The organism is Pseudomonas sp. XK-1, from assembly GCF_038069885.1.
In the GTDB taxonomy this organism is placed as follows: domain Bacteria; phylum Pseudomonadota; class Gammaproteobacteria; order Pseudomonadales; family Pseudomonadaceae; genus Aquipseudomonas.
The window spans coordinates 735,505-847,958 of the sequence record NZ_JBBPES010000001.1; the positions used below are offsets into that span (position 1 = coordinate 735,505).

General features: G+C 62.8%; 108 protein-coding genes, 1 other RNA gene and 2 pseudogenes (2 of these 111 only partly in view). 70 read left to right on the forward strand and 41 right to left on the reverse strand.

The genetic code is table 11. The features are described from left to right. Together gatA and gatC are read right to left on the reverse strand one after the other, a co-directional pair. Positions 1-526 carry the 5' portion of an Asp-tRNA(Asn)/Glu-tRNA(Gln) amidotransferase subunit GatA gene (gene gatA, locus WMW70_RS03230; RefSeq protein WP_341436064.1) on the reverse strand. It extends 926 nt beyond the left edge of the window, so only the first 526 of its 1,452 coding nucleotides appear in the window; it begins with the start codon at positions 524-526; its stop codon lies beyond the left edge, outside the window. 16 nt (positions 527-542) lie between these two features. Further along, a complete protein-coding gene (gatC, locus tag WMW70_RS03235) occupies positions 543-830 on the reverse strand; it encodes an Asp-tRNA(Asn)/Glu-tRNA(Gln) amidotransferase subunit GatC (protein ID WP_341436065.1) in 288 nt (95 codons plus the stop codon). Between the two features lie 239 nt (positions 831-1,069). Between gatC and mreB the strand changes: the two genes are divergently transcribed. The 9 genes from mreB to WMW70_RS03280 all read left to right on the forward strand — a co-directional run bounded on the left by mreB (position 1,070) and on the right by WMW70_RS03280 (position 12,294). Then, positions 1,070-2,107 carry a rod shape-determining protein MreB gene (gene mreB, locus WMW70_RS03240; protein ID WP_108096189.1) on the forward strand — a complete coding sequence of 346 codons (1,038 nt, stop codon included), beginning with the start codon at positions 1,070-1,072 and terminating at the stop codon, positions 2,105-2,107. A 92-nt stretch (positions 2,108-2,199) separates the two neighbouring features. Further along, entirely contained in the window at positions 2,200-3,156 is a 957-nt protein-coding gene (gene mreC, locus WMW70_RS03245) for a rod shape-determining protein MreC (RefSeq protein WP_341436541.1), read from the forward strand. Next, positions 3,153-3,641, forward strand: a complete 489-nt coding sequence (mreD, locus tag WMW70_RS03250; RefSeq protein ID WP_341436066.1) for a rod shape-determining protein MreD — start codon at positions 3,153-3,155, stop codon at positions 3,639-3,641. The genes mreC and mreD overlap by 4 nt, the downstream gene beginning before the upstream one ends. 45 nt (positions 3,642-3,686) lie before the next feature. After that, positions 3,687-4,307, forward strand: a complete 621-nt coding sequence (locus WMW70_RS03255; protein ID WP_341436067.1) for a Maf family protein — start codon at positions 3,687-3,689, stop codon at positions 4,305-4,307. Positions 4,308-4,362: 55 nt separating this feature from the next. Then, on the forward strand, positions 4,363-5,820 hold the full coding sequence (gene rng, locus WMW70_RS03260) for a ribonuclease G (RefSeq protein ID WP_325507405.1): 1,458 nt from the start codon (positions 4,363-4,365) through the stop codon (positions 5,818-5,820). 31 nt (positions 5,821-5,851) lie between these two features. After that, positions 5,852-9,685 (forward strand): YhdP family protein, encoded by a 3,834-nt coding sequence (locus WMW70_RS03265; RefSeq protein WP_341436068.1) that lies wholly within the window; start codon positions 5,852-5,854, stop codon positions 9,683-9,685. 86 nt (positions 9,686-9,771) lie between these two features. Then, on the forward strand, positions 9,772-10,626 hold the full coding sequence (locus tag WMW70_RS03270; protein WP_341436069.1) for a carbon-nitrogen hydrolase family protein: 855 nt from the start codon (positions 9,772-9,774) through the stop codon (positions 10,624-10,626). Between the two features lie 16 nt (positions 10,627-10,642). Beyond that, positions 10,643-12,100 (forward strand): metalloprotease TldD, encoded by a 1,458-nt coding sequence (tldD, locus tag WMW70_RS03275; RefSeq protein ID WP_341436070.1) that lies wholly within the window; start codon positions 10,643-10,645, stop codon positions 12,098-12,100. Next, positions 12,097-12,294 (forward strand): hypothetical protein, encoded by a 198-nt coding sequence (locus tag WMW70_RS03280; RefSeq protein ID WP_341436071.1) that lies wholly within the window; start codon positions 12,097-12,099, stop codon positions 12,292-12,294. The genes tldD and WMW70_RS03280 overlap by 4 nt, the downstream gene beginning before the upstream one ends. A gap of 41 nt (positions 12,295-12,335) precedes the next feature. Here the strand turns inward: WMW70_RS03280 and yjgA are convergent, their stop codons facing one another. Beyond that, positions 12,336-12,854, reverse strand: a complete 519-nt coding sequence (gene yjgA / locus WMW70_RS03285; RefSeq protein WP_341436072.1) for a ribosome biogenesis factor YjgA — start codon at positions 12,852-12,854, stop codon at positions 12,336-12,338. A 103-nt stretch (positions 12,855-12,957) separates the two neighbouring features. Between yjgA and pmbA the strand changes: the two genes are divergently transcribed. Next, positions 12,958-14,304 (forward strand): metalloprotease PmbA, encoded by a 1,347-nt coding sequence (gene pmbA / locus WMW70_RS03290; RefSeq protein WP_341436073.1) that lies wholly within the window; start codon positions 12,958-12,960, stop codon positions 14,302-14,304. A 65-nt stretch (positions 14,305-14,369) separates the two neighbouring features. Here the strand turns inward: pmbA and WMW70_RS03295 are convergent, their stop codons facing one another. The 10 genes from WMW70_RS03295 to WMW70_RS03340 all read right to left on the reverse strand — a co-directional run bounded on the left by WMW70_RS03295 (position 14,370) and on the right by WMW70_RS03340 (position 21,502). Beyond that, complete coding sequence (locus WMW70_RS03295; protein ID WP_341436074.1) at positions 14,370-14,642, reverse strand: HPr family phosphocarrier protein; 273 nt, start codon at positions 14,640-14,642, stop codon at positions 14,370-14,372. 12 nt (positions 14,643-14,654) lie between these two features. Next, positions 14,655-15,512: an RNase adapter RapZ gene (gene rapZ, locus WMW70_RS03300; RefSeq protein ID WP_341436075.1), complete on the reverse strand. Its 858-nt coding sequence runs from the start codon at positions 15,510-15,512 to the stop codon at positions 14,655-14,657. A gap of 2 nt (positions 15,513-15,514) precedes the next feature. Beyond that, positions 15,515-15,988, reverse strand: a complete 474-nt coding sequence (gene ptsN, locus WMW70_RS03305; RefSeq protein ID WP_341436076.1) for a PTS IIA-like nitrogen regulatory protein PtsN — start codon at positions 15,986-15,988, stop codon at positions 15,515-15,517. Positions 15,989-16,003: 15 nt separating this feature from the next. Continuing rightward, the gene (hpf, locus tag WMW70_RS03310) at positions 16,004-16,312 is read right to left on the reverse strand and encodes a ribosome hibernation-promoting factor, HPF/YfiA family (protein WP_341436077.1); all 309 of its coding nucleotides are present in this window, start codon (positions 16,310-16,312) and stop codon (positions 16,004-16,006) included. A 193-nt stretch (positions 16,313-16,505) separates the two neighbouring features. Beyond that, positions 16,506-18,020, reverse strand: a complete 1,515-nt coding sequence (locus WMW70_RS03315; RefSeq protein ID WP_341436078.1) for an RNA polymerase factor sigma-54 — start codon at positions 18,018-18,020, stop codon at positions 16,506-16,508. A gap of 133 nt (positions 18,021-18,153) precedes the next feature. Beyond that, positions 18,154-18,879 (reverse strand): LPS export ABC transporter ATP-binding protein, encoded by a 726-nt coding sequence (lptB, locus tag WMW70_RS03320; protein ID WP_341436079.1) that lies wholly within the window; start codon positions 18,877-18,879, stop codon positions 18,154-18,156. A 2-nt stretch (positions 18,880-18,881) separates the two neighbouring features. Beyond that, positions 18,882-19,424, reverse strand: coding sequence for a lipopolysaccharide transport periplasmic protein LptA (lptA, locus tag WMW70_RS03325; protein WP_341436080.1), 543 nt, complete (start codon positions 19,422-19,424; stop codon positions 18,882-18,884). Beyond that, positions 19,411-19,980 carry an LPS export ABC transporter periplasmic protein LptC gene (lptC, locus tag WMW70_RS03330; protein WP_341436081.1) on the reverse strand — a complete coding sequence of 190 codons (570 nt, stop codon included), beginning with the start codon at positions 19,978-19,980 and terminating at the stop codon, positions 19,411-19,413. The genes lptA and lptC overlap by 14 nt, the downstream gene beginning before the upstream one ends. A gap of 8 nt (positions 19,981-19,988) precedes the next feature. Continuing rightward, positions 19,989-20,528, reverse strand: a complete 540-nt coding sequence (locus tag WMW70_RS03335; RefSeq protein WP_341436082.1) for a KdsC family phosphatase — start codon at positions 20,526-20,528, stop codon at positions 19,989-19,991. After that, the gene (locus tag WMW70_RS03340; RefSeq protein ID WP_341436083.1) at positions 20,528-21,502 is read right to left on the reverse strand and encodes a KpsF/GutQ family sugar-phosphate isomerase; all 975 of its coding nucleotides are present in this window, start codon (positions 21,500-21,502) and stop codon (positions 20,528-20,530) included. Before WMW70_RS03340 ends, WMW70_RS03335 begins: the two co-directional genes overlap by 1 nt. A 246-nt stretch (positions 21,503-21,748) precedes the next feature. Here WMW70_RS03340 and WMW70_RS03345 point away from each other — a divergent pair, with 246 nt between their 5' ends. The 10 genes from WMW70_RS03345 (at position 21,749) to hisC (ending at position 29,683) form a co-directional block, all read left to right on the forward strand. After that, positions 21,749-22,558, forward strand: coding sequence for an ATP-binding cassette domain-containing protein (locus tag WMW70_RS03345; protein ID WP_341436084.1), 810 nt, complete (start codon positions 21,749-21,751; stop codon positions 22,556-22,558). Continuing rightward, a complete protein-coding gene (gene mlaE, locus WMW70_RS03350; RefSeq protein WP_341436085.1) occupies positions 22,558-23,352 on the forward strand; it encodes a lipid asymmetry maintenance ABC transporter permease subunit MlaE in 795 nt (264 codons plus the stop codon). Before WMW70_RS03345 ends, mlaE begins: the two co-directional genes overlap by 1 nt. Next, positions 23,352-23,822 carry an outer membrane lipid asymmetry maintenance protein MlaD gene (gene mlaD / locus WMW70_RS03355; protein ID WP_341436086.1) on the forward strand — a complete coding sequence of 157 codons (471 nt, stop codon included), beginning with the start codon at positions 23,352-23,354 and terminating at the stop codon, positions 23,820-23,822. Before mlaE ends, mlaD begins: the two co-directional genes overlap by 1 nt. A 14-nt stretch (positions 23,823-23,836) precedes the next feature. Beyond that, a complete protein-coding gene (locus WMW70_RS03360) occupies positions 23,837-24,469 on the forward strand; it encodes an MlaC/ttg2D family ABC transporter substrate-binding protein (protein WP_341436087.1) in 633 nt (210 codons plus the stop codon). Continuing rightward, a complete protein-coding gene (locus tag WMW70_RS03365) occupies positions 24,466-24,774 on the forward strand; it encodes an STAS domain-containing protein (protein WP_341436088.1) in 309 nt (102 codons plus the stop codon). Before WMW70_RS03360 ends, WMW70_RS03365 begins: the two co-directional genes overlap by 4 nt. Before the next feature lie 204 nt (positions 24,775-24,978). Next, complete coding sequence (locus WMW70_RS03370) at positions 24,979-25,218, forward strand: BolA family protein (protein WP_305622058.1); 240 nt, start codon at positions 24,979-24,981, stop codon at positions 25,216-25,218. Positions 25,219-25,230: 12 nt separating this feature from the next. Continuing rightward, positions 25,231-26,496, forward strand: coding sequence for a UDP-N-acetylglucosamine 1-carboxyvinyltransferase (gene murA / locus WMW70_RS03375; protein WP_341436089.1), 1,266 nt, complete (start codon positions 25,231-25,233; stop codon positions 26,494-26,496). A 4-nt stretch (positions 26,497-26,500) separates the two neighbouring features. After that, positions 26,501-27,136, forward strand: coding sequence for an ATP phosphoribosyltransferase (hisG, locus tag WMW70_RS03380; RefSeq protein ID WP_341436090.1), 636 nt, complete (start codon positions 26,501-26,503; stop codon positions 27,134-27,136). A gap of 122 nt (positions 27,137-27,258) precedes the next feature. Further along, positions 27,259-28,569 carry a histidinol dehydrogenase gene (hisD, locus tag WMW70_RS03385; protein WP_341436091.1) on the forward strand — a complete coding sequence of 437 codons (1,311 nt, stop codon included), beginning with the start codon at positions 27,259-27,261 and terminating at the stop codon, positions 28,567-28,569. 61 nt (positions 28,570-28,630) lie between these two features. Continuing rightward, on the forward strand, positions 28,631-29,683 hold the full coding sequence (gene hisC, locus WMW70_RS03390; RefSeq protein ID WP_341436092.1) for a histidinol-phosphate transaminase: 1,053 nt from the start codon (positions 28,631-28,633) through the stop codon (positions 29,681-29,683). 59 nt (positions 29,684-29,742) lie between these two features. Here the strand turns inward: hisC and WMW70_RS03395 are convergent, their stop codons facing one another. From WMW70_RS03395 to algW, 3 genes and pseudogenes are all read right to left on the reverse strand, one after another. Then, positions 29,743-30,459, reverse strand: a complete 717-nt coding sequence (locus WMW70_RS03395) for a DUF4198 domain-containing protein (RefSeq protein WP_341436093.1) — start codon at positions 30,457-30,459, stop codon at positions 29,743-29,745. A 117-nt stretch (positions 30,460-30,576) separates the two neighbouring features. Beyond that, a pseudogene (locus WMW70_RS03400) lies at positions 30,577-31,134 on the reverse strand (TonB-dependent siderophore receptor); the annotation flags it as partial. 184 nt (positions 31,135-31,318) lie between these two features. Further along, positions 31,319-32,464 (reverse strand): Do family serine endopeptidase AlgW, encoded by a 1,146-nt coding sequence (algW, locus tag WMW70_RS03405; protein ID WP_341436094.1) that lies wholly within the window; start codon positions 32,462-32,464, stop codon positions 31,319-31,321. Positions 32,465-32,577: 113 nt separating this feature from the next. On the opposite strand from algW, the gene WMW70_RS03410 reads away from it, so the two are divergent. The 3 genes from WMW70_RS03410 to cysN all read left to right on the forward strand — a co-directional run bounded on the left by WMW70_RS03410 (position 32,578) and on the right by cysN (position 36,299). Next, positions 32,578-33,336 carry a Nif3-like dinuclear metal center hexameric protein gene (locus WMW70_RS03410; protein WP_341436095.1) on the forward strand — a complete coding sequence of 253 codons (759 nt, stop codon included), beginning with the start codon at positions 32,578-32,580 and terminating at the stop codon, positions 33,334-33,336. 142 nt (positions 33,337-33,478) lie between these two features. Next, positions 33,479-34,396, forward strand: coding sequence for a sulfate adenylyltransferase subunit CysD (gene cysD, locus WMW70_RS03415; RefSeq protein WP_275961860.1), 918 nt, complete (start codon positions 33,479-33,481; stop codon positions 34,394-34,396). A 1-nt stretch (position 34,397) separates the two neighbouring features. Continuing rightward, the gene (gene cysN, locus WMW70_RS03420) at positions 34,398-36,299 is read left to right on the forward strand and encodes a sulfate adenylyltransferase subunit CysN (protein WP_341436096.1); all 1,902 of its coding nucleotides are present in this window, start codon (positions 34,398-34,400) and stop codon (positions 36,297-36,299) included. Between the two features lie 241 nt (positions 36,300-36,540). Here the strand turns inward: cysN and WMW70_RS03425 are convergent, their stop codons facing one another. Further along, positions 36,541-36,978, reverse strand: a complete 438-nt coding sequence (locus WMW70_RS03425; RefSeq protein WP_341436097.1) for a YhcB family protein — start codon at positions 36,976-36,978, stop codon at positions 36,541-36,543. 161 nt (positions 36,979-37,139) lie between these two features. Between WMW70_RS03425 and WMW70_RS03430 the strand changes: the two genes are divergently transcribed. The 3 genes from WMW70_RS03430 (at position 37,140) to zapE (ending at position 40,402) form a co-directional block, all read left to right on the forward strand. Further along, positions 37,140-37,775: an alpha/beta hydrolase gene (locus WMW70_RS03430; RefSeq protein WP_341436098.1), complete on the forward strand. Its 636-nt coding sequence runs from the start codon at positions 37,140-37,142 to the stop codon at positions 37,773-37,775. A gap of 14 nt (positions 37,776-37,789) precedes the next feature. Further along, positions 37,790-39,136 carry a tryptophan--tRNA ligase gene (locus WMW70_RS03435; protein ID WP_341436099.1) on the forward strand — a complete coding sequence of 449 codons (1,347 nt, stop codon included), beginning with the start codon at positions 37,790-37,792 and terminating at the stop codon, positions 39,134-39,136. Positions 39,137-39,307: 171 nt separating this feature from the next. Continuing rightward, positions 39,308-40,402 carry a cell division protein ZapE gene (gene zapE, locus WMW70_RS03440; RefSeq protein ID WP_341436100.1) on the forward strand — a complete coding sequence of 365 codons (1,095 nt, stop codon included), beginning with the start codon at positions 39,308-39,310 and terminating at the stop codon, positions 40,400-40,402. A gap of 56 nt (positions 40,403-40,458) precedes the next feature. Here the strand turns inward: zapE and WMW70_RS03445 are convergent, their stop codons facing one another. Together WMW70_RS03445 and WMW70_RS03450 are read right to left on the reverse strand one after the other, a co-directional pair. Next, positions 40,459-41,424: a hypothetical protein gene (locus WMW70_RS03445; protein ID WP_341436101.1), complete on the reverse strand. Its 966-nt coding sequence runs from the start codon at positions 41,422-41,424 to the stop codon at positions 40,459-40,461. Positions 41,425-41,534: 110 nt separating this feature from the next. Beyond that, on the reverse strand, positions 41,535-42,440 hold the full coding sequence (locus tag WMW70_RS03450; RefSeq protein WP_341436542.1) for a GlxA family transcriptional regulator: 906 nt from the start codon (positions 42,438-42,440) through the stop codon (positions 41,535-41,537). Positions 42,441-42,680: 240 nt separating this feature from the next. Between WMW70_RS03450 and WMW70_RS03455 the strand changes: the two genes are divergently transcribed. Continuing rightward, the gene (locus tag WMW70_RS03455; protein WP_341436102.1) at positions 42,681-43,817 is read left to right on the forward strand and encodes an acyl-CoA dehydrogenase family protein; all 1,137 of its coding nucleotides are present in this window, start codon (positions 42,681-42,683) and stop codon (positions 43,815-43,817) included. Positions 43,818-43,874: 57 nt separating this feature from the next. Here the strand turns inward: WMW70_RS03455 and WMW70_RS03460 are convergent, their stop codons facing one another. Beyond that, complete coding sequence (locus WMW70_RS03460; RefSeq protein WP_341436103.1) at positions 43,875-44,912, reverse strand: NADP(H)-dependent aldo-keto reductase; 1,038 nt, start codon at positions 44,910-44,912, stop codon at positions 43,875-43,877. Between the two features lie 246 nt (positions 44,913-45,158). Here WMW70_RS03460 and rplM point away from each other — a divergent pair, with 246 nt between their 5' ends. The 7 genes from rplM to WMW70_RS03495 all read left to right on the forward strand — a co-directional run bounded on the left by rplM (position 45,159) and on the right by WMW70_RS03495 (position 50,043). Further along, complete coding sequence (rplM, locus tag WMW70_RS03465; protein WP_007917032.1) at positions 45,159-45,587, forward strand: 50S ribosomal protein L13; 429 nt, start codon at positions 45,159-45,161, stop codon at positions 45,585-45,587. A 14-nt stretch (positions 45,588-45,601) separates the two neighbouring features. Beyond that, positions 45,602-45,994 carry a 30S ribosomal protein S9 gene (gene rpsI / locus WMW70_RS03470; RefSeq protein ID WP_339459348.1) on the forward strand — a complete coding sequence of 131 codons (393 nt, stop codon included), beginning with the start codon at positions 45,602-45,604 and terminating at the stop codon, positions 45,992-45,994. 253 nt (positions 45,995-46,247) lie between these two features. Next, positions 46,248-46,841 (forward strand): ubiquinol-cytochrome c reductase iron-sulfur subunit, encoded by a 594-nt coding sequence (gene petA / locus WMW70_RS03475; protein ID WP_341436104.1) that lies wholly within the window; start codon positions 46,248-46,250, stop codon positions 46,839-46,841. After that, positions 46,841-48,052, forward strand: a complete 1,212-nt coding sequence (locus WMW70_RS03480; RefSeq protein ID WP_341436543.1) for a cytochrome b — start codon at positions 46,841-46,843, stop codon at positions 48,050-48,052. Before petA ends, WMW70_RS03480 begins: the two co-directional genes overlap by 1 nt. Continuing rightward, on the forward strand, positions 48,052-48,834 hold the full coding sequence (locus tag WMW70_RS03485; protein WP_341436105.1) for a cytochrome c1: 783 nt from the start codon (positions 48,052-48,054) through the stop codon (positions 48,832-48,834). The genes WMW70_RS03480 and WMW70_RS03485 overlap by 1 nt, the downstream gene beginning before the upstream one ends. Before the next feature lie 163 nt (positions 48,835-48,997). Continuing rightward, entirely contained in the window at positions 48,998-49,615 is a 618-nt protein-coding gene (locus tag WMW70_RS03490; protein WP_341436106.1) for a glutathione S-transferase N-terminal domain-containing protein, read from the forward strand. 14 nt (positions 49,616-49,629) lie between these two features. Further along, positions 49,630-50,043 (forward strand): ClpXP protease specificity-enhancing factor, encoded by a 414-nt coding sequence (locus WMW70_RS03495; RefSeq protein WP_341436107.1) that lies wholly within the window; start codon positions 49,630-49,632, stop codon positions 50,041-50,043. A gap of 117 nt (positions 50,044-50,160) precedes the next feature. Here WMW70_RS03495 and WMW70_RS03500 read toward each other — a convergent pair whose 3' ends face one another. The 4 genes from WMW70_RS03500 to WMW70_RS03515 are packed head-to-tail and all read right to left on the reverse strand — an operon-like array spanning position 50,161 to position 53,496. Beyond that, complete coding sequence (locus tag WMW70_RS03500; RefSeq protein WP_341436108.1) at positions 50,161-50,694, reverse strand: BON domain-containing protein; 534 nt, start codon at positions 50,692-50,694, stop codon at positions 50,161-50,163. Beyond that, entirely contained in the window at positions 50,691-51,284 is a 594-nt protein-coding gene (locus WMW70_RS03505) for a phosphoheptose isomerase (RefSeq protein ID WP_341436109.1), read from the reverse strand. Before WMW70_RS03505 ends, WMW70_RS03500 begins: the two co-directional genes overlap by 4 nt. A 29-nt stretch (positions 51,285-51,313) precedes the next feature. Then, complete coding sequence (locus WMW70_RS03510; RefSeq protein WP_341436110.1) at positions 51,314-51,688, reverse strand: YraN family protein; 375 nt, start codon at positions 51,686-51,688, stop codon at positions 51,314-51,316. Then, positions 51,685-53,496 (reverse strand): penicillin-binding protein activator, encoded by a 1,812-nt coding sequence (locus tag WMW70_RS03515; RefSeq protein WP_341436544.1) that lies wholly within the window; start codon positions 53,494-53,496, stop codon positions 51,685-51,687. Before WMW70_RS03515 ends, WMW70_RS03510 begins: the two co-directional genes overlap by 4 nt. Positions 53,497-53,599: 103 nt before the next feature. Between WMW70_RS03515 and rsmI the strand changes: the two genes are divergently transcribed. From rsmI to lpxC, 18 genes are all read left to right on the forward strand, one after another. Next, complete coding sequence (rsmI, locus tag WMW70_RS03520; protein ID WP_341436111.1) at positions 53,600-54,505, forward strand: 16S rRNA (cytidine(1402)-2'-O)-methyltransferase; 906 nt, start codon at positions 53,600-53,602, stop codon at positions 54,503-54,505. Between the two features lie 41 nt (positions 54,506-54,546). Further along, positions 54,547-54,905, forward strand: an RNA gene (gene rnpB / locus WMW70_RS03525) — RNase P RNA component class A. 309 nt (positions 54,906-55,214) lie between these two features. Then, entirely contained in the window at positions 55,215-55,670 is a 456-nt protein-coding gene (gene mraZ / locus WMW70_RS03530; protein ID WP_296129843.1) for a division/cell wall cluster transcriptional repressor MraZ, read from the forward strand. A 2-nt stretch (positions 55,671-55,672) separates the two neighbouring features. After that, the gene (gene rsmH, locus WMW70_RS03535; protein ID WP_341436545.1) at positions 55,673-56,614 is read left to right on the forward strand and encodes a 16S rRNA (cytosine(1402)-N(4))-methyltransferase RsmH; all 942 of its coding nucleotides are present in this window, start codon (positions 55,673-55,675) and stop codon (positions 56,612-56,614) included. Beyond that, positions 56,611-56,904 (forward strand): cell division protein FtsL, encoded by a 294-nt coding sequence (ftsL, locus tag WMW70_RS03540; RefSeq protein ID WP_341436112.1) that lies wholly within the window; start codon positions 56,611-56,613, stop codon positions 56,902-56,904. The genes rsmH and ftsL overlap by 4 nt, the downstream gene beginning before the upstream one ends. Further along, positions 56,901-58,640 (forward strand): peptidoglycan D,D-transpeptidase FtsI family protein, encoded by a 1,740-nt coding sequence (locus WMW70_RS03545; RefSeq protein WP_445942093.1) that lies wholly within the window; start codon positions 56,901-56,903, stop codon positions 58,638-58,640. The genes ftsL and WMW70_RS03545 overlap by 4 nt, the downstream gene beginning before the upstream one ends. Beyond that, positions 58,640-60,103, forward strand: coding sequence for a UDP-N-acetylmuramoyl-L-alanyl-D-glutamate--2,6-diaminopimelate ligase (locus tag WMW70_RS03550; protein ID WP_341436113.1), 1,464 nt, complete (start codon positions 58,640-58,642; stop codon positions 60,101-60,103). Before WMW70_RS03545 ends, WMW70_RS03550 begins: the two co-directional genes overlap by 1 nt. Next, a complete protein-coding gene (locus WMW70_RS03555) occupies positions 60,096-61,466 on the forward strand; it encodes a UDP-N-acetylmuramoyl-tripeptide--D-alanyl-D-alanine ligase (RefSeq protein ID WP_341436114.1) in 1,371 nt (456 codons plus the stop codon). The genes WMW70_RS03550 and WMW70_RS03555 overlap by 8 nt, the downstream gene beginning before the upstream one ends. Beyond that, the gene (gene mraY / locus WMW70_RS03560) at positions 61,466-62,548 is read left to right on the forward strand and encodes a phospho-N-acetylmuramoyl-pentapeptide-transferase (RefSeq protein ID WP_341436115.1); all 1,083 of its coding nucleotides are present in this window, start codon (positions 61,466-61,468) and stop codon (positions 62,546-62,548) included. The genes WMW70_RS03555 and mraY overlap by 1 nt, the downstream gene beginning before the upstream one ends. A 7-nt stretch (positions 62,549-62,555) precedes the next feature. Then, positions 62,556-63,902, forward strand: a complete 1,347-nt coding sequence (murD, locus tag WMW70_RS03565) for a UDP-N-acetylmuramoyl-L-alanine--D-glutamate ligase (protein ID WP_341436116.1) — start codon at positions 62,556-62,558, stop codon at positions 63,900-63,902. Beyond that, the gene (gene ftsW, locus WMW70_RS03570; RefSeq protein WP_341436117.1) at positions 63,902-65,128 is read left to right on the forward strand and encodes a putative lipid II flippase FtsW; all 1,227 of its coding nucleotides are present in this window, start codon (positions 63,902-63,904) and stop codon (positions 65,126-65,128) included. The genes murD and ftsW overlap by 1 nt, the downstream gene beginning before the upstream one ends. Further along, on the forward strand, positions 65,118-66,188 hold the full coding sequence (gene murG, locus WMW70_RS03575) for an undecaprenyldiphospho-muramoylpentapeptide beta-N-acetylglucosaminyltransferase (RefSeq protein ID WP_341436118.1): 1,071 nt from the start codon (positions 65,118-65,120) through the stop codon (positions 66,186-66,188). Before ftsW ends, murG begins: the two co-directional genes overlap by 11 nt. Before the next feature lie 34 nt (positions 66,189-66,222). Continuing rightward, a complete protein-coding gene (gene murC, locus WMW70_RS03580; protein ID WP_341436547.1) occupies positions 66,223-67,632 on the forward strand; it encodes a UDP-N-acetylmuramate--L-alanine ligase in 1,410 nt (469 codons plus the stop codon). Then, positions 67,629-68,579, forward strand: a complete 951-nt coding sequence (locus tag WMW70_RS03585) for a D-alanine--D-alanine ligase (protein WP_341436119.1) — start codon at positions 67,629-67,631, stop codon at positions 68,577-68,579. The genes murC and WMW70_RS03585 overlap by 4 nt, the downstream gene beginning before the upstream one ends. Then, the gene (locus tag WMW70_RS03590; protein ID WP_445942105.1) at positions 68,580-69,446 is read left to right on the forward strand and encodes a cell division protein FtsQ/DivIB; all 867 of its coding nucleotides are present in this window, start codon (positions 68,580-68,582) and stop codon (positions 69,444-69,446) included. 20 nt (positions 69,447-69,466) lie between these two features. After that, positions 69,467-70,714: a cell division protein FtsA gene (gene ftsA, locus WMW70_RS03595; RefSeq protein ID WP_325509571.1), complete on the forward strand. Its 1,248-nt coding sequence runs from the start codon at positions 69,467-69,469 to the stop codon at positions 70,712-70,714. 43 nt (positions 70,715-70,757) lie between these two features. Next, positions 70,758-71,954 (forward strand): cell division protein FtsZ, encoded by a 1,197-nt coding sequence (ftsZ, locus tag WMW70_RS03600; protein ID WP_341436121.1) that lies wholly within the window; start codon positions 70,758-70,760, stop codon positions 71,952-71,954. Positions 71,955-72,065: 111 nt separating this feature from the next. Then, positions 72,066-72,977 (forward strand): UDP-3-O-acyl-N-acetylglucosamine deacetylase, encoded by a 912-nt coding sequence (gene lpxC / locus WMW70_RS03605; protein WP_341436122.1) that lies wholly within the window; start codon positions 72,066-72,068, stop codon positions 72,975-72,977. Positions 72,978-73,199: 222 nt separating this feature from the next. Here lpxC and WMW70_RS03610 read toward each other — a convergent pair whose 3' ends face one another. After that, positions 73,200-73,655, reverse strand: a complete 456-nt coding sequence (locus WMW70_RS03610; protein ID WP_341436123.1) for a DUF721 domain-containing protein — start codon at positions 73,653-73,655, stop codon at positions 73,200-73,202. Positions 73,656-73,736: 81 nt separating this feature from the next. Here WMW70_RS03610 and WMW70_RS03615 point away from each other — a divergent pair, with 81 nt between their 5' ends. The 7 genes from WMW70_RS03615 (at position 73,737) to WMW70_RS03645 (ending at position 82,758) form a co-directional block, all read left to right on the forward strand. Further along, positions 73,737-74,663 carry a M23 family metallopeptidase gene (locus WMW70_RS03615; RefSeq protein ID WP_341436124.1) on the forward strand — a complete coding sequence of 309 codons (927 nt, stop codon included), beginning with the start codon at positions 73,737-73,739 and terminating at the stop codon, positions 74,661-74,663. Positions 74,664-74,781: 118 nt separating this feature from the next. Then, entirely contained in the window at positions 74,782-77,514 is a 2,733-nt protein-coding gene (gene secA / locus WMW70_RS03620) for a preprotein translocase subunit SecA (protein WP_341436125.1), read from the forward strand. Between the two features lie 181 nt (positions 77,515-77,695). Then, positions 77,696-78,913, forward strand: a complete 1,218-nt coding sequence (gene argJ, locus WMW70_RS03625; protein ID WP_341436126.1) for a bifunctional glutamate N-acetyltransferase/amino-acid acetyltransferase ArgJ — start codon at positions 77,696-77,698, stop codon at positions 78,911-78,913. Positions 78,914-79,052: 139 nt separating this feature from the next. Next, positions 79,053-79,685 carry a glutathione S-transferase family protein gene (locus WMW70_RS03630; protein WP_341436127.1) on the forward strand — a complete coding sequence of 211 codons (633 nt, stop codon included), beginning with the start codon at positions 79,053-79,055 and terminating at the stop codon, positions 79,683-79,685. Next, complete coding sequence (locus WMW70_RS03635; protein WP_341436128.1) at positions 79,682-80,623, forward strand: Nudix family hydrolase; 942 nt, start codon at positions 79,682-79,684, stop codon at positions 80,621-80,623. The genes WMW70_RS03630 and WMW70_RS03635 overlap by 4 nt, the downstream gene beginning before the upstream one ends. 124 nt (positions 80,624-80,747) lie before the next feature. Beyond that, positions 80,748-81,809: an HPP family protein gene (locus tag WMW70_RS03640; protein WP_341436129.1), complete on the forward strand. Its 1,062-nt coding sequence runs from the start codon at positions 80,748-80,750 to the stop codon at positions 81,807-81,809. A 55-nt stretch (positions 81,810-81,864) separates the two neighbouring features. Further along, a complete protein-coding gene (locus WMW70_RS03645; RefSeq protein ID WP_341436130.1) occupies positions 81,865-82,758 on the forward strand; it encodes an RluA family pseudouridine synthase in 894 nt (297 codons plus the stop codon). A gap of 59 nt (positions 82,759-82,817) precedes the next feature. Here WMW70_RS03645 and WMW70_RS03650 read toward each other — a convergent pair whose 3' ends face one another. The 4 genes from WMW70_RS03650 to WMW70_RS03665 are packed head-to-tail and all read right to left on the reverse strand — an operon-like array spanning position 82,818 to position 87,354. Next, on the reverse strand, positions 82,818-83,399 hold the full coding sequence (locus WMW70_RS03650; RefSeq protein WP_341436131.1) for a cob(I)yrinic acid a,c-diamide adenosyltransferase: 582 nt from the start codon (positions 83,397-83,399) through the stop codon (positions 82,818-82,820). A 2-nt stretch (positions 83,400-83,401) separates the two neighbouring features. Next, on the reverse strand, positions 83,402-85,420 hold the full coding sequence (locus WMW70_RS03655; protein WP_341436132.1) for a sensor histidine kinase: 2,019 nt from the start codon (positions 85,418-85,420) through the stop codon (positions 83,402-83,404). A 48-nt stretch (positions 85,421-85,468) separates the two neighbouring features. After that, the gene (locus WMW70_RS03660; protein WP_341436133.1) at positions 85,469-86,380 is read right to left on the reverse strand and encodes a putative 2-dehydropantoate 2-reductase; all 912 of its coding nucleotides are present in this window, start codon (positions 86,378-86,380) and stop codon (positions 85,469-85,471) included. A gap of 8 nt (positions 86,381-86,388) precedes the next feature. After that, complete coding sequence (locus WMW70_RS03665) at positions 86,389-87,354, reverse strand: GGDEF domain-containing response regulator (protein ID WP_341436134.1); 966 nt, start codon at positions 87,352-87,354, stop codon at positions 86,389-86,391. A gap of 150 nt (positions 87,355-87,504) precedes the next feature. On the opposite strand from WMW70_RS03665, the gene WMW70_RS03670 reads away from it, so the two are divergent. Together WMW70_RS03670 and WMW70_RS03675 are read left to right on the forward strand one after the other, a co-directional pair. Then, a complete protein-coding gene (locus WMW70_RS03670; protein WP_341436135.1) occupies positions 87,505-87,984 on the forward strand; it encodes a YajQ family cyclic di-GMP-binding protein in 480 nt (159 codons plus the stop codon). 114 nt (positions 87,985-88,098) lie between these two features. Continuing rightward, positions 88,099-88,926, forward strand: a complete 828-nt coding sequence (locus WMW70_RS03675; RefSeq protein ID WP_341436136.1) for a mechanosensitive ion channel family protein — start codon at positions 88,099-88,101, stop codon at positions 88,924-88,926. Between the two features lie 41 nt (positions 88,927-88,967). Here WMW70_RS03675 and WMW70_RS03680 read toward each other — a convergent pair whose 3' ends face one another. From WMW70_RS03680 to WMW70_RS03690, 3 genes are all read right to left on the reverse strand, one after another. Beyond that, positions 88,968-89,663: a lipopolysaccharide kinase InaA family protein gene (locus WMW70_RS03680; RefSeq protein WP_341436137.1), complete on the reverse strand. Its 696-nt coding sequence runs from the start codon at positions 89,661-89,663 to the stop codon at positions 88,968-88,970. A gap of 65 nt (positions 89,664-89,728) precedes the next feature. Continuing rightward, positions 89,729-91,288 (reverse strand): AmpG family muropeptide MFS transporter, encoded by a 1,560-nt coding sequence (locus tag WMW70_RS03685; RefSeq protein WP_341436138.1) that lies wholly within the window; start codon positions 91,286-91,288, stop codon positions 89,729-89,731. Positions 91,289-91,331: 43 nt separating this feature from the next. Beyond that, positions 91,332-91,724, reverse strand: coding sequence for an MGMT family protein (locus WMW70_RS03690; RefSeq protein ID WP_341436139.1), 393 nt, complete (start codon positions 91,722-91,724; stop codon positions 91,332-91,334). Here WMW70_RS03690 and WMW70_RS03695 point away from each other — a divergent pair. Both WMW70_RS03695 and WMW70_RS03700 read left to right on the forward strand, forming a co-directional pair. After that, the gene (locus tag WMW70_RS03695) at positions 91,723-92,721 is read left to right on the forward strand and encodes a DUF481 domain-containing protein (protein WP_341436140.1); all 999 of its coding nucleotides are present in this window, start codon (positions 91,723-91,725) and stop codon (positions 92,719-92,721) included. The two genes, WMW70_RS03690 and WMW70_RS03695, sit on opposite strands and share 2 nt — an antisense overlap. A 109-nt stretch (positions 92,722-92,830) precedes the next feature. Next, positions 92,831-93,835: a DUF481 domain-containing protein gene (locus WMW70_RS03700; protein WP_341436141.1), complete on the forward strand. Its 1,005-nt coding sequence runs from the start codon at positions 92,831-92,833 to the stop codon at positions 93,833-93,835. A gap of 214 nt (positions 93,836-94,049) precedes the next feature. Here WMW70_RS03700 and WMW70_RS03705 read toward each other — a convergent pair whose 3' ends face one another. Continuing rightward, positions 94,050-94,808 carry an SDR family oxidoreductase gene (locus WMW70_RS03705; RefSeq protein WP_341436142.1) on the reverse strand — a complete coding sequence of 253 codons (759 nt, stop codon included), beginning with the start codon at positions 94,806-94,808 and terminating at the stop codon, positions 94,050-94,052. An 89-nt stretch (positions 94,809-94,897) separates the two neighbouring features. Here WMW70_RS03705 and WMW70_RS03710 point away from each other — a divergent pair, with 89 nt between their 5' ends. The 5 genes from WMW70_RS03710 (at position 94,898) to WMW70_RS03730 (ending at position 99,192) form a co-directional block, all read left to right on the forward strand. Beyond that, on the forward strand, positions 94,898-95,629 hold the full coding sequence (locus tag WMW70_RS03710; protein ID WP_341436143.1) for a HugZ family pyridoxamine 5'-phosphate oxidase: 732 nt from the start codon (positions 94,898-94,900) through the stop codon (positions 95,627-95,629). Positions 95,630-95,691: 62 nt separating this feature from the next. Then, the gene (locus WMW70_RS03715) at positions 95,692-96,141 is read left to right on the forward strand and encodes an FxsA family protein (protein WP_341436144.1); all 450 of its coding nucleotides are present in this window, start codon (positions 95,692-95,694) and stop codon (positions 96,139-96,141) included. Between the two features lie 238 nt (positions 96,142-96,379). After that, positions 96,380-96,673: a co-chaperone GroES gene (locus WMW70_RS03720; RefSeq protein ID WP_325509595.1), complete on the forward strand. Its 294-nt coding sequence runs from the start codon at positions 96,380-96,382 to the stop codon at positions 96,671-96,673. A 59-nt stretch (positions 96,674-96,732) separates the two neighbouring features. Then, positions 96,733-98,376, forward strand: coding sequence for a chaperonin GroEL (groL, locus tag WMW70_RS03725; protein ID WP_341436145.1), 1,644 nt, complete (start codon positions 96,733-96,735; stop codon positions 98,374-98,376). A 591-nt stretch (positions 98,377-98,967) separates the two neighbouring features. Beyond that, a complete protein-coding gene (locus tag WMW70_RS03730) occupies positions 98,968-99,192 on the forward strand; it encodes a hypothetical protein (protein WP_341436146.1) in 225 nt (74 codons plus the stop codon). A 101-nt stretch (positions 99,193-99,293) separates the two neighbouring features. Here the strand turns inward: WMW70_RS03730 and WMW70_RS03735 are convergent, their stop codons facing one another. From WMW70_RS03735 to WMW70_RS03765, 8 genes and pseudogenes are all read right to left on the reverse strand, one after another. After that, complete coding sequence (locus tag WMW70_RS03735) at positions 99,294-102,341, reverse strand: multidrug efflux RND transporter permease subunit (RefSeq protein WP_341436147.1); 3,048 nt, start codon at positions 102,339-102,341, stop codon at positions 99,294-99,296. 26 nt (positions 102,342-102,367) lie between these two features. After that, entirely contained in the window at positions 102,368-103,498 is a 1,131-nt protein-coding gene (locus WMW70_RS03740) for an efflux RND transporter periplasmic adaptor subunit (RefSeq protein WP_341436148.1), read from the reverse strand. Between the two features lie 190 nt (positions 103,499-103,688). Next, positions 103,689-104,456, reverse strand: a complete 768-nt coding sequence (locus WMW70_RS22025; RefSeq protein ID WP_445942106.1) for a methyl-accepting chemotaxis protein — start codon at positions 104,454-104,456, stop codon at positions 103,689-103,691. A 165-nt stretch (positions 104,457-104,621) separates the two neighbouring features. Then, positions 104,622-105,362: pseudogene (locus WMW70_RS22030) on the reverse strand (methyl-accepting chemotaxis protein); the annotation flags it as partial. Between the two features lie 133 nt (positions 105,363-105,495). Further along, complete coding sequence (locus WMW70_RS03750) at positions 105,496-106,602, reverse strand: DUF1513 domain-containing protein (RefSeq protein ID WP_445942107.1); 1,107 nt, start codon at positions 106,600-106,602, stop codon at positions 105,496-105,498. Positions 106,603-106,611: 9 nt separating this feature from the next. After that, entirely contained in the window at positions 106,612-107,673 is a 1,062-nt protein-coding gene (locus WMW70_RS03755; RefSeq protein ID WP_341436151.1) for an imelysin family protein, read from the reverse strand. A 10-nt stretch (positions 107,674-107,683) separates the two neighbouring features. Continuing rightward, positions 107,684-109,099 (reverse strand): di-heme oxidoreductase family protein, encoded by a 1,416-nt coding sequence (locus WMW70_RS03760; RefSeq protein WP_341436152.1) that lies wholly within the window; start codon positions 109,097-109,099, stop codon positions 107,684-107,686. Positions 109,100-109,506: 407 nt separating this feature from the next. Further along, positions 109,507-110,844, reverse strand: coding sequence for an imelysin family protein (locus WMW70_RS03765; RefSeq protein ID WP_341436153.1), 1,338 nt, complete (start codon positions 110,842-110,844; stop codon positions 109,507-109,509). A gap of 203 nt (positions 110,845-111,047) precedes the next feature. Here WMW70_RS03765 and WMW70_RS03770 point away from each other — a divergent pair, with 203 nt between their 5' ends. Both WMW70_RS03770 and WMW70_RS03775 read left to right on the forward strand, forming a co-directional pair. Further along, complete coding sequence (locus tag WMW70_RS03770) at positions 111,048-111,620, forward strand: LemA family protein (RefSeq protein ID WP_341436154.1); 573 nt, start codon at positions 111,048-111,050, stop codon at positions 111,618-111,620. A 3-nt stretch (positions 111,621-111,623) separates the two neighbouring features. Then, positions 111,624-112,454, forward strand: the 5' portion of a protein-coding gene (locus WMW70_RS03775; protein ID WP_445942094.1) for a GIDE domain-containing protein. It continues 66 nt past the right edge of the window; only the first 831 of its 897 coding nucleotides appear in the window; it begins with the start codon at positions 111,624-111,626; its stop codon lies off the right edge, out of view.

Sequence of the window (112,454 nt, forward strand, 5' to 3'; positions counted from 1 at the left end):
TCGAGCCGCCGGTGTCGGTGCCGGTGGCGGCCGGCAGCAGGCGCGCCGCTACGGCTGCGGCCGAGCCGCCGGAAGAGCCGCCGGGTACGCGGGTCAGGTCCCAGGGGTTTTTCACCGCGCCGTAGTGGCTGGATTCGTTGGCCGAGCCCATGGCGAACTCGTCCATGTTCAGCTTGCCCAGGGTCACGGTACCGGCGCTGGCGAGTTTCTCCACCACGGTGGCGTTATAGGGAGCCTTGAAGCCGGTAAGGATCTTCGAGCCGCAGCTGGTCAGCACATTCTGGGTGCAGAACAGGTCCTTGTGGCCGATGGGCGCGCCGAGCAGGGCACCGCTCTCGCCACTGGCGCGGCGGGCGTCGGCGGCCTTGGCCTGCTCCAGCGCAAGCTCCTCGGTGATGGTGATAAAGCTGTTGAGCTGCGGGTCGAGCTGCTGGATACGGGCCAGCAGGCTGCGGGTCAGTTCTTCGGCGGAAAATTGCTTGTCGGCGAGTCCGCGGGCGATCTCGGCCAGGGTCAATTGATACATGGCTAGGCGGTTTCCCTTACTCGATGACTTTCGGAACCAGATACAGGCCGTTCTCGACGGCCGGGGCGATGGCCTGATAAGCCTCGCGCTGATTGAATTCGGTGACCAGGTCGGCGCGCAGGCGCTGGGTGGCTTCCAGCGGGTGGGCCAAGGGTTCGATGCCGTCGGTATTGACCGCCTGCATCTGGTCGATCAGGCCGAGAATGTTATTGAGCGTTTCGGTGGTACCTGGAATATCGGCCTCATTCAGACCCAGTCGGGCCAGATGGGCGATCTTTTCCACTTCGGAGCGTTCAAGCGCCATCAGGTTTCTCCCTCTAAAGGCAGCGCAATGGCTTGGCCGCCTATGGAAATTTGCACGAGTTGACCTGCATGCAGGTGCAGGGAACGGATATTGGAAGCTGGCGGTCAAAGGCCGCGATGATGGGCCTTAAAGCCCGGAAAAACAGCCAATCTAACATATTGGTGCCTTGCTCAAAATCCCTGTCGTTGTTAGAGTTTGCCGCACTTTTTTACCCACGCGTTGCCTAGGGTCCCTATCCCATGTTCAAAAAACTGCGTGGCATGTTTTCCAGTGATCTTTCGATCGATCTGGGCACTGCCAATACCCTGATTTATGTTCGCGAACGCGGCATCGTGCTGAACGAGCCGTCGGTCGTCGCTATCCGTACCCACGGCAACCAGAAGAGCGTGGTGGCGGTCGGTACCGAGGCCAAGCGCATGCTCGGTCGTACCCCGGGTAATATCGCTGCTATCCGCCCGATGAAAGACGGCGTGATCGCCGACTTCAGCGTCTGCGAGAAAATGCTCCAATACTTTATCAACAAGGTTCACGAAAACAGCTTCCTGCAGCCTTCGCCGCGCGTGCTGATCTGTGTGCCGTGCAAGTCCACCCAGGTAGAGCGCCGCGCCATCCGCGAATCGGCCCTGGGTGCCGGTGCCCGTGAAGTGTTCCTGATCGAAGAGCCGATGGCCGCTGCCATCGGTGCCGGCCTGCCGGTTGAAGAGGCCCGCGGTTCGATGGTCGTCGATATCGGCGGCGGTACCACCGAAATTGCACTGATCTCCCTGAACGGCGTGGTTTACGCCGAATCCGTACGGGTTGGCGGCGACCGTTTCGACGAAGCCATCATCACCTACGTGCGCCGCAACTACGGCTCGCTGATCGGTGAATCCACCGCCGAGCGGATCAAGCAGGAAATCGGCACCGCCTACGCCGGTGGCGAACTGCGTGAAGTCGACGTGCGTGGCCGCAATCTGGCCGAAGGCGTACCGCGCAGCTTTACCCTGAATTCCAACGAAGTGCTCGAAGCGCTGCAGGAATCCCTGGCGACCATCGTTCAGGCGGTGAAAAGCGCCCTTGAGCAATCGCCGCCGGAACTGGCCTCGGATATCGCCGAGCGTGGCCTGGTGCTGACCGGTGGTGGCGCGCTGCTGCGTGACCTGGACAAGCTGCTGGCCCAGGAAACCGGTCTGCCGGTGATCGTCGCCGAAGATCCACTGACCTGTGTGGCCCGTGGCGGCGGCAAGGCCCTGGAAATGATGGATCGCCACACCATGGACCTGCTGTCCAGCGAGTAAGCCCCGGGCGACAATCTGCAAGCTGAATACACCCCGGCTCGGCTTTGGTTTGTCGCCAGCAACTTGAAGCTTGTGGCTACGAGGAACTCGCCATCAAACCGCTATTCACCAAAGGTCCTTCGCTCGGCGTTCGCCTGCTGGTGTTCACCGTGTTAGCGGTTGCGCTGATGGTGGTGGATGCCCGTTTCGCCGTGCTCAAACCCCTGCGTACCCAGCTCGGCCTTATTGTCGAGCCGGTGTACTGGCTCGGCCGTCTACCGGTAACCCTGTGGGAAAGTGCTACCCAGGGCCTGAGTTCGCGTAGCGAACTGACCGCCGAGAACGAGCGGCTCAAAGCCGAGCAGCTGATGATGCAGCGTCGCCTGCAGAAGCTTGCCGCGCTGACCGAGCAGAATGTGCGCCTGCGCGAGCTGCTCAACTCCTCCGCCCTGGTCGACGACGAAGTGCTGGCCACCGAATTGATCGGTATCGACCCCAATCCCTTCACCCACCGCATCCTGATCGACAAGGGGGCGCAGGACGGCGTGCTGCTCGGCCAGCCTGTGCTGGATGCCCGCGGCCTGATGGGCCAGGTGGTGGAAGTGCTGCCCTACAGTTCGCGGGTGCTGCTGCTCACCGACACCACCCACAGCATTCCGGTGCAGGTCAACCGCAACGGCCTGCGCGCCATTGCCAGCGGCACCGGCAACCCGGAGCGCCTGGAACTGCGCCACGTGGCCGATACCGCGGATATCAAGGAAGGCGACCTGCTGGTCAGCTCGGGCCTGGGTCAGCGCTTCCCTGCGGGGTATCCGGTGGCCACCGTGACCGAGGTGATCCACGATTCCGGTCAGCCTTTCGCCATCGTGCGCGCCATGCCCACCGCCAGCCTCAATCGCAGCCGCTATATGCTGCTGGTGTTTACCGACCCGCGCTCGCCGGAGCAGCGCGCCACCGAGTCGGCGCAGGCCCAGGAAGCCCTGGACCGTGAAATTCTCCAGCAGGCGGGTACGCCGCCAGCCGCGGCCCCGGCCTCTGAACCGGCACCTGATGTGGAGGCTGAGCAATGAGGTCGGCGCGCGCGAGCAATCTGTGGGTGGTCTGGCTGACTCTGGGCTTTGCGCTACTGCTCAGCGTTTCGACTATGCCGCGCTTTATGGAAATGGGCCGGCCGCTGTGGCTGGCGCTGTTTCTGACCTTCTGGGTGCTGGCCTTGCCCCATCGCGTGGGGATGACCACGGCCTGGTGTCTGGGGTTGCTGGCCGATGTGCTGAATGGTTCGCTGCTCGGGCAGAATGCCCTGGTGCTGACCCTGATCACCTTTCTGGTACTGACCCTGCATCAGCGCCTGCGCATGTTCCCCATGTGGCAGCAAAGCATGGTGCTGCTGGTGGTATTCGGCCTGGCGCAGCTGGTGCAGCTGTGGCTGCATGCCCTGACCGGCAACCGTCAGCCGACCCTCGAATTCGTATTCCCCGCACTGGTCAGTGCGTTGCTCTGGCCCTGGGTCTGCGCAATCCTGCGTGGGTTGCAGCAACGCATTGGCGTCAATTGAGCAGGGCCTGCGGGCCTTGCGCTTATCCGACAGGGAGAAGTCTGCATGGCCACGCTCTATCTGGCATCCGGTTCGCCGCGTCGACGTGAATTGTTGACGCAGATTGGCGTGCCCTTTCTTAGCCAAGTCGTCCCCATTGATGAAAATCCATTGCCAGATGAGCCGCCAGTCGACTATGTAGAGCGTCTGGCCCGGGCGAAAGCGCAGGCCGGCCTGGCTGCGCTGAGCCAGCCACTGGATGCCGTGGTACTCGGTGCCGATACGGCCGTGGTGCTGGATGGGCGTATTCTGGGCAAGCCCGCCGATGCGGCCGAGGCCCAGGCGACCCTGACGGCCCTGTCCGGGCGCAGCCATCAGGTGCTGACGGCCGTGGCCCTGGCCAGCCCGACGCGGGTGGCCGTGCGGGTGGTCAGCAGCCAGGTGAGTTTTCGGCCGTTGCGCGCCGAGGAAATCGCCGCCTACTGGGCCAGCGGCGAGCCCCAGGACAAGGCTGGCAGTTACGCGATTCAGGGGTTGGCGGCGGTGTTCGTCAGCCAGTTGCAGGGCAGTTATTCGGCGGTGGTGGGCTTGCCCCTCTGCGAAACCGCCGAGCTGCTCGAAGAATTTGCCATTTCGTGCTGGCAGTCGTTGCCGGTTCACAGTCAAGAGGTTGCGGGTCGCGGGTGAGTGCTGAAAGTATGCGCTCCCCGGCTTGCCGCTTCGCCGGACAAGAGATAGAGCCATGAGCGAAGAGATTCTGATCAATATCACGCCGATGGAATCGCGTGTGGCGCTGGTGGAAAACGGCGTGCTGCAGGAAGTGCACGTCGAGCGTACGCAGAAGCGCGGCATCGTCGGCAATATCTACAAGGGCAAGGTGGTGCGCGTGCTGCCGGGGATGCAGGCGGCCTTCGTCGATATCGGCCTGGAGCGCGCGGCCTTTATCCATGCCGCGGAAATCTCCAGCCGTGAAGGCAGCGCGGTGGAAAGCATCAGCGCCCTGGTCCACGAAGGCCAGAGCCTGGTGGTGCAGGTGACCAAGGACCCGATCGGCACCAAGGGCGCGCGTCTGACCACCCAGCTGTCGATTCCCTCGCGGTACCTGGTGTATATGCCGCGCACCGCTCATGTCGGCATCTCGCTGAAGATCGAGGACGAAGCCGAGCGCGAGCGCCTCAAGCAGGTGGTGGCCGACTGTGTGGCCGCCGAAGGCATCGAGGAAGCCGGCGGCTTTATCCTGCGCACCGCCGCCGATGGGGCCCGGGCCGAAGAGATTCTTGCCGATATTCGCTACCTGCGCCGCCTGTGGGAGCAGATCGCCACGCAGATGAAGGTCGGCCCCACGCCGCTGGTGATCTACGAGGACCTGTCCCTGGCGTTGCGCACCCTGCGCGACCTGGTCAACCCGAAGATCGAGAAGATCCGCGTAGACTCCCGGGAAACCTTCCAGAAAATCACCCAGTTCGTCGCTGAGCTGATGCCGGAAATCGCCGATCGCCTCGAGCATTACCCCGGCGAGCGGCCGATCTTCGACCTCTATGGCGTCGAAGACGAGATTCAGCGCGCCCTGGAGCGCAAGGTGCCGCTCAAGTCCGGCGGCTACCTGATCATCGACCCGGCCGAGGCGATGAGCACCATCGACGTCAATACCGGGGCCTTCGTCGGCCATCGCACGCTGGAAGAAACCATCTTCAAGACCAACCTGGAGGCGGCCACTGCCATTGCCCGCCAACTGCGCCTGCGCAACCTGGGCGGGATCATCATCATCGACTTTATCGACATGGAAGATGAGGAGCATCAGCGCCAGGTGCTGCGTACCCTGGAAAAGCAGCTGGAGCGCGACCACGCCAAGACCAATATCATCGGCATCACCGAGCTGGGCCTGGTGCAGATGACCCGCAAGCGCACCCGCGAAAGCATCGAACAGGTGCTCTGCGAGCCCTGCAGCGCCTGTCAGGGCCGCGGCAAGCTGAAGACCGCAGAAACCATCTGCTACGAAATCTTCCGCGAGATCCTGCGTGAAGCCCGGGCCTACCAGGCCGAGGGCTACCGGGTGCTGGCCAACCAGAAGGTGGTCGACCGTCTGCTCGACGAGGAGTCGGGCAATGTCGCCGATCTGGAGGCCTTTATCGGCCGCACCATCAAGTTTCAGGTCGAGACCATGTATTCCCAGGAGCAATACGATGTGGTGTTGCTCTGAAACCTCTTCTGATTTGCCGGGTATAAGCTGAATGGAGGCACTGGCCCGCTGGACCATGACCCTGCTGCGCTGGACGCTGGGGCTCTGTGCGCTCGGCCTGGTACTGGCGGCGCTGTATGTCAGCCTCGGTCGGGAGCTGTTGCCCCTGGCCGCCGAATATCGTCTGGAGGTCGAAGACAAGGCCGCTGCGGCACTGGCCATGCCGGTGCGCATCGGCACCCTGGAGGGGCGCTGGCAGGGCTTTGCGCCGGTGCTGATCGGCCATGATCTGCAGGTCGGCGAAGGCCCGGGAGCCCTGCAGCTCGATCAGGTGCGGGTGGTCCCCGATGTGTTGGCCAGCCTGGCGGCGCGGCAACTGCGGGTGGCGCGTCTGGAGCTGGAAGGCCTGCAACTGCTGGTCGAGCAGGATGCCGAGGGTGGCTGGGCGCTAAAGGGCCTGGCCCCGCGCGAGACGGCTGCACCCTTGGACATGGCCCAGCTGTTGCGTCAGCTGCAGTCGGTCAAACGGCTGTCGCTGCTCAACAGCCAGGTGACCCTGCAGGCGTTCGAGCAGCCGGCGCGCACCCTTACTTACGTCAACCTGACGCTGCGCAATGGTAGCGCCAGCCAGCGCCTGGACGGCCGTCTGCTGCTGCCCGATGGCCAGCCGCTGGCTCTGCAGCTGCGCACCCGGATGCAGCCCGAACGCTGGCGCGAGGCCCGGGCCGAGCTGTACCTGAGCCTGCCGCAGAGTGACTGGGCGGCCTGGGTGCCGGCCAGCCTGCTGGCGCAGTGGCGGCTCGAACGCCTGCAGGCCGGCGGCGAGGTCTGGTTGTCCTGGGCCGAGGGGGCGGTACAGCGTGCCGTCAGCCGCCTGCACGCGCCGCATTTGCAGGGGGGCCATGGTTCCCGTAAGTCGGTGGCGTTGAGCAACCTGAGCCTGAACGCCTACTTCACTCGCACCGCCGAGGGCTCCGAAGTGCTGTTCGATGACCTGGCCTTCAGCCAGGGCGAGCAGCGCTGGGGCGAGGCGCGCGTGGCCCTGCGTCAGCAGGCGGGCAGTGCGGAGCTGCAAGAGCAATGGTTGCTCAGTGCCGATTACCTCGACCTGGCTCCCCTGCAGCCGCTGGTGGCGGCGCTGGCCCCTATGCCGGACAAGGCCCTGGCCGTGCTGGCGCAACTCAGCCCCAAGGGCGCGGTGCGCAACCTGCAGCTCGATTACCGGCCGCAGGTCGAGGGACCAAGCCGCCTGCAGTTCTCGGCCAATCTCGAGCGTGTCGGCTTTGCCGCCTACCTGGCGTCGCCGGCGGCGGAAAACGTCAGTGGCAGCATCAGCGGCGATCTCGCCCAGGGCGAGCTGCGCATGGCCAGCGAGAACTTCTCCCTGCACCTGGACACCCTGTTCCCCCAGCCCTGGCGCTACAGCACGGCCAATGCGCGGCTGACCTGGCAGCTCGATGAGCAGGCGTTCACCCTGCGCAGCCCCTATCTGCAGGTGGTGGGCGAAGAGGGGGCGATTGCCGGCGACTTCCTGATTCGCCTGATACGCGATCCTTTGGCCGAAGACTATATGGACCTGCGCGTCGGTCTACGTGATGGTGATGCGCGCTTTACCGAGAAATACCTGCCGAGCCGGTCCCCGGGCCTGAGCCCCGAGCTGAATACCTGGCTGAAAAGCGCGATTCGCAGCGGTCGTGTGGATGAGGGTTATTTCCAATATCAGGGCTCGCTGAACAAGGGTGCGGAACGTGCCGCGCGCAGCCTCAGCCTGTTCTTTGCCGTGCGTGACGCCGAACTGGCCTATCAGCCCGGCTGGCCGGCACTGCGCGAAGGGCGCGGGGAGGTCTATATCGAGAGCAGCGGAGTGCGCGTCGAGCTGGCCGAGGGGCGTATTCTCAATAGCCGGGTGAGCAATGCCCAGGCCCTGATTGCCACGGCCTTGCCCGGGCAGCCGATACGTTTGCTGCTTAACAGCGAGCTGAGCAGTAATGTCGAGGACGCCCTGAAAATTCTTCAGGATGCGCCGCTGGGCACTGCCGAGATCTTCGCCGGCTGGAGCGGCGCGGGGGCGCTGAGCGGCAAGCTCAAGCTCGATCTGCCGTTGCGCAAAGGGCTCAAGCCCGAAGTGGTGGTCGACTTCGCCAGCAGCAACGCCGAGCTCAACCTGAGCAACCCGCAGCTGCAGCTGAGCCAGGTGCAGGGAGCTTTCCGTTACGACACGGCCCGCGGCCTCAGTGCGCCGGATATTCGTGCCCAGGTGCTGGGCCATGCGGTGCGTGGCAAGGCCCTGGCCGACGGCCTTGGTGGCCGTGCACTGACGCGCATCGAGGCCGCTGGCCGGGTCGGCGTCACTGAGCTGAGCGGCTGGCTGGGCGTGACCCAGCCGGTGCCGCTGAGCGGCAGCCTGCCTTATCGCTTGCGCCTGTCCCTGGATGGGGCCGACAGCCAGCTGCGAGTCGACTCCAATCTGCAGGGCCTGGCCATCGAGCTGCCTGCGCCCTTCGGCAAGGCCGCTGGGGCGGCCAGCTACGCCGACTGGCGGATGACCCTCAGTGGTGCCGAGCGGCGCTACTGGCTGGACTATGCCGAGCTGGCCAGTCTGTCGTTCGCCGCACCGCTCGGGCAATTCGCTGAAGGGCGCGGCGAATTGCGTCTGGCGGACGGCCCGGCGAGCCTGCCGGGGGGCAAGGGCGTGCGTTTGCGTGGCCGCGTCGCGGAGCTGGACTGGGACGCCTGGCAGGCGGTGTTGCAGCCCTACAAGCGTCTGCCGACCGATGAGGCGCAGCAGCTGTTCAACGATGCGCAACTGCAGATTGGCCGTTTCAGCGGTTTCGGCACCGAGCTGGATACCCTGGCGTTGCGCCTGCAACGAGTCGGCCAGAGCTGGGCGGTGGACCTGGACAGCGAGCGGGTCAAGGGGCGGATCGATGTGGCAGATGATGCCGCGGTGCCGATGGCCCTCAACCTCGACTACCTGCGTCTGCCCGCCGCCGAACCCAAACCCGAAACCGGCGTGGTGGTGGACAAGCCCGACCCGCTGGCCGGCGTCGATCCGCGTCAGATCCCGCCGATCGACCTGCGTATCGCCACGGTTTATCAGGGGATCGAGGCCCTGGGGGCCTGGTCGCTGAAGATGCGTCCAAGCGAGGAGGGGGTGAAATTCAGCGACCTCAATCTCAATCTCAAGGGGCTGCAGCTCACCGGCCAGGGCGGCTGGCAGGGCGCGCCGGGGGCCAGCCGGAGCTGGTACAACGGCCGTCTGGGCGGCGCGGATCTGGCCGATGTGCTGATCGCCTGGGGCTATGCCCCGACCGCCAGCAGCGACAGTTTTCGCCTGGAGGTCGACGGCAACTGGCCCGGCTCGCCGGCCTGGTTCGGCCTGAAACGTTTCTCCGGCAGCATGGATGTGGCCATGCGCAAGGGGCAGTTTTCCGAAGTGCAGGGTCCGGCCTCGGCGCTGCGGGTATTCGGCCTGCTCAACTTCAACTCGATTGGCCGCCGCCTGCGCCTGGATTTCTCCGACCTGCTGGGCAAGGGCCTGAGCTATGACCGGGTCAAGGGGCTGCTGGTCGCCAGCGAGGGAGTGTTTGTCACCCGCGAGCCGCTGACTCTGACCGGGCCTTCGAGCAATCTGGAGCTGGACGGTACCCTGGATATGCACCAGGAACGGGTCGATGCCAAGTTGCTGGTGACCCTGCCAGTGAGCAATAACCTGCCCCTGGCCGCCCTGATCGTAGGAGCCCCGGCGATTGGCGGTGCGCTGTTTATCGCCGACAAGCTGCTGGGCGACCGGGTAGCGCGCTTCGCCAGCGTGCAGTACGACGTCAAGGGCCCCTGGCAGGACCCGCAGATCAGCTTCGACAAACCCTTTGAGAAACCGCAGTGAGTGGGCGTCTTTGGACGTGCGGCTGTGCAGTCTGCGGCCATGGCTTGTAAGCTGATGGTTCGAGCCGTTTTCGGAAGCCGTGCGTTATGAGTCTCGCCGTCATTCAAATGGTCAGTCAGGCCGATGTGCTGGCCAACCTGGCCCAGGCCCGGCTGTTATTGGAACAGGCCGCGGGCAGAGGGGCGCGGCTGGCGGTGTTGCCGGAAAACTTCGCCGCCATGGGACGCAGTGACCTGGCCGAGCTCGGCCGTTGTGAAGCGGTGGGCGAGGGGCCGATACTGCCCTGGCTGTATCAGACCGCCCGCGATCTGGGCCTGTGGATTGTCGCCGGTACCCTGCCGCTGCCGCCGGACGCCCAGCCTGGGGCCAAGCCCCGCGCCTGTTCGCTGCTGATCGACGAATACGGCCAGCGGGTGGCGCGTTACGACAAACTGCACCTGTTCGATGTGGAGGTCGGCGACAGCCATGGCTGTTACCGTGAGTCGGATGACTTCGCCTACGGTGAACAGGTGGTGGTGGCGGATACGCCGCTGGGGCGTCTGGGGCTGACAGTGTGTTACGACCTGCGCTTTCCCGAACTCTTTAGCGCCCTGCGCGAGGCGGGGGCCGAGCTGATCAGCCTGCCGGCGGCCTTTACTGCGGTGACCGGCGCGGCGCACTGGCAGGTGCTGACCCGCGCCCGCGCCATCGAAACCCAGTGCTATGTGCTGGCAGCCGGGCAGGGTGGCAGTCATCCGGGCGGCCGTGAAACCTTTGGCCATTCTGCGATCATCGACCCCTGGGGCCGGGTACTGGCCGAGCAGGCCGCGGGCCAGGCGGTGCTCGTGGCCGCGCGCGATGCCGCGGAACAGGCCGCCATCCGCCAGCGCATGCCGGTGGCCCGGCACAAACGATTTTTTGCCACAGCCGAACCCCGGCTGCCTGGCGTGGAGCAGTCATGAACGAGATAAAGCCGTTATGAGCGAGATGTTGATGTCCGTCAGTGAACATCTGTTGGGTCCGGGCGGTTTGACCCTTGAGCAGCTACCCGAGGTATTGGCCGAACTGGCCGGCCCGGGTATCGATGCCGCCGACCTGTATTTCCAGAGCCAGGTCTCGGAAACCTGGGCGCTGGAGGATGGCATCGTCAAGGAAGGCAGCTTCAACCTCGACCAGGGCGTCGGCGTGCGTGCCCAGTCCGGGGAGAAAACCGGTTTTGCCTACAGCAATGCGATTACCGCCACGGCCCTGAGCCAGGCGGCGCAGGCCGCCCGTTCGATTGCCCGGGCGGGGCAGCATGGCCGCGTACAGGCCTTCAGCAGCCTGCAGATGACGGCGCTCTATGCGCCGGATAACCCGCTGGATGTACTGGGCCGCGCGGAAAAGGTCGAGTTGCTCAAACGCATCGACGTCGCCACCCGCGCCCTCGATCCGCGGATCAAGCAGGTGTCGGTCAGCCTGGCTGGCGTATGGGACCGGGTGCTGGTCGCCGCCACTGACGGCAGCCTGGGCGCGGATATCCGCCCGCTGGTGCGTTTCAATGTCAGCGTGATCGTCGAGCAGAACGGCCGCCGCGAGCGCGGCAGCCATGGCGGCGGCGGGCGTACCGACTACCGCTACTTCCTCGAGCAGACCAGCAATAACGAAGAGCGCGCCATGGGCTATGCCCGTGAGGCCCTGCGCCAGGCGCTGGTCAACCTGGAAGCGATTCCGGCTCCGGCCGGCAGCATGCCGGTGGTGATGGGCGCGGGCTGGTCCGGCGTGCTGCTGCACGAAGCGGTCGGCCACGGCCTGGAAGGCGACTTCAACCGCAAGGGCAGCTCGGCTTACAGCGGGCGCATGGGCGAGCAGGTGGCCTCCAGCCTGTGCACCATCGTTGATGACGGCACCCTGGCCGAGCGTCGCGGCTCCCTGAGCATGGACGATGAGGGCACCCAGACCCAGTGCACCACACTGATCGAGAACGGCGTGCTCAAGGGCTATATGCAGGACAAGCTGAATGCCCGTCTGATGGGCGTGGCCTGCACCGGCAACGGTCGCCGTGAGTCCTATGCGCACCTGCCGATGCCGCGTATGACCAACACCTACATGCGGGCTGGCGAAAGCGATCCGGAAGAAATCATCCGTTCGGTGAAGAAGGGCATCTACTGCGCCAACCTCGGCGGCGGTCAGGTGGATATCACCAGCGGCAAGTTCGTCTTCTCCACCAGCGAGGCCTACCTGATCGAGGACGGCAAGATCACCGCCCCGGTCAAGGGCGCAACCCTGATTGGCAACGGCCCGGAAGCCATGAGCAGGGTGTCGATGGTCGGTAACGACCTTGCGCTGGACAGCGGCGTCGGTACCTGCGGCAAGGACGGCCAGTCGGTGCCGGTCGGTGTCGGTCAGCCGACCCTGAAAATCGATTCGATTACGGTGGGTGGGACGGGGGCTTGATCGAGGCGCTGTTCCATTTCCTGGTGGAGGTGTTGTTGTATGGCAAAGGTTACTGGTCATTACGGCTGCTATCGCTGGGTAGGATCGAGCCGAGTGACTGGAATGACGGACTGGTGAGTGCGATCGGTTTGGCGGTTACCCTGGCCTGGTGCGTGCCTTTGTTGCTTTGGCTGACGGGTAACCCGCAGGCGTAGGATGGGTTAGCCGAAGGCGTAACCCATCAGGGCTGAGAGGCCTAGCGCAAGCCGCGCTGGGTTTCATCCAGTTCGCGGATGTATTTGAAGATTTTGCGTGACGCGGCTGGCGGCTTGTTCTGCGCCAGTTCGTGCTGGCCCTGGCGGATCAGCTGGCGCAGGTGCTGGCGGTCGGCTTCGGGGTATTCGCCGACAAATTTTTCCAGGGTGTCGTCGTCGCCGTTGAGCAAGCGGTCGCGCCAACGCTCTAGGTTATGAAAGCGTTCGTTGTACTGGCGGGTGGAGGCATCCAGCTGGTCGAGCAGAGTGAGAATGGATTCGATGTCCTGATCGCGCATCAGCCGGCCGATAAACTGCACATGGCGTTTTTTCGCGGCATTGGCGGTGTGTTTCGGCGCTTCGGCCAGTGCGCGACGCAGCTCGTCGGTCAGCGGCAGCTTGTTCAGCAGATCGAGTTTCAGGGTGGTCAGGCGTTGCCCCAGATCCTGTAGCGCATGCAACTCGCGCTTGACCTGGGTTTTGCTCTTCTCGCCGGAGAAGTCGTCAAGGTATTCAGACATGGTGGCGGTCCAGTGGATAACGCCGACATGATAGCAGCAAGTTTCCAGCTGTAAGCGTCTGGCTTGTCTGGCCGCGCCTGCAGCTTATCGTTCAGGAGTGTTTATGAGTGCAGTAGATATCGTCGGCCCCGAGGCCGTGCCGCAATTGCAGGCCCAGGTCGAGCAGATTATTGCCGAGGCCCGCAAGCAGGGAGCCAGCGCCTGCGAAGTGGCCGTGTCGGTGGAGCAGGGGCTGTCCACCACGGTGCGTCAGCGCGAGGTGGAAACCGTCGAGTTCAACCGCGATCAGGGTTTCGGCATCACCCTCTATGTCGGTCAGCGCAAGGGCTCGGCCAGTACCTCGGCCAGTGGTGAGGCGGCGATCCGGGAAACCGTCGCGGCGGCCCTGGCGATTGCCAAGCATGCCTCCGAAGACGAATGCGCCGGTCTGGCCGATGCCGGGCTGATGGCTCGCGAACTGCCGCAGCTGGACCTGTACCACGCCTGGTCGATCACCCCGGAGCAGGCCATCGAGCAGGCCCTGAGCTGCGAAGCGGCGGCCTTCGCCGCGGATGGGCGGATCAAGAATGCCGACGGCACCACCCTCAATACCCATCAAGGTTGCCGGGTCTATGGCAACAGCCATGGTTTTGTCAGTGGTTATGCCAGCACCCGGCACAGCCTGAGTTGCGTGATGATCGCCGAAGACGGCGGGCAGATGCAGCGCGACTACTGGTATGACGTCAACCGCCAGGGCGAACTGCTGGCCGACGCCGCCAGCATCGGCCGGCGTGCCGCCGAGCGCGCGGTCAGTCGCCTGGGCGCGCGCCCGGTACCCACCTGCGAAGTACCGGTGCTGTTCGCCGCCGAGCTGGCCACCGGCCTGTTTGGCAGCTTTCTCGCGGCGATTTCCGGCGGCAACCTGTACCGCAAGTCGTCCTTCCTCGAAAACAGCCTGGGGCAGCAGCTGTTTCCCGAGTGGCTGAAGCTCGACGAGCGTCCGCATATCCCCCGCGCCCTGGGTAGCGCCGCTTTCGATGGTGATGGCCTGGCCACCTATGCCAAGTCCTTTGTTGAGCGCGGCGAGTTGCTGTCCTATGTGCTCGGCACCTACTCCGGGCGCAAGCTGGGCATGCCCAGTACGGCCAATGCCGGCGGCGTGCACAACCTGTTTGTCAGCCATGGTGACGAAGATCAGAAGGCCCTGCTTAAGCGTATGGGCCGCGGTCTGCTGGTCACCGAGCTGATGGGCCAGGGCCTGAATATGGTCACCGGCGACTATTCCCGCGGCGCGGGCGGCTACTGGGTGGAGAACGGCGAGATCCAGTTTCCGGTGCAGGAAGTCACTATCGCCGGCAACCTGCGGGATATGTTCCGGCAGATTGTCGCGGTGGGCAATGATCTGGAACTGCGCAGTAACATCCGCACCGGCTCGGTGCTGATCGAGCGGATGACGGTGGCCGGTAGTTGATTCGGGCTGTATGAAAAAGGGGCTGTCGCTTAAGCGCTCAGCCCCTTTTTTATTGCTTCGATCAGCTATTCGCCTTCGTCGAAGTAGTTGTTGATCAGCTCGCTCAGGGCGTTGAGCGCTTCGCCGTCCTGTTCGCCCTCGGTATGCAGGTGCACGGACGTGCCCTTGCCGGCGGCGAGCATCATCACGGCCATGATGCTCTTGCCGTCCACCAGGCTGTCCGGCGCGCGGCCGATCTTGACCTGGCAGGGGAAGCGGCCGGCGACGCCAACGAACTTGGCCGCCGCACGGGCATGCAGGCCAAGCTTGTTGATGATGGTGATTTCGCAGGCGGGCATCGCGGCAATTCCTTAACTGAGGTCGCGGTGGCGAATCTGGACGTTCTTCAGGATGGGTTTGAGGGTTTCGCCGAGGCGATTGGCCAGGTATACCGAGCGGTGATGGCCGCCGGTGCAGCCGATCGCTACCGTGACATAGGCGCGGTTGCTGGCGGCAAAGCGTGGCAGCCACTTGACCAGGTAGGCGAGGATGTCCTGAAACATGTCTTCGACATCGGCCTGGGCCGAGAGGTAGTCGGACACCGGCTGATCCAGGCCGGAGAATTCGCGCAGGTCCGGCTTCCAATAGGGGTTGGGCAGGCAGCGCACGTCAAACACCAGATCGGCATCCACCGGCATGCCGCGCTTGAAGCCGAAGGACTCGATAAGAAAGGCGGTACCCGGCTCAGGCTGGTTGAGCAGGCGCAGTTTGAGGCTGTCGCGCAACTGGTAGAGATTGAGGTGGGTGGTGTCGATCTTCAGGTCGGCCAGGTCGATGATCGGGCCCAGCAGCAGGCTTTCGTCGGCGATGGCTTCGGCCAGCGAGCGGCTTTCGTTGGTCAGCGGATGGCGCCGGCGGGTTTCGGAGAAACGCTTGAGCAGGGTCTCTTCATCGGCGTCGAGGTAGATCACATCGCACTTGATATGCCGCGCGCGTACCTCTTCGAGCAGCTCGGGGAAGCGCTTGAGGTGGCTGGGCAGGTTGCGCGCATCGATCGACACGGCCACCTGCGGGTGGAGCAGCTCGGTATGCAGCAGGGCGCGCTCGGCCAGCTCTGGGAGTAGGCCGGCGGGCAGGTTGTCGATGCAATAGAAGCCGTTGTCCTCAAGTACATCGAGGGCGGTGCTTTTGCCGGAGCCGGAGCGACCGCTGACGATGATCAGGCGCATGCTCAGTCTCGATTGAGTTGGCTTTGCACGTCGACCACCACCTGGTACAGGGCCTCATTGCTCTGAGCCTGGCGCAGGCGGTCACGCACGTCGCTGCGGTCGAGCATGCTGGCGATCTGCCGGAGCAGTTCCAGGTGGGCGTCGGTCGCGGCTTCGGGAACCAGCAGAACAAACAGCAGATCGACCGGGGCACCGTCGATGGCATCGAAGTCCACCGCGGCATTGAGTCTCAGCAAGGCGCTGATCGGTGCGTTGCAACCGGGCAGGCGACAGTGCGGAATGGCGATGCCATTGCCGAAACCGGTCGAGCCGAGTTTTTCGCGGGCGATCAGGCTTTCGAAGATGTCTTGGCCGTCCAGGTCAGGCAGCTCGCGCGCCACCAGGTTGGCAATCTGTTCGAGAACACGTTTTTTGCTGCCGCCCGGCACGTTCACCAGGGAACGGCCGGGGGTCAGGATAGTTTCAAGTCGGATCATAGGAGATAGACGAGGTCAGCGGGCCAGTGCGCCCTGTTGACGGTCGAGCTGTTTTTCCTTGTGCTTGATGAGTTGGCGATCGAGTTTGTCGGTGAGTAAATCGATTGCTGCATACATGTCTTCGTGTACCGCATTGGCGACAACCTCGCCGCCGGCAATGTGCAGGGTCGCTTCGATTTTCTGCTTGAGCTTCTCGACCTCCATGATGACTTGCACATTGGTGATTTTGTCGAAGTGGCGCTCCAATCGACCGAGTTTTTCCTCGATGTAGGCGCGCATGGCGTCGGTCACATCCAGCTGGTGTCCACTGATGTTGACTTGCATACCGCATTCTCCTTGTTGCCGTGTGTAAGAGGCAGGCAATAGGCCTGCCGCCGGAACACTGTGGCGTGGAAGACCCTGGCAGAACGAGTCTGGCACTGTCGCCGCCCGCGCATTGGCAGCGAAGTTGCTTGCGCGAAAAGGCGAGGCCGGGTGTTGTTGCGTGCAGTGTGAACCGTCTTCCTTCTTGTACCGCCTAGATCAATCGCTTGCGCTCGCTGGATGGCGCTATCCCGAGGGATTCACGGTACTTTGCGACTGTACGGCGGGCTACTTGAATGCCCTGTGCTTCCAGTAAACCAGCGATCTTGCTGTCACTCAACGGCTTTTTTGCATTTTCCGCGGCGACCAGTTTTTTGATGATGGCGCGGATCGCGGTGGACGAGCATTCGCCGCCCTCGGAGGTGCTGACGTGGCTGGAGAAGAAGTATTTCAGTTCGTAAATGCCACGCGGGGTGTGCATGAATTTCTGCGTGGTGACCCGCGAGATGGTTGACTCGTGCATGCCCACCGCCTCGGCGATATCGTGCAATACGAGAGGTTTCATCGCCTCGTCACCGTAGTCGAGGAAGCCGCGCTGGTGTTCGACGATCTGCGTGGCGACCTTCATTAGGGTTTCGTTGCGGCTTTGCAGGCTCTTGATAAACCAGCGCGCTTCCTGCAGCTGGTTGCGCATAAAGGTGTTGTCGGCGCTGGAGTCGGCGCGCTTCACAAAACCGGCGTACTGCGCGTTGACCCGCAGGCGCGGCATGGCTTCCTGGTTCAGCTCCACCAGCCAGCGCTCGTTGTGCTTGCGTACGATCACGTCGGGCACCACGTATTCCGGCTCGCTCGATTCGATCTGCGAGCCGGGGCGCGGGTTGAGGCTCTGGATCAGCTCGATAACCTGGCGCAGCTCGTCTTCCTTGAGCTTCATGCGGCGCATCAGCTGGCTGTAGTCGCGGCTGCCGAGCAGGTCGAGGTAGTCGTTGGCCAGGCGCTGGGCCTCGCTCAGCCAGGGGGTTTTGGCGGGCAGCTGGCGCAGTTGCAGGAGCAGGCATTCGCCGAGGTTGCGCGCGGCAATGCCAGCGGGCTCGAACTGCTGGATGCGGTGCAGCACGGCCTCGACTTCGTCCAGTTCGATATCCAGTTCCGGGTCGAAGGCTTCAACCACTTCTTCCAGGGTTTCTTCCAGATAGCCCTGCTCGTTGATGCAGTCGATCAGGGTGACCGCGATCAGGCGATCCTTATCGGACATGGGCGAAAGGTTGAGTTGCCAGAGCATATGGCTCTGCAGGCTCTCGCCGCTGGACGTGCGGGTGGTGAAGTCCCACTCGTCATCGTCGTTGCTGCTGCTCGGCAGGCTGCTGGCGCTGGTCTGGTAGATGTCTTCCCAGGCGGTGTCGACCGGCAGTTCATTGGGAATGCGCTCGCCCCAGTCGCCTTCTTCCAGGTTGTCCACGGTCTGCGTGGTTTCCTGGTAGTTGGGCTCCTGGAAGCTGGACTCTTGCTGTTCGCTGGAAGTGGCGCTTTCTGCGCCATCGGCCATGGGGTCCGAGTTGTCGAAATCTTCGCCGTCTTCCTGGCGTTCGAGCATCGGATTGGATTCCAGTGCCTCCTGGATCTCTTGTTGCAGATCCAGGGTCGACAGTTGGAGTAGGCGAATGGCCTGTTGCAGCTGCGGTGTCATCGTCAGCTGCTGGCCCATCTTCAGGACTAGCGATGGTTTCATTGCAGACCTTATTTACCGGCGTCTGTGCGCAATCCACTACAGGGCGCGGAAGCGCCACAAGGAAGCAAATTATATGCCTGACTCTAAGGGGTTTGCCTAGGGGTGGTGCTTGTTTGCGTGAGAAAAGCCCCTGTTACAGGCGGAACTCATGCCCCAGGTACACCTCTTTGACCGTCTGGTTGGCCAGGATGGCGGCGGAGTCGCCTTCGGCGATCAGTTGGCCGTCACTGACAATGTAGGCGGTTTCGCAGATGTCCAGGGTCTCGCGCACGTTGTGATCGGTGATCAGCACGCCAATGCCCTTGGCCTTGAGGTGGTAGATGATCTGTTTGATATCGCCGACCGAGATCGGGTCAACCCCGGCAAAGGGTTCGTCGAGCAGGATGAACTTGGGCGAGGTCGCCAGGGCGCGGGCAATTTCTACGCGCCGGCGTTCGCCGCCGGACAGGCTCATGCCGAGGTTGTCACGAATATGGCTGATATGGAATTCCTGCAGCAGGCTTTCCAGCTCCTTGCGCCGCTCGCTGCGGTCCAGGTCCTTGCGGGTTTCCAGAATGGCCATGATGTTGTCGGCCACGCTGAGCTTGCGGAAGATCGAGGCTTCCTGCGGCAGGTAGCCGATGCCGGCACGGGCGCGGCCGTGCATCGGTTGGTGGCTGACATCGAGGTCGTCGATCAGGATGCGACCCTGGTCGGCCTGGACCAGGCCAACGATCATGTAGAAGCAGGTGGTCTTGCCCGCGCCATTGGGGCCAAGCAGGCCGACGATCTGCCCGCTGTCGATGCTCAGGCTGACGTCGCGCACGACTTGGCGGCCTTTGTAGCTCTTGGCCAGGTGCTGGGCTTTCAATGTGGCCATGGTTACTGCGCCTGCTGGTCGGCTGGTTTGTTCTTGGGCTGGATCACCATGTCGATGCGCGGTCGCGGCACGCTGACATTGCTGCCTGTAGCACGGCCGGCGTTGACGATCTGGCGCTGGGTGTCATAGACGATCTTCTCGCCTTCGAAGGTGTTGCCTTCCTGGATCACCTTGGCCTGGTCGATCAGCACGATGCGCTCGTTGGCGGCGAAGTACTGGATGGTCAGGCCGTAGGCCTTGACGATCTGCTTGTCGGTGGCCGGCAGCTGCTCGTAATAAGCCGGCTTGCCGACGGCGGTAAACACGTCGATATCGCCCGCCGGGGTCTGGGTGATGGTCACGGTGTCGCCCGTGATCTTCAGCGTGCCCTGGGTGATAACCACGGTGCCGCGGTACACGGCCACACCTTGCTTGTCGTCAAGTTCGGCGCTGTCGGCCTGAATCCGGATCGGTTGTTCGCGATCCGATGGCAGGGCCCAGGCGCTGATGCTTCCGAGCGCGGCGCTGAGACCGAAAAGAAGGGGGAGGGTTTTAACGAGCCTCATGCTGACCTCTTACATTGGACAGCAGGAGCATCCTGCCGTCATTCAAGTACGCTTTCATTCCTTGTGCCGTGGTCACCCCATTGGCGGCGTCGATTCTAACGGCTTGCTCGGTCTGCGCATATTCCTTCTCGGGGAATACGGTCAGGCGGCTGGTGGTGAGAATGGTCGGGCGGCCCTTGGCGTCGGTGCGGGCGATGCGCACCTTGTCGATCAGCTCGACTTCCTTGCCGGCGGGGGCGACTTCGCCGCGCTCGCTGCTGATGTTCCATGGTAGCTCTTCGCCGCGGTACAGCTGCATGTTCGGGTTGTCGAGCAGGGTGATGTCGGTACTCTGGATATGCTCGGTCTTATCCGCGGTGACCTCGTAATGCAGCGAGCCGTCGGGCATGTACTGCACGGTGGTGATATTGGTCGCGTAGAAATCGATGGTGTTCTGCGCGGTGCCCGGTTTGTCCCCGTCGGAGAAGCTTGCGGGGTTGATATTCCAGTAGCCGAGCGCCGCCAGCAGCGCGGCGGCGCAGGCGAGCAGGGCAATGTTGAGCAGTTTACGCGACATGGTGGGCTCTATAGGTAGGCGGCTTGGGCGGCTTCGAGGCTGCCCTGGGCGCGCATGATCAGTTCGCAGAACTCGCGGGCGGCACCTTCGCCGCCCCGGGCCTGGGTTACGCCATGGGCATGCTGGCGGACGAAGGCGTCGGCGCTGGCCACCGCCATGCCCAGGCCGACCCGGCGGATCACCGGCAGGTCTGGCAGGTCGTCGCCCAGGTAGGCCACCTGTTCATAGCTCAGGCCGAGTTCGCCGAGCAGCTCGTCGAGTACCACCAGCTTGTCTTCGCGGCCCTGGTACAGATGCTGGATGCCCAGATTCTGCGCGCGGCGCTCGACCACCGGGGTCTTGCGCCCGCTGATGATGGCGGTGCGCACGCCGGAGTTGATCAGCATCTTGATGCCGTGGCCGTCGAGGGTGTTGAAGGTCTTGAATTCGCTGCCGTCGACCAGGAAATACAGTTTGCCGTCGGTGAGCACACCGTCGACATCGAAAATTGCCAGTTTCACGCCCTGGGCGCGTTGCTGCAGGTCAGGGTTGATCGTTTCGGCGGTCATCACATTACTCCGGCGCGCAGCAGGTCGTGCATATTCAGTGCACCGACGGGCTGGTCGTTGCTGTCGACCACCACCAGGCCGCTGATCTTGTGGTCTTCCATGATTTTCAAGGCCTCGGCGGCGAGCATCTCGGCGCGGGCGGTCTTGCCGTGGGCGGTCATTACCTCGTCGATCAGGGCCTGGCGGACGTCGATGCCGCGATCCAGGGTGCGGCGCAGGTCGCCGTCGGTGAAGACCCCGGCCAGGCGGCCGTCGCTTTCCACCACCACGGTCATGCCCAGGCCCTTCTGGGTCATTTCCAGCAGGGCGTCGCGCAGCGAGGTGCCGCGTTGCACGCGGGGCAGGGCGTTGCCGGCGTGCATCACGTTTTCCACTTTCAGCAGCAGACGGCGACCCAGGGCACCGCCGGGGTGGGAAAAGGCAAAGTCTTCGGCGGTAAAGCCGCGGGCTTCCAGCAGGGCGATGGCCAGGGCGTCGCCCAAGACCAGCGAAACTGTGGTGGAAGACGTCGGGGCCAGGTTCAGCGGGCAGGCTTCCTGGGATACGCGGGCGTCCAGGTTGACTTCGGCGGCCTTGGCCAGGGGGGAGTTGGGGTTGCCGGTCATGCTGATCAGGCGGATGCCGAGGCGCTTGATCAGCGGCAGAAGGGTGACGATTTCCGCGGTGGAGCCCGAGTTGGAGAGGGCCAGCACCACGTCGTCGCGGGTGATCATGCCCATGTCGCCGTGGCTGGCCTCGGCCGGATGGACAAAGAAGGCGGTAGTACCGGTGCTGGCCAGGGTGGCGGCGATCTTGTTGCCGACATGCCCGGATTTGCCCATACCAACCACGACCACGCGGCCCTTGCTGCCCAGAATCAGCTCGCAGGCGCGGACGAAATCGCCGTTGATGCGCTGCAGCAGGTCCTCGATCGCTTCGAGTTCGAGGCGAATGGTGCGCTGTGCGGATTGGATCAATTCGTTGGGCTGGCTCATGGCGTCTCTAGGGCGGCTGAGTAAAAGTCGAGGATTATAGCGGGAAAGGTGCGTCTGCCCAGCACTTCCAGCGCGACTCGCCGCTCAATCGGTTGCTCAAACTGTTATCTAGCGTCGCATGTTCAATCTTGGGCGGTGAAAAGCCTAGTGGTATAGTTCGCGCCCATTTTCGGTCCGTTCGGCGGATGTAGTGCCCTTTTCTCGAGGTGCTGCGTCTGTCAGGCAAGCGTTTAGCAAGGAGTCCAGATGAGCGCCGAGAACCCATACGCTGTAGAGCTGAAGAGCCTGAGCTTCAAGCGCGGCGAGCGGGATATTTTTACCAATATCGATATTCGCATTCCGCGCGGCAAGGTCGTCGGCATCATGGGGCCTTCCGGCTGCGGCAAGACCACTCTGCTGCGCCTGATTGCCGCCGAACTGCGGCCCAGCGCGGGCGAGGTCTGGGTCAACGGGGTGAACCTGCCCACGCTGTCGCGCAGCGAATTGTTCGATATGCGCAAGCAGATGGGCGTGCTGTTCCAGAGCGGTGCGCTGTTCACCGATCTGGATGTGTTCGAGAACGTGGCCTTTCCGCTGCGGGTGCACACCCAGCTGCCGGAAGAAATGATCCGTGACATCGTCCTGATGAAGCTGCAGGCGGTCGGCCTGCGCGGTGCCCTCGATCTGATGCCGGACGAGCTGTCGGGCGGCATGAAGCGCCGCGTGGCCTTGGCCCGCGCCATCGCTCTGGATCCGCAGATTCTGATGTACGACGAGCCCTTCGTCGGCCAGGACCCCATCGCCATGGGCGTGCTGGTGCGACTTATTCGCCTGCTCAGCGATGCCCTGGGGATTACCAGCATCGTGGTGTCCCACGATCTGGCGGAAACCGCGAGCATCGCCGACTACATCTATGTCGTGGGCGACACCCAGGTATTGGGGCAGGGCACGCCTGACGAGTTGAAAGCATCAGAGGACCCCCGCGTACGTCAATTTATGCAGGGCATTCCCGATGGCCCGGTGCCGTTTCACTTTCCTGCGGCCAATTACCGCGACGATCTTCTGGGGGGGCGCTGATGCGCAAGACATCTGTGCTCGAGCGGGTTCGCCTGTTCGGCCGGGCCGGTATCGATGTGGTGGCCACGCTGGGCCGTTCCACCCTGTTCCTGCTGCGGGCGCTGTTCGGTGGCGGTTCGCGCAACGGCTTCCAGTTGCTGGTCAAGCAGCTCTATTCGGTGGGGGTGATGTCCCTGGCGATCATCGTCGTCTCGGGGCTGTTCATCGGCATGGTGCTATCGCTGCAGGGCTTCAGCATTCTGACCAAATATGGTTCGGAGCAGGCGGTGGGGCAGATGGTTGCCCTGACTCTGCTGCGGGAGCTGGGGCCGGTGGTTACTGCCCTGCTGTTCGCTGGCCGCGCCGGTTCGGCCCTGACCGCGGAAATCGGCAATATGAAGTCCACCGAGCAGCTCTCCAGCCTGGCCATGATCGGGGTCGACCCGCTCAAATACATAGTTGCGCCGCGCTTGTGGGCCGGTTTTATCTCGATGCCCTTGCTGGCGATGATTTTCAGCGTGGTCGGCATCTGGGGTGGGGCCATGGTCGCCATCGACTGGCTCGGGGTTTACGAAGGTTCGTTCTGGGCCAATATGCAAAGCAGCGTGTCGTTTCGCGAAGACGTGCTCAACGGGGTGATCAAGAGCGTCGTGTTCGCCTTCGTGGTGACCTGGATTGCCGTGTTTCAGGGTTATGACTGCGAGCCCACATCCGAGGGCATCAGCAAGGCGACCACCCGTACCGTTGTATATGCCTCGCTGGCCGTATTGGGGCTGGACTTTATTCTGACCGCTTTGATGTTTGGAGATTTCTGATGCAGAACCGCACGCTGGAAATTGGTGTCGGCATGTTCCTCTTGGCCGGGATGTTGGCCTTGCTGTTGTTGGCACTGCGCGTCAGCGGCCTGACCGTGGGTAGCAGCGATGGCACCTATAAGGTCTATGCGCACTTCGAGAATATCGCCGGTCTTACGGTCAGGTCGAAAGTGACCATGGCCGGGGTGACCATTGGCAAGGTAACGGCCATCGACCTGGATCGCGAGAGCTACACCGGGCGCGTGACCATGGTGCTCGATGAGGATGTGGACAATCTGCCGCTGGACTCCACGGCCTCGATCCTTACCGCCGGCCTGCTCGGCGAGAAGTACATCGGCATCAGCGTGGGGGGCGAGGAGGAGTTGTTGCGCGATGGCGGAACCATTCACGACACCCAGTCGTCCCTTGTATTGGAAGACCTGATTGGCAAGTTTCTGCTCAACTCGGTCAATAAAGACCAGGCCAATTGAGAAAGGTAGTGAATATGATCAAGTTACTGCGTAACAGCCTGTTCCTGTGTCTGGCCCTTATGTCGCTGTCCGTCTGGGCAGCCCCGGCGGCCCATGAGGTGGTGCAGCAAACCACCACCAAGCTGCTTGCCGACCTCAAGGAAAACAAGGAGCAATACCGCACCGATCCGGCGGCCTTCTACGACGCCCTGAACAACATTCTCGGCCCGGTGGTGGATGTCGAAGGCATTTCCCGCGGCGTGATGACCGTGCGTTTCTCGCGCCAGGCCAGCCCCGAGCAGATGCAGCGTTTCGAGGAAAACTTCAAGCGCAGTCTGATGCAGTTCTATGGCAATGCCTTGCTCGAATACAACAACCAGGACATCCGTGTGCTGCCGGTCAGCGGTAAGCAGGATTCGCAGCGCACCGCGGTGAATATGGAAATCAAGGATGGCAATGGCGCGATTTACCCGCTGTCCTACACCATGGTCAGCCAGAATGGCACCTGGAAGATGCGTAACGTGATCATCAACGGCATCAACGTCGGCAAGCTGTTCCGCGATCAGTTCGCCCAGTCCATGCAGAACAATGGCAATGACCTGAACAAGGTCATCGACACCTGGAGCGACACCGTCGCCAAGGCTCGTCAGGGCACGGGTGAGTCGTGAGTCAGGCGGCTATTGGCGAGTCGAGCCCTGGCGTGCTGCGGCTCGATGGCGTGCTCGATTACCAGAGCGCCCCGGCGCTGCGTGAGCAGGGCGCGCGCCTGATTGGGGCGAGCCAGGGCGCAAGCTGCGTGATCGACTGCGCCTCGGTGAGCAAATCCAGCAGCGTCGGCCTGTCCCTGTTGCTGGCCTTTATGCGCGACGCCGAGGCCGCGGGCAAAAGCCTGATGGTGCGCGGTCTGTCCGAGGATATGCGGCAGATTGCCGGTGTCTGCGGCCTGCTCGAGGTGTTGCCGCTGGAGTCCTGATGCTGCGCGAGCGGGTTTCGGTCGGCTCGGGGTTCGCAGTGGATGGGCTTTTTTGTATGATGCTCGACCCGCGAGCCCTGGCTGCTGTCGGACTTGATCGCTGTGAGCGAGGTAAAGTCCGGCTTTTGCCCGGTACTCGTCATTTGTTCGACAGGCTGCCCCATGCTTTGCTGTCGTTAATCCAAGCGTTGATCGAGGTTGAGCATGCAGGCCTTAGAAGTGAAGAGCCTCCTGGAGGCTAAATTGCCGAATACCCAGGTGGAAGTTGAAGGCGAAGGCTGCAACTTCCAATTGAACCTGATCAGCGACGAGTTGGCCGGCCTTAGCCCGGTCAAACGTCAACAGCAGATCTACGCTCACCTCAACGCCTGGATTGCCGATGGCAGTATCCATGCCGTGAGCATGAAATTTTTCAGCCGTGCCGATTGGGCCGCGCGCTCCTAAACCGAGAGAATCATGGACAAACTGATTATTACCGGCGGTGTGCGCCTCGACGGCGAAATCCGCATTTCCGGGGCGAAGAACTCCGCCCTGCCGATTCTCGCCGCCACCCTGCTGGGTGATGCGCCCGTCACCATCTGCAACCTGCCGCACCTGCACGACATCACCACCATGATCGAGCTGTTCGGGCGCATGGGCATTGAGCCCGTGATCGACGAAAAGCTCAGCGTGGAAGTCGATGCACGCGCGATCAAGACCCTGATTGCGCCCTATGAGCTGGTGAAAACCATGCGCGCCTCGATCCTGGTGCTCGGCCCCATGGTGGCACGCTTCGGTTATGCCGAAGTGGCTCTGCCGGGCGGTTGCGCCATTGGTTCGCGGCCGGTCGATCTGCACATCCGTGGCCTGGAAGCCATGGGCGCGGTCATCGATGTGGAAGGCGGCTATATCAAGGCCAAGGCCCCCGAGGGCGGTCTGCGCGGTGCGCATTTCTTCTTCGACACCGTGAGCGTCACCGGTACCGAGAACATCATGATGGCCGCGAGCCTGGCCAAGGGCCGCAGCGTGCTGGAAAACGCCGCGCGCGAGCCGGAAGTGGTCGACCTGGCCAACTGCCTGATCGCCATGGGCGCAAAAATCAGCGGTGCCGGTACCGACACCATCACCATCGATGGCGTCGAGCGCCTGCACGGTGCGCGCTTCAATGTGATGCCCGACCGTATCGAAACCGGCACCTACTTGGTGGCGGCTGCCGCGACCGGCGGCCGAATCAAGGTCAAGGACACCGATCCGACCACCCTGGAAGCGGTGCTGGCCAAGCTGCAGGAAGCCGGTGCGGAAATCACCTGCGGCAACGACTGGATCGAGCTGGACATGAAGGGCAAGCGGCCGAAGGCCGTGAACCTGCGTACCGCCCCCTATCCGGCGTTCCCCACCGATATGCAGGCGCAGTTTATCGCCCTCAACGCGATTGCCGAGGGCACCGGCACGGTGATCGAAACCGTGTTCGAAAACCGCTTTATGCATGTCTATGAAATGAGCCGCATGGGCGCGCAGATCCAGGTTGAAGGCAATACCGCGATCGTCACCGGTGTCGAGAAGCTCAAGGGCGCGCCGGTGATGGCCACCGACCTGCGTGCTTCGGCCAGCCTGGTCATCGCCGCCCTGGTTGCTGACGGCGATACCCTGATCGACCGCATCTACCACATCGACCGTGGTTACGAGTGCATCGAGGAAAAGCTGCAGATGCTGGGTGCCAAAATTCGCCGTGTGCCGGGTTGATGCCATGCTGACTATCGCGCTGTCCAAAGGCCGCATTCTCGACGACACCCTGCCTCTGCTCGCCGAGGCAGGCATAGTGCCGACCGAGAATCCGGATAAAAGCCGCAAACTGATCATCCCGACGACGCTGGACGATGTTCGTCTGCTGATAGTGCGCGCCACCGACGTGCCGACCTATGTCGAGCACGGCGCGGCCGACCTTGGCGTGGCTGGCAAGGATGTGCTGATGGAGTACGGCGGCCAGGGCCTGTATGAGCCGCTGGATCTGCGCATCGCCCGCTGCAAGCTGATGACCGCCGGTGCCGTTGGTGCGCCCGAGCCGAAAGGCCGGCTGCGCGTGGCTACCAAGTTTGTCAACGTGGCCAAGCGTTACTACGCCGAGCAGGGCCGTCAGGTCGACATCATCAAGCTGTACGGCTCTATGGAGCTGGGGCCATTGGTGGGTCTGTCCGACAAGATCATCGATGTGGTCGACACCGGCAATACCCTGCGCGCCAACGGCCTGGAAGCCCAGGAGCTGATCGCCCATATCAGTTCGCGGCTGATCGTCAACAAGGCCTCGATGAAGATGCAGCACGCACGCATCCAGGCCCTGATCGACACCCTGCGCGAAGCGGTCGAGTCGCGACACCCACTCTGAGTCTGATGGCCGCCTCTGTGCGGCCTAGCCTATCCGCGTTATAGCCAAAATTCTCAGGTGCCCGCGCGGAGTGGTTGTTACTCTACGGGCGCTTGAGCATTTGCCAATTTAAGAGGCCCGCTATGACCGCTCCCATCGCTATCCGCCGACTCGACGCCGCCGACCAGGACTTTGCCCGTCATCTGGATCATCTGCTGAGCTGGGAAAGTGTCTCGGACGATGCGGTCAACCATCGCGTGCTGGAGATCATCAAGGCTGTGCGCGAGCGGGGCGATGCCGCCCTGGTCGAATACACCAAGCAGTTTGATGGCCTGGATGTCGCCTGCATGGCGGACCTGATCCTGCCGCGCGAGCGCCTGGAACTGGCCCTGTCCCGCATCACCCTCGAGCAGCGCCAGGCCCTGGAAGTGGCGGCTGAGCGCGTGCGCAGCTACCACGAGAAGCAGAAGCAGGATTCCTGGACCTACACCGAGGCCGACGGCACGGTGCTGGGGCAGAAGGTCACCCCCCTGGACCGCGCCGGCCTGTACGTGCCGGGCGGCAAGGCGTCCTATCCGTCTTCGGTGCTGATGAACGCCATCCCGGCCAAGGTTGCCGGCGTGCCCGAAGTGGTGATGGTGGTGCCGACCCCGCGTGGCGAAATCAACGAGCTGGTGCTGGCCGCTGCCTGCATCGCCGGCGTCGACCGGGTGTTCACCATCGGTGGTGCCCAGGCCGTGGCTGCGCTGGCCTATGGCACCGAAAGCGTGCCGCCGGTGGACAAGATCGTCGGCCCCGGCAATATCTATGTTGCCACCGCCAAGCGCCATGTGTTCGGCAAGGTCGGCATCGACATGATCGCCGGTCCTTCGGAGATTCTGGTGGTATGTGACGGCCAGACCGACCCGGACTGGATCGCCATGGACCTGTTCTCCCAGGCCGAGCACGACGAGGACGCCCAGTCGATTCTGCTTAGCCCGGATGCCGCCTTCCTCGATCGCGTGGCCGAGAGCATTGCCAAGCTGCTGCCGACCATGGAGCGCGCCGAGATCATCCGCGCCTCCCTGGAAGCCCGTGGTGCGCTGATTCAGGTCGCCGATATGGCCCAGGCCATCGAAGTGGCCAACCGTATTGCCCCGGAACACCTGGAACTGTCGGTGGAAAACCCCGAGCAGTACCTGCCGCTGATCCGTCACGCCGGGGCGATCTTTATGGGGCGCTACACCGCCGAGGCGTTGGGCGACTACTGCGCAGGTCCCAACCATGTGTTGCCGACCTCCGGCACCGCGCGCTATTCCTCGCCGCTGGGGGTGTATGACTTCCAGAAGCGCTCGTCGATCATCCATTGCTCGGCCGAAGGCGCGTCGGAGCTGGGTAAGAGCGCCAGCGTGCTGGCCCGCGGCGAATCGCTGACCGCTCATGCCCGTAGCGCCGAATACCGCATCAAACCGTAGGATGGGTTAGCCGCAGGCGTAACCCATCGCAAACGCAACGAATTCGAGGAGAGAAGGGCAGATGAGCAAATTCTGGAGCCCCTTCGTCAAAGACCTGGTGCCCTATGTGCCGGGTGAGCAGCCGAAGCTGGCCAAGCTGGTCAAGCTCAACACCAATGAAAACCCCTATGGCCCCTCGCCCAAGGCGATCGCCGCCATGCAGGCCGAGCTAGGCGACGATCTGCGCCTGTACCCGGACCCGAACAGCGACCGCCTGAAACAAGCGGTGGCCGATTACTACGGTGTGCAGACCGCCCAGGTGTTTGTCGGCAATGGCTCCGACGAGGTGCTGGCGCACGCCTTCCATGGCCTGTTCCAGCACGGCCAACCGCTGCTGTTCCCGGATATCAGCTACAGCTTCTACCCGGTGTACTGCGGCCTCTATGGTATCGCCAGCGAGCAGATCGCCCTGGACGAGCAGTTTCAGATTCGTGTCGAGGACTATGCGCGGCCTAACGGCGGCATCGTCTTTCCCAATCCCAACGCGCCCACTGGCTGCGCCCTGGCGTTGGACGCTATCGAGTGTTTGCTCAAGGCCAACCCGGATACCGTGGTGCTGGTCGACGAAGCCTATATCGATTTCGGCGGCGAGACGGCGATCAGCCTGGTGGATCAATACCCCAATCTGCTGGTGACCCAGACCCTGTCCAAATCGCGTTCGCTTGCCGGGCTGCGGGTCGGTATCGCGGTTGGCCATCCGGATCTGATCGAAGCCCTGGAGCGGATCAAGAACAGCTTCAACTCCTACCCGCTGGATCGCATGGCGATTGCCGGCGCGGCGGCGGCGTTCGAGGACAAGGCCTACTTCGAACAGACCTGCCTGCGGGTGATCGACAGCCGTGAGGCCGTGGTGGCTGGGCTGGAAAAACTCGGTTTTGAGGTGCTGCCATCAAAGGCGAACTTCGTCTTCGCCCGCCATCCGGGCAAGGACGCGGCGACCCTGGCGGCCGGCTTGCGTGAGCAGGGCGTGATCGTGCGCCACTTCAAGCAGCAACGCATTGCCCAGTTCCTGCGTATCACCATCGGCACGCCGGAGCAGAACCAGGCGTTGCTGGATGCCTTGAGCGGCTTGTAAGCGTTGGGATATGAAAAAGCCGGAGCAGTGCTCCGGCTTTTTTATGGCTGCGCTGCCGGCTATTCGCGGTGCGCTTCGCCGAGAAAGGTCAGCGAAGTAAACAGCCCGCGGATCTCGATATCCGCATCGTTGGCCACCGGCAGGCTGGCTTCGGCGGCGATGATATTCAGGCCTTCGTTGCGCACCAGCACCTGAGCGCGACCGTCGCTATCGGTGGTGGCGCTGATCTGGTGCGGTGCGCCGCGGTAGTCGCCAATCAGCTCGATGCCCGCCGCCGGCTTGCCGTCGATCAGCACGCGCACCGGTAGTGGCTTGCCGGGGCCGACCTTGAGTGGGTCGATTTCCGGCAGGATAACCATCTTCAGATGCTCCAGCTTTGGCAGCTCCGCGCCTTCCCGGTAAATCGCCAGGCTGTACTTGAAGGTGTGCAGCGACTGGGTCGAGTTCGGCACCTTGCTGCGGCCCTGGTTGATCCACTGCTTGTCCGGGGTCAATGACCAGGGGCCGTTATCCAGGGCTACGGCCACAATCGCTGGTGGCTTCAGGGGCTCCAGGCGGGCGTGATCACCCAGGCGTTTGACCGTGACCGGGATCATCCTGGCGTGGCTGTCGTAGGCCCAGGCACCGCTGATTTTCTCGGACTTGAAGGCGTTGTCCTCGGCACCATGGCCGTAGATGGTTTCGATATTGCCGCGACGTTGTTCGGTCCACAGGCCGTGGGCATCGACCTGGCCGATAAACAGGGCGGCGGCGAGTAACGGAAAGACTTTGTTCATGACGGGGCCTTGGGTTGGGGGAGGTCAGAGGTCGAGGGTCAGGTTGAAGCTCAGATTGCGCGGCTCGCCGGGCATGACCCAGAGGTTGCTGTAGGAGCGCTCGCAGTACTTCTCGTCGAACAGGTTGTTGAGGTGGGCCCCGACCTTTACCCGCGGGCTGAAGGCGTAGTGGGCGAGCAGGTCGCCTTGTTCGCTCAGTGGGCTGTTGAGGTACAGGCTGGTGCGGTAGCGGTCCCAGCTGCCGGCGCTGGTTTGCAGGCGGGCGAAGCTGTCGGCCTGGGGCTTCTTGGTGACGATATTCACCGTGCCGCCCGGGTCGCCGCGACCATAGAGGCTGGCAGCGGGGCCTTTGAGCACTTCAATGCGCTCGATACTGGCGGCGTCCGGGGTGCTCGGGTAGCCGCGGTTGGCGCTGAAGCCGTCCTTGTAGAACTCCGAGGTGGTGAAACCGCGCACGCTTTACTCGTAGAGGGTCAGACCGCCGAAGTCGTTCTGCTTGGAGATCCCGCCGGCAAAGTCCAGTGCGCGCTCGACATCGCTGCTGCCGAGGTCCGCCAGCACCGCGGCGGGTACCACGCTGATGGCCTGGGGGATTTCACGAGTCGCTGTGTCGGTCTTGCTGGCACTGGCCGAGCGGGTGGCGCGGTAGCCCTGTACCGGGCCATCGGCGACCTCGGTCGGTGCGGTGATAAGGCTGTCGGTGAGCTGAACCAGGGTGTCGGCCAGCGCGCTGGGGGCTAGCAGGCTGGCGGCGAGGGCAAGTGCTGAGCGCAAGACGGAGCTCCTCTCGAGTGATTTTAATGTAATAACATAACATTAAAATTGAGAAGAGTTATCGTTAAGCAGCTGTGTGGAGGAATTAGTTACCGTTGGCGGGTGGTGGGCGCACGCCGATCTCGGCGGTGAGTTCCATCAGCTTGCCGTTGCGCATGATCTCGATGCGGATCTTCTCGCCGGGCTTGGTCCGGGCCACCTGGTTCATTGAACGGCGGCCGTCGCCGGCAGGCTGGCCATCGATATTGAGGATCAGGTCGCCCGGCTGCAGGCCGGATTTCTGCGCCGGGCCATCGCGGTAGATACCGGCCACGACGATACCGGGGCGGCCTTCCAGGCCAAAGGATTCAGCCAGTTCCGGGGTCAGCGGTTGTACTTCGATGCCCAGCCAGCCGCGAATCACCTGGCCGTGCTCGATAATCGCCTGCATCACATCCATCGCCAGCTTTACCGGAATGGCAAAGCCGATACCTTGCGAACCGCCGGATTTGGAAAAGATCGCGGTATTGATGCCGACCAGGTTGCCGTAGGCATCCACCAGGGCACCGCCGGAGTTGCCGGGGTTGATCGCCGCGTCGGTCTGGATAAAGTCTTCGTAGGTATTGAGGCCCAGCTGGTTGCGCCCGGTGGCGCTGATAATGCCCATGGTCACGGTCTGGCCGACGCCGAAGGGGTTGCCGATGGCCAGGGTGACATCACCGATCCGGACGCTATCCGAGCGCCCAAGGGTCATGGACGGCAGCCGCGGCAGGTCAATCTTGAGCACCGCGAGGTCGGTTTCCGGGTCGTTGCCGATCACCCGGGCCAGGGTCTCGCGGCCATCCTTGAGCGCCACCACGATCTGGTCGGCATCGGCCACCACATGGTTGTTGGTCAGCAGGTAGCCTTCCGGGCTCATGATCACCGCCGAACCCAGGCTGGACTCCATGCGTCGCTGCTTGGGCAGGTTGTCGCCGAAGAACTTGCGAAACTGTGGGTCGTCGAACAGTGGCAGGGCTGGTTTGTTAGTGAATTTGGTGCTGTAGAGGTTGGCCACTGCGGGGGAGGCAACATCCACCGCTTCGGCATAGGACACCGGGCCTTCCTGCATGCGGCTATAGATCGGGGCCTGGCGCACGTGCACATCCTGGCTCGGCAGGCCTACCCATTGCGGGTAGTACTGCATGATCAGCAGCGCCAGAAGCACGCCAGCCAGCAGGGGCCAGCCAAGAAAACGCAGGGCCTTGAACATCTATCAAATCCTGAGGGTTGCGAGGGCCGGGCCGGCCCCTTAAGGTGCGCCATTATAGGGGGGTGGCCGGTAATAAAGCAGCGATCCCCTAATCCGCGCAAGAAGGAATTCCTATGGCCATTGCTCTGGCAACCCTGGTGGCAGAAGCCGACCGTTATCTGAATGCAGCACGTATCAGCGATTACTGCCCCAATGGCCTGCAGGTCGAGGGTCGGCCGCAGGTGCGGCGTATCGTCAGCGGCGTGACTGCCAGCCAGGCGCTGGTCGATGCGGCCGTCGAGGCCGAGGCCGATGTGCTGCTGGTGCATCACGGTTACTTCTGGAAAGGCGAAAATCCCTGCGTCACCGGGATGAAACGCCGTCGTCTACAGGCTCTGCTGGCCAACGACATCAGCCTGTTGGCCTATCACCTGCCGCTCGATGTGCACCCGGAGGTGGGTAACAACGTGCAGCTGGCGCGCCAGCTCGGTATCACCGTCGAAGGTCCGCTGGAGCCGGAAAACCCGCGCACCGTCGGCCTGATCGGCTCCCTCGATGAGGCCGTCAGTGCCGAGGATTTTGCTGGCCGCGTGCAGCAGATGCTGGGCCGCGAGCCGTTGCTGGTCGCCGGTGAAGAGCTGATTCGCCGGGTCGGCTGGTGCACCGGAGGCGGTCAGGGCTATATCGATCAGGCCGTCGCCGCTGGCGTCGATCTGTACCTGACCGGCGAGGCCTCCGAGCAGACCTTTCACAGCGCCCGCGAGAACGGCATCAGCTTTATCGCCGCCGGCCACCACGCCACCGAGCGTTATGGGGTGCAGGCGCTGGGGGAATATCTGGCGCGCCACTTCGCCCTGGAGCACCACTTTATCGACTGCGACAACCCCATCTGAGGCGGCGCTGACGTCTGTTCTGCCGGTATAAAGCTAGATCTTTTCGGTCTAACTAGGCTCCTGAATAGAAGGGAGCGCTGTGCTAGAGTGCGCCATCGTCCACGGCCTGCCGGCCCAATTACACTGCAAACCGTGAGTAACCATGCTCGATAAACTGACCCACCTGAAACAGCTGGAGGCGGAAAGTATCCACATCATTCGTGAAGTGGCCGCCGAATTCGACAACCCGGTAATGCTCTATTCCATCGGTAAAGACTCCGCCGTGATGCTGCATCTGGCACGCAAGGCGTTCTTTCCCGGCAAGCTGCCGTTCCCGGTGATGCACGTCGACACGCGCTGGAAGTTTCAGGAGATGTACAGCTTCCGCGAGAAGATGGTCAAAGAGTACGGCCTGGATCTGATCACCCATATCAACCCCGATGGCGTGGCGCAGGACATGAACCCCTTCACCTACGGCAGTGCCAAGCACACCGACGTGATGAAGACCGAGGGTCTCAAGCAGGCGCTGGACAAGTACGGCTTCGACGCCGCCTTCGGTGGCGCGCGCCGCGACGAAGAGAAATCCCGCGCCAAGGAGCGCGTGTACTCGTTCCGTGACAGCAAGCACCGCTGGGACCCGAAGAACCAGCGTCCCGAGCTGTGGAACGTGTACAACGGCAAGGTCAAGAAGGGCGAGTCGATCCGCGTGTTCCCGCTGTCCAACTGGACCGAGCTGGACATCTGGCAGTACATCTACCTGGAGCAGATCCCGATCGTGCCGCTGTACTTCGCCGCCGAGCGCGAAGTGATCGAGAAGAATGGCACGCTGATCATGATCGACGACGATCGCATCCTCGAGCACCTCTCCGACGAAGAAAAAGCCCGTATCACCAAGAAGATGGTGCGTTTCCGTACCCTCGGCTGCTACCCGCTGACCGGTGCTGTGGAATCCACGGCCACTAGCCTGACCGACATCATTCAGGAAATGCTCCTGACTCGAACGTCCGAGCGTCAGGGCCGGGTCATCGACCATGATGCTGCCGGTTCGATGGAAGAGAAAAAACGTCAGGGGTACTTTTAAGATGTCGCACCAATCCGATCTGATCAGCGAAGACATCCTCGCTTACCTGGCCCAGCATGAGCGCAAGGAACTGCTGCGCTTTCTGACGTGCGGCAACGTCGATGACGGCAAGAGCACCCTGATCGGTCGCCTGCTGCACGACTCCAAGATGATCTACGAGGACCATCTGGAAGCCATTACCCGTGACTCGAAGAAGTCCGGCACCACCGGTGAGGAAGTGGATCTGGCGCTGCTGGTCGACGGCCTGCAGGCCGAGCGCGAGCAGGGCATCACTATCGATGTGGCCTACCGTTATTTCAGCACCGCCAAGCGCAAGTTCATCATCGCCGACACCCCCGGCCATGAGCAGTACACCCGCAATATGGCCACCGGTGCTTCCACCTGCGACCTGGCGATCATCCTGATCGACGCGCGCTACGGTGTGCAGACCCAGACCAAACGCCACAGCTTTATCGCCAGCCTGCTGGGCATCAAACATATCGTGGTGGCCATCAACAAGATGGACCTCAAGGACTTCGATCAGGGCGTATTCGAGCAGATCAAGGCCGATTACCTGAAGTTCGCCGAAGGTATTGCGCTCAAGCCGAGCTCGCTGCACTTCGTGCCGATGTCGGCGCTCAAGGGCGACAACGTGGTCAACCACAGCGAGCGCTCGCCCTGGTACACCGGGCAGTCGCTGATGGAAATCCTCGAGACCGTGGAAGTGGCCGGCGATCGCAACTTCACCGACCTGCGTTTCCCGGTGCAGTACGTCAACCGTCCCAACCTGAACTTCCGCGGCTTCGCCGGCACCCTGGCCAGCGGCATCGTGCGCAAGGGCGACGAAGTCATCGCCCTGCCGTCGGGCAAGGGCAGCAAGGTCAAGTCCATCGTCACCTTCGAAGGTGAACTGGAACATGCCGGCCCGGGCCAGGCGATCACCCTGACCCTGGAAGACGAGATCGACGTGTCCCGTGGCGACATGCTGGTACACGCCGATAACCGTCCGCAGATCAGCGACAGCTTCGACGCCATGCTGGTGTGGATGGCCGAAGAGCCGATGCTGCCGGGCAAGAAATACGACATCAAGCGCGCCACCAGCTATGTACCGGGCTCGATTGCCAGCATCACCCACCGGGTCGATGTGAACACCCTGGAGCATGGCTCTGCGAGCAGCCTGCAGCTCAACGAAATCGGCCAGGTGCGCATCGCCCTGGATGCACCGATTGCCCTGGACGGTTATGCGCATAACCGCACCACCGGTTCCTTTATCGTCATCGACCGCCTGACCAACGGCACCGTCGGTGCCGGCATGATCATCGCCGAGCCAGTAGGTGCGCAGGGCGGCGACGGCCATCACGGCAAGCTGGCCCATGTGTCCACCGAGGAGCGTGCCGCGCGCTTCGGCCAGCAGCCGGCCACCGTGCTGTTCAGCGGCCTGTCCGGCGCAGGCAAGAGCACCCTGGCCTACGCCGTGGAGCGCAAGCTGTTCGATATGGGCCGTGCGGTCTATGTGCTGGATGGGCAGAACCTGCGTCATGACCTGAACAAGGGGCTGCCGCAGGATCGTGCCGGGCGTACCGAGAACTGGCGTCGCGCCGCCCATGTCGCGCGGCAGTTCAACGAAGCCGGTCTGCTGACCCTGGCTGCTTTCGTTGCGCCGGATGCCGAAGGCCGCGAACAGGCCAAGGCGCTGATCGGTGCCGAGCGTCTGTTCACCGTGTATGTCCAGGCGTCCCCGCAGGTCTGCGCCGAGCGTGACCCGCAGGGCCTGTACGCGGCCGGTGGCGACAATATCCCGGGTGAGTCCTTCCCCTACGACGTGCCGCTGAATGCCGATCTGGTGATCGACACCCAGAGCCTGTCAGTGGAAGAGGGCGTCAAGCAGGTGTTGGCCATGCTGCGCGAGCGCGGCGCGATCTAAAGCCGCTGCACACTAGAAAGCCCCGCCATGCTTGTCATGTGCGGGGCTTTTTATTGAGCGTAGATTATCGTTCGTAGGAGCGGCCCATGGCTGCGATGGCAGCTTCGCGGGCATGAGCTAGGTGCCCCCGCCGCTCATGCAGTCGGCATATATCGCCTGCGGCCGTAAATAACAAAAGCCCCGCACTAGGCGGGGCTTTTGTTATGCGCTCGGCGGAGCTGAGCAGTCGAACGCGGCGCTGTTACTTGTTCTTCAAACCGTAGCTCTCATCGAGCATGCCCGGTACATCGGCGCTTTTTGGCGCGTAGTCCTTGGGCATTTCCTGATGGGCGGGTGGCTTCAGGCGTTCGCGGCGTTCGCCGCCTTCTTCTGCGTGCAGGGAGGCGAGCAGGCGCTGGCGGGTCAGTTCGTCGAGGGCGAGCTTGTTGGCACCTTCGGAGAGGTGGGCCTGCACGTCCTGATGGCTCTGGGTGAGCTTCTTCACCAGGTTGGCCGTGGTGTTGAAATGGGTAACCACTTCGCTTTGGTAGGCATCGAAGCGTTCCTGGATTTCATCCAGTTGACGCTGGGTGCGGCCTGGAGCCGCATTGGGCGCAAGGCGAGCGATCAGGAAGCCAATGGCAATCCCGGCTACCAGGGTAATGGCGGGTAGCAACCAGGCGGTGAGCGTCTGTTCCACGAGTCCTTCCTCTCTAAACGGCTTTGCTTTACGTTAACGGCTCGAACCTGCGCTGTATACCGCAATGCAATGCCGAGATGTGTGTGGCGATGCGGCGGATGTATGCGGCGCAGGCTGTCAGCTAGACGAGTCGACCCACTGCGAGGTCACGGAGTTCACTGTTGCTCACCCGCGAAACCCCTCTATTTATCGATGGCCCCTGCGGCCAACTGGAAGCCCTCCGGCTGGACACCCCCGACGCCCGTGGCGTGGCACTGATCTGCCACCCCAATCCGGTACAGGGCGGCACCATGCTCAACAAGGTGGTCTCCACCGTGCAGCGTACTGCCCGTGACAGTGGCTTGGCCACGTTGCGCTTTAATTACCGCGGTGTCGGCACCAGCGCTGGCAGCCATGATATGGCCAGCGGCGAGGTGGATGATGCTGAAGCCGTGGCTCGCTGGCTGCGTGTGCAGTACCCCGAATTGCCGCTGACCCTGCTGGGCTTCTCCTTTGGCGGCTTCGTTGCCGCAGCCCTGGGCGGGCGTCTGGAAGCTGGGGGCGTGACGCTCCACAAGCTGTTTATGCTGGCTCCGGCGGTGCATCGCCTGAATGAAGAAAATCCCCCGGCCAGCAATTGCCCGCTGGTCCTGATTCAGCCCGAAGATGACGAAGTAATCGACCCGCAGGCGGTTTATGCCTGGTCCGCGGGCCTCGGGCGTGCCCATGAGCTGCTGAAAGTGGCAGAATGCGGGCACTTTTTTCACGGCAAGCTCACCGATCTCAAGGATCTGCTGCTGCCGCGCCTTTCGAACTGATTTAAGCGATAGCCATGACCACTCGTATCCTTACCGGCATCACCACCACCGGCACCCCGCACCTGGGCAACTACGCGGGCGCGATTCGCCCGGCCATCGTTGCCAGCCGCGCGGCCGATGCGGATTCGTTCTACTTTCTGGCCGACTACCACGCGCTGATCAAGTGCGACGAGCCGGCGCGCATTCAGCGTTCGCGCCTGGAAATCGCCGCCACCTGGCTGGCCTGCGGCCTGGATGTGGACAAGGCAACCTTCTACCGCCAGTCGGATATCCCCGAGATCCCCGAGCTGTGCTGGCTGCTCACCTGCGTGGCCGGCAAGGGCCTGCTTAACCGTGCCCACGCCTACAAGGCCTCGGTGGAGAAGAACGTCGAGCAGGGTGAAGACCCGGATGCCGGCATCACCATGGGGCTGTTCAGCTACCCGGTGCTGATGGCGGCGGACATCCTGATGTTCAACGCGCACAAGGTGCCGGTTGGCCGCGACCAGATTCAGCACGTGGAAATGGCCCGCGATATCGCTCAGCGCTTTAACCATCTGTTCGGTAACGGCAAGGAGCTGTTCACCCTGCCCGAAGCGGTGATCGAAGAGGACGTGGCGACCCTGCCAGGCCTCGACGGGCGCAAGATGAGCAAGAGCTACGACAACACCATCCCGTTGTTCGGCAGCGCCAAGCAGCTCAAGGATGCGGTTGCGCGTATCGTCACCGACTCCAAACTGCCGGGCGAGGCGAAAGATCCGGACAGCTCGCACCTGTTTACCCTCTATCAGGCCTTTGCCGCGCCGACTCAGCAAGCGGACTTCCGCGCTGCGCTGGAGGGCGGTATGGCCTGGGGCGAAGCCAAGCAGGCGCTGTGCAACCTGCTGGAAGCCGAGCTGGGCGAGGCCCGTGAGCGTTACCACGCGCTGATCGAAAAACCGGCCGACCTGGAAGATATCCTGCTGGCCGGTGCCGCCAAGGCGCGCAAGATTGCCACGCCGTTTCTCGGTGAGCTGCGTGAGGCCGTGGGCCTGCGCTCTTTCCGCAGTCAGGCCGTCAATACGGCGGGTGAGAAGAAGAAAGCCGGCAAGAGCGCACGCTTTGTCAGCTTCCGCGACGACGACGGCAGCTTCCGCTTCCGCCTGCTGGATGCCGCCGGCGAGCAGCTGCTGCTGTCCAAGTCGTTTGCCGATGGCAAGGCGGCCGGCATGGTCAACAAGCGCCTGCAATCCGGCGAAGCGCTGGATATACGCGAGCAGGACGGCGGTTTCGGCGTCTGGCTGGATGACGAGCGTGTGGCGCAAAGCCCGGCATTCGCCGACAGCGGTGCCTGTCAGGCGGCGATCCAGCGCCTGCGTGAGGCGCTGGCTCCGCAGGAGTGATGTGACGCGGATGAGAACCGGGGTGGTTTGGCTGAGGCTTTCCGGATTGCATCCGGGCGACGACTCTGCGCATTAATCGGATTTCCGCCCGCCAGCCGTTCTGGCCGATTGCCAAGCCGCGGGGGCGTCGCTAAAGTGACGCCCCCGTTTTACTTGCCCGGCTAACGAATTATGACTCCCCTAGAACGCTACCAGGCTGACCTCAAACGTCCCGAATTCTTCCACGATGCCGCCCAGGAAACTGCGGTGCGCCATCTGCAGCGTCTGTACGACGATCTGGTTGCCGCGGACAAGGGCACCATCGGCGTGTTCGGCAAGCTGTTTGCCAGAAAGCCCCAGGGGCCGGTCAAGGGGTTGTACTTCTGGGGCGGGGTAGGGCGCGGCAAGACCTACCTGGTGGACACTTTCTTCGATTCGCTGCCGTTTGAGCGCAAGGTGCGTACGCACTTCCACCGCTTTATGAAGCGCGTGCATGAAGAAATGCGCACCCTCAAGGGCGAGAAGAACCCGTTGACCATTATTGGCAAGCGTTTCGCCGATGAGGCGCGGGTCATCTGCTTTGACGAATTCTTCGTCAGCGACATTACAGACGCGATGATCCTCGCCACCCTGCTCGAAGAGCTGTTCAAAAATGGCGTCAGCCTGGTGGCGACCTCCAATATCGTGCCCGATGGTCTGTACAGGGACGGCCTGCAGCGTGCGCGCTTTCTGCCGGCGATTGCCCTGCTCAAGGCGCACACCGAGATCGTCAACGTCGACAGCGGTATCGACTACCGCCTGCGCGCCCTGGAGCAGGCCGAGCTGTTCCACTGGCCGCTGGATGCGGCAGCCGAGGAAAGCCTGCAGAAGAGCTTCAGCAGCCTGCTGCCGGAGCACTGCGAGGTGCAGGAAAACGAGGCGCTGATGATCGAGAACCGCGCCATCACCGCGCGCAAGGTGGGGGACGATGTGGCCTGGTTCGAGTTTCGCGAGCTATGCGACGGCCCGCGTAGCCAGAACGACTATATCGAGCTGGGCAAGATCTTCCACGCCGTACTGCTGGCCAACGTTGAGCAGATGAGCACGGCCAAGGAAGATATGGCGCGACGCTTTATCAACCTGGTGGACGAGTTCTACGACCGCAACGTCAAGCTGATCATCTCCGCCGAAGTGGAGCTGAAAGACCTCTACACCGGCGGCCGCCTGACCTTCGAGTTCCAGCGCACCCTCAGTCGCCTGCTGGAGATGCAGTCCCACGAGTTCCTCTCGCGTCCACACAAACCCTGATGCGTGGTTGAACAAAAAAGGCTGCCCGCAGGCAGCCTTTTGCGTTGCAGTGCGACTCAGTTCTGCGCCAGTTTCTGCTGGTACTGGGCGAGCATCTTCTGCGCGTGGAGCACTTCCAGGGCCTCCATGGCGCTGATCGGCTTGATCGCCACGGCACGCTTGAGGTGCTGCAGGGCCTTGTCTTGTTCGTCGTCGCCGTACACGTAGGTCAGGGCATTGGCGTACTCGTAGTGGCCGATGGGTAGATCGTCCTGGGCTTTGAAGCTACGGCTGAAATACTTCTCCATATTGTCGGCACTGACCCCGTAAGTCATGCGCCCGACCAGCTTGCCGACCTTGCGGATCACCCCGGCTTCGTAGCCGCCATACAGGGCCAGGGCGAAAGGCAGCTGTGGTTGCTTGGCCAGGAGGGCTTTCAGTTCGTTGGGGATCTGCGTGGTGTAGCCGCGCTTGAGTACCACGGGTACCGAGAGTTCTTCACCCAGGCGCGCCTTGGCGTAGATGCGGCCGAACTGGGCGGCTACGTCGGCATTGGCCAGGTCACCGGCCTGGTCGGTGTAGGCGATGACCTCTTCCAGCAGGCGGTGTTTCTCTTCCTGTTCGGGGACCAGGAACATGGCATAGATCACCTGGGCGAACATTGCCGGAACCTGTCCACTGTTCCCCAGGGCCAGGCCCTGTTGCTTGGCCTGGGCGAAGTCGCCGCGAAACACCAGTCGCCAGACGTCCTGCAGCTTGTCGGCATAGCGCTGCGCCTCTTCCGGCTTGCCGGTAAAGCCGGTGTTGGCCGTAGCGGTTTTCTCCAGGACCTCTGGGTAGCGGGTGGCCATAGTGGTTACCCAGTCGGCGTCGGGGAAGGGATAGTCGTTACCGAAACCGCGGGTCAGCTGCGGCCAGGCCTGGCGTAGCTTGTCGCCCGAGTAGTCGTAGGCGCTCTGATCGTAAGGGTAGGGTTTCCAGTTATCGGCGGCTACAGCGCTGAAGCTGCAAGCGGCGAGTAGAGCAATAAGAGTGCGGCGCATGGCGGTCAACCTGTTGTTGTTATCAGTGCACCGATCATAGGGTGGTGTTCTGTGCCTACCTACCCATCCAAGGATCAGTGCCGGACCAGTGGCGGTAACAGTGTCTGTGCTCAGGCGTGGCCGTCCTTGTGCTGGAACTGGCGGCGGTACTGGTTGGGTGACAGTTCCGTGTGCTGACGGAACAGCCTTGCGAAGAAGCTGGCGTCGTCGTAACCCACTTCGTAGCTGATGGTCTTGATGCTCTTGCGGGTGGCGCTGAGCAGGCCCTTGGCGGTTTCGATGCGCAGACGCTGCAGGTAGTGCAGCGGTTTGTCGCCGGTGGCGGTCTGGAAGCGGCGCATAAAGTTGCGGATGCTCATGCCGTGTTCGCGGGCCACGTCCTCGAAGCGGAACTTGTCGGCGAAGTGATCCTCCAGCCATTGCTGAATCTGCAGGATGGTCATGTCGTGGTGCAGTTTCTGCCCGCCAAAACCGATGCGGCCTGGGGCATAGTTGCGCTGCACTTCATAGAGGATGTCGCGGGCCACGCCCTGGGCCACGCTGGCCCCGCAGAAACGCTCGATCAGGTAGATATACAGGTCGCAGGCCGAGGTGGTGCCGCCGGCGCAATACAGGTTGTCGGCATCCGACAGGTGTTTTTCCTGGTTGAGCAGCACCTTGGGGAAGCGTTCGGCAAATTCGTTGAAGAAGCGCCAGTAGGTGGTCGCTTCCTTGCCGTCGAGCAGGCCGGCCTGGGCCATCCAGAACACCCCGGTGGCTTCGCCGCAAATCGCGCTGCCGGCAGCGTGGCGTTCGCGCAGCCAGCTGAGTACCTGAGGGTGGCGCTGGCAGAGGGCGTCGAAGTCGTCCCAGAAGGCCGGCAGGATGATGATATCGGCGCTGTCCAGGGGGCCATCCACCGGCATGCGCACATTGCTGAAGCTGTTAACTGGCAGACCGTCCGGGCTGACCAGGTGGATCTCGAAGGTCGGCGTCAGGCCCATGCCCTGCTGTTTGCCATAGCGCAGGCTGGCCATATGGAAGAAGTCCTTGGCCTGCATCAGGGTAGAGGCGAATACGCCATCGGTGGCGAGAATGCTGACGCGGCGCAGGGCTGTAGTCGACTGAATAGGCATGGTTATTGTTCTTATAAAGGCTAAGTGGTCATGGGCTGGCTGGATCGTCTTATTTATTGGCGCTTGTGTCCAGTGTGACCAAGCGTTTGCTTGGCTAAAGTCGAGGCCACGTTAAAACCGCCCTATCAAGTAGGTGTTGTCATGATCCCCAGAACGATTTTCAGCTCCGAACACGAACAGTTCCGCGACAGCGTGCGCCGGTTTCTTGAGCAGGAGGCTGTGCCTTTCCATGCCCAGTGGGAAAAGGATGGTCATATCGATCGCGCCCTGTGGAACAAGGCGGGGGAGGCCGGCATGCTCTGTTCGCATCTCCCGGAAGAATACGGCGGCATGGCGGCAGACTTCCTCTATAGCACCGTAGTGATCGAGGAAGTCGGCCGCCTGGGCCTGACCGGCATCGGTTTCTCCCTGCATTCCGATATCGTCGCCCCCTATATCCTGCATTACGGCAGCGAAGCGCAGAAACAGCATTACCTGCCCAAGCTGGTGAGCGGCGAGATGGTCACCGCCATCGCCATGACCGAGCCGGGAGCAGGCTCCGACCTGCAGGGGGTGAAAACTACCGCGGTGCTGGATGGCGACGAGTACGTGATCAACGGCTCGAAGACCTTTATCACCAATGGCTTTCTCGCCGATCTGGTGATCGTGGTGGCCAAGACCGACCCGAAAGCCGGGGCCAAGGGCACCAGTCTGTTTCTGGTGGAGGCGGGTACACCGGGCTTCGCCAAGGGCAAGCGCCTGGAAAAGGTCGGCATGAAAGCTCAGGACACATCCGAGCTGTTCTTCCAGGATGTGCGCGTACCCAAGGAAAACCTGCTAGGCCAGGCCGGCATGGGCTTCGCCTATCTGATGCAGGAGCTGCCGCAGGAGCGTCTGACCGTCGGTATAGGTGCGTTGGCCTCGGCCGAGGCGGCGCTCAAGTGGACACTGGATTACACCCGTGAGCGCAAGGCGTTCGGCAAGGCGGTGGCGGACTTCCAGAACACCCGCTTCAAGCTGGCGGAAATGGCCACCGAGATTCAGATCGGTCGGGTCTTTCTCGACCGCTGCCTGGAGCTGCATCTGCAGGGCAAACTGGATGTGCCGACAGCGGCCATGCTCAAGTACTGGGGCACCGATCTGCAATGCAAGGTGCTCGATGAGTGTGTGCAGCTGCACGGCGGCTACGGTTATATGTGGGAATACCCGGTGGCACGCGCCTGGGCCGATGCGCGGGTGCAGCGTATCTACGCCGGCACCAACGAGATCATGAAGGAGATCATCGCCCGCTCGCTGTAATCACGTGCTGAATAAGAAGCCCGGCAATTGCCGGGCTTTTTCATGCGGCTGTGGCAATCAGGGGGCCGGGTTGGGCTGGGCCTTGTGAATCGCCTCGATGCCAGCCAGCACTTCGGCGGAGAGTCTTAGCTCGCTGCTGGCCAGGTTGCTGTCCAGCTGTTTCAGGCTGGTGGCACCGATGATATTGCTGGTGACGAAGGGTTGCGCTGTGACGAAGGCCAGGGCCATCTGCGCTGGATCCAGGCCATGCTCGCGGGCCAGGGCGACGTAGCGTGCGCAGGCACCCTCCGACTCCGGGTTGGTGTAGCGCGCGAAGCGGCTGAACAGGCTGATACGGGCCCCGGCAGGGCGCGCACCGTTCTCGTATTTGCCGCTGAGCATGCCGAAGGCCAGGGGCGAATAGGCCAGCAGACCACAGTCTTCGCGGATGGCGATTTCGGCCAGGCCCACTTCGAAGCTGCGGTTGAGCAGGTTATAGGGATTCTGGATCGAGACCATGCGCGGCCAGCCGCGCTGTTCGGCCAGCTGGAGAAATTTCATGGTGCCCCAGGGTGTCTCGTTGGACAGGCCGATATGGCGGATCTTGCCGGCCTTGACCTGTTCGTCGAGCACTTCCAGGGTGTCCTCCAGCGGGGTGAACGCTCTGTCCTGGTGACGGTAGCCGAGCTGGCCGAAGAAATTGGTCGGGCGCTCCGGCCAGTGCAGCTGGTAGAGGTCGATCCAGTCGGTCTGCAGGCGTTTCAGGCTGGCATCCAGTGCCGCGACGATATGGGCGCGGTTGTGCTTGAGCTGGCCGCCGCGGATATAGTCGATGCCATTGCCGGGGCCAGCGATCTTGCTGGCCAGTACCCAGTCGGCGCGATCGCCGCGCTGTTTGAAGTAGTCGCCGATGATCTGCTCGGTCTTGCTGTAGGTTTCGGCCCGCGGCGGTACCGGATACATCTCTGCCGTGTCGAGAAAATTCACCCCGTAGGCCTTGGCCCGCTCGATTTGGGCGTGGGCTTCGTCGGCGCTGTTCTGCTCGCCCCAGGTCATCGTGCCCAGGCACAGGCTGCTGACCTTGAGATCCGTTCGGCCGAGTTGGCGGTAATCCATGGCGTACTCCTTAAAAACTCATTGGCATAATCTGGTTGAAATTATCTGGGCAATCTGCATAATTGCGCACCTCTTTCTGCAGTGGAAGTGATGCGCCGCCTGCCGAAGAATCTTGCCGTATTACGGACGCGCTGACCCGAGCCCCCGATAGCGCCTGTTTTCGGCTGCCTTTGACTTGTCAAAGTACGCACTATTCAGTAAGATCCGCCGTCTTATTTATCAGGGCGGCCCCTGAGGCTATAAAGAATGAAAACTTTTACTGCTAAACCGGAAACAGTAAAGCGCGACTGGTTTGTCGTCGACGCTGCTGGTCAGACCCTGGGTCGTCTGGCCACCGAAATCGCGAGCCGTCTGCGTGGCAAGCACAAGCCAGAGTACACTCCGCACGTTGATACCGGCGACTACATCGTCGTAATCAATGCTGAGCAGATCCGTGTAACTGGTGCCAAGACCACCGACAAGATGTACTACTCCCACTCCGGTTTCCCGGGCGGCATCAAGTCGATCAACTTCGAGAAGCTGATCGCCAAGGCCCCTGAGCGCGTGATCGAGACCGCGGTTAAAGGCATGCTGCCGAAGAACCCGCTGGGTCGCGACATGTATCGTAAGCTGAAAGTGTATGCGGGCGCTGCTCACCCCCACACTGCTCAGCAGCCCCAAGAACTGAAGTTTTAACGGAATAGTTCATTATGTCGGCGACTCAAAATTACGGCACTGGCCGTCGCAAGACCGCTACCGCTCGCGTTTTCCTGCGTGCTGGTACTGGCAAGATCTCCATCAACAACCGTACTCTCGACGGCTTCTTCGGTCGCGAAACTGCCCGCATGGTAGTTCGTCAGCCGCTGGAACTGGTTGAGATGACCGAGAAGTTTGATGTTTTCGTTACCGTTATCGGTGGCGGTGTAAGTGGTCAGGCTGGCGCAATCCGCCACGGCATCACTCGCGCCCTGATGGACTATGACGAAGCGCTGCGTCCTGCGCTGCGCAAAGCTGGCTTCGTGACTCGCGACGCCCGTGAAGTTGAGCGTAAGAAGGTTGGTCTGCGTAAGGCGCGTAAGCGTCCGCAGTACTCCAAGCGTTAATTCGCGATCTGCGTTCAAAAACGCCCAGTTTCCTTTCGGAGCTGGGCGTTTTTTATGGGCGATGATTTAGTCTGCGGCATCATGCCGCAGCGGTGAATGCCGTGATTTGCAAGGCGTTGCGTCGGTTATGACTGGGTAATTACCTTGTCAGTAAAGGGGCTTTTCTTTACCATTCGGCAACTTTTTGTGCGATCTGAAACTTACCGAGTATAGGCCTGCTTAAAAGGCCATAAAGCTGATGGGAGACGACTGAATGAGCAATGACGGCGTGAATGCAGGCCGGCGTCGCTTTCTGGTAGCGGCCACCTCTGTGGTGGGCGCTGCAGGAGCGGTGGGTGCCGCGGTCCCGTTCGTAGGGTCCTGGTTCCCAAGCGCCAAGGCTAAGGCTGCCGGTGCACCTGTGAAGGTGAATGTCAGCAAGATCGAGCCAGGCCAGCAGATGGTTGCCGAGTGGCGGGGGCAGCCGGTGTTTATCGTGCGCCGTACCGAGGAGATTCTCGGTAATTTGGTCAAGCTCGAGCCGCAACTGGCTGACTTTGAGTCCAAGGCGTCCGAGCAGCCGAGCTATGTCGATCCGAAAACCCGTTCGATCAAGCCGGAGCTGCTGTTGCTGGTAGGCCTGTGTACCCACCTGGGTTGCGCGCCGTCCTTCCGTCCGGAAGTGGCACCTGCGGACTTGGGGGCCGAGTGGGTGGGTGGCTATTTCTGCCCGTGCCACGGTTCGCGCTATGACCTCGCTGGCCGCGTGTACAAGGCCCAGCCTGCGCCCTTGAACCTGCCGGTGCCGCCGCACACATACGAGTCGGATGATGTGATCATCATCGGTGTGGATCAGGAGCAAGCATGATGAGTAAATTCATGGAATGGGTCGATGCACGCTTCCCCGCGACCAAGATGTGGGAAGACCATCTGTCCAAGTACTACGCGCCAAAGAACTTCAACTTCTTCTACTTTTTTGGCTCCCTGGCTCTGCTGGTGCTGGTCAATCAGATCGTCACCGGCGTCTGGCTGACCATGAGCTACACGCCTTCGGCCGAAGAGGCGTTCGCCTCGGTCGAATACATCATGCGTGATGTCGAGTACGGCTGGATCCTGCGCTACCTGCACTCCACCGGTGCCTCGGCGTTCTTCGTGGTGGTCTACCTGCACATGTTCCGCGGTCTGCTCTACGGCTCCTACCAGAAGCCACGTGAGCTGGTGTGGATCTTCGGCATGCTGATCTACCTGATGCTGATGGCCGAAGCCTTTATGGGTTATCTGCTGCCGTGGGGTCAGATGTCCTACTGGGGTGCCCAGGTGATCATCTCGCTGTTCGGTGCCATCCCGGTGATCGGGGCTGACCTGACTCAGTGGATTCGTGGTGACTACCTGATTTCCGGGATTACCCTGAACCGCTTCTTCGCCCTGCACGTTGTGGCCCTGCCGATCGTGATTCTCGGTCTGGTGGTGCTGCACATCCTGGCGCTGCACGAAGTCGGTTCGAACAACCCCGACGGCGTCGACATCAAGAAGAAGAAAGATGAGAACGGCATTCCGCTCGACGGCATTGCGTTCCATCCGTACTACACCGTGAAAGATATCGTCGGTGTCGTGGTGTTCCTCTTCGTCTTCTGCTTCGTGATCTTCTTCTTCCCGGAAATGGGCGGTTATTTCCTCGAGAAGCCGAACTTCGAAGCGGCCAACCCGTTCAAGACGCCTGCACACATCGCACCGGTTTGGTACTTCACGCCGTTCTACGCGATTCTGCGGGCAATCCCTGACAAGCTCATGGGTGTTATCGCCATGGGCGCAGCCATTGCCGTGCTGTTTGTGCTGCCGTGGCTGGACCGTAGTCCGGTCAAATCGATGCGCTACAAGGGCTGGATGAGCAAAATCTGGCTGCTGGTGTTCTGCGTGTCCTTCGTGATTCTGGGTGTGCTGGGTGTGTTGTCGCCGACTCCGGGTCGTACGTTGCTGTCGCAGGTGTGTACCTTCCTGTACTTCGCGTACTTCATCCTGATGCCGTTCTATACCAAGCTCGAGAAGACCAAACCGGTTCCGGAAAGGGTGACTGGCTGATGAAAAAGTTCTTTGCTGCACTTGTTATTGCTGCTGCACCCGCGCTTGCCCTGGGGGCTGCTGTTGCCGAGTATCCGCTGGACAAGGTGGATATCGATCTGTCCGACAAGGCGGCCATGCAGGATGGTGCGCGTACCTTCGCCAACTACTGCATGGGTTGCCACTCGACCCAGTACCAGCGCTATGAGCGGGTGGCCGATGACCTCGGTATTCCTCATGAGTTGATGCTGGAGAATGTGGTGTTCAGTGGTGCCAATATCGGCGATCACATGAAGATCGGCATGAAGCCCGCCGATGCTAAGGCCTGGTTCGGTGCTGCGCCGCCTGACCTGACCCTGGTCGCACGTGTACGTGGTAACGACTGGCTGTACACCTACCTGCGTACCTTCTACGACGATCCAACTCGTCCGCTGGGTGCCAATAACAAGGTTTTCCCCAACGTCGGCATGCCGAACGTGCTGGTGGCCTTGCAGGGCAAGCAGGTGATTGGTTGCAAGCAGGTACAGGTGGTTGAGGACGGCAAGAAGCTGTTCGATCCGCTGTCCGGCACGCCGATCACCCACGAGGCCTGCGACCAGTTGGCCATCGAGCCGAAGACGGGCAAGCTGAGCGAAGAAGAGTTCGACGAGAAGATCAAGAACCTGGTGACCTTCCTGGCGTACTCGGCCAATCCGGTCAAATTGCAAAGTCAGCGTATCGGTACCTACGTTCTGCTGTATCTTGCCTTCTTCTTCGTGTTCGCCTATCTGCTCAAGCGCGAATACTGGAAGGACGTGCATTAATACCTAGTGTCTCCGCTGTTGACCTGTGCGCCCCTCTGGGCGCGCAGGTTTTGCGCCCTGCCATCCCTGGCGGTCACCCCTGCGGTGCCGTCGCAAGCGACGTCAAAAATTGCTCCGGCAATTTTTTCTGCTTCACATAACTTTATAAGCGAGGAGGACCGCCATGGGCGTGACCAATCGGTTGGCCTGTTACTCCGACCCCGCCGACCACTATTCCCACCGCGTACGCATCGTGCTCGCCGAGAAGGGTGTCAGCGCCGAAATCATCAGTGTCGAAAAGGGTCGTTATCCGGCGAAGCTGCTGGAGGTCAACCCCTATGCCAGCCTGCCGACCCTGGTCGATCGCGACCTGGCACTCTATGAGTCGACCGTGGTGATGGAGTATCTGGACGAGCGTTACCCGCACCCGCCGCTGTTGCCGGTTTATCCGGTGGCCAGGGCCAATAGCCGTTTGCTGATCCACCGTATCCAGCGTGATTGGTGCGCCCAGGTCGATCTAATTCTCGACCCGCGTAGCAAGGAGCCAGCCCGCGCCCTGGCGCGCAAGGAGCTGCGCGAGAGCCTGACCGGTGTCTCGCCGCTGTTTGCCGACAAGGCGTATTTCCTCAGTGAGGAATTGAGCCTGGTGGATTGTTGTCTGCTGCCGATTCTTTGGCGTTTGCCAATTCTGGGGATAGAGTTGCCAAAGCCGGCCAAGCCTTTGCTTGACTATATGGACCGCCAGTTTGCCCGTGAGGCGTTCCAGACCAGTTTGTCGCCTGTCGAGCGGGATATGCGTTAACTGAGGAGGTAGTGATGAAGTCGAGTCGTCCCTATCTGGTTCGTGCTCTGTACGAGTGGATTGTTGATAACGACTGCACCCCGCACTTGCTGGTCAATGCCGAGTTTGCCGGGGTGCAGGTGCCTGCGGGTTTTGCCAGTGATGGGCAGATCGTGCTGAATGTCTCGCCCAGTGCCGTGCGCCATCTGCATATGGATAACGATGCAGTGAGCTTCGAGGGTCGCTTCGGTGGCGTGCCTCAGAGCCTGTATATCCCTTCCGCGGCGGTGCTGGCGATCTATGCCCGGGAGAATGGCCAGGGCATGGTCTTCGAGGTGGAAGCGTCGTTGGCCGAGGAGGGCGAGCTGGAAGAGCCCGATGATGGGAGCCCGCCGGATGGCGAGCCGCCGCGACCAAGTGGTCGACCCAGTCTGAAGGTGGTCAAGTAAGAAGAAATGGCAGGGAGCCATTTCTGGGCTTGTGTAGCGGCGGCCGAGGGGGTTGTCAGGACATGACTCACAAAAAAAGGCGACCCTCGGGTCGCCTTTTTTATGGGCGTGGTGAACTCAGTTGGTGTACTGGAACAGCCGCACGATCTTCTGCACCCCGGACACGCTCTGCACCAGGTTGGTGGCCTGGGCTGCCTCGGCGCGCGAGACCAGCCCGAGCATGTAGACGATGCCGTTCTCGGTAATCACCTTGATGCGCGAGCCCGGGACCGTGGCGTCAGCGAGCATCTGGGCCTTGATCCGGGTGGTCAGCAGCGAGTCGTTGCTGCGTACCAGCAGCGAGGTGGGTTGTTGCACCTGCAGCTCGTTGTGCACCTTGCTGACGTTGTTGACCTTGCGTGCCGCCTGTTCTGCCATGGCTTTCAGGTCGCTGCGCGGAGTCTGGCCAGCGAGCAGAACCACGCCGTTATAGCTGGTGACCACGATGCGCGATGTGGGGCTGGTCAGGTCGATATGGGCGCGGGCGACGTTGGAGCTGACCTCCGGGGCGATAAACTGGTCGTCGATCTTGTTGCCGACGCTACGGTTGCCACAGCCGGCCAGGGCAAGGGTCAGTGCCAGGGTGGCGAGGATCAGTGGTGAACGGGTCATTCTTCACTCCCAAACAGTTGGCTGTCGATCAGGTCGCACAGGCAGTGGATGGCCAGCAGGTGGACTTCCTGGATGCGTGCGGTGACTTTCGAAGGAACGCGGATTTCCACGTCTTCCGGTAGCAGCAGTGAGGCCATGCCGCCGCCGTCGCGGCCGGTGAGGGCGACCACGGTCATTTCGCGGTCGTGGGCAGCCTGGATGGCCTGGATCACGTTGGCCGAATTGCCGCTGGTGGAGATCGCCAGCAGTACGTCGCCCGGTTGACCAAGGGCGCGGATCTGCTTGGAGAAGATCTCGTTGTAGCTGTAGTCATTGGCAATCGAGGTGATGGTCGAACTGTCGGTAGTCAGGGCGATGGCCGGCAGGCTCGGGCGCTCGCGCTCGAAGCGGTTGAGCAGCTCGGAGGAGAAGTGCTGGGCGTCGCCAGCAGAGCCGCCATTGCCGCAGGTAAGGATCTTGCCCTCGCTGAGCAGGGCCTGAACCATGGCCAGGCTGCCTTGTTCGATAAGGGGGATGAGCACTTCCATGGCCTGCTGCTTGGTGTCGATGCTGGCTTGGAACAGGTGGCGAATACGGGCTTGCATATCCATGGAGATATAACCTTCAGTGGGGCGTCTGCTTAGGTATCAAAGGCGTTTTGAATCCAGTTCAGTGGCGCGGGGGCTGGGCTGTCGGCAGTTATGGCAATCACATCAAAGCGGCATGGGTGCTTGGCCCAGCGTGACTCCTGCTGCAGAAAGTGCTGGGCGGCGCGGCTGAGTTTCTCACGTTTGCGTGCATCGACGCTTTCAGCTGCGCCACCCCAGGCGCTATAGCGCCGATAGCGAACTTCCACGAATACTACTGTATCGCTGTCGAGCATGACCAGATCGAGCTCGCCGAGGCGGCAGCGCCAGTTCTGTGCCAGCAGGCGCAGGCCGCGCTGTTCGAGGAACTGGCGCGCCAGAGCCTCAGCCGCCTGGCCACTTTGTTGTGGGTTGTTGCGCTCGGTCAAAGGGCGCTGTCGGGCAGGCGCTGGACCTGGCCGTCGCGGAATTCGGCCCAGGGCAGCTGGCGTTCGATGCGTTGCGCCGGGTTCAGGCTGAGGCTGCCGGACAGGCCGTCCAGGCGGGTCTCGGGCAGGGCCTTGAGCTGGGTCAGGCGCGGGGCCAGCTGATAGGCGTCGGCCCCCATGGCATACAGCCGGCCAAGGCTGCCGCCGGCCTGGGGCCACTGGCTGCTGGCCTGCTGGCGCAATGGGTCGTTGACGTTCAGCAGCCAGGGCGTTTCGCAGAACATGATGCCGTTCAGGTCGAGGTACTGGGCCTGGCTGTGGCTGCCGGTGAACAGGTGCGAGGTGGCGTACACGGGCACGTCGCCGGCGTACTGGAAGGCCAGGGTCGGTTTGATCTGCTGGGCCTGCTGCGGGGTAGCGGCGAGGAAGATAAAGTCGATATCGCGGCGGCGCGACGGGGCTGCGGCAACGGCGTCGCCCAGGGTGCTCTGCAGGCGTTTGCCGCGGGCTTCGCTCTCGCGCAGCTGGAACAGCTCGGCGATCTGCTTGGCCAGTTCTACCGGCTGGTCGACATGTTCGGCGGCGATCAGGGTGCCGCCTTGCGCCTGCCAGCTCTGGCGAAAGGCGTCGAGTACGCGGTCGCCCCAGTCGCCGCTTGGCACCAGTGCCACTGCCCGGCGGTGGCCGTCGGCCCAGGCGCGGCGTGCCACTTCGCGGGCTTCATCTTCTGCGGCCAGACCGAACTGGAAGAGCTGAGCGGGGCCTTCCTGGGCGGTTTCGCTGTAGTTCAAGGCCAGGGTGGTGATGGGCAGTTGCTCGCGGGCGCTGAGCTGGGTGACCAGCGGTTTTTCCAGCGGCCCCACGACCAGTTGCACGCCGGAGGCCTGGGCCTGGCGGTAGAACTCATCCAGGGAGCCGATGCGCGAGCTGTCGAAAATCTGAATGTTGGGCGGGTTCTGCCCGGCCTGCTGGGCCTGGTAATGAGCGGCGAGAAAACCGTCGCGCAGCGCCCGGGCGACATTGGCCAGTTGGCCATCCTGGGGCAGCAGCAGGGCTATTTCGCTCAGCGGTTGGCTGGAAAGCTTCTTCAGTTCGACCAGGGTCTCGGGTAGTTGCTGGGCGGCGGGGTGGCCGGGGTTCTGCAGCAGCCAGTTGTCGATGGCTTGCTGCTGCTGTTCCAGGGTGCCGGCGCTCTTGGTGGCGCGGGCCAGGTCTACCCAGCCATTGAGGTCGGCGTCGCCGCTGGCCTGCAGCTGCTCCAGAGGCAGGCTGGAGACCAGGGTCCAGATTTCCTGATGGTTGCGTGCGGCGGCTTCACCGCTGAGCAGGGGGGCGATAAAGGCGCGTTCGCGGGCTGCGGCCAGGGTCTGTCCGCTGGCCTGCAGGGCGCTGGCGCGGACCAGCTGGCTGCGTACTTGCTGTTCAACCGGTAGTTCGCCGAGGCGCTCCATGCTCGGGTGGCTCAGGGCGCGCAGGGCTGCCTTGGGCTGCTCGCGGGCCATCTCCAGTTCGGCACGCAGGGTGCTGGCATAGATCTGCTGGGCCGGTTTCAGACTTTCCAGCTGGACCTTCTCGAGGATGCTGGCCGCGCGGGCAATGTTTTTCTGCCGGTAGGCCAGGTCGGCGGCGGACAGGCGCAGCAGTTCGGCCTGTTCGGAGGTGCTGTCGCCGGCCTGTTGCAGCAGTTGCTCGATGCTGGCTTGCGGGGTGCGTGGCAGTTCGCCCAGGTTGGACGTGGGGGAGCTGGCGCAGGCGGCGAGGAGGGCGGCGAGGCAGAAGATGGAGAGTGGGCGCAGGCGGGCGATCAGGCTGGTGGGCATGTAGGGCGTTCCTGATACTTGATCAAATGAGCGGTGAATTGTACCCAAGCCCGCCGGGTGACGCGATGTCGAAGGTTGGAAACGGGCTACAATGCGCGCTTTGCTGATTGACGAGGCCTGTGTTGTGACCCCATCCGCTGCTCCGAATCCCATCTGCGGCACGCTTTATGTGGTGGCCACGCCCATCGGTAACCTGGACGACATCAGTGCCCGGGCGCTGACCATTCTGCGTAGCGTCGCCCTGATCGCGGCCGAGGACACCCGCCATTCGGCGCGGCTGATGCAGCACTTCGGTATCGCGACGCCCCTGGCGGCCTGTCATGAGCACAACGAGCGTGATCAAGGCGGGCGCTTTCTCGCGCGTCTGCAGGCGGGGGAGGATGTGGCGTTGATTTCCGACGCCGGCACTCCGCTGATCTCCGATCCGGGTTATCACCTGGTGCGTCAGGCGCGTGCGGCGGGCGTGGCGGTTGTGCCGGTGCCAGGGGCCTGCGCATTGATCGCGGCCTTGTCGGCGGCCGGCTTGCCCTCTGACCGTTTTATCTTCGAGGGCTTTCTGCCGGCCAAGACTGCCGGTCGGCGCGCACGCCTGGAGCAGGTAAAGGAAGAGCCGCGCACCCTGATCTTCTACGAAGCCCCTCACCGTATTCTCGAATGCCTGCAGGATATGCAGACGGTGTTCGGCGATGAGCGCCCGGCATTGCTGGCGCGGGAGATCACCAAGACCTTCGAGACCCTCAAGGGGCTGCCGCTGGCGGAGCTGGCGGCCTGGGTGGCGGCCGATAGCAATCAGCAGCGCGGCGAATGCGTGGTGCTGGTCGCCGGCTGGCAGGCTCCTGAGGGTGATGAGGCGGTGAGCGGCGAAGCGCTGCGGGTGCTCGATCTTTTGCTGGAGGAAATGCCGCTCAAGCGCGCCGCGGCGTTGGCGGCGGAGATCACCGGAGTGCGCAAGAACTTGCTCTATCAGGCTGCGCTGGAGCGGCAGAAAGGCGCTTGAGCCTTGTTCTATCGGGCTGGTGTCGGTAACCTTGGCGGCGGAGAGTCGATCGGACAGTCGCTGCCGTGTTGCGTTCTGCGTAATGCGGGGGAGGAAAGTCCGGGCTCCATAGGGCGGAGTGCCAGGTAACGCCTGGGAGGCGTGAGCCTACGGAAAGTGCCACAGAAAATAACCGCCTAAGCGCTTCGGTGCCGGTAAGGGTGAAAAGGTGCGGTAAGAGCGCACCGCACGACTGGTAACAGTTCGTGGCTAGGCAAACCCCACTCGGAGCAAGACCAAATAGGGTTCCATTGGCGTGGCCCGCGCTGGAACCGGGTAGGTTGCTAAAGGCGTGCAGTGATGTACGTCGTAGAGGAATGACTGTCCTCGACAGAACCCGGCTTACAGATCGACTCTCCACCTTTCTCCATTGATCCGCTTCACTTTCATTCCCCGCTTTCTAAGACCGAAAAAATCTTACTCTTAACAAATCACTTTAAGTTTGAAGTGCAGCTTCCTGCGCGGGCTCGTTTTAGTGTGTCGATTGTCTGACCCTCTGCTGTTTCTTTCTCTCTTTGTTTCGCTAAATCTCCGTTCTATAAGGGTTTTTCCCGCTGGGCGCGCCTTGACGGTGGGGGGCGTGCGTTCCTATAGTGTGCGCGAGTGGCAAGAAGTGGCATGAAGTGGGTTTTTTTGGGCATGGACAGCTAATTAAAGGGGAAGCGCGGTCGTGTTTCGCGGAGCTAACGCCATCAGTCTCGACGCCAAAGGGCGCCTCGCGATGCCAAGTCGGTATCGGGATGAGCTCGTCTCGCGTTGTGCCGGCCAGCTTATCGTCACCATCGATGCCATCGACCCCTGTCTGTGTGTCTACCCCCTGGCCGAGTGGGAACTGATCGAAGCCAAACTGCGTGAGCTGGCGTCCTTTCGCGAGGAGAATCGTCGTTTGCAGCGTCTGCTGATCGGTAATGCGGTTGACCTGGAGCTGGATGCCAGTGGTCGTTTCCTGGTGCCGCCGCGGCTGCGCGAGTACGCCAAGCTGGATAAGCGCGCAATGCTGGTGGGTCAGCTCAATAAATTTCAATTGTGGGATGAGGATGCCTGGAATGCCGTGGCGGATGCCGATCTGGCCGCCATCAAGCAACCGGGTGCTCTGTCCGACGAACTACGGGACCTGATCCTGTGACTATGTCCAGCAGCTTTCGCCATATAACAGTGCTACTCGACGAGGCGGTCGAGGGGCTGGCTGTGCGTGCGGACGGCTGCTACCTGGATGGCACCTTCGGCCGCGGCGGGCACAGTCGGCTGATTCTCGAGAGGCTGGGCCCTGACGGCCGCCTGCTGGGGTTCGACAAGGATCCCCTGGCGATTGCGACGGGGAATGCGCTGGCGGCCGAAGACGGCCGCTTTGTCGTTGTGCAGCGCAGTTTTGCGGAACTCGGTGAAGAGGTTGCTGTCCGCGGCCTGGCCGGCAAGGTCAGCGGCATCCTGCTCGACCTCGGCGTGTCCTCGCCGCAGCTCGATGATGCCGAACGCGGCTTCAGCTTCATGAACGATGGCCCGCTGGATATGCGCATGAACCCGGATGCGGGTGTCAGTGCCGCGCAGTTTATTGCCAGCGCGACCGAAGAGGAAATTGCTCGGGTCTTCAAGGAATACGGTGAAGAGCGCTTCGCCAAACGCATGGCCCGTGCGGTGGTGCTGCGCCGCGCCGAGCAGCCGTTCGAGCGTACCGCTGACCTGGCCCAGGTACTGACCGTGGCCAATCCGGCCTGGGAAAAAGGCAAGAATCCGGCCACCCGTGCCTTCCAGGGCCTGCGCATCTTTGTCAATAACGAGCTCGGCGACCTTGAAGTCGGCCTGGATGCCGCCCTGGAAGCCCTCGAAGTGGGTGGGCGGCTGGTGGTGATCAGCTTTCATTCCCTGGAAGATCGCATCGTCAAACTCTTTATGCGCAAGCATGCCAAGGGCGAACAGGACAAGTTGCCGCGCGACCTGCCGATCATTCCGAAGGCCTTCGAGCCACGTCTGAAACTGATCGGCAAGGCGCAGTTCGCCTCGGAAGCCGAGCAGAAAGCCAATCCGCGTTCGCGCAGTGCCGTTATGCGCGTTGCGGAGAAAATGCGATGAGCGCGATCTTCGCCAAGCCATTGCCCGGCGGCAGTCTGCTGATGCTGGTGCTGTTCCTCTGCGTACTGGTTTCGGCCGTGGCGGTGTCCTACAGCGCCCACTGGAATCGCCAGCTGCTCAACGACCTGTATGCCGAACTCAGCGTGCGCGACAAGGCGCAGGCGGAGTGGGGGCGGTTGATCCTCGAACAGAGCACCTGGACTGCCCACAATCGGATCGAGGCCCTGGCCTCCGAACGCCTCGGCATGCGCATCCCGGATGCCGCCGAAGTGCGCATGGTGGCCCCATGATCAGGCTCGAAGGCGCTCTCTACCCTTGGCGCTTCCGCCTGGTACTGCTGGTGCTGGCCTTGATGGTGGGTGCCATTGCCTGGCGCATCGTCGATCTGCAGGTGTTCGACCAGAGCTTCCTGCAGGCCCATGGCGATGCTCGCAGCGTGCGCCATATACCGATTCCGGCGCACCGCGGCCTGATCACCGACCGCAATGGCGAGCCCCTGGCCGTCAGCACCCCGGTGACCACCCTGTGGGCCAACGGCAAGGAGCTGCAGAATGGCAAGGCCCAGTGGCCGATCCTGGCGGCAGCTCTGGGTCAGGAGACCAAGGCTTTCAGTGCGCGTTTGCAGGCCAATGCCGAGCGCGAATTTATGTACCTGGTGCGCGGGCTGACGCCTGAGCAGGGTCGGCGCATTCTCGATATGAAAGTGCCGGGCGTATATGGCATTGAAGAGTTTCGTCGTTTCTACCCGGCAGGCGAGGTCGCCGCTCATGTGGTGGGGTTTACCGATATTGATGACCGCGGCCGTGAAGGGATGGAGTTGGCTTTTGATGATTGGCTGGCCGGTGTTCCCGGCAAGCGGCAAGTGCTCAAGGACAGGCGCGGCCGGCTGATCAAAGACGTCCAGGTGGCACAGAATGCCAAGGCCGGTAAGGCCTTGGCATTGTCGATTGACCTGCGCCTGCAATACCTCGCGCACCGTGAACTGCGTAATGCGCTGCTCGAGTTTGGCGCTAAGGCCGGTAGCCTGGTCATGGTTGATGTGCGCACCGGTGAAGTCCTGGCAATGGTCAATCAGCCGACCTACAACCCGAATAATCGCCGTAATTTGCAGCCCGCAGCGATGCGTAACAGGGCGATGATTGATGTGTTCGAGCCCGGCTCGACCATGAAGCCGTTCTCCATGAGCGCCGCGCTGGAAAGTGGCCGTTGGAAGTCGTCGGACACGGTCGATGTCTACCCGGGCACCTTGCAGATCGGTAAGTACACCATTCGCGACGTGTCGCGCAGCAGTGGCCCGCTTAGCCTCACCGATATTTTGATCAAGTCGAGCAACGTCGGCATGAGTAAAATTGCATTTGATATCGGTGGCCAGTCGATTTACGAAGTCATGCAGCAGGTTGGCCTGGGTCAGGATACCGGGCTCGGTTTCCCAGGTGAGCGCGTTGGCAACCTGCCGAACTACCGCGAATGGCGCAAGGCCGAAACGGCTACGTTGTCGTATGGCTATGGCTTGTCAGTCACCGCTGTACAGCTTGCCCATGCCTATTCGGTACTCGCCAATAATGGCCGCAGCACAAATCTTTCACTGGCGCGTATTGACCGTAAGCCGGACTCCGTTCAGGTGATTCCTGAAGACATTGCGGTGGTCATCCAGGGCATGTTGCAGCAGGTCATTGAAGCGCCGGGTGGCGTTTATCGCGCCAAGGTGCCGGGCTACCACGTCGCTGGCAAGAGTGGCACTGCGCGCAAGGTTTCAGTGGGTAGTCGTGGCTACCGAGACAATGCGTATCGCTCGCTCTTTGCCGGTTTTGGTCCGGTCAGTGACCCGCGTATTGCGGTGGCCATTGTGATCGATGAGCCAAGTCAGGGTGGTTATTACGGTGGCCTGGTCTCTGCCCCGGTGTTTGGCAAGGTCATGGCCGGTGCGCTGCGTCTGATGAACGTCGCCCCGGATAACCTGCCGCCAGCCGAGCCGGCAAAAGTTGAAACCGCGGCCGTTGATCCCCTTAAAGGAGGGCGTATCTGATGCCCATGCCCCTCAATCAGTTGTTGCCGGAAGCCGCCAGTTCGGCGCTGATCCGCGAATTGACCCTGGACAGCCGCAAGGTGCGTCCGGGCGATCTGTTTCTTGCCGTGCCCGGCACCCAGCAGGATGGCCGCGTGCATATCGCCGACGCCATCGCCCGTGGGGCCGCCGCGGTGGCCTATGAGGCCGAGGGCGCGTTGCCGATGACCGCCCATAGCGCCGAGCTGGTGGCGCTCAAGGGCCTGGCGGGGCAGCTGTCGGCCATCGCCGGGCGCTTTTATGGTGAGCCGAGCCGTGGTCTGCATCTGATCGGTATCACCGGCACCAACGGCAAAACCAGTGTCAGCCAGTTGTTGGCCCAGGCCCTGGATCTGCTCGGCGAGCGTTGCGGCATCGTTGGCACCCTAGGTAACGGCTTCTATAACGCCCTGGCTCTGGGTCGCCACACCACTCCGGACCCGATCGGGGTGCAGGCGACCCTGGCCGATATGAAGAATGCCGGCGCGCGCGCCGTGGCCATGGAAGTGTCTTCCCATGGTCTGCACCAGGGCCGGGTCGCGGCCCTGGCCTTCGATGTGGCGGTGTTTACCAACCTGTCCCGCGACCATCTGGATTATCACGGTTCGATGGACGCCTATGGCGAGGCCAAGGCTGCCCTGTTCGCCTGGTCGGGGCTGCGCTGCCGGGTGCTCAACCTGGATGATGCCTTTGGCCGCGAGCTGGCAGAGGCCGAGCATCCCTCGCGCCTGATCGGCTACAGCCTGGAAAATCCTGCGGCCTACCTGTATTGCCGCGATATTCGTTTCGATGAGCAGGGCGTGCGCGCCACCCTGGTCACCCCGCGCGGCGAAGGCCACCTGCGCAGCTCCCTACTCGGTCGTTTCAACCTGAGCAACCTGCTGGCGGTGGTCGGTGCGCTGCTCGGCATGGATTACGCGCTGGACGAAATTCTCAAGCTGCTGCCGCAGTTGCAGGGACCGGTTGGTCGCATGCAGCGTTTGGGTGGGGTCAAGCAGCCATTATTGGTGGTCGATTATGCCCACACCCCGGATGCCCTGGAGAAGGTCCTCGAAGCCCTTCGCCCGCATGTCAAAGGCCGCCTGCTGTGCCTGTTCGGCTGCGGCGGCGACCGTGACCGTGGCAAGCGTCCGCTGATGGCTGCCGTGGTCGAGCGCCTGGCCGATGGCGTGCTGGTGACCGACGACAACCCGCGCAGCGAGGCTCCCGAGCAGATCTTCAACGATATTCGTGCCGGCTTTGCTAACCCCGAGGCGGTGCAGTTTGTTCATGGTCGTGGCCAGGCCATCGCCCAGCTGGTCGCGGCTGCCAGTGCCGACGACGTGCTGGTGCTGGCCGGCAAGGGGCATGAGGACTACCAGGAAATTAACGGCGAGCGTCAGCCGTTCTCCGATCTGATCGAAGCCGGCAAGGCCCTGGCCGTTTGGGAGGTGGCCCATGCTTAAGGCTCTGCGTTTGAGCGAAGTGGCCGCGGCCCTGAGTGCGCGCCTGATCGGCCGCGATTGTGCTTTCGATGCCGTCAGCAGTGACAGCCGGGCGATTCGCCCCGGGCAGTTGTTTGTCGCCCTGAGCGGGCCGCGCTTCGACGGTCATGATTACCTGGCCGAGGTCGCCGCCAAGGGTGCGGTGGCTGCACTGGTCGAGCGCGAAGTCGCCGGCTCGCCCTTGCCGCAACTGCTGGTGGGCGATACCCGCCTGGCCCTGGGCCAGCTGGGCGCACTCAAGCGTCGCGCCTTCGGTGGCCCGGTGGTGGCGATTACCGGTTCCAGTGGCAAGACCACGGTCAAGGAAATGCTCGCCAGCATCCTGCGGGTTGGCCAGCGCGGGCCGGTGTTGGCCACCCGTGGCAATCTCAACAATGAACTTGGGGTGCCTCTGACCCTGCTGGAACTGGCTGCCGAGCATGTCGCGGCGGTGATCGAGCTGGGCGCTAACCATGTCGGCGAGATCGCCTACACCGTCGGCCTGACCCAGCCTCAGGTGGTCATTATCACCAATGCCGGCAGTGCCCATGTCGGCGAGTTCGGCGGCCCGGAGAAGATCGTCCAGGCCAAGGGCGAGATTCTCGAAGGCCTGAGCGACAGCGGTGTGGCCGTGCTCAACCTGGACGATCCGGCCTTTGCCACCTGGCAGCAGCGCGCCAAGGGGCGTGCCGTTAGCAGTTTTTCCCTGCACAAGTCGGCGGCGGATTTTCACGCCAGCGATCTGCAGCGCGATGCCCGCGGCTGCTCGGCCTTTACCCTGCATTGCCGTCAGGGCCAGGCGGTGGTTCAGCTCAATCTGCTCGGCGAACACAATGTGGCCAACGCCCTGGCTGCTGCTGCGGCTGCCGCGGCCCTGAGCGTGCCGCTGGTGGATATCAAGACCGGTCTGGAAAACCTGCAGCCGGTCAAGGGCCGCGCGGTGGCGCAACTCGCACCCAACGGCATGCGGGTGATCGACGACAGCTACAACGCCAACCCCGCGTCGATCTGCGCCGCGGTGGATATCCTCGCCGGTTTTTCCGGGCGCACCGTGCTGGTCCTCGGCGATATGGGCGAGCTGGGTGACTGGGCCGAACAGGGCCACCGGGAAGTGGGCCGTTATGCCGCCGGCAAGGTCTCCGCACTCTATGCAGTGGGCCCGCTTATGGCCCATGCCGTTGCCGAATTCGGGGCCCAGGGCCGGCACTTCGCCGACCAGGCCAGTCTGATCGCCGCCCTTGCCGGCGAGTCGGGCGACACCACCCTTCTAATCAAAGGTTCACGCAGTGCCGCGATGGAAAATGTCGTGGCGGCGCTCTGTGGCACATCCGGGGAGAGTCACTAATGCTGCTGCTGCTGGCCGAATACCTGCAACAGTTCCACAAAGGCTTCGCGGTCTTTCAGTACCTGACCCTGCGCGGCATTCTCGGTGTGCTCACCGCGCTGGCGCTGTCGTTGTGGCTGGGGCCCTGGATGATCCGCACCCTGCAGATCCGCCAGATCGGCCAGTCGGTGCGCAACGACGGCCCGCAGTCGCACCTGTCGAAAAAGGGCACGCCGACCATGGGCGGCGCGCTGATCCTCTCCGCGATTACCGTCAGCACCCTGCTCTGGGCGGACCTGAGCAATCGCTACGTCTGGGTGGTGCTGGCCGTGACCCTGCTGTTCGGGGCCGTGGGCTGGGTCGACGACTACCGCAAGGTGATCGAGAAGAACTCCAAGGGCCTGCCGAGTCGCTGGAAGTACTTCTGGCAATCGGTGTTTGGTCTCGGCGCGGCGCTGTTCCTTTTTATGACCGCACAGAGCCCGGTGGAAACCACCCTGATCCTGCCAATACTCAAGGACTTCAGCGTCGAGCTGGGTCTGGGCTTCGTGGTGCTGACCTACTTCGTGATCGTCGGTTCGAGCAATGCGGTAAACCTCACCGACGGCCTCGACGGCCTGGCCATTCTGCCCACCGTCATGGTTGGCGGCGCGTTGGGGATCTTCTGCTACCTGTCGGGCAACGTGAATTTCTCTGAATACCTGCTGATTCCCTATGTGCCGGGGGCCGGCGAGCTGATCATTTTCTGCGCCGCGCTGGTTGGTGCGGGCCTGGGGTTTCTCTGGTTCAACACCTACCCGGCCCAGGTGTTTATGGGCGACGTCGGCGCGCTGGCGCTGGGCGCGGCCCTGGGCACCATCGCGGTGATCGTCCGTCAGGAAGTGGTGCTGTTCATCATGGGCGGGGTGTTCGTGATGGAAACCCTGTCGGTGATCATCCAGGTCGCCAGCTTCAAGCTGACCGGCAAGCGGGTGTTCCGCATGGCACCGATTCATCACCATTTCGAACTCAAAGGCTGGCCCGAGCCGCGCGTCATTGTGCGCTTCTGGATCATCACCGTGATTCTGGTGCTGATCGGCCTTGCCACCTTGAAACTGCGTTGAGGAAACAATGAGCCTGATCGCTTCTGACCACTTCCGCATCGTTGTCGGCCTCGGCAAGAGCGGCATGTCCCTGGTGCGCTTCCTCGCGCGCCAGGGCTTGCCCTTTGCCGTGGTCGACACCCGTGCCAATCCGCCGGAGCTCGCCACCTTGCGCGAACAGTTTCCGCAGGTTGAAGTGCGTTGTGGCGAGCTGGATGTGGAGTTCCTCTGCCGCGCCAGTGAGCTGCTGGTCAGCCCGGGCCTGGCCATCGCCACGCCAGCGCTGCAGGCTGCCGCCGCGCGTGGAGTCAAGCTGTCCGGCGATATCGATCTGTTCGCCCGTTATGCCAAGGCCCCGATCATTGCCATCACCGGCTCCAACGCCAAGAGCACGGTGACCACCCTGGTCGGCGAGATGGCCGCGGCGGCGGGCAAAAGGGTCGCAGTCGGTGGCAACCTCGGCACCCCGGCACTGGATCTGCTTGATGATGCAGTCGAGCTGTATGTGCTGGAGCTGTCGAGCTTCCAGCTGGAAACCACCGACCAGCTCAACGCCGAGGTGGCGACCTGCCTGAATATCAGCGAAGACCATATGGATCGCTACGCTTCGCTGGCCGCCTATCATCTGGCCAAGCACCGTATCTTCCGTGGCGCGCGCCAGGTGGTGGTCAATCGCGACGACGCGCTGTCGCGTCCGCTGGTAGCCGATCAGCTGCCGTGCTGGACCTTCGGTCTGGGCAAGCCGGACTTCAAGCGCTTCGGTCTGCTTGAGGAGAACGGCGAGAAGTATCTGGCCTATCAGTTCGATGCGCTGCTGCCGGTACGCGAATTGAAGATTCGTGGTGCGCATAATCAGTCCAACGCCCTCGCGGCCTTGGCCCTGGGTCACGCCGTGGGCCTGCCGTTCGAGGCCATGTTGCAGACCCTGCGTAGCTTCGCCGGCCTGGCGCATCGCTGCCAGTGGGTGGGCGAGCGCAATGCAGTGAGCTACTACGACGACTCCAAGGCCACCAACGTAGGTGCCGCCCTGGCTGCCATCGAAGGTCTGGGCGCGGATATCGGCGGCAAGCTGGTGCTGATCGCCGGTGGCGATGGCAAGGGTGCCGATTTCTCCGCGTTGAAAAAGCCGGTCGGCCAGTTCTGTCGCGCGGTGATTCTGCTCGGCCGTGATGCCGAGCTGCTGGCTACCGCACTGGGCGATGCCGCGCCGCTGATTCGGGTCAAGACCCTGGAAGAGGCCGTACAGCGCGCCGCAGAGTTGGCCGAGGCGGGCGATGCCGTGCTGCTGTCGCCGGCCTGCGCCAGCCTGGACATGTTCAAGAATTTCGAGGAGCGCGGACGTCTGTTCGCCCAGGCCGTGGAGGGGTTGCACTGATGCTCGCGCACCTGCTCGCCGCGCCCTCGCCGCTGCATACCCGTCGCGGTATCGACCTGGACTTCCCGCTGCTGGTGGGTTGCCTGGCGCTGCTCGGCCTGGGCCTGGTGATGATCGCCTCGGCGTCCTCCGAAGTGGCGGCGGCGCAGTCTGGCAATCCCTTCTATCACATGATCCGCCACCTGATTTACCTGGGCCTCGGCCTCGGTGCGGCCCTGGTCACCCTGTTGGTGCCAATGGCCATGTGGCAGCGCTACAGCGGCAGGCTGCTGCTGGTGGCAGTGGTGTTGCTGGTGCTGGTGCTGGTGCCGGGCATCGGCCGTGAAGTCAACGGGGCCAAGCGCTGGATCGGTCTGGGCATCATCAACCTGCAGCCCTCCGAGCTGGCCAAGCTGTTTACCGTGCTGTTCCTCGCTGGTTATCTGGTGCGCCGCCAGGCTGAAGTGCGCGAGAAGCTGATCGGTTTTCTCAAGCCGCTGGCAGTACTCGGGCCCATCGCCGGGTTGCTGCTGGCCGAGCCGGACTTCGGGGCCACCGTGGTTCTGGTCGGCGCGTCGATTGCCATGCTGTTTCTCGGCGGGGTCAACCTGCTGCGCTTTATTCCCCTGGCGGCCGGCGTGCTGGCGGCGGGGATATTGGTGATGACCAGCCAGTCCTACCGCATGCAGCGCCTGACCAACTTTATCGACCCCTGGGCCGACCAGTACGGTGCCGGCTACCAGCTGAGCCAGGCGTTGATCGCCTTCGGCCGTGGCGAGTGGTTCGGCGTCGGCCTAGGCAACAGCATCCAGAAGCAGTTCTACCTGCCGGAAGCCCATACCGACTTCGTGTTTGCTGTGCTGGCCGAGGAGCTGGGCATGGTCGGCGCGCTGATTACCGTCGGCCTGTTTGTCTTCGTCAGCGTACGCGCGCTGTATATCGGCCTGTGGGCGGAGAAGGCCAAGCAGTTCTTCGCCGCCTATGTGGCCTACGGCCTGTCCTTTCTGTGGATCGGCCAGGTGCTGATCAATATCGGCGTGAATGTCGGTCTGCTGCCGACCAAGGGCCTGACCCTGCCGTTCCTCAGCTATGGCGGCAGCTCCCTGGTGATCTGCTGCATCAGCCTGGCCATGCTGCTGCGCATCGAGTGGGAACGGCGTACCCAGCTGGGCAGCGAAGACGCCGATTTCACCGAGTCCGATTTTGTCGAAGACCAGGCCGCCGGGGAGGTTCGCCATGCGCGGTAATGTCTTGATCATGGCCGGCGGCACCGGCGGCCACGTGTTCCCGGCCCTGGCCTGCGCCAAGGAGTTCAAGGCCCGCGGCTACAGCGTGCATTGGCTGGGCACCCCGCGCGGTATCGAGAACGAGCTGGTGCCGGCGGCCGATCTGCCGCTGCACCTGATCAGCGTCAGCGGCCTGCGCGGCAAGGGCAAGCTGTCCCTGCTCAAGGCACCGTTCCAGCTGCTCAGGGCGCTGTTCCAGGCGCGCAAGATCATGCGCGAGCTTGAGCCTGTGTGCGTGCTCGGCATGGGCGGCTATGTCACGGGCCCCGGCGGCCTGGCTGCGCGCATGTGTGGCGCGCCGCTGATCATCCATGAGCAGAACGCCGTGGCCGGCACCGCCAACCGCAGCCTGGTGCCATTCGCCAGCCGCGTTTGCGAGGCCTTCCCGGATACCTTCGCTGCCAGCGACAAGCGCCGCACCACCGGCAACCCGGTGCGCGAAGAGCTGTTTCTGGAAACCCCGCGTGATTCGTTGCGCAATCGCCAGCCGCGTCTGCTGGTGCTGGGTGGCAGCCTGGGTGCCGAGCCGCTGAATAAACTGCTGCCCGAAGCCCTGGCGCGGGTGGCTGGCGAGCTGCGCCCTGAAGTGTTTCATCAGGCTGGCAAGCAGCACGCCGAAATTACCGCTGAACGCTACGGCGCAGTTGGCGTCGAAGCGCAGGTCGTACCCTTTATCAAGGACATGGCGCGGGCTTATGCCTGGGCCGATCTGGTGGTGTGCCGCGCCGGTGCCTTGACCGTCAGCGAGTTGGCCGCCGCGGGTTTGCCGTCGTTCCTGGTGCCGCTGCCCCATGCCATCGACGATCACCAGACGTATAACGCCGGCTATCTGGCCAGGGAGGGTGCCGCCGTCCTTCTGCCGCAAGGCTCCACTGACGCCGCCAAGCTGGCCGCGCAGCTGACCGAGGTTTTGATGCACCCCGAACGATTAAAAGAAATGGCCAGCACCGCGCGTCGCCTGGCCAAGCCCGATGCAACCCGCACCGTTGTCGATATCTGCCTGGAGGTGGCCCGTGGCTAAGTCTCCCGCCGCTGCTCGTTCGGAAATCCGCCGTATGCGCCGCATTCGCCGCATCCATTTCGTCGGTATCGGTGGTGCCGGTATGTGCGGCATCGCCGAGGTACTGCTCAACCTCGGCTACGAAGTCTCCGGTTCCGACCTCAAGGCCTCGGCCGTGACCGCGCGCCTGGAAAGCTTTGGCGCGCAGATATTTATCGGCCACCGCGCCGAAAACGTCGAGGAGGCCGACGTGCTGGTGGTGTCCAGCGCCATCAATACCGCCAACCCGGAAGTGGCCACGGCCCTGGAGCGGCGTATTCCGGTGGTGCCGCGGGCCGAGATGCTGGCCGAGCTGATGCGCTATCGCCACGGTATCGCGGTCGCCGGCACCCACGGCAAGACCACCACCACCAGCCTGCTGGCTTCGGTGTTCGCCGCTGGCGGCCTGGACCCGACCTTCGTGATTGGCGGCCGGCTGAATGCCGCCGGCACCAATGCCCAGCTTGGCACCAGCCGTTACCTGATTGCCGAAGCCGACGAAAGCGATGCCAGCTTCCTGCATCTGCAACCGATGGTTTCGGTGGTCACCAATATCGACATGGACCACATGAGCACCTACGAGGGCGACTTCAGCAAGTTGAAGAAAACCTTCGTCGAGTTCCTGCATAACCTGCCTTTCTACGGCCTGGCCGTGGTCTGTGTGGACGATCCGGTGGTGCGCGAGATTCTTCCACAGATCGCCCGGCCGACCGTCACCTACGGCTTCGATGAAGGGGCCGATGTGCGCGCCATCAACGTACGCCAAGAGGGCATGCAGACCTTCTTTACCGTGCTGCGTACGGGCCGCGAGCCGCTGGATGTATCGGTCAACATGCCGGGTAACCACAACGTCTTGAACGCCCTGGCCACCATTGCGATTGCCAGCGACGAAGGCATCAGCGATGAAGCCATCGTTCAGGGGTTGTCCGGTTTTCAGGGTGTTGGGCGACGCTTCCAGGTCTACGGCGAGCTGCCGGTGGATGGTGGCAACGTGATGCTGGTCGACGACTACGGCCATCACCCGCGCGAAGTGGCGGCGGTGATCAAGGCCGTGCGCGGCGGCTGGCCGGAGCGCCGTCTGGTGATGGTCTACCAGCCGCACCGCTTTAGCCGCACCCGCGACCTCTACGAAGACTTCGTTCAGGTCCTGGCCGACACCAACGTGCTGCTGCTGATGGAGGTCTATCCGGCAGGCGAAGAGCCGATCCCGGGTGCCGACAGCAAGCACCTGTGTCACAGCATTCGCCAGCGCGGTCAGCTGGACCCCATCTATATCGAACGCGGCGTCGATCTGGCCCCGCTGATCAAACCGCTGCTGCGCGCCGGCGACATCCTCCTGTGCCAGGGTGCCGGCGATATCGGCGGCCTGGCTCCACAACTGTTGCAAAGCAAGCTGTTCGCGGCGGCTGCAGGTAAGACGAAATGAGTACAGATAGCGTGAAATCCCAGCTCCCGGTCACGGCCTTCGGTCGTGTTGGCGTGTTGTTCGGCGGCAAGAGTGCCGAACGCGAAGTCTCGTTGAAGTCCGGCAATGCCGTGCTTAAAGCCCTGCAGAGCGCCGGAGTGGATGCCTTTGGCATCGATGTTGGCGAGGATTTCCTGCAGCGCCTGCTGGCCGAGAAGATCGATCGCGCCTTTATCGTCCTGCACGGCCGCGGCGGCGAAGACGGCAGCATGCAGGGTCTGCTCGAGTGCGCCGGCATCCCTTACACCGGCAGCGGCATTCTCGCCTCGGCCCTGGCCATGGACAAACTGCGCACCAAGCAGGTGTGGCAAAGCCTGGGCCTGCCGACCCCGCGTCACGCCGTGCTGGCCTCGGTGACCGACTGCGAAGCCGCGGCGAGCGAGCTGGGCTTCCCGCTGATCGTCAAGCCGGCCCATGAAGGTTCGAGCATCGGCATGGCCAAGGTCGCCAGCCTGGATGAGCTGATCGCCGCCTGGCAGGACGCCAGCAGCTATGACTCGCAAGTGCTGGTCGAGCAGTGGATCCACGGTCCGGAGTACACCATCGCGCTGCTGCGCGGCCAGGTGCTGCCGCCGATTGCCCTGGGCACCCCGCACAGCTTCTACGACTACGACGCCAAGTACCTGGCCAATGACACTCAGTACCGCATTCCCTGCGGCCTGGATGCAGCCAAGGAAGAGGAGCTGAAAGAACTCAGCGCCCGCGCCTGCGAAGCGGTCGGCACCCAGGGCTGGGCCCGGGTCGACGTGATGCAGGACGCCGCCGGCCAGTTCTGGCTGCTGGAGGTCAACACCGTACCGGGGATGACCGACCACAGCCTGGTGCCGATGGCCGCCGCGGCCGCTGGTCTGGATTTCCAGCAACTGGTGTTGGCGATTCTCGCCGACAGCCTTGAGGCAAGGGGTTAAATCATGGTCGCCAGCTTGCGCCACCCGTCAGGATCTGCCCGCGCGCCTTTGCGCGGCAAGCCTGTGCCGCGTGGTGCCAGCCGTATGGTGGCTCGGGAGCCGATCAGTTTACGGGTGCGCCTACCCAAGCCGAACTTCGCCTGGCTCAAGCGCGTCAGCTGGCCGCTGTTGCTGTTGGCCCTGGGCTATGGCGCGTACGACCTGTCGCTGCGCCTGCTGCCCTATGCCGACCGGCCGATCGCCCGCATCAGCGTTGAGGGCGACCTCAGCTATATCAGCCAGGAGGCGGTGCAGCAGCGTATCGCGCCGTTCGTTTCGGCCAGCTTCTTCAGCGTCGACCTGCTCGGCATGCGCCGCGAGCTGGAGCAGATGCCCTGGATCGCCAGCGCCCAGGTGCGGCGGATCTGGCCCGATCAGGTGCTGGTGCGTCTGGAGGAACAGTTGCCGATTGCCCGTTGGGGCGACGAGGCGCTGCTCAACAACCAGGGCCAGGCCTTTGCGCCCAGCGAGCTGGCCCATTACCAGAACCTGCCGCAGCTGTACGGCCCCAAGCGTGCACAGCAGAAAGTCATGCAGCAATACCAGGTGCTCAGCCAGATGCTGCGGCCCATGGGCTTTACCGTGACGCGCCTGGAATTGCGCGAGCGCGGCAGCTGGTTCCTCTCCACCGGGCAGGGCATCGAACTGCTGCTGGGGCGTGACCATCTGGTGGAAAAAATGCGCCGTTTCAGCGCCATTTACGACAAGACGCTGAAAGAGCAGCAAGCGAATATCGCGCGGATCGATCTGCGCTATGCCAACGGCCTGGCCGTGGCGTGGCACGAGCCGGTCGCGCCCACGGCGGCGCAAACCGCTGTCGTGCAGTGAATCAGGAGAAGGCAAGACTCATGGCAAATGTGCAGAGCGGCAAGATGATAGTGGGCCTGGATATCGGCACCTCCAAGGTGGTGGCGCTGGTGGGCGAGGTGAATGCCGATGGCCAACTGGAAATCGTCGGTATCGGCACCCATCCGTCCCGCGGCCTGAAGAAGGGCGTGGTGGTGAATATCGAGTCCACCGTGCAGTCGATCCAGCGCGCCGTCGAAGAGGCCCAGCTGATGGCCGGCTGCCGTATCCACTCGGCCTTCGTCGGCGTGGCCGGCAACCATATCCGCAGCCTCAACAGCCACGGCATCGTCGCCATCCGCGACCGCGAAGTCAGCCCGGCCGATCTGGAGCGTGTGCTCGACGCCGCCCAGGCCGTGGCCATCCCGGCTGATCAGCGGGTGCTGCACACCCTGCCGCAGGATTACGTGATCGATAACCAGGAAGGCGTGCGTGAACCCTTGGGCATGTCCGGCGTGCGTCTGGAAGCCAAGGTGCACGTGGTGACCTGCGCCGTAAATGCCGCGCAGAACATCGAGAAATGCGTGCGTCGCTGCGGCCTGGAAGTCGACGACATCATCCTCGAGCAGCTGGCCTCCGCCTATGCGGTGCTGACCGATGACGAGAAGGAACTGGGCGTATGCCTGGTGGATATCGGCGGCGGCACCACCGACATCTGCATCTTCACCGAAGGCGCGATTCGCCACACCGCGGTGATCCCGATTGCCGGTGACCAGGTCACCAACGACATCGCCATGGCCCTGCGCACGCCGACCCAGTACGCCGAGGAAATCAAGATCCGTTATGCCTGCGCCCTGGCCAAGCTGGCCGGTGCCGGCGAAACCATCAAGGTGCCGAGCGTCGGCGATCGGCCGCCGCGCGACCTGTCGCGTCAGTCTTTGGCCGAAGTGGTCGAGCCGCGTTATGACGAGCTGTTCACCCTGATCCAGGCCGAGCTGCGTCGCAGCGGTTACGAAGATCTGATTCCGGCCGGCATCGTCCTTACCGGCGGTACGGCGAAGATGGAAGGTGCGGTCGAGCTGGCCGAAGAGATCTTCCATATGCCGGTACGTCTGGGTATGCCCCAGGGCGTCAGGGGCCTGGCCGATGTAGTGCGCAACCCGATTTATTCCACTGGTGTGGGCCTCCTGATGTATGGCCTGCAGAAACAGACCGATGGCATTTCCATGTCGGCCATCGGCAGTTACAGCGACGAACCCAAACAACCTGTGCTGGAACGGCTGAAACGCTGGGTCCAGGGCAATTTCTGATTTTGCAGTAGGCGTTACAACTAGAAAGTAAAGGAGAGGGAAAATGTTTGAACTCGTAGACAGCGCACCACAAAGTGCAGTCATCAAGGTCATCGGCGTGGGCGGCGGCGGCGGTAACGCAGTCAACCACATGGCGAAAAACAACATCGAAGGCGTTGAGTTCATCTGCGCCAACACCGATGCGCAGGCACTGAAAAACATCGGCGCACGCACCGTGCTGCAACTGGGCACTGGCGTGACCAAGGGCCTGGGCGCAGGTGCCAACCCGGAAGTCGGCCGTCAGGCGGCCATGGAAGATCGCGAGCGTATCGCTGAAGTGCTGCAAGGCACCGATATGGTCTTTATCACCACCGGCATGGGTGGCGGTACCGGTACCGGTGCAGCCCCGGTAATCGCTCAGGTGGCCAAGGAAATGGGCATTCTCACCGTTGCGGTGGTGACCCGTCCGTTCCCGTTCGAAGGCAAGAAGCGCATGCTGATCGCCGAAGAAGGTATCCGCGCTCTGTCGGAAAGCGTCGACTCGCTGATCACCATCCCCAACGAAAAACTGCTGACCATCCTCGGTAAGGACGCCAGTCTGCTGTCGGCTTTCGCCAAGGCGGACGATGTACTGGCCGGTGCCGTGCGCGGTATCTCCGACATCATCAAGCGTCCGGGCATGATCAACGTCGACTTCGCCGACGTGAAAACCGTGATGAGCGAAATGGGCATGGCGATGATGGGCACTGGCTGCGCCAGCGGTCCGAACCGTGCTCGCGAAGCCACCGAAGCAGCAATCCGCAACCCGCTGCTGGAAGACGTCAACCTGCAGGGCGCACGCGGCATCCTGGTCAACATCACCGCCGGTCCTGACCTGTCTCTGGGTGAGTACTCCGATGTGGGTAACATCATCGAGCAGTTCGCTTCCGAGCACGCCACCGTCAAGGTCGGCACCGTGATCGATCCGGACATGCGCGATGAGCTGCACGTGACCGTGGTCGCTACCGGCCTGGGCGCGCGTATCGAGAAGCCGGTCAAGGTGATCGACAACACCGTGCAGGTGACGACCAGCAACGCTGCCCATACCCAGCAGGCCCCAGCTCAGGCTCGTGGCGAGCAGAGCGTCAACTACAAGGACTACGAGCGCCCAACCGTGCAGCGTCAAAGCCATGGCGGCGCGGCCACTGCGGCCAAGCTGAATGCGCAGGATGACCTGGATTACCTGGACATCCCGGCCTTTCTGCGTCGTCAGGCTGATTGATGGAATGTATCAGGAGCATTGGGCTGATTGGTGTTCAGCAAAGGCCGGTTCTGCTATTATCGCCGGCCATTGTTGAAAACAATTCGCAACTAGTGCTATAGCGGCCAAGCCATGATCAAACAACGCACCCTGAAGAACATCATCCGCGCCACTGGCGTTGGCCTGCATTCCGGGGAGAAGGTTTACCTGACCCTGAAGCCGGCCCCTGTGGACACCGGTATCGTGTTCCGTCGTACCGACCTGGATCCTGTCGTGGAAATTCCCGCGCGTGCAGGCAATGTTGGTGAAACCACCATGTCGACCACTTTGGTCAATGGTGATGTCAAGGTGGATACGGTAGAGCACCTGCTTTCGGCCATGGCAGGCCTGGGCATCGATAACGCCTACGTCGAGCTCTCCGCATCCGAAGTGCCGATCATGGATGGCAGCGCCGGGCCCTTTGTATTCCTGATTCAATCCGCTGGTCTGCAAGAGCAGGACGCCCACAAGAAGTTCATCCGTATCCTTCGCGAAGTGACGGTCGAAGAGGGCGACAAGCGCGCCACCTTCGTGCCCTTCGAGGGCTTCAAGGTGACCTTCGAGATCGATTTCGATCATCCGGTGTTCCGCAATCGCACCCAGTCGGCCAGCGTTGACTTCTCCAGCACCTCCTTTGTGAAAGAAGTCAGCCGCGCGCGTACCTTCGGCTTTATGCGCGACATCGAGTTCCTCCGTTCGCAGAACCTGGCACTCGGTGGCAGCGTGGACAACGCCATCGTGGTGGACGAGTTCCGTGTGTTGAACGAAGACGGCCTGCGTTACGAGGACGAGTTCGTCAAACACAAGATTCTCGATGCCATCGGCGATCTCTACCTGCTGGGCAATAGCCTGATTGGCGAGTTCAAGGGCTTCAAGTCGGGGCATGCGTTGAACAACCGCCTGCTGCGTGCCCTGGTTGAGCAAACCGATGCCTGGGAAGTGGTCACCTTTGACGACCCCAGCACGGCACCGATCTCGTACATGCGCCCGGTTGCGGCCGTGTAACCCAGTACCCTCTTTACTTTGCTTTTCGAGGCCACCCTAGGGTGGCCTCTTTTTTATGTTCAGCACATCCATGTGCTTCACCCCTTCGGGGCTCCGCACAAGAACGCTCCGGGCGTTCTTGTGGTCTGCCATCCCTGGGGGCCACCCTTCGGGCCGTCGCTGCGCGACGTTAAAAATGCGTCCCGATCATTTCTTGCCTGCTTTTTAGCGGGTGAAAATGGCTTATTCGCTGGGTTTGCCGTGCTTGGCCAGACGTTCCAGAGCGGCGCGCAGCTTGGGGTCGCTGATGCCGTCGGCGGTGGCCTGGATATTTTCCGCAGCGCTGCTGGACAGGCTAATAGTGCGACCGGGTACACGCCTTTCGGCAGTCGGAGGTTGCACCTTGAACAGTATCTTCGTTAAGGTCGCGAACTCTTCGAGTGCCTGCAGCTGTTTCAACAAGCGTTTTTGTTGATAGCGCAGGCGCGTGGCCCAGTGGCCATCGGTGATTATCAGTAGCAGGCAACCCTCACGCCAGGACGCGACATGACAGTGTTCGCGGGCAGCGGGTTGCAGCTGGCTTGCAAGCAGGTGCTGTAGATGGTCGAGGCGTTGCGCCTGACTGAACAGCGCCTTCAGAGGCTTCACATCGCGCATAAGCGCGGCGGTCGCCTTAGCCGGCAAAGGACGAAAAGTCATGGCAGGACGCCTGTGAGAGTGGAGCCGCCATGGTAGCAGAATCCCTGCTGCCGACTTGGGCTCCACCACTAGGGGGAAGCCTTGCAGATCATTTTATTAAGTCGGCACCAGGGTGCCGCACGCACCTTGAGCCTGGATATGCGCTGGTTGCTGATGGCCGTGCTGCTGTTGGTCGGCGTGGCCGGCGTCAGCGGTGCCGCAGTCGGTGCCTGGTGGGCACCGACCATCGTCGATCCGGCGGGCGAAGCCCAGATCAGCCAGGCCCTGGATCAGCAGCGGGCCGAGGTCAGCGTGGTACGCCGCGATGCGCAGCGCCAACTGGATGCCTTCGCCGCCCATGTCGCCGAGCTTCAGGCTCGCCTGACCCGCCTGGATGCCCTGGGCGAACGTCTTACCGAGCTGGCGGAGCTGGATGCCAGCGAGTTCGACTTCTCTCTTAATGTGGGGCAGGGCGGTGCCGAAGACAGCATGGGTGATGCGGCCTATTCGCCGCCGCCCTTTATGGATGAGCTGGACCGCCTGAGCCTGCGCCTGGATAGTCGCGAACAATTGCTCGAGGTGCTCGAGCAGCTGATCGGCGAGCGTCGTCTGAGCGAGGCCGAATACCTCTCCGGCATGCCGGTGCGCCAGGGCTATATGTCCTCGCCGTTCGGTCGGCGCGTCCATCCCCTGAGCGGTCGCAATGCCCTGCACAAGGGCGTCGATTTTGCCGCCAAGCCCGGTAGCGACGTGGTGTCCGTGGCCGCCGGTGTGGTGACCTTCTCCGGCCGCAAGTCGGGGTACGGCAATACCGTCAAAATCAGTCATGCCGATGGCTATGTCACCCTCTATGCCCATAACCAGAGCAACCTGGTACAGATCGGCGATCTGGTGCAGCGCGGCCAGACCATTGCCACGGTCGGTCGCACCGGTCGCGCCAGTGGTTACCATGTGCATTTCGAAGTTAGCCAGAATGGCCGCGTGGTCAATCCCGCCAGCTATATAGCGCGAGTGGCCGACGTCGAATAACGTCGCTTTCCTCATCTGCGTTTCCGGGTAGAATGCCCCCTTCGCACGCAGCCATGCAGGCTGCATGGGGTGCTTTGCCAGTGCCCCTCAATCCATACGCCTGGAAGATCCTGTCGATATGTTTGCGCCTTTGTTGAAGAAACTCTTTGGAAGCAAGAACGAGCGTGAAGTCAAGCGCATGCTCAAGACGGTACAAGCCGTCAATGCCTTCGAGGAGCAGATGCTCGCGCTCTCCGATGAGCAACTGCGTGCCAAGACCGATGAATTCAAAGCCCGTCTGGCCAAAGGTGAAACCCTCGACCAGTTACTGCCAGAAGCCTTTGCCGTTGCCCGTGAGGCGGGCAAGCGGGTGATGGGCATGCGCCACTTCGACGTCCAGTTGATCGGCGGCATGACCCTGCACGAAGGCAAGATCGCCGAGATGCGCACCGGTGAGGGCAAGACCCTGGTGGCGACCCTGGCGGTGTACCTCAACGCCCTGGAAGGCAAGGGTGTGCACGTGGTCACGGTCAACGACTACCTGGCCCGCCGTGACGCCAACTGGATGCGCCCGCTGTATGAATTCCTCGGCATGAGCGTGGGCATCGTCACGCCCTTTATGCCGCCGGAAGAGAAACGCGAAGCCTATGCGGCCGATATCACCTACGGCACCAACAACGAATTCGGTTTCGACTACCTGCGCGACAACATGGCCTTCAGCCTGGAAGACAAGTTCCAGCGCGAGCTGAATTTCGCCGTGATCGACGAAGTCGACTCCATCCTGATCGACGAAGCCCGTACCCCGCTGATCATCTCCGGCCAGACCGAAGACAGCTCGCGTCTCTACACCGAGATCAACAAGCTGATTCCGCGCCTCAAGCTGCATGTTGAGGAAGAGGAAGGTGTGGTGACCCAGGAAGGTCACTACAAGCTGGACGAGAAAGCCCGCCAGGTTGAGCTGAACGAAGCCGGCCACCAGTTCGTCGAGGAAATGCTGACCGAAGTCGGCCTGCTGGCCGAAGGCGAGAGCCTGTATTCGGCGCACAACCTGGGTCTGCTGACCCACGTCTACTCGGGTCTGCGCGCGCACAAGCTGTTCAACCGCAACGTTGAATACATCGTGCAGAACAATCAGGTGTTGCTGATCGACGAACACACCGGCCGCACCATGCCGGGCCGTCGTCTGTCCGAAGGCCTGCATCAGGCGATCGAGGCCAAAGAAGGCCTGCCGATCCAGGCCGAGAGCCAGACCCTGGCCTCGACCACCTTCCAGAACTACTTCCGCCTTTACAACAAGCTGTCCGGCATGACCGGTACCGCCGATACCGAGGCCTTCGAGTTCCATCAGATCTACGGGCTGGCGGTGATCGTGATCCCGACCAACCGGGTTATGGCGCGCAAGGATTTCAACGACCTGGTGTACCTGACCCAGGAAGAGAAGTACGCCGCCATCATCACCGACATCAAGGAATGCATGGCCCTGGGCCGTCCTATCCTGGTCGGCACCGCGACCATTGAAAGCTCCGAATACGTTTCCAAACTGTTGGAAAAAGAAGGTATCGAGCACAAGGTGCTCAACGCCAAGTTCCACGAGAAGGAAGCCGAGATCATTGCCCAGGCCGGTCGCCCGGGCGCGTTGACCATCGCCACCAACATGGCCGGTCGCGGTACCGACATCCTCCTGGGCGGTAACTGGGAAGTGGAAGTGGCGGCGCTGGAAAACCCTTCGCCCGAGCAGATCGCGCAGATCAAGGCCGACTGGCAGAAGCGTCATCAGCAGGTGATCGAGGCCGGCGGCCTGCATGTGATCGCCTCCGAGCGTCACGAGTCGCGGCGTATCGACAACCAGCTGCGCGGTCGTTCCGGCCGTCAGGGTGATCCGGGTTCCAGCCGCTTCTACCTGTCGCTGGAAGACAGCCTGATGCGCATCTTCGCCTCGGACCGGGTGAAGAACTTTATGAAGGCCCTGGGCATGCAGCCCGGCGAAGCCATTGAGCACCGCATGGTCAGCAACGCCATCGAGAAGGCTCAGCGCAAGGTCGAAGGGCGTAACTTCGACATGCGTAAGCAGCTGCTGGAATTCGACGACGTGGCCAACGAGCAGCGCAAGGTGATCTATCACATGCGCAACAACCTGCTCAGCGCCAGCGATATCGGCGAGACCATCGCCGACTTCCGTCGTGAAGTGGTGGACAACACCATCAACGAATACATTGCCCCGCAGTCGCTTCCCGAACAGTGGGATATCGCCGGCCTGGAAGAAGCGCTGTACACCAGCTTCAACCTGCGCCTGCCGATCCAGCAGTGGCTCGACGACGACCACAAGCTCTACGAAGAGACCCTGCGTGCGCGCATTCTCGAAGAGCTGGTCAACGCTTACAACGAGAAGGAAAACGAGGCCAGCGCCGAAGCCCTGCGCACCTTCGAGAAGCAGATTCTGCTGCGCGTACTCGACGACCTGTGGAAAGACCACCTGTCGACCATGGATCACCTGCGTCACGGCATTCACCTGCGCGGCTATGCGCAGAAGAACCCCAAGCAGGAATACAAGCGCGAGTCCTTCACCCTGTTCCAGGAGCTGCTGGAGTCGATCAAGCGCGACACCATCCGTGTGCTCTCCCATGTGCAGGTACGCCGCGAAGACCCGGCCGAGGAAGAGGCGCGTCTGCGCCGCGAAGCCGAGGCCCTGGCCGAGCGCATGCAGTTCCAGCACGCCGAGGCCTCGGCCCTGGCACAACCGGAAGCCGCTGAGGAAGGCGATGTGGCAGTAGCCGCCGCCCCTGTGCGCACCGAGCAGAAGATTGGCCGCAATGAGCCGTGCCCCTGCGGCTCGGGCAAGAAGTACAAGCACTGCCACGGTCAGGTCAACTAGACCGGCTGTGATGCAATAACGGCAGGGCCGGCTTTTGGCCCTGCCGTTAACGACTAAAAGGCGAGTTGAGCCCAGGCCGAACTTGGCTATGCTTGAGTCGTCTAGAAGAACGCCGCGAACGGGTTGACCGTTCGCGGCGTTTTACCATCGCATCTCTCTTACCACTCAAGGAGCGTTCTCTATGGCTGTTGGTCTTGGCCCGCTGTCTACCCTGCACCCGGTTCCAGGTTTCGAGTTGGGCATCGCTTCGGCGGGAATCAAGCGACCGGGGCGCAAGGATGTGGTGGTGATGCGCTGTGCCGAAGAGTCCACGGTGGCTGGGGTGTTTACCCTCAACGCTTTCTGCGCGGCTCCGGTAATCCTGGCCAAGAAGCGCGTGCTGGGGCAGGTGCGCTACCTGCTGACCAACACCGGCAATGCCAACGCAGGGACCGGCGAGCCGGGCCTGCAGAATGCCGCCCGTACTTGCGCCGCACTGGCCAGGCTGACCGGTGTCGATGAGGCTGCGGTGCTGCCGTTCTCCACCGGGGTGATCGGCGAGCCGCTGCCGGTGGAGAAGATCGAGGGGGCTCTGCAGGCCGCTCTGGATAATCTTTCCGAGAACAACTGGGCCGAAGCCGCCACCGGCATCATGACCACCGACACCCTGCCCAAGGGCGCGAGCCGTCAGTTCGTGCATGACGGCGTGACTGTGACCGTGACCGGCATCAGCAAGGGTGCCGGCATGATCAAGCCGAACATGGCCACCATGCTCGGCTATATCGCCACCGACGCCAAGGTCGCCCAGGCCGTGCTGCAGGACCTGCTGCGCGATGCGGCGAACAAGTCGTTCAACCGCATCACCATTGACGGCGACACCTCGACCAACGACTGCTGCATGCTGATCGCCACCGGCCAGGCCGCCTTGGCGGAGATCACCCAGGCCAGCGGCGACCTGTTCGCCAAGCTCAAGGAAGCGGTGTTCAGCGTGTGCATGGAAGTGGCTCAGGCCATCGTGCGCGACGGTGAAGGCGCGACCAAGTTCGTCACCGTGCAGGTCAACGGCGGTGCAACCCATCAGGAATGCCTGGATGTGGGTTACGCCGTGGCCCATTCGCCGCTGATCAAAACCGCGCTGTTTGCCTCCGACCCGAACTGGGGGCGCATCCTCGCGGCCGTGGGCCGCGCCGGTGTGGCGCAGCTGGATGTCAGCCTGATCGACGTGTTCCTAGGCGAGGTGTGCATTGCCAGCAAGGGCTGCCGCGCGGCCAGCTACACCGAGGAGCAGGGCGCGGCGGTGATGGCCAAGGAAGAAATCACCATCCGCATCGAGCTGGGTCGCGGTGGCTGCAGCGAGACCATCTGGACCACCGACCTGTCCCACGAGTACGTCAAGATCAACGCCGAGTACCGCACCTGATCCTCCGTACCTCGACTGTTTGACGCCTCCTATTCCCGTTGCTTATGGCCCCATAAACAACGGGAATTTGCTATTGGGCGGCGCGGCGTCTTAATGTCCGTTGACCCCTTGAGCAAGCGCATCACGCACGGAGTGCCCCATGTCCCTGGTTCTGGTTATCGGCAACAAAACCTATTCGTCCTGGTCGCTGCGCGCCGCCCTGGCCATGGAACTGGCCGAGGCCAGCTATGGCGAAGTGCTGGTCCCGCTCGATCGCCCCGATAGCCGGGCGCGTATCCTCGAACATTCGCCAACCGGCAAGGTGCCGTTGCTGAAGACCGAAGACGGGCCGGTATGGGACAGCCTGGCGATTGCCGAATACCTCGCCGAGCGCTTTCCCGAGGCCCATCTGTGGCCCCGTGGCGAATATGCCCGGGCAGTGGCGCGCAGTGCCTGCGCCGAGATGCACAGCGGTTTTGTCGCCCTGCGCACGCATATGCCCATGGACCTCAAGCGCGATCAGGCGCTGGACGCGGTACCGGCCGAGGTCGAGGCCGATATCCGTCGCATCTGTGCGCTCTGGGCCGAGTGCCGTGGCGCGTTCGGCGAGGTTGGCCCCTTCCTGTTCGGTCACGCCAGCCTGGCGGATGCCTTCTTTGCCCCTGTTGCAGCGCGGCTGCGCAGCTACCGGGTGGCGTTGCCCGAGGTGGCGGCGGCCTATGTGGAGACGATCTATCGCTGGCCGGCCTTTCAACGCTGGTACCAGGCGGCTCAGGAGGAACAGCTGGGGTGAAACGTATTCATGTGGCCGCCGCGGTGATTCGTGGTGCAGACGGGCAGATCCTGCTCGCCAAGCGTCCCGAGGATAAGCATCAGGGCGGTCTTTGGGAGTTCCCCGGCGGCAAGGTCGAGTCTGGCGAGACGGTACAGGCAGCCCTGGCCCGCGAGCTGGAGGAAGAACTGGGTATTCGCCCCGCGGCCGCGCGCCCGCTGATTCAGGTGCGGCACGATTACCCGGACAAACAGGTGCTGCTGGATGTCTGGGAGGTCTCGGCCTTTACCGGTGAGCCCCACGGTGCCGAAGGCCAGCCTCTGGCCTGGGTTAGCCCACGGCAGTTAGGCGACTATGAATTTCCCGCGGCCAATCGAGCGATTGTCGCGGCGGCTCGTTTGCCCGGGCGTTACCTGATCACTCCGGACGGTGTGAGCGGCACTGAGCTGCTGGCGGGCATCCAGGCGGCCCTGAAGAACGGTATTGCTCTGCTGCAGCTGCGCGCGCCGGCGATGCCGGCTGCGCAGTACCGCGATATTGCCGCCGATGCCCTCGGTCTTTGCGCGGGCAAGGCGCAGCTGATGCTCAAGGGCCCGCTGGAGTGGCTGGGCGACTTTCCTGACGCCGGCTGGCACCTGACGGCGCAGCAGTTGCGCGAGTTGAGTTCGGGCGGCCGGCCGGTGGTGCCACAGCGCTGGCTGGCGGCGTCCTGCCACTCGGCGCAGGAGCTGACGCTGGCTGCGCAGATGGGCGTGGATTTCGTCACCCTTTCGCCTGTGCAGGCTACCCAGAGCCACCCCGATACCCAGCCGCTGGGTTGGGCGCAGGCTGCCGAGTTGCTGCAGGGCTTTAATCAGCCGGCCTACCTGCTGGGCGGCGTCTCGCCTGTGGATGTTGAGCGGGCCTGGCAGGTCGGGGCCCAGGGCGTGGCGGGTATTCGCGGGTTCTGGCCGCAGTAGCGGCGGTTGTTGGCGGCCGGCGGGCAAAGGGCGTTATAGTCGCGCCCTCAAATGGTGCGCGACAGGTGAGCGGTTAAGGGTGCAAAGCATCAAGACGTGGTTGAAAGGCTTCTGGCCGGCCCCCATGACGGTCAGCCTGAGCGAGCGTGTGCTCAGCTGTGTGGGTGCGACGCTGGCGCTGCTGTTCAGTGGCTGGCTATGCCGCGAGGTGCTGGGCAGTGCCAGCCCCTGGCTGATCGCGCCCATGGGCGCGTCCGCGCTGCTGCTGTTTGCCGTGCCGGCCAGCCCACTGGCGCAACCCTGGTCGATTCTCGGTGGCAACCTGGTCTCCGCAATTGTCGGCGTCAGTTGCGCCACCTGGCTCGGCCACGACGCGCTGGTGGCGGCGCTGGCTGGCGGCCTGGCGATTGCCGGGATGTTTGCCCTGCGCTGTCTGCATCCGCCGGGTGGCGCGGTGGCCCTGACCGCGGTACTGGCCGGCCCGGAAGTGGCACAGCTGGGTTATCACTTCGCCCTCTATCCGGTGGGGCTGAACACCATTGGCCTGCTGCTGATTGCGCTGCTGTTCAACAACGCCTTGCGCCGGCAGTACCCGCACCGCCCGCTTGAACATGGCAACGTGCACAAGACCCGTGATCCGATCCCCCGTGACCGCCTGGGCTTCACTCCGGCGGATCTGGATGCCGTGCTCAAGGCCCGCGGCGAGTTGCTCGATATTTCCCGCGAAGACCTGGAAGAGATTCTTCTGCAAACCGAGGCGCGGGTTTATCAGCGCCGCTTTGGTGAGGTGCGCTGTGGCGACATCATGTCCCGCGATGTGCAGACCCTGACCGAGCATGTCAGCCTTGCCGAGGCACGCATTCGCCTGCATCAGCATCGGCTTAGCGCCATGCCGGTGGTCAACGCACAGGGCGAGTTGCAGGGCATGCTCAGTCTGCATGATCTGCTGCTGGTCGACGCTGCTACGCAGACCGTCAGCCAGTGCATGCGCCGGCAGGCTCCGACCTGCCGCGCCGACTGGCCGGTGACCTACCTGCTGCAGATGCTTACGGACAGCGATGTGCATCGTCTGCCGGTGCTGGATGAAGGCCGTCAGCTGTTGGGGGTCGTCACCCAGTCCGATCTTTTGGCGGCGCTGTTTCGCATGTCGCTGCTGGGTACTGCGCCTGCGGCGCGCGCTGGCTAGGCGTGGGTCTGGGTTATCCTGTGTGCTTCCCGTTGCCCGGTTGTTGAGTCTGCCCATGTCTGTCGATGCCCGTTCCCCCTCGAATATGCGCCCCAGCACCCTGCATCTGCCCCGTGGCAACTGGGCGACGGTGTTCGAGTGTCTGTGCGCGCATTTTCCGGCGATTGCGCCGGCGGTGTGGCAGGAGCGGATCGCCCGTGGCCGGGTGCTGGACGCCCAAGGCCAGCCGCTGGGGCTGGAGGCGGCTTATCGCGAAGGGCTCAAGGTGCATTACTTTCGTGAGGTGCCGGCAGAGACGCCGATTCCTTTCGAGGAAACCCTGCTGCATGTCGATGAGCATTTGCTGGTGGCCGACAAGCCGCATTTTCTGCCGGTGATGCCCGCTGGCGAATACGTCGAGCAGACCCTGCAGGCGCGCCTGGCCAAGCGCCTGGGCAATGCCGACCTGGTGCCGCTGCACCGCATCGATCGGCACACCGCAGGCCTGGTGCTGTTTTCCACCAATCGGCAGAGTCGTGGTCAGTACCAGGCGTTGTTTCGTCTGCGGCAGATGGACAAGTGCTACGAAGCGCTGGCCCCAGCCTTGCCGCAGTTGGAGTTCCCGCTGCTGCGGGCGACGCGGCTGGAGGGGGGCGAGCCCTTCTTCCGCATGCAGGAAGTCGCCGGTGAAGCCAATAGCGAGACCCGTATCGAGGTCGCCCAGCGCCTGGGTGAGCACTGGTTGTATCGGCTGTATCCGGTGACGGGCAAGAAGCATCAGCTGCGCGTTCACCTGGCCGCCTTGGGCGCGCCGATTCTCAATGACCCCTTCTACCCCGAGGTCACCGATACCCCGGATGCACCGGATGACTACAGCAAACCGCTTAAATTGCTGGCCAAGGGCCTGAGCTTTATCGACCCGCTGACCGGTGTGCGGCGCAGTTTCGAAAGCCAACTTAGTTTGTTGTGAGGTTGTAGCCTGGATGCAATCCGGGGAAGCGGACTCCCGGATTACATCCGGGCTGCGGGTTAATCCGCTTGCTTCTCTGCCGCCTGCCAGAGCACTTCATCGATCCCCTGACGCTTGGCGATCAGTCGTGCGGCGACGAACAGCAGGTCGGACAGGCGGTTGACGTAGGCCAGGCCGACGCCGCGTAGCGGCTCCACGGCGTTCAGGTGCTGGCAGCGGCGCTCGGCGCTGCGGGCCAGGCTGCGGCACACGTGGGCCTGGGCGATCAGGCGCGAACCACCGGGCAGAATAAAGTTCTCCAGCGGGCCGACTTCTTCGTTCCAGCGGTCGATAGCCGCCTCCAGTCGCTCTATCTCCGCGGCCTGCAGCGCCTGGTAAACGGGCATCGCCAGTTCCCCGCCGAGATCGAACAGGCGGTGCTGGCAGGGTGCTAACACCTCGATGATTTCGCCGAGCCCCGGCCATTGGGCTTGCTGTTCGGCGAGGTCGGCCAGCAGCAGGCCGAGTTGGCTGTTCAGCGTATCCACCTCGCCCATGGCGTCCACTCGGGGATGATCCTTGGTGACCCGGCGGCCGTCGGCCAGGCCGGTTTCGCCGGCATCGCCGGTGCGGGTGTAAATCTTCGACAGTCGATAAGCCATGGTTACTGTTCCGTATCGGCAGGTGGGGCGGCCAAGGGCAGGCGCAGGGTGAAGCAGGTGCCCTGACCGGGCTTGCACTGCACCTCCATCTGCCCCTTGTGGTTGTTGGTGATGATGAAATAGGACACGGAGAGCCCCAGGCCGGTGCCCTGGCCGATTTCCTTGGTGGTAAAGAAGGGCTCGAAGATGCGCTTGCGCACCGCCTCGGGCATGCCGACACCGTTGTCCTCCACCTGGATTTCCGCCCAGGGGCCGGCGAGCCGGGCGCGCAGAATGATCTTGCCCGGTACCTTGCTGTCCTGGCGTTGGTGGATGGCCTGGGCGGCGTTTTTCAGCAGGTTGAGCAGCACCTGTTCCAGTTCGTTGGCGGTGCCGGGTACCGGGCCCAGGGCCGGGTCATACTCGCGCACGATGGTCAGGCTCTTGAAGTCGAAGCTTTCGGTTAGATCGAAGTCGTTGCTGGCGATTTCCAGGGCCTGGTCGATCAGGCTGGGCAGCTGGCAGGGGGCCAGTTGGCGGTCGCTGAGGCGGCTGAAGTTGAGCATGTGGCTGACGATTTTCGCCGCCCGGCTGCCGGCCTGCTGGATGCCGTCGAGCAGGCGCGGAATCTCGCGAGCATTGAGGTAGCGGTCGATGGCTTCCAGGCAGATGCCAGCCTGCTCGGCTTGCTCGCGGTTCTTTTCCAGTTCCGGCGACAGCCGCCGGCGGATGTTCTGCACGTTATGCAGAATGGCCCCCAGGGGGTTGTTGATCTCATGCGCCATGCCGGCGGCCAGGCTGCCGACCGAGAGCATCTTTTCCGACTGCACCATCATTTCTTCCAGGCTCAGGCGCTGGGTAATGTCGTCGATCCGGATCACCACGCCGCGCCCGGCACTGCCGCTCAGGGGGTAGAAGGTCAGGGCGTAATAGCGCGGGGCGTCGGGGGCACCCCAGGCGACTCGCTCGACCTTTTCCACCTGATGTTGTTCCACTGTGCGCTTGAGCTGGGGCAGAAAGGGCTTGAGCGGCGGGAAGGCGAGAAAGATCGGCTGGTTCAGCGCCTCGTCCAGGCGCGTGCCGGAGAGGCTGCTGGCCTCCTGGTTCCACTGGGTGACATAGAGCTGCTCGTCGAGGGCGATCAGCGCCGAGGGCATGGAGTCGATGATGCTGTTGAGGTACTTCTGGAACCCGGTGAGCTTTTTCTCGATCTTGCTGCGCACCTGCACTTCCAGCTCCAGCTTGCGGTTGGAGTGACGGGTTTCCTCGGCCAGCAGCTGGGCCTGGTCGAAGGCCTGCTGGGTGTCGTCGCGGGCGCGCTTGAGCTGCTGTTCGCGGGCCTCCATGCGCGACAGCATGGTATTGAAGGCCTCGGCCAGGCTGCCGATTTCGTCGGCATTGCCGCGCCGTGCGCGCAGGGCGTAATTCTCCTCGCGGGTGACCTGGCGTGACAGTTCCTCGAGGCGGCGGATCGGCCGCGTGATCAGGCGTTTGACCTGGCGCGAGACCACCAGCCAGAGCAGCACGCTGAGCGCCAGAATCACCAGGCTGGCGGTCAGCGTGCCGGTATAGAAGGCCCCCGGCAGCTCGCTGGAGGCGACCAGCAGGAGGAAGCCCGGGGCTCCGTCGGGCTGTGGCAGTTCGACCAGCTGGTTGATGCGAAATTCGCTGTGGCGCCAGGACTCGACCTGTTCCACGCGCAGCGGCAGTTGCAGTTTTTCGCCGCGCTGCAGCTGCGCCAGGCTGACGCCATTGCTGTCGTAGATCACCGCCGCCCGCAGTGGTACGTAGTCATCCAGGCGCTTGAGCAGGGTTTCGGCCGCCTGCGCCGAGCCCAGGGCTTCATTGCTCAGGGCCGGGCTGGCAATCAGCCGGCCGAGGGTGTGCAGCGCCTGGGGGGCCACGCTTTGTTGGGATATCCAGTAGGCCGCGCTGATAAAGGCCAGGTTGGCCACCAGTAATACGGTGGCCAGCAAGGCCAGCAGGGCGGCGAGCAGTTTGCGCCCGACCGGAAGGTTTTCGAGGTGCTGACGCAGGGTCATGGCGGGGTGGGTCGCGGTGGTGTAGGTGCAGGCAGGTTAACGCGTGGCTTAATGGCTGGGCAATCCACGTGCATTGAGGTGAGCCCGCAGGCGTTCGTGCAGGGCCTGCAGATGGGGCAGGGTAAGCGCGTGACGCTGCGCGGCTGCGCAGGCGTAGCCGAGCAGGTAGGCGATCTCGGTGCGCCGGCCCTGGCTGACATCCTGATGCATGGAGGAGTAGTTGGCGGCGGTGCCCTGGATCACCCGCAGGACTTCTTCGTGCAGGTCTTGGGCGGCCGCAGCCTGTCCGCAACGCTGCAACAGCTCGCCGAGTTCGGCGCACAGGCTGGCGATTTCGGCCGGGTGTTCACGCAAGCCGCCGTTGCGGCAGTCATGCAGCACGGTCAACGGGTTGATCGCGCAGTTCAACGCCAGCTTGCGCCACAGGCGGCCGAGAATATCCAGGCTCCAGTCATGCACGATGCCGCTCTGTTCGAGCTCGTTGAGCCAGGCCGGGGGCGTTGGCTCGCGTGGGTCGCCGAGCCAGGTATGGCCGTGGCCGGCGAAGACCACGCGAAAGTCGCGCTCACGAAAGGCCCCTTCGGTGCTCGAGGCCAGAATGCAGCGCGCCTGGGGCACCTGCAGGGCCACCCGATCCTGGCTGCCCAGGCCGTTCTGCAGCAGGATCAGCTCGGCCCCGGGCACCAGGCGCGGTGCCAATTGGGCCGCAGCCGCTTCGGCATCATAGGCCTTGCAGGCCAGCAGCAGGCGTTGAATGGGTTGCGTGTTGTCGGGCGTTTGCGCGGCTACCGGATAGAGTCGCGCCTGATCCTGTTCGACCAGGGTCAGGCCGCCCGCCTGGTGGTAGGCCTGCAGGCGCTGTGGGTCGCGCAGGATCAGTTGCACCGGCACGCCCGCTCGGGCCAGCCGCGCGGCCCACAGGCTGCCCAGGCTGCCTGCGCCGAGAATATGCCAGCTCATCCTGGCGTCTAGCGCGGCAGGGGCAGGCGCAGGGCGGTAACCAGGCCACTGCTGTAAGAGTCCGGCAGCAGCTTGGCGGCATGCTCCTGCAGGGCCTGGGGCGTGCAGGGCAGGCCTTTGCTGTCGAGGCCGATCAGGCTGATGCCGGCCTTGAGGCTGATAAAGCCTTCGCTGGTCTTGAAGGCCTTGAGGTTGATGCCTTCGTGCAGGCGCTTGAAGCTGCTGGGCGAGCACTCGTGAAGGTCTTCGAGCATGGCGATCAGGCCGAAATGCATTTCGTCCAGGCGCACCAGGATGTCCAGGGGTCGCACCAGCTGCTGCAGGCGCCGGGCGACGCCGCTGAGCAGTTCGTTATAGAAGCGCTCGCCGTATTGCTGGTGCAGGTCGTGGACATCCTGCAGGCCGATCATCAGATAACACAGGGCACCGCCGCGCGATTCCACCTGGCGCAGGCTGTCGAGCATCCTCTGCTGCAGGTAGCGGTTATTGCCCAGGCCGGTCAGCGGGTCGACCAGGTTGCGCTGCTCCAGGCTGGCGATATTGTCCGTGAGCAGGCGGTTTTCCTGGAGCAGGCGTTGCAGGGTGTTGCACAGGCGGTCGGCGGCATACACCCGTGGCACCAGCTGCTCGCTCATGGCTGCCTTGTTGATAAAGTCATCCACGCCACTGTCGAAGGCTTCACCCAGGACGTTTTCTCCCTCCTTTCCGGTAAGCAGGATGATGTAGGTGTAGTGGTGGGTCATTTCATCGAACTGGCGCACCTGTTCGGTCAGTTCCAGGCCATTCATCTCCGGCATCAGCCAGTCGGCCAGCAACACGCTGGCGGGGCGCTGCTCCAGAAGCCGAATGGCTTCGGCGGCGCTGCTGGCGAAACGCAGGTCCTGATAGCCCGCCTGGGTCAGGGCGCGACCAATCACTGCGCTGGAAAACTTGGCATCGTCCACGACCAGAATGCTGAGATGGGGGTTGGGCATTGGCAGGCTCGCTGGGGAGAATCGCATAGACCCGGTACATCGCCGGGCAGTGTTTGTCGCTACCGCTATATAATGGCGCGGTTTTTTAACCGTCAAGCAAGGCGCATTCCTTCTGTGATGCGGAATGCGCTGTTTATCAGGAGAGAATCCATGCCCTCATTCGACGTGGTGTCCGAGCTGGACAAACATGAAGTTACCAACGCGGTCGACAATGCCATCAAGGAACTGGAGCGCCGTTACGACCTGCGCGGTAAAGGAAGCTTTGAACTGAAAGAGCTGACTGTCAACCTGACAGCCGATGCGGATTTCCAGTTGGAGCAGATGGTCGAGATTCTCAAGCTCAGCCTGGTAAAGCGCAAGATCGATGTGCAATGCCTGGAGTTCAAGGATGCCTACCCTTCGGGCAAGAGCGTCAAGCAGGAAGTGATTCTGCGTGAAGGCATCGAAAAGGAGCTGGCAAAGAAGATCGTGGCTCATATCAAGGACAGCAAGCTCAAGGTCCAGGCCGCGATCCAGGGCGAGCAGGTGCGCATCACCGGCAAGAAGCGCGATGATCTGCAGGAGGCGATTGCCGCCCTGCGCGCCAAGGATTTCGGCATGCCGCTGCAGTACAACAACTTCCGTGACTAGGGCGCGGAGTTGAACCTCATGGCGTTGCAGGCGTCGCACGGCCTGTAGTCGCAATAGAACCGCCACGGCTTGCCGTGGCGGTTTGTTTTCAGCAGTGCAGAAAAGGAGTAGCAGATGGAAATGAACGTCGAACAACTGGTGAAGATGTCCGAGACCTGGTTGCCGGTCATGATGCAGTACGCCGGGCAGTTGACCCTGGCAATCATCACCTTGCTGATCGGCTGGTGGCTGATCAATGGCCTGATCGGCAAGGTCGGCACGCTGATGCAGCGGCGCAATGTCGACCGCGCCCTGCAGAGCTTTATCGCCAGCCTGGCGGGGATCATCCTCAAGGTGCTGCTGTTGGTCAGCGTGGCGTCGATGATCGGTGTGGAGACCACCTCCTTTATCGCCGTGATCGGTGCCGCCGGCCTGGCCATCGGCCTGGCGTTACAGGGCAGCCTGGGGAATTTCGCCGGCGGGGTGCTGATCATGTTGTTCCGTCCCTTTCGCGCTGGCGACTGGATCGAGGCTCAGGGCGTATCGGGCAGTGTCGACAGTATCCAGATCTTCCACACCACCCTGAAAACCGCGGACAACAAGGTGGTGATTGTGCCCAACGGCAGCCTGTCCAACGGCCATATCACCAACTACTCCCGCGAGTCCACGCGCCGTGCCGATATCAACCTGGGAATCGACTACTCCAGCGATATCAGGCTGGCCCGTGAAGTGCTGCTGAAGATTGCCGAAGACCCGCGGGTGCTCCGCGACCCCGAGCCTGTGGTGTTCGTCACCGGGCTGGGTGACAGCGCGGTCAACCTGTCGCTGCGGGTCTGGGTGGCGACTCCGGATTTCTGGCCGGTGACCTTCGGCTTTACCGAGCTGGCCAAGGAGCGCCTGACCGAGGCCGGTATCGGCATCCCCTTCCCGCAGCGCGTGGTGCACCTGGTGCAGCCCAGCTAACCGGCCTCTGGCGGTGCCGCGACCAGTTCGTGGTGCCGCCGTTAGGCTGGGAGGCCTTTGACTGCGCGGCCGAAGCTGGCCCGGTAGTGGTTCAGTAAAGATTCCCAGTCCGCCTGGTTCCAGGGCGAGTGGCGGCGCAGTTGCTGCAGGTCGTGGCGGGCCGCCTGGTCCGGGAGCAGGCGTTTGCGGGACTTTTCCAGGTCCAGCAGGGCGACTTCGGCCTGCCCGCTGTCGCTGATCTTGACGAAGATGTGCTTGGCATACAGGCAGCCGTGCTGCCAGCGCGCCTTGTGCAGGCGTGCGAGGTTTTCCGCGATCAGTTGCAGCAGGTGCTGGTGGGCAGGTTCGCCATGGCGCTCGCGGCCCTGGGTGAGGTACCAGTCACTGATCGGCTGGTAGCCTTCCAGGGCTGCGGTTACCAGCAGGCCACGCCAGCCCTGGCGGCTGTGCTCGGTGGCGCAGTAGACGATTTCGGGCACGCATACCCCGGCCTGGCGTGCGCCGAGAAGGGCATCGCGCTCACGCAGCACCGTAGGGCGACCGAAGGGGTGCAGCAGGCTGCGGTAGGTATGTCCGGTCTGGCGTTTGGCGTAGAGCAGGCGGTCGGCCTGAAGGATGCGTTGCACGCCGCTCTGGCCGCCGCGCCGGATATTGGGCTCTTCCACCCATTCGCCCTGTAGCTGCCACCAGGTTTCGAGGCTGCCTGGGGCAGGCATTGAGACTGCGTCTGCTGTCATGTTCCGCTCCGCTCTGTAGAAGCGTCAGCTTCGGCATGCCCGTGGCCGATATGAGGCGCTGCGCTTCAATTATTGTTGGTTGTTATCTGTTCCGCGGTCGTAGACGGCGCATCGCCGTTGGCCTGAGGGCGTTCGCGACGCCATTGCAGGACAATCAGGATCAGGGTCGGCACGCCCAGCAGGGCGGTGACGATAAAGAACTGCTCATAGCCGAACTTTTCCACCATGACCCCCGAATAGCCACCGATCATACGCGGCAGCAGCAACATGATCGAGCTGAGCAGCGCGTACTGGGTGGCGGAGAACTTCAGGTTGGTCAGGCTCGACAGGTAGGCGACGAACGCCGCAGTGGCCAGGCCGGCGCTGAAGTTATCGGCAGAAATGGTGAGGATCAGCATCTGCAGGTCCGCGCCCATGCTGACCAGCAGCATAAACAGCAGGTTGGTCGCCGCCGAGGAGGCACCGCCGATAAACAGGATCGGCAGTATGCCGAAGCGCACGATCAGCAGGCCGCCGATGCCCGCGCCGAGCAGGGTCATCACCAGGCCGAACAGCTTGCTGACGCTGGCGATCTGGTCCTTGGTAAAGCCCTGGTCGATATAGAAGACGTTGGCCATGACCCCCATCACCGTGTCCGACATCCGGTAGGTGGCGATCAGCCCCAGCAGCAGGAAAGCCTGCCAGCGGTAGCGCAGGATAAAGTCGTTGACCGGGGTCAGCACCGGTGCGAGGCCGCGGCGGCCCATGCTGGACAGACACAGGCTGGTGAGAATGGTGTAGAGCAGGGCTCGGAGGAAGGCGCGGTCTTCCAGCAGCAGGTCGAGCAGGCTCGCTTCGCCGTTGATCACGCTGACGAAATCGGTGTGGTAGAGCTGGGTGAACATCGCCGGCACCGAGATCAGCAGGACGATCAGCACCAGTACCGAGGCGATCTGATGGCTGAAGCCATAACGGGCGGCAGCCAACTGGGTGCGCAGCGGCACATCCGGCTCGCGCATCCACAGGCTGGTGAGCAGGCCGGGCAGCATCATCAGGGCAAACAGCAGGTAGGTGCCGGCCCAGGCCCCGTGCTGATAGAGCAGGGCGGTGGAGCCAAAGCCTTCGGCGAAATACAGCGCGCCGGCAGTAGCCAGCAGGGCGGCGACCCGATAACCGGCCATATAGCTGGCGGCCAGGGCAGCCTGACGGGTGTCGTCGACGATTTCCAGGCGATAGGCATCGACGGCGATGTCCTGGGTGGCCGAGGCGAACGCCACCAGCACGGCCAGTGAGATCAGCCAGGTTAGGTGGGTTTGCGGGTCGCACAGGGCCATGCCGGCCAGGCCGATGGCGATCAGGATCTGCGACAGCACCAGCCAGGAGCGGCGCCGACCCAGCTTGCCCAGCAGCGGCAAGCGCCACTGGTCGAGCAGCGGCGACCAGACCCATTTGAAGGCGTAAGCAAGGCCGATCAGGCTGGCAAAACCAATGGTGTCGCGGGCCACGCCGGCTTCGCGCAACCACACAGATAGGGTGGAGAACACCAGCATATAAGGCAGGCCGGCGGCGAACCCTAGAAGGAGCAGCACCAATGTCGAGGGGCTGGAGTAGGCGGCAATGGCATCGCGCCAGCTTTTACGGGGCATTGAGCGGGTATCAGCCTGAGGTTGACCTAATAAAGGGCGCACTCTAACCGCTGTTCTCCATTGGGCGCCAGCCGTACTGTCGGATATCCACTCTATCGTTATGGCTAAATATGCCTTCGGCCTTGAGCCGGCCCCGCTGCTCGTTACCCGAGGGGGTGCCTGCCGCCAGGCTGAGCCGGCCACCTGCGGCTACGACCCGATGCCAGGGCAGCGTCGTACCTTCCGGCAACTGGCTCAGGGTGCGCCCCACCCAGCGCGCCGCGCGGCCCAGGCCGGCCAGCTCGGCCAGCTGGCCGTAGCTCACCACACGGCCAGCGGGCACCTGCGCCAGCACCAGATAGAGCGCTTCGCGGCGTTCGGCCTGGCTTGCTGGCAACGGCTTCGGCGCGTCATGCTGCGGCGTATTTTTCGCTGATCTGCTCGGTACTTTCGCCATGTCGCTACGCATCCTGCTGCTCTCGGTTCTTCTCGGCTGGGCCATGCCCCTTTGGGCCGATACGGTCTGGCTGAACAATGGTGACCGCCTGAGCGGCGAGATTCTGTTGCTGGACGGCGGCAAGCTGGCCTTGAAGACCCGTTACGCCGGCCAGGTGCTGATCGACTGGAAGAATATCGACACCCTGAGTTCGGAAAAACCCCTGCTGATCCGCCGCAATGGCTTCGACAACGAGCACAGTCAGCAACTGGAGGCAGCCGGCAAGGGCATGGTGCGGGTGGTCAATGCGACCAGCCAGACCGTGGCGCTGGCCAGTATCAAGCGCCTGATCCCGCCGCGCCTGGTGCTGCAGGACCGGGTATGGGAGGGCAATCTGGACGCCAAGCTGGATATGAAGCGCGACGACAATATAACCGACGAGTGGAAGCTCAAGGGCAATACGCGCATGGAGCATGGCCGCTGGCGGCATGGGCTGCGGGGCGAGCTGGAACGCAAGGTCAAGAATGAGGTGAAAACCGCAGACAACTGGCAGCTGGAGTACGACCTCGACCGCTTTATCACGGATAACTGGTTCTGGCGGACCGGTGCCGAGCAGAACGAGGACGAGTTCTCCTTCGTGACCCGGCAGCGCTCGCTCGGCACCGGGCCGGGCTACCGCTTCTGGGATAACGAACTGGGGCGTTTCGACATGATCGGCCAGTTCAACCGCATGCAGCTGCAGACCAGCGAGGGCGAGCTGAGCTTTTCGACCTATTCCCTTGAGTGGGATTACAAGCGCCTGCTGTGGGGCACGCGGCTGGAGTTCTTCAGCAATGCCGAGCTGCAGGTCCCCGCCATCGAGCAGATCGACTATGTGCTCGACAGCGAAGTGGGCCTGCGTTATCGCCTCAATAGCTGGGCGCGGCTATCCCTGCTTTACGAACTCGATCAGGTGCGCGGTCTGGGGCGTACCAGCAGTAAGCGGCATTACCTGCTCGGCGTCGGTGTCGGCTGGTAAGAACATTAGGATGAACTCGGCGTGATCCTGTCGGTCAGTACTTGTTCTGCCGCCGCGCTTGAGGATAATGCCGGCCTCCGTTCACCCTAGATATTGCAAATTACCCCCTATGTTTTCCAAGACCCTGCTATGCCTGGCCCTTTCTGTGGCTGCCACTTCCGCCCTGGCGGATACCGTCTGGCTGAAGAACGGCGACCGCCTAACCGGCAAGATCAAGTTCTACGACGGTGGCAAGCTGTTGCTGCAAACCGAATACGGCGGTGCCATCGCCCTGGACTGGAGCAAGATCGCCACCCTGGAAAGTGATCAGGAGCTGTTGATCAAGGAAAATGCCGTGGCCGGCGAGCGCACCAAGTCCCTGCACCCCGCCGAGCCTGGCAGGGTGGTGTTGGCCAATGGCGGCGAGCCCAAGACCATCGAGCTGGCGAGCATCAAGCAGATCCTCAAGCCCAAGCCGCTGGTTGAAGACCTGGTCATCAAGGGCAACCTCGACGCTTCCCTGGATTACAAGCGCGCCGAGCGCGATACCGACGACTACGATATCGACCTCAAGACCCAGGCGCGTCACGGTCTGTGGCGGCACAATGCACAAGCCGATTACAACCGCGAGTTTCAGGATGACGTGGTCACCACCGACAACTGGGGTGCCGAATACGCACTTGACCGCTTCCTGACTGAGAAGTGGTTCTGGCAGGGGCGCTTCGAGTACAAGCGCGACATGGTCGAGGAGCTTGAGCGTCAGCGTACCGTGGGTACCGGTCCGGGTTACCAGTTCTGGGATAACGAGCTGGGTGCCTTCTCCGTAGTCAGTCTGCTCAACCGCACCGACTACGAATACAGCAATGGCGAAAGCGACAACTTCTACGCCGCGAGCCTGAAGTGGGATTACAACCGTTACCTGGTCGGCAAGAGTGTCGAGCTGTTCAGCGATGGCGAGGTGGGTAAGCCATTGGACAACGTAGCGGACTACACCCTGGATGCAGCCTTGGGGCTGCGTTACAAGCTGACCGACTGGGCCTCGCTGAATATGAAGGCCGAGAAGGATCTGGTCAGCGGTGCAGAAGGCGAGCTGGATGAAACCCGTTATAGCTTGGGCTTTGGCGTCGGCTGGTAAGTATTTGGCCGTCGATCTGCTGCGCGTCGGCCCTGCTGCGTTAAAGACAGGCTCGGGTGCGAGCCCAGTCCGCTTCCTCGCCGCTTTGACCAGCCGGAGGCTGTTACTAACGTAGCGCCTTTCAGGTCTCTAGCTCGCTAGATCTTGAAAAATTAGAAGCAAAAAAAGCCCCGCATTGCGGGGCTTTTTGTTTGCCGCGTGTCGATCTAGCCGATCAGAGACGCAGGCCGCCGTCGAGCTCCAGGATCCGACCGGTGTAATAGTCGTTTTCCAGGATATAGGCCACCGAGTGGGCGATCTCGGCAGGCTTGCCCATGCGGCGCAGCGGGATGACCGAGGTCATGCGCTCCAGCGCTTCGGGCTTCATGCTGGCAACCATTTCAGTTTCGATAAAGCCCGGTGCAACGCCGGCGACACGGATGCCGTAGCGCGCCAGTTCCTTGGCCCAGACCACGGTATCAGCCGCCACCCCGGCCTTGGCCGCGGAGTAGTTGGCCTGGCCGATATTGCCGGCGCGGGAGATGGAGGAGATGTTGATGATCGCGCCTTCGCTCTTCAGCTCGATCATCTTCGCTGCCACTTCGCGGGTGCAGAGGAACACGCCGGTCAGGTTGACGTCGATTACCGACTGCCACTGGGCCAGGCTCAGCTTGGTGATTTCGCCGTCCTTGACCTTGATGGTCAGGCCATCACGCAGGATCCCGGCGTTGTTGACCAGGCCATTGATTGCGCCGAAGTCTTCGGCGATCTGTGCCACGGTCTGGGTGACCTGCTCTTCGTTGGCGACGTTGCACAGGTAGGAGCGCGCTTCCACGCCCAGGGCCTTGCAGGCGGCCACGGCTTCATCGAGTTTTTCCTGGTTCAGGTCGACCAGGGCCAGCTTGGTGCCTTTGCTCGCCAGGTATTCGGCCATGGCGCGGCCAAGACCCTGGCAGCCGCCGGTGATGATGATGACTTTATCTTTGAGTTGCATCGCTTATCCCCTCAAGTGGTGTCGTGTAACCTCGCTGGCCTGGTAGTAGCCTGTCCGTTAATGACGGATTCTTTGCAAGGAGTCAGATTGTGAGCGTGAAAGCCGGCAAGCATGCCCGAGAATTGCTGCTCAAGGAATACCGTGGCGTGCTCAGCACCCATTCCAAGGCCATGCCGGGATTCCCTTTCGGATCAGTGGTGCCCTATTGCCTGGATGCCCAGGGCTGGCCGCTGATCCTCATCAGCCGCATCGCCCAGCACACCCACAACCTCAAGCAGGACGGCAAATGCTCGCTGCTGGTGGGCGAGCGCGGAGCCGAGGACGTGCAGGCGGTCGGCCGTCTTACTGTGCTCGCACATGCGCGACAATTGCATGACGAGGCGCAGATCGACGCCGCTGCGGCGCGCTATTACCGCTATTTCCCGGATTCGCAGAATCATCATCGCGTGCATGACTTCGACTTCTGGCATCTGGAACCGGTTCGTTGGCGCTATATCGGCGGTTTTGGCGCGATTCACTGGCTAGACCAGGTGGCGCTGGCCAATCCCTTTGCCGGTGATAGCGAAGTCGATATGCTCACGCACATGAACCGCGACCATGCCGCCGCCATCGCTCATTATGTCGAGCTGGCGGGGCTGCCCCGGCATACCCCGGCCGAGCTGGTCGGCATCGACAGCGAGGGCTTTCATCTGCGCATCGGTCAGGGCCTGCACTGGCTGGGGTTTGCGACGGTCTGTCAGACGCCGCTGGAAGTGCGTCAGGCCCTGGTGGCGCTGGCTCGCGCCGAAGTCTGGCCGACCGGCGGTCAGGCTTCAGCTTGAATTCAGCGCAACACCCCATACTTCCCTCTTACTGGAAGTCTTTTTCCGCTAAGGAACCTTTGATGCGTGCTTTTTTGTTTTTGTTTCTGCTGTTTCCCGTTATCGAGCTGGCGCTGTTGATTCAGGTCGGTAGCGCCATCGGCGTGCTGCCAACTCTGCTGCTGGTGATCGGTACCGCCATTCTTGGCAGCATTTTGCTGCGTGTAGCCGGTGTTGCCACCGCCTGGCGCGCCCGCGAGCGACTGGCCCGCGGCGAGTTGCCCGAGCAGGAAATGCTCGAAGGCCTGCTGATTGCCGTCGGCGGCGGTCTGTTGCTGCTGCCGGGCTTTATCAGCGACATCTTCGGCGTGTTCTGCCTGATTCCCTTCACCCGCCGTCTGCTGGTCAACAAGCTGCGCCTGCGTGCCGCCGAGCAGGCCATGCGTCAGCGCGCCTTTTTCGACGACCAGGCCGCCCACTCCGGCCACGCCCGGGCCCGGGTGCTGGAAGGCGAGTATGAGCGGCGCGACTAGTCGTCCCTAGGCGCGTTCGAGCCTGTTGGCGGGCCGCTGCGCGGCAAAAAAAATCAGCGGCTGCCCTTGAAATCACTCGTATCGCCCTTATGTAGCGGTCACCGCAAGGTTTTCTGTCGTATCGGCAGATCAGACTTCAGCGTTGTGCCTGGCACGGCGCTACCGGCTCCGCCGGATTTTGCTAACCCGCCGGTGAAAGCACCGGCCGCTGTAAACCATCTATTGGGAGAGATCGACAATGAAGCTTCGTCCTCTGCATGACCGCGTCGTAATCCGTCGCAGCGAAGAAGAAAAGAAAACCGCAGGCGGCATCGTGCTGCCAGGTTCCGCTGCCGAGAAAGCCAACAGCGGTGAAATCCTCGCTGTCGGTACCGGCCGCGTGCTGGACAACGGTGAAGTACGTGCCCTGGCCGTTAAAGTCGGCGACAAAGTGGTGTTTGGCCCTTACTCCGGCAGCAACACTGTCAAAGTTGACGGCGAAGACCTGCTGGTAATGAGCGAGAACGAAATTCTCGCTGTAGTTGAAGGTTGATTTCAGCGCCCCGTCGCTACGAATTCCGCTCTATTTGAACGAATCAAGGAATAACCATCATGGCTGCTAAAGAAGTTAAATTCGGCGATTCCGCCCGCAAGAAAATGCTCGTTGGCGTCAACGTCCTGGCTGACGCGGTAAAAGCGACCCTCGGCCCGAAAGGCCGTAACGTAGTTATCGAGAAGAGCTACGGCGCACCGACCATTACCAAGGACGGCGTTTCCGTTGCCAAAGAAATCGAGCTGAAAGACCGCTTCGAGAACATGGGCGCACAGCTGGTCAAGGACGTGGCTTCCAAGGCCAACGACGAAGCGGGCGACGGCACCACCACCGCCACCGTACTGGCTCAGGCCATCGTCAGCGAAGGCCTGAAGGCCGTGGCTGCCGGCATGAACCCGATGGACCTCAAGCGCGGCATCGACAAGGCGACCATCGCCATCGTTGCTGAGCTGAAGAAGCTGTCCAAGCCTTGCGCTGACACTAAAGCCATCGCTCAGGTAGGTTCGATCTCCGCCAACTCCGACAGCTCCATCGGTGAAATCATTGCCGAAGCCATGGAAAAAGTCGGTAAAGAAGGCGTGATCACCGTTGAAGAAGGCTCGGGCCTGGAAAACGAACTGTCGGTTGTTGAAGGCATGCAGTTCGACCGTGGCTACCTGTCCCCGTACTTCATCAACAAGCCGGACACCATGGTGGCCGAGCTCGACGGCCCGCTGATCCTGCTGGTCGACAAGAAGATCTCCAACATTCGCGAACTGCTGCCAGTTCTCGAAGCTGTGGCCAAGTCCGGCCGTCCGCTGCTGATCGTGGCTGAAGACGTTGAAGGCGAAGCCCTGGCGACTCTGGTTGTGAACAACATGCGTGGCATCGTTAAAGTCGCTGCCGTCAAGGCACCGGGCTTCGGCGATCGTCGCAAGGCCATGCTGCAGGACATCGCCGTGCTGACTGGCGGTACCGTTATCTCCGAAGAGATCGGCCTGAGCCTGGAAAGCGCCACCCTGGAGCACCTGGGTAACGCCAAGCGCGTGATCCTGAGCAAAGAAAACACCACTATCATCGACGGTGCTGGTCAGCAGACTGATATCGAATCGCGCGTTGCGCAGATCCGTAAGCAGGTTGAAGACACCTCGTCCGACTACGACAAAGAAAAACTGCAAGAGCGTCTGGCCAAACTGGCTGGCGGTGTTGCGGTGATCAAAGTCGGTGCCGGTACCGAAGTTGAAATGAAAGAGAAGAAAGCCCGTGTTGACGACGCCCTGCACGCGACCCGCGCAGCCGTTGAAGAAGGCGTGGTACCTGGCGGTGGTGTGGCCCTGGTACGTGCTCTGCAGTCCATCAGCGAGCTGAAAGGCGACAACGCCGATCAGGACGTGGGTATCGCGCTGCTGCGTCGTGCGGTCGAAGCACCGCTGCGTCAGATCGTGGCCAACGCCGGCGGCGAGCCGAGCGTAGTGGTCGACAAGGTCAAGCAGGGTTCGGGCAACTACGGCTTCAACGCCGCTACCGACACCTACGGCGACATGATCGAGATGGGTATTCTCGATCCGGCCAAGGTCACCCGTTCGGCGCTGCAAGCTGCAGCTTCGATCGGCAGCCTGATGATCACCACCGAAGCGATGATCGCCGAAGTGGTTGAAGACAAGCCGGCCGCTGGCGGTATGCCGGACATGGGCGGCATGGGTGGCATGGGCGGCATGATGTAAGCCAGCCCGGCTCCCACAGGCCATCGCCAGATGGCCTGCACGCTGTAAAGAAAACCCCGTGCCTGTCACGGGGTTTTCATTTTTCTCGGCTATAAACAGTCCTCGCGGAAAAGCGGTACGCCAATTGCTTCATATCTTTCGGGCTTAGCGGACTGGAGCCTGTCAATTCGGGGGGATGCTGGCCAACAGCGTGACCCCATCCTGTGTTGATTTCACCTGGATGTGCTCTGGTATGCGGTTATCCCCGTACCCAGGGATGTTGCTGTCGCGGTTTTTGCGCGTGGCACGCCATTTAAAACCGGTGGTTCCATCACGCTCGGCGCTGATACGGATGGGCAATTAAGTGACTCCGTACTGTTACTCGTGCACGAGTTGTGGGCCCGTCGGGTTAATCCGCCTGAGGATTGAACCATTTGTCCGGGGCGTGCTCGAAATCTAGTTAGGGTGTTTGCTTGCCGATCAGGATGATCCGGGCTGCATTTGTCGGAGTCCCGGCAGTAACGACCGTTTATCGCCAAGTGCGACGCAATGGTCATCGGTGATCTAGGTTAAACAAACAGCGTTTGGCAGCGCTATCAAGAGGTTGCAGTGATGAAGTTAGAAATCGCACGAGGTTTGTTTCTCGCCGGCGCACTCAGTGTGGCGTCGCTGGCAGCGGCGGCCTGGCATGAGCCGGGCACCCAGGTGATCAGCCCGGACGAGCAGGGCTACAGCCCTGTAGTGGCCAAAGTACAAACGGACAAGGTTATGCGCCCGGATCAGGATCTGCTGCTGTTTATGTTCGGCCTGTTGCAGGGCAAGGGCCCGCAAGGCTGACCCGCCTGCGCCAGTGGTAAAAAAGCCCTGCATTGCAGGGCTTTTTCGTGTTGGGCACTTCGCCCTTTCGGGCTTGCCGCAAAATGCTTCTGGCGTTGTTGTCAGTGCGCCTCGGCTGGTGTGGGTTGCGCATCGGGTTGCGCCAGCAGGCTGTACACACACGGCAGCACGAACAGGGTAAACAGCGTGCCGATCGACATGCCGGTGGCGATCACCAGGCCGATGTCGAAGCGGCTGACCGCCCCGGCACCGGTTGCCAGGATCAACGGCACCATGCCGAAGACCATCGCCGCGGTGGTCATCAGCACCGGGCGCAGGCGAATCGCCGCCGCTTCTTCGACTGCCTCACGGCGCGACAGGCCTTTCTCGCGGCGCAGCTGGTTGGCGAACTCGACGATCAGGATGCCGTGCTTGGTGATCAGTCCGATCAGCGTCACCAGGCCCACCTGGGTGTAGATGTTCATGCTGGAGAAGCCGAGGAACAGCGGAATCAGCGCACCACAGATCGACAACGGCACCGTGACCATGATCACCAGCGGGTCGCGGAAACTCTCGAACTGCGCCGCCAGCACCAGGAAGATCAGCGCCAGGGCCAGGCCGAAGGTGATGTACAGCGCGTTGCCTTCCTGCACCAGCTGGCGTGACGCACCGGCGAAGTCGTAGGCGTAACCGGCCGGTGCTTCCTCCAGCATGATCTGCGTAACGGTATCGACGGCTTCACCCATGCTGACGATGGGCACGCCCTGGATGATTGCCGAGTTGAGCTGCTGAAACTGGTTGAGCTGGGTCGGCCGCGCGCGGTCGCTGACCTTGACCAGCGTCGACAGGGCCAGCATCGCGCCGCTTTCGCTCTTCACGTAGTAGCTGCCCAGCCACTCCGGGTTGTCGCGATACGCGCGCTCGACCTGGGCAATCACCTTGTAGCTGCGCCCGTCGATGGTGAAACGGTTGATCTCGCCTTCACCCAGCAGGCTGGCCAGGGTCAGACCGAGGTCTTCCATCGACACACCCATCTGCGCGGCTTTTTCGCGGTCGATTTCCACCACCACTTCCGGCTTGTCGAAGGCCAGGTCGACGTCGAGGAAGGCGAACTTGCCGGATTCCACCGCGCGTTGCTTGACCCGCTCGGTCACCTGCAGCAGCGACTGGTAGTCGTTGGGCGTGTTGATCACGAACTGGAACGGCAGCCCCTCGCCGGTACCCGGCAAGGACGGCAGGTTGAAGCCGAATATCTGCAGCCCGGCGATCTGCGACAGGCGACCCTGCACCTCCGGCAGAATCTCCATCTGAGTGCGCTCGCGTTGGTCCCACGGCGTCATCAGAAAGCCGCCGATACCCGACTGCACACCGTTGAAGCCGTTGATCTGGAACGAGGAGTAGTACTCGGGGAACTCCTTGAAGATGGTCACGAACTCGTCGGTGTACTTGTTCAGGTACTCCAGGTTGGTCGGCTGGGGCGCGCTGGCCATCATAAAGATGATGCCCTGGTCTTCTTCCGGGGCCAGTTCGCTTTTAGTGAACTTGAGCAGCACCGGGATCAGGCACATGACGATCAGCGCAAACACCAGCACCACCGGGCGGGTATCCAGGGTGCCGTGCAGGGCGCGCTGATAGCGCTGCTTGAGGTTGTCGAAGATCTGGTCGAGCTTGTGCGCCAGGCCCGATGGGTTCTCGTCATGACGCAGCAGCTTGGCGCACATCATCGGCGACAGGGTCAGGGCGACGATGCCGGAGATGATCACCGCGCCGGCCAGGGTCAGGGCGAACTCCTTGAACAGCGCGCCCGTGAGGCCTTCGAGGAAGCCGATAGGGGCGTAGACCGCCGCCAGGGTGATGGTCATCGACACCACCGGTACGGCAATCTCCCGCGCACCCTCGATGGCGGCATCGAACGGCGTTTTGCCTTCCTCGATATGCCGGTGAATGTTCTCCACCACGACGATGGCGTCGTCCACCACCAGGCCGATGGCCAGGACCATGGCCAGCAGGGTCAGCAGGTTGATCGAGTAGCCCATCAGCTGCATAAAGAACAGCACGCCGATCATCGACAGCGGGATGGTGATTACCGGGATCAGCACCGAGCGGAACGCGCCGAGGAACAGGAACACCACCACGATGACGATCAGCACCGCTTCGAACAGGGTCTTCACCACCTCATCAATGGAGGCCTGAATAAACAGCGTGGCGTCATAGGCGATGGACACTTTCAGGTTGGGTGGCAGCTGCGCTTCCAGGTCCGGCATGACCTTGCGCACTTCCTTGATCACGTCCAGCGGGTTGGCCCCCGGCGTGCCCTTGATGGCGATGTACACCGAGGGGGTGCCATCGAAGGAGCTGATCGAGTCGTAGCTTTCCGCGCCCATTTCCACCCGCGCCACATCGCGGATCAGCACGCGGCTGTCGCCGACTGTCTTCAACGGGATGGCAGCAAAGGCCTCGGCCGATTTGAGGTCGGTTTCGGCGTTGATGCTGGTGACCACGTACTCGCCTTTTACTTCACCCGCAGCAGCGAGGAAGTTGTACTTGCGCACCGCCTCATTCACATCGCTGGCGGTCACGCCGTAGGCACCCATCTTCACCGGGTCGAGCCACAGGCGCATGGCAAACACCTGATTGCCGAGGATCTCGGCCTCGGCCATGCCGGGCAGGGTGGCCAGCTTGGGCTGGATCACCCGCGACAGGTAGTCGGTGATCTGCGGGTTGGACAGCTCGTCGCTGTAGAAGCTGATGTACATCAGCGCCGTGGAGTCGGCGGCTTCCTTGCTCAGCACCGGGTCTTCGGCGTCCTGCGGCAGCTGGTTCTTCACCTCGTTGGCCTTGGCCAGCAGTTCGGTGAAAAGACGGTCGCTGTTGGCACCGATGCGCGCGTAGATCGAGATGATCGACACATTCTGCCGGCTCACCGAGGTCATGTAGTCGATGCCGTCGGCGCTGGCCAGACTCTGCTGCAGTGGCTGGGTGATATAGCCCTGGATGGTCTCGGCATTGGCCCCGGGGTAAGCCGTGGTCACCGTGATCAGGGCGTTTTCCATCTGCGGGTACTGGCGGATGGTCAGTTTGCTGAATGCCTGGAAGCCAAGCAGGATGATCAACAGACTGACCACGGTCGCCAGTACCGGGCGACGGATAAAGGGATCAGTAAAAGCCATAAATAAGTTCCTTTACGCCAGCGCGCTTACTCGGCGCTCGGCTTGGCCTGGGCGTTGGCGATGCTGACATGGGCACCGTTATCCAGCTTCAGCTGGCCGGCGGACACTACCTGCTCACCGGCCTGCAGGCCTTTGCTGATCACTACCTGGCCTTCGCGGCGCTCGCCGGTGTCGACGAAGCGGCGCTCGACCACCAGTTCGGCCTGGCCTTTGGCGTCTTTGACCACCTGGCCGTCTTCACCTTTCTTCTCGTCAATCACGTACACCGAGTTGCCATACAGGGTGTAGGTGATGGCGGTTTCCGGTACGACGATCAGGTTCTGCTCGCCGGGCAGCAGCACTTCCAGGTTGGCGAACATGCCGGGCAGCAGTTTGCTCTCCGGGTTGACCAGCATGGCGCGCACCTGCACGTTGCGGGTGGCGTCTTCGACCTTGGGGTTGATCGCGGCGATTTCGCCCTCGAACACCTCGTCCGGGTAAGCCGCCACGCTGAAGCGCACGCGCACGCCGACAGCCAGTTTGGGCACCGCCTGTTCCGGCAGGAAGAAGTCGACGTAGAGCTTGCTCAGATCCTGCAGGGTGGCGATGGTGGTGCCCGAGGACAGGTAGTCACCAACATCGACCTGGCGGATGCCGATGGTGCCGGCAAATGGCGCGAGGATACGTTTCTTCGCCAGTTGCGCCTGCAGCTGGGCAACGCTGGCGTTGGCCTTCTGCAGGCTGGCGGAGAGGCGGTCGAACTCGCTTTTCGAGATGCTCTGGCGCTTGATCAGGCTGCGCCCGCGCTCGAACTCGACCCGTGCCAGGCCCAGTTCGGCCTGGGCGGTGGCCAGGCTGGCCTGCTCGACATCGCTGTCCATCTGGATCAGCGGCTGCTGCAGGGTGACCTGCTCGCCGGAGCGGAACAGCACCTGTTGCACGGTACCGCCGACTTCCACGGTCAGGTCGACGCCCTGGAAGGCTTTCAGGGTGCCGATGGCCGGCAGGCGACCCTGCCACGGGCGTTCTTCGGCCGTCGCGGCATCGACGTTGATGGCCGGCTGCGGGGCCGAGAACATCTGGATTTCTTGGTAGATGGAGAAGCCTTTGTAGGCGGCGAGGGCGAGTACCACGAGGAGCACGACGCCCAGCATGATCAGCATGCGGCGGAGCAACATATTCCGGTTCCTTGGCAGGGCAAATGGGGCCTGGGAATAGGCAAGAAGGGCACCTTAATCCTCGTGCAGAAGCCTGTCAAAGATTCGCATTTACAGCACAATGTGGTGCAAAAGTTGCCTGATTGATCAAGTGTTTTTTAAGCAAAATGCCAGCATTTGCTGGCATTTTTATTGTGGTGCCGGTGTGGCTTCAGGCACTCAGGCGCTGGGTCACATCGCTGAGCTGGACGGAAAGCAGGTGCAGGTTCTGCCCGGCGACCGCGGTGCGCTCTACGTGCTCCTGGTTGGCGGTGGCGATGGCGGTGATCTCGGTGAGGTTGCGCGAGATGTCTTCGGCTACCGAGGTCTGCTCCTCGGCGGCGGTGGCGATCTGCCGGTTCATATCGCGGATCGCCTCCACTGCCCCTGTGATCAGCTGCAGGGTGGCACCGGCTTCGTTGACCTGGGTCACGCCTTCCTCGCTACGCTGCTGGCCGCTCTCGATGGCACGTACCGCATTCACCGCACCGGTTTGCACGGTGTCGATGATCTGGTGGATCTCTGCGGTGGACTCGGCGGTGCGCTGGGCCAGGGTGCGCACTTCGTCGGCCACCACGGCAAAGCCGCGGCCCTGCTCGCCGGCCCGGGCGGCCTCGATGGCGGCGTTGAGGGCTAGCAGGTTGGTCTGTTCGGCGATGCCGCGGATCACTTCCAGCACCTTGCCGATGCGCCCACTGTCGGCTTCCAGGCGGCGAATCACCTCCGAGGTGTTGCTGATCTCACCGCGAATATCGGTGATGGTCTTGATGGTCGCCTGCATGACCGTTTCGCCCTGGCGTGCGGCGTTGTCGGCATCGTCTGCGGCATTCGCCGCCTCGGCGGCGTGGCGCGCGACTTCCTGGGCGGTGGCGGACATTTCATGCATGGCGGTGGCCGCCTGGTCGGTGCGCGAGAACTGCTCGCGGGTGCCCTGGGCCATCAGGTTGGCGATGGCGTTGAGTTCGCTGCTGGCGCTGTCGAGGTCGGTGGTGCTGCGTTTCAGGCGGCTAAAGGTGTCGGCCAGAAAGTCGCGCAGGATATTCGCGGCCACCGCCAGGTGACCCAGTTCGTCCTGGCGGCTGGCATCCACTTGTTTGCCAAAGTTGCCCTGGCTGAGCTGGGCGATATGGGTGATCAGCTCGCGGATCGGGTTGATCAGGTTGCGGTTGACCAGCCATAGGCTGAACAGGGCGACGATCAGGCTGGCCCCGAGCATGATCAGGGTGCCGAAGAGGATGGTGCGGTCCGCCGCGGCATTGATCTGGCTGGCCTGCTGCTGGCTCTGGTTGCGCAGTTGCTCGACCAACTCGTTCATCTGCTGGCTGGTGCCGCGGTCGATGCCGGACACCGCCTGATCGCCGACCTTGGCATCGCCACCGGCGGCGAGAAAGGCGTCGCGGCCCTTGCGGTAGTTGCTGCCCAGGCTCTGGTGCTCCTGGCGCAGACCTTCGACCTGGGCTCTGAGCGCGTTATCGTCGGCGGCCAGGGTGGTCAGGTGCGCGAGCACATCCTGCACCTTGCGTTCCTGGGCCTCGAACTGGCTCCAGTACTTGTCCAGTTGCGCCTTGTCGCCACCGCGCAGCAATACGTTTTTCCACTCCTGCACCTGGATCTTGAATTCCAGATTGGCCTGATCGACCAGGCGTGAGGCCTCCAGTGGGCCGTCGAGCAGGCTGCGGTAGGCCTGCATGCCGCCGGAGAGGAAGCTGAAGCAGGCCAGGGCGGTGATCAGCAACAGTGCCAGGCTGCCACCGAGCAGGGCGAGAATTTGTGCGCGCAAGGATTTTTGCAGAAACATGGGTGGGTGCCCCTGAGTGGATAGATGGCGAACGCCAGCGACGCGCATGGCGTGTCTGCGAATATCCCTATCGGCTGGCAGCGGGCTGCCCGAAAGCAGTGGCTAGACGGGAGTATAGATCGGCTCTGCGGCGGCGTTCTTTAGCCTGCCGCAGGGGTGTTACAGGCTTGGAGGCGGGCGTTTAGACCAGGCGCAAGTGGTTGTCCCACAGGCCCGCAGGCAGTTGCAGCGGCTGGCTGCTGATCTGGGCGCTGCGGCAGTCGTACAGGCGGCAACGGCCCATGCCGCTGCTGACCACAAAGCCTTCGGCCACCGCGCCCACTCCGGCGCAGTCGGCCAGGGGGGCATCCAGGCGCAGCTCGGCGCTGTCCAGGTCCCAGATAAACACCCGGTTGCCGCGCGGCGCGGTCAAGGCGAGCAGGCGCAGCTCGCTGTGGATCGCCACGCTGGCGGTGTACTGGTTCATCAGCTGGCGCTGCGCGTCCGCTACCGGGAAATGCTGGAAGGGCTGGCCAGGGCGCTTGATCGCCAGCAGCGGCACCGCATCGCTGAGCTCGCCCATATATTGCTGACCACTGACGATAGTGCCGTCGCCGGCCACGGCCATATGCCGCACGCTGTTCATCCGTTCGGGCAGCTGCTCTTTGCTGATCAGGCTGCCGTCGCGGCGCAGCAGCACCAGGCTGGACTCCATTGCGTCGAGGTTCATTTCCACCCGGCTGTCGGCTTCGGTGCGGATGCCGCCGTTGGCCACTGCCAGGGTTTCGCCGTCTGGCAGCCAGAGCAGCTGGTGCGGCCCGATACCGTGGGTCGACAGTTCGCTGCTGCGCAGCAGTTGTTCACCTTGCAGGCTATAGACGCCGAGTACGCCGCGCCCGGGATCGGAGGTGTCATTCTCGGTGGCGTACAGCCATTCGCCGTCCTTGTGGAACACGGCATGGCCGTAGAAGTGGCGCTGTTTGGGTGAGTTGACTGTTTGCAGCAGGCGGCCGGCGCGGGTGTCGATCAGGTAGCTCTGGGTGCTGGGGCGGCGGCCGACGAACAGCGCCATCGGTAGAAACGGATGGCCGATAACATCGTGGCAGCGTTCGCTGACCTGGGTGGCAAAGACCTGGCTGCCATCCAGTCGGTAGCCCACCGCGAAGTGCTTGCCGGCGCTGTCGTTGCGCGCCGACAGCAGCAGCGGCTGCGGGCCGTTGTGCAGCAGCGTCCAGCCAGCGTATGCGCCGGCGGCCAGTGCCGTAGTGGCCACGGCGGCGCTCAGGCCGAGAAAGGCGCGACGATTTATCTGCATGGTTCAGTCGCCGTCATGGGAGTTAAAGCCCAGCTGAATCCCCAGCACCTTCGCCAGCTCGGCTTCGTGCAGGCGGTGCAGGGCGTCGAGGCTGTCATACAGCGCGTTGAGCTCGGCGCGACCGGCTTCGTCGCTAAGCAGTTCGCCGAGCGGGCGCTGGATCGCAGTCAGGCGCTGGCGGGTGTCGCTGTAAGCGGCGTTGATGCGCTGTTGCAGCCCGGCTTGATCACTGCCGAGCAGCGCCTGGATGCCATCCTGCTCGGCACCCAGCCAGATGCGTTCGGCGCTGGCCAGGCTGGCGGCGAGGTTGGCCAGGCTGGCCTTGCTGCGCCAGGCTTCGGCCTGATAGGGCTGAGGCTGGCCTTTGCTCTGGCGGCCGAGCGGGGTACCGAGTTTCTTCTTCAGGCCGTCGATGGCGCTGACCTGGGTGCGCAGGATATCGGCCACGGCCTCGGCGGCTTCGGCGTAGCGCGCGTTGGGGACGCTGGTCAGTTGCGCGGCCATGCCGTCCTCGGCTTGCCACTGGCTCAGCACATCGGCGGCGAGCACCCGCTGATGCTCGCCGATGGCGACGATCAGCGGACAGTAGCGGGCCTTCTGCTCGGCGACATTGAGGTCGATGGCCGGGTCGAACAGCAGGTATTCATAGGCGGTCAGGCCTTGCACCACCACGCTGGATTTATCCAGGTCGGCAGGGGTCAGCTCGGGCTTGCTGTTGAGCAGGGCTTCGACCTGGCGCGCCACCAGGTTCTTCTTGTCCGGCCAGAACTGCACCTGCCAGGCGCGATTGCCCTCTGCCAGCGGGCCGAGCAGGGCTGGTTGCAGGGCGGCCCAGGTGCTTTGCGCGCTGGCAAAGGCCAGGCGCGCGTCCGCCAGGTTCTGCTGGCCGGCGCAGAAGGCCTGGCCGCTGGCGGCCAGTTGGCGGTCAGCCTCGCTCCAGGTGCTGTAGATCGGCAGCAGTACGCCGTCGACGAGGGCGCTGCTGACGGCTTGCTGCGGGTCGGCTGGGGTACAGCCGACCAAGGTCAGACCGAGCAGGGCGAGCGTGAGGGGTGAGCGAATCATCTGCGGCTCCTTACAACGAATTCAGAAAAGCCAGCAGCGCGGCGCGCTCCTCGGCATTGAATGTCAGCACCTGTTGCTTGGCCGCTTCGGCTTCGCCGCCGTGCCAGAGAATGGCCTCCAGCAGGTTGCGCGCGCGGCCGTCGTGCAGGAACTGGGTGTGGCCGCTGACGGTCTCGGTCAGACCGATGCCCCACAACGGCGGGGTGCGCCATTCGCGGCCACTGGCGAGAAACTCCGGACGGTTGTCGGCCAGGCCTGCGCCCATGTCATGCAGCAGCAGATCGCTATAGGGGCGAATCAACTGGTTGGCCAATTCCGGCTCGGCAGCGTCGGCGGCGGTGGTGAACTGCGGGGTATGACAGCCCTGACAGCCAGCCTGGAGGAACAGGCCCTTGCCCTTGAGCACCTGCGGCGCGGCGACCTCGCGGCGCGCCGGTACGCCCAGGTTGCGACTGTAGAACAGCACGCTGGCGAGGATGTTGTCGCTGACCTCGGGCTCGCCGCCGTGGGGCGCGCCGCGGCAGTCGGTCTGCGCCGTTGTGCAGTTGTCATGGGCCACCAGCGTGCTGGTCAGGCCCATGTCGTTGGCAAAGGCTTCGGCGTTCTGCTGGTTGAGGCTGGGTTGGCCGGCCTTCCAGCCGAAGCGGCCAAGCATTGTGCGCTGCCCGGCGCGGTCCCAGACCTGGTTGGCGCGCCCGGAGATGCCATCGCCATTGCTGTCTTCGGGGTCGGCATTGGCCAGGATGGTGGCTTCGGGAATGGCTTCGAGCAGGCCCAGGCCGATCATCGGCGGGGCAATACGGGCGGAAAACAGCGTGTCGGGATGCAGGTCGCCATAGCCGAGCTGGCTGATTTCCAGGCTGGGCTTGCGCAGATCGACCTGTGTGCCATCGGCAAGGCTGACCTGCTGCGTGCTGTAGCTGACCCGTACCTTGCCCTCGGGCGCTACGCCCGGGTTGGCCATATCCTGCAGCTGGCCGCCGTAGATGGGTTCGGCGAGCACGCCGAGGCGCTCGATGATCTGCGCGTGTTCACTGCCGGCCGGGATCGACAGACGCACCAGCATCGACACCGAACTCAGGGCGTCGGGCTGCGGAGGATGGCCGCGGCCGTCCTTGATATGGCAGTTCTGGCAGCCGTTGGTGTTGAACAGCGGACCGAGACCGTCACGCGCAGTGGTGGTGGCGGGTGCGGTGACCCAGGGGTTGCGAAAGAAACTGTTGCCGACGCTGAAATCCAGGCGGCGTGAGGGCGACAGATTGGCTGAGGGCAGGGAGAAGGCATTTTGGTCGTGCTTGAACACCGTGGCGCTGCCGGCGGACAGGGCTTCGCCGGGCTCTGCCTGGGTAAAGCGCGGGGCCTGATCACAGGCACTTACGCCCAGAGCGAGGCATAACAGCAGCAGACGATGGAGCGGGGCGGGCATGAACGGGAATCCGGGCAGAACAGTCAGGCCGGGATCTTAACAGTGTAAGTGAATTTAAATAAGACGGATTTGTATTACCAGCGGTGGCTAAAGGTCGCAGGTTATAAGAGTCGCCGGGAACGATTGCTGGCATCAGCGTAGCGACGGTCCCGAAGCCGTGGCTGGAAGCGGGCTATGTATTTATTGCGTGTTGCATGGGGGCTGGGGAAGTTTGCCGCGACCGCAATCGGTAGGGTGCGCTATGCGCACCAGGCGTCTATTGCGGCACCGGTGTTGGCGCTGGTGCGCATCAAGAATCTGCAGCCAGCCTCGGTGCGCACGGCGCATCCTGCTTAGCCACAAAAAAGCCGCGGCTCTACTGGAGAGTCGCGGCCTGGGCGTTTCGCTGCTGTTGCGCAGCGTCGTGCTTAGAAGCTGTGGTCAGCGGTATCCGGATTGAGATCACTGATACCCAGCTTGCCGGCGGCCTGCTCGATTGCACCGGTCTGCTTGACCAGGGCGGCGATGGCGTCACGGACGATCTGCTGGCCTTCGGCGTTTTCGGCAGCGATCAGCTGATCGAAGTGCTTGCCGTTGCCCGCGCTGTCGACCAGAGCCTGCAGTTTGCCTTCAGTGGCTTCGAGGTCGGCCTTCAGGGTACTGTCAGCGGCGGCGTCAACCTTGGCCACCAGCGACGACAGGCTCGGGCCGCTCAGGGTGCTGCCGTCGACCTTCTTGTACTCGCCCAGGTAGACGTTGCGAATACCCTTGCCGTTGTAGAAGTGCGAGTTGTGGGTGTTGTCGCTGAAGCAGTCGTGCTCGTCTTCGGTGGAGTTGGCTTCCAGCGCGACCTTCATGCGCTCGCCGGCCAGTTCGCCGAGGGACAGGCTGCCCATGCCGAACAGCATCTTGCGCAGGCCGTTTTCGCCCGATTCGGCTTCCAGTTTGGCGCGGTAGTTGTCGGCATTGCCGGCTTGCCACTGCACGACCATTGCATCGAGGTCGCTGACCAGCAACTGGGCGGCGGCCTGGAGGAAGGCGCGACGGCGCTCGTTGTTGCCGCCGGTGGCACCTTCGCCCACGACGAAGTCGCTGGCTGGACGCTCGCCGGCACCCGGGCCGCTGCCGTTCAGGTCCTGGCCCCAGAGGAGGAATTCGATGGCGTGGTAGCCGGTGGCGACGTTGGCTTCGGAGCCGCCCAGTTCGTTCAGGCTGGCCAGCAGTTCCGGGGTGATGGTGCTGACGTCGAGCTTGTCTTCGCCGACCTGCAGTTCGCTGTTGGCGACGATATTGGCCTGCGCTCCCGGGTTGCCCAGGGCGTGCTGGTAGTCCTGGGCGACGTAGTCGATCAGGCCTTCGTCCAGCGGCCAGGCGTTGAGCTGGCCTTCCCAATCGTCGACCACGGCGTTGCCGAAGCGGAATACTTCGCTCTGCATATAGGGCACGCGGGCCGCCAGCCAGGCTTCGCGGGCACCTTTCAGGGTGTCCTCATTCGGGTTGACGAGCAGGGCATCGATTGCGCCTTGCAGGGTTTTACCGGTGCTGGCGGCGTCGCTGAACACGGCCAGGGCCAGGTCGGCATAGTGGCTGACCACGGCCTTGGCGGCAGCTTCATCGACCTGGCTGGCGGCCGCGACCGGAGCGCTGCTGGCGGCAGGGGCTGCTGGAGCGGCGGCCTGGCTGGCCGGGGCTTTGTCTTCGCCGCAGCCGGCGAGGGAAATGGCGATAGCAAGCAGGCTGGCGGTAGCCAGGGGCATACGAAGCATGACGGAGTCCTTTACGAGATAAATGAAGCGCGCTCGGATCGCGAGCGCTAGAAACCGAAACATAATGCGAAAGATTTGCATTTTGTGCAAAGGGTTGCTGCGCCGAGTTTTATCCAAAGCCGTGAGCCGGCTCCGCTTTGCTCGTCAGGGATGAGGCTAAAATGCCAGCACAGATGCCATCCACAGCCCCAGGGGAGTCCTGCATGAGCCTTACCAGCGTCGCCATTGTCGTTATTCTGATCCTCGCGGCTGCTTACGCGGTGGTGCTCTACAACGCCCTGGTGCGCCTGAAGCACGGAGTCAGCAAGGCCTGGGCGAATATCGATGTACTGCTCAAGCAGCGCCATGAGGAGCTGCCCAAGCTGGTCGAGACCTGCAAGCAATATATGCAGCATGAACGCACCACCCTGGAGCGGGTGGTCGCCGCCCGGCAGGCGGTGGCCAGTGCCCGGGAAAAGACCGATATGGGCGCGCTGGGCAAGGCCGAAAGCGGTTTGCGCGCCGGCCTCGGCCAGTTGTTCGCCCTGGCGGAGAACTATCCGGAGCTGAAGGCCAATCAGAGCTTTCAGCACCTGCAGCAGCGCATCAGTGGTCTGGAAAACGGCATTGCCGACCGTCGCGAGCTGTACAACGAGGCGGTCAATCTCAACAACGTGCGTATCGAGCAATTCCCCGATGTGCTGATCGCCCGGCTATTCGCCTTCAAGGAGGCGGTGTTGCTGGAGTTCAGCGACGCGGAAAAGGCCGATGTCGACCTCAAGACCCTGTTCGGCTAGGTCGTGGAGATTCAGGCCCAGGTTATCGGCCTGGCATGCAGCGTCGCGGCAACAGCGGGCGGCGGCTGGTGGTTTGTCCGGCGTTTCTCCCAGGCCAGGCACCTGCTCGATACCCCGACCTCGAAGATCCGTTCGGCGGCCCAGGGCTACGTCGAGTTCTACGGCATTCTTCAGGAGACGGCAGAGGCGCAGCTGAGCGCCCCGCTGACCGGTACGCCCTGCCTGTGGTGGCGCTACCGGATCGAGGAATACCGCTCCAGCGGCAAAAACCGCAGTTGGCGCACTCTGGAAAGCGGCAGCAGCGAAGCCTGGCTGGGCCTGACTGACGGCACGGGCAGTTGCCTGATCGATCCCCGCGGGGCCGAGGTGCGCCCGGCCACCCGGGTGGTCTGGCAGGGGCATCTGCGTCACCCCCTGGGTCCGCCGAAAACTGGCTGGAGTGCGCTGTTCTCCAGCGGCAAGCGCTATCGTTACAGCGAAGAGCGCCTGCAGGCCGGCCAGCCGCTGTATGCCATCGGCGCTTTCCGCAGTGACGGCGGTGGCCGTCAGGGTCTGGATCTGGCGGCGGCCAAGGGGGCGGTGATTCGTGAGTGGAAGGGCGACTTTGCCGGCTTGCTGCAGCGTTTCGACAGCGACGGTAATGGTCAGCTGGATGAGCGGGAATGGCAGCGGGTGCGTCTGGCGGCGAGCCTGGAGGCCGAAGACCGACATCGCCGCCAAAGCGCCCGGCCCGCGCAGCACCATCTGGCCAAACCCGGCGAAGCCCAGCCTTTCGTGCTGTCCTGTGCGGGGGAGGATGAACTGGTGCGCCAGTTTTACTGGCAGGCCGCTGGC

Coding starts and splice junctions, on each gene's coding strand:
- ptsN (WP_341436076.1), bottom strand. CDS start 15,988: ATGATCCGACTTGAAACTATCCTGACCCCCGGCCGTTCCCTGGTGAAC.
- WMW70_RS03675 (WP_341436136.1), top strand. CDS start 88,099: ATGGAAATGAACGTCGAACAACTGGTGAAGATGTCCGAGACCTGGTTG.
- WMW70_RS03700 (WP_341436141.1), top strand. CDS start 92,831: ATGTTTTCCAAGACCCTGCTATGCCTGGCCCTTTCTGTGGCTGCCACT.
- tldD (WP_341436070.1), top strand. CDS start 10,643: ATGAGCGAGATGTTGATGTCCGTCAGTGAACATCTGTTGGGTCCGGGC.
- WMW70_RS03720 (WP_325509595.1), top strand. CDS start 96,380: ATGAAGCTTCGTCCTCTGCATGACCGCGTCGTAATCCGTCGCAGCGAA.
- WMW70_RS03485 (WP_341436105.1), top strand. CDS start 48,052: ATGAAAAAGTTCTTTGCTGCACTTGTTATTGCTGCTGCACCCGCGCTT.
- lptB (WP_341436079.1), bottom strand. CDS start 18,879: ATGGCCACATTGAAAGCCCAGCACCTGGCCAAGAGCTACAAAGGCCGC.
- WMW70_RS03705 (WP_341436142.1), bottom strand. CDS start 94,808: ATGCAACTCAAAGATAAAGTCATCATCATCACCGGCGGCTGCCAGGGT.
- WMW70_RS03740 (WP_341436148.1), bottom strand. CDS start 103,498: ATGTTGCTCCGCCGCATGCTGATCATGCTGGGCGTCGTGCTCCTCGTG.
- WMW70_RS03640 (WP_341436129.1), top strand. CDS start 80,748: ATGACGGTCAGCCTGAGCGAGCGTGTGCTCAGCTGTGTGGGTGCGACG.
- gatC (WP_341436065.1), bottom strand. CDS start 830: ATGGCGCTTGAACGCTCCGAAGTGGAAAAGATCGCCCATCTGGCCCGA.
- murC (WP_341436547.1), top strand. CDS start 66,223: ATGCGCCGCATTCGCCGCATCCATTTCGTCGGTATCGGTGGTGCCGGT.
- algW (WP_341436094.1), bottom strand. CDS start 32,464: ATGTTCAAGGCCCTGCGTTTTCTTGGCTGGCCCCTGCTGGCTGGCGTG.
- ftsW (WP_341436117.1), top strand. CDS start 63,902: ATGCTCGCGCACCTGCTCGCCGCGCCCTCGCCGCTGCATACCCGTCGC.
- WMW70_RS03770 (WP_341436154.1), top strand. CDS start 111,048: ATGAGCCTTACCAGCGTCGCCATTGTCGTTATTCTGATCCTCGCGGCT.
- groL (WP_341436145.1), top strand. CDS start 96,733: ATGGCTGCTAAAGAAGTTAAATTCGGCGATTCCGCCCGCAAGAAAATG.
- hisC (WP_341436092.1), top strand. CDS start 28,631: ATGAGCAAATTCTGGAGCCCCTTCGTCAAAGACCTGGTGCCCTATGTG.
- mreD (WP_341436066.1), top strand. CDS start 3,153: ATGAGGTCGGCGCGCGCGAGCAATCTGTGGGTGGTCTGGCTGACTCTG.
- yjgA (WP_341436072.1), bottom strand. CDS start 12,854: ATGTCTGAATACCTTGACGACTTCTCCGGCGAGAAGAGCAAAACCCAG.
- rapZ (WP_341436075.1), bottom strand. CDS start 15,512: ATGCGCCTGATCATCGTCAGCGGTCGCTCCGGCTCCGGCAAAAGCACC.
- murG (WP_341436118.1), top strand. CDS start 65,118: ATGCGCGGTAATGTCTTGATCATGGCCGGCGGCACCGGCGGCCACGTG.
- WMW70_RS03435 (WP_341436099.1), top strand. CDS start 37,790: ATGACCACTCGTATCCTTACCGGCATCACCACCACCGGCACCCCGCAC.
- WMW70_RS03360 (WP_341436087.1), top strand. CDS start 23,837: ATGATCAAGTTACTGCGTAACAGCCTGTTCCTGTGTCTGGCCCTTATG.
- WMW70_RS03480 (WP_341436543.1), top strand. CDS start 46,841: ATGAGTAAATTCATGGAATGGGTCGATGCACGCTTCCCCGCGACCAAG.
- WMW70_RS03735 (WP_341436147.1), bottom strand. CDS start 102,341: ATGGCTTTTACTGATCCCTTTATCCGTCGCCCGGTACTGGCGACCGTG.
- cysN (WP_341436096.1), top strand. CDS start 34,398: ATGTCGCACCAATCCGATCTGATCAGCGAAGACATCCTCGCTTACCTG.
- argJ (WP_341436126.1), top strand. CDS start 77,696: ATGGCTGTTGGTCTTGGCCCGCTGTCTACCCTGCACCCGGTTCCAGGT.
- WMW70_RS03500 (WP_341436108.1), bottom strand. CDS start 50,694: ATGACCCGTTCACCACTGATCCTCGCCACCCTGGCACTGACCCTTGCC.
- WMW70_RS03610 (WP_341436123.1), bottom strand. CDS start 73,655: ATGACTTTTCGTCCTTTGCCGGCTAAGGCGACCGCCGCGCTTATGCGC.
- ftsL (WP_341436112.1), top strand. CDS start 56,611: ATGAGCGCGATCTTCGCCAAGCCATTGCCCGGCGGCAGTCTGCTGATG.
- WMW70_RS03335 (WP_341436082.1), bottom strand. CDS start 20,528: ATGACCGCCGAAACGATCAACCCTGACCTGCAGCAACGCGCCCAGGGC.
- WMW70_RS03265 (WP_341436068.1), top strand. CDS start 5,852: ATGGAGGCACTGGCCCGCTGGACCATGACCCTGCTGCGCTGGACGCTG.
- WMW70_RS03370 (WP_305622058.1), top strand. CDS start 24,979: ATGCAGGCCTTAGAAGTGAAGAGCCTCCTGGAGGCTAAATTGCCGAAT.
- WMW70_RS03555 (WP_341436114.1), top strand. CDS start 60,096: ATGCTTAAGGCTCTGCGTTTGAGCGAAGTGGCCGCGGCCCTGAGTGCG.
- ftsZ (WP_341436121.1), top strand. CDS start 70,758: ATGTTTGAACTCGTAGACAGCGCACCACAAAGTGCAGTCATCAAGGTC.
- lptA (WP_341436080.1), bottom strand. CDS start 19,424: ATGAGGCTCGTTAAAACCCTCCCCCTTCTTTTCGGTCTCAGCGCCGCG.
- petA (WP_341436104.1), top strand. CDS start 46,248: ATGAGCAATGACGGCGTGAATGCAGGCCGGCGTCGCTTTCTGGTAGCG.
- WMW70_RS03345 (WP_341436084.1), top strand. CDS start 21,749: ATGAGCGCCGAGAACCCATACGCTGTAGAGCTGAAGAGCCTGAGCTTC.
- mlaD (WP_341436086.1), top strand. CDS start 23,352: ATGCAGAACCGCACGCTGGAAATTGGTGTCGGCATGTTCCTCTTGGCC.
- rng (WP_325507405.1), top strand. CDS start 4,363: ATGAGCGAAGAGATTCTGATCAATATCACGCCGATGGAATCGCGTGTG.
- WMW70_RS03505 (WP_341436109.1), bottom strand. CDS start 51,284: ATGGATATGCAAGCCCGTATTCGCCACCTGTTCCAAGCCAGCATCGAC.
- mraY (WP_341436115.1), top strand. CDS start 61,466: ATGCTGCTGCTGCTGGCCGAATACCTGCAACAGTTCCACAAAGGCTTC.
- WMW70_RS03730 (WP_341436146.1), top strand. CDS start 98,968: ATGAAGTTAGAAATCGCACGAGGTTTGTTTCTCGCCGGCGCACTCAGT.
- rsmI (WP_341436111.1), top strand. CDS start 53,600: ATGCGCGCTTTGCTGATTGACGAGGCCTGTGTTGTGACCCCATCCGCT.
- mlaE (WP_341436085.1), top strand. CDS start 22,558: ATGCGCAAGACATCTGTGCTCGAGCGGGTTCGCCTGTTCGGCCGGGCC.
- hpf (WP_341436077.1), bottom strand. CDS start 16,312: ATGCAAGTCAACATCAGTGGACACCAGCTGGATGTGACCGACGCCATG.
- WMW70_RS03490 (WP_341436106.1), top strand. CDS start 48,998: ATGGGCGTGACCAATCGGTTGGCCTGTTACTCCGACCCCGCCGACCAC.
- WMW70_RS03295 (WP_341436074.1), bottom strand. CDS start 14,642: ATGCCCGCCTGCGAAATCACCATCATCAACAAGCTTGGCCTGCATGCC.
- hisD (WP_341436091.1), top strand. CDS start 27,259: ATGACCGCTCCCATCGCTATCCGCCGACTCGACGCCGCCGACCAGGAC.
- WMW70_RS03270 (WP_341436069.1), top strand. CDS start 9,772: ATGAGTCTCGCCGTCATTCAAATGGTCAGTCAGGCCGATGTGCTGGCC.
- WMW70_RS03460 (WP_341436103.1), bottom strand. CDS start 44,912: ATGGATTACCGCCAACTCGGCCGAACGGATCTCAAGGTCAGCAGCCTG.
- WMW70_RS03340 (WP_341436083.1), bottom strand. CDS start 21,502: ATGAGCCAGCCCAACGAATTGATCCAATCCGCACAGCGCACCATTCGC.
- lpxC (WP_341436122.1), top strand. CDS start 72,066: ATGATCAAACAACGCACCCTGAAGAACATCATCCGCGCCACTGGCGTT.
- WMW70_RS03690 (WP_341436139.1), bottom strand. CDS start 91,724: ATGGCGAAAGTACCGAGCAGATCAGCGAAAAATACGCCGCAGCATGAC.
- WMW70_RS03450 (WP_341436542.1), bottom strand. CDS start 42,440: ATGGCCAGCCTGCGCTATGGCAAACAGCAGGGCATGGGCCTGACGCCG.
- pmbA (WP_341436073.1), top strand. CDS start 12,958: ATGAGTGCAGTAGATATCGTCGGCCCCGAGGCCGTGCCGCAATTGCAG.
- WMW70_RS03685 (WP_341436138.1), bottom strand. CDS start 91,288: ATGCCCCGTAAAAGCTGGCGCGATGCCATTGCCGCCTACTCCAGCCCC.
- hisG (WP_341436090.1), top strand. CDS start 26,501: ATGCTGACTATCGCGCTGTCCAAAGGCCGCATTCTCGACGACACCCTG.
- WMW70_RS03765 (WP_341436153.1), bottom strand. CDS start 110,844: ATGCTTCGTATGCCCCTGGCTACCGCCAGCCTGCTTGCTATCGCCATT.
- WMW70_RS03650 (WP_341436131.1), bottom strand. CDS start 83,399: ATGGCTTATCGACTGTCGAAGATTTACACCCGCACCGGCGATGCCGGC.
- WMW70_RS22025 (WP_445942106.1), bottom strand. CDS start 104,456: ATGGCCCAGGGCACCCGCGAGCAGTTCTCGCGCACCGACCAGGCGGCC.
- WMW70_RS03695 (WP_341436140.1), top strand. CDS start 91,723: ATGTCGCTACGCATCCTGCTGCTCTCGGTTCTTCTCGGCTGGGCCATG.
- WMW70_RS03550 (WP_341436113.1), top strand. CDS start 58,640: ATGCCCATGCCCCTCAATCAGTTGTTGCCGGAAGCCGCCAGTTCGGCG.
- lptC (WP_341436081.1), bottom strand. CDS start 19,980: ATGTCGCGTAAACTGCTCAACATTGCCCTGCTCGCCTGCGCCGCCGCG.
- WMW70_RS03495 (WP_341436107.1), top strand. CDS start 49,630: ATGAAGTCGAGTCGTCCCTATCTGGTTCGTGCTCTGTACGAGTGGATT.
- rplM (WP_007917032.1), top strand. CDS start 45,159: ATGAAAACTTTTACTGCTAAACCGGAAACAGTAAAGCGCGACTGGTTT.
- WMW70_RS03715 (WP_341436144.1), top strand. CDS start 95,692: ATGCGTGCTTTTTTGTTTTTGTTTCTGCTGTTTCCCGTTATCGAGCTG.
- WMW70_RS03655 (WP_341436132.1), bottom strand. CDS start 85,420: ATGACCCTGCGTCAGCACCTCGAAAACCTTCCGGTCGGGCGCAAACTG.
- WMW70_RS03755 (WP_341436151.1), bottom strand. CDS start 107,673: ATGATTCGCTCACCCCTCACGCTCGCCCTGCTCGGTCTGACCTTGGTC.
- WMW70_RS03660 (WP_341436133.1), bottom strand. CDS start 86,380: ATGAGCTGGCATATTCTCGGCGCAGGCAGCCTGGGCAGCCTGTGGGCC.
- WMW70_RS03410 (WP_341436095.1), top strand. CDS start 32,578: ATGGCCATTGCTCTGGCAACCCTGGTGGCAGAAGCCGACCGTTATCTG.
- WMW70_RS03665 (WP_341436134.1), bottom strand. CDS start 87,354: ATGCCCAACCCCCATCTCAGCATTCTGGTCGTGGACGATGCCAAGTTT.
- secA (WP_341436125.1), top strand. CDS start 74,782: ATGTTTGCGCCTTTGTTGAAGAAACTCTTTGGAAGCAAGAACGAGCGT.
- WMW70_RS03585 (WP_341436119.1), top strand. CDS start 67,629: ATGAGTACAGATAGCGTGAAATCCCAGCTCCCGGTCACGGCCTTCGGT.
- WMW70_RS03445 (WP_341436101.1), bottom strand. CDS start 41,424: ATGCGCCGCACTCTTATTGCTCTACTCGCCGCTTGCAGCTTCAGCGCT.
- murD (WP_341436116.1), top strand. CDS start 62,556: ATGAGCCTGATCGCTTCTGACCACTTCCGCATCGTTGTCGGCCTCGGC.
- WMW70_RS03630 (WP_341436127.1), top strand. CDS start 79,053: ATGTCCCTGGTTCTGGTTATCGGCAACAAAACCTATTCGTCCTGGTCG.
- mreB (WP_108096189.1), top strand. CDS start 1,070: ATGTTCAAAAAACTGCGTGGCATGTTTTCCAGTGATCTTTCGATCGAT.
- WMW70_RS03395 (WP_341436093.1), bottom strand. CDS start 30,459: ATGAACAAAGTCTTTCCGTTACTCGCCGCCGCCCTGTTTATCGGCCAG.
- zapE (WP_341436100.1), top strand. CDS start 39,308: ATGACTCCCCTAGAACGCTACCAGGCTGACCTCAAACGTCCCGAATTC.
- WMW70_RS03255 (WP_341436067.1), top strand. CDS start 3,687: ATGGCCACGCTCTATCTGGCATCCGGTTCGCCGCGTCGACGTGAATTG.
- murA (WP_341436089.1), top strand. CDS start 25,231: ATGGACAAACTGATTATTACCGGCGGTGTGCGCCTCGACGGCGAAATC.
- WMW70_RS03670 (WP_341436135.1), top strand. CDS start 87,505: ATGCCCTCATTCGACGTGGTGTCCGAGCTGGACAAACATGAAGTTACC.
- ftsA (WP_325509571.1), top strand. CDS start 69,467: ATGGCAAATGTGCAGAGCGGCAAGATGATAGTGGGCCTGGATATCGGC.
- WMW70_RS03760 (WP_341436152.1), bottom strand. CDS start 109,099: ATGCCCGCCCCGCTCCATCGTCTGCTGCTGTTATGCCTCGCTCTGGGC.
- WMW70_RS03455 (WP_341436102.1), top strand. CDS start 42,681: ATGATCCCCAGAACGATTTTCAGCTCCGAACACGAACAGTTCCGCGAC.
- WMW70_RS03545 (WP_445942093.1), top strand. CDS start 56,901: ATGATCAGGCTCGAAGGCGCTCTCTACCCTTGGCGCTTCCGCCTGGTA.
- WMW70_RS03315 (WP_341436078.1), bottom strand. CDS start 18,020: ATGAAACCATCGCTAGTCCTGAAGATGGGCCAGCAGCTGACGATGACA.
- WMW70_RS03680 (WP_341436137.1), bottom strand. CDS start 89,663: ATGACAGCAGACGCAGTCTCAATGCCTGCCCCAGGCAGCCTCGAAACC.
- rsmH (WP_341436545.1), top strand. CDS start 55,673: ATGTCCAGCAGCTTTCGCCATATAACAGTGCTACTCGACGAGGCGGTC.
- WMW70_RS03645 (WP_341436130.1), top strand. CDS start 81,865: ATGTCTGTCGATGCCCGTTCCCCCTCGAATATGCGCCCCAGCACCCTG.
- rpsI (WP_339459348.1), top strand. CDS start 45,602: ATGTCGGCGACTCAAAATTACGGCACTGGCCGTCGCAAGACCGCTACC.
- cysD (WP_275961860.1), top strand. CDS start 33,479: ATGCTCGATAAACTGACCCACCTGAAACAGCTGGAGGCGGAAAGTATC.